127 protein-coding genes, 4 pseudogenes and 1 riboswitch are annotated in these 94675 nt (G+C 37.4%); of the genes and pseudogenes, 23 read left to right on the top strand and 108 right to left on the bottom strand.

Translation table 11 applies throughout. The features are described from left to right. Positions 1–312: 312 nt before the first annotated feature. From E1I69_RS09460 to E1I69_RS09435, 6 genes are all read right to left on the bottom strand, one after another. Positions 313–1143, bottom strand: coding sequence for an HNH endonuclease signature motif containing protein (locus tag E1I69_RS09460; RefSeq protein WP_136379361.1), 831 nt, complete (start codon positions 1141–1143; stop codon positions 313–315). A 73-nt stretch (positions 1144–1216) separates the two neighbouring features. Continuing rightward, complete coding sequence (locus tag E1I69_RS09455) at positions 1217–1747, bottom strand: HNH endonuclease (RefSeq protein ID WP_136379360.1); 531 nt, start codon at positions 1745–1747, stop codon at positions 1217–1219. 136 nt (positions 1748–1883) lie between these two features. Then, positions 1884–2369 carry a sigma-70 family RNA polymerase sigma factor gene (locus E1I69_RS09450; RefSeq protein ID WP_136379359.1) on the bottom strand — a complete coding sequence of 162 codons (486 nt, stop codon included), beginning with the start codon at positions 2367–2369 and terminating at the stop codon, positions 1884–1886. A gap of 11 nt (positions 2370–2380) precedes the next feature. Beyond that, a complete protein-coding gene (locus E1I69_RS09445) occupies positions 2381–2581 on the bottom strand; it encodes a hypothetical protein (protein ID WP_136379358.1) in 201 nt (66 codons plus the stop codon). 190 nt (positions 2582–2771) lie between these two features. Then, positions 2772–3194: a DUF1801 domain-containing protein gene (locus tag E1I69_RS09440; protein WP_136379357.1), complete on the bottom strand. Its 423-nt coding sequence runs from the start codon at positions 3192–3194 to the stop codon at positions 2772–2774. Positions 3195–3405: 211 nt separating this feature from the next. Next, positions 3406–4398: a nuclease-related domain-containing protein gene (locus E1I69_RS09435; RefSeq protein WP_136379356.1), complete on the bottom strand. Its 993-nt coding sequence runs from the start codon at positions 4396–4398 to the stop codon at positions 3406–3408. A 251-nt stretch (positions 4399–4649) separates the two neighbouring features. Here E1I69_RS09435 and E1I69_RS09430 point away from each other — a divergent pair, with 251 nt between their 5' ends. Continuing rightward, positions 4650–6311 carry a ribonuclease J gene (locus E1I69_RS09430; protein ID WP_136379355.1) on the top strand — a complete coding sequence of 554 codons (1662 nt, stop codon included), beginning with the start codon at positions 4650–4652 and terminating at the stop codon, positions 6309–6311. A gap of 22 nt (positions 6312–6333) precedes the next feature. On the opposite strand, the gene E1I69_RS09425 is transcribed toward E1I69_RS09430, so the two are convergent. From E1I69_RS09425 to E1I69_RS09410, 5 genes are all read right to left on the bottom strand, one after another. Beyond that, positions 6334–6807 carry a tetratricopeptide repeat protein gene (locus E1I69_RS09425; RefSeq protein ID WP_136379354.1) on the bottom strand — a complete coding sequence of 158 codons (474 nt, stop codon included), beginning with the start codon at positions 6805–6807 and terminating at the stop codon, positions 6334–6336. Further along, complete coding sequence (locus E1I69_RS09420; protein WP_136379353.1) at positions 6804–7334, bottom strand: cysteine hydrolase family protein; 531 nt, start codon at positions 7332–7334, stop codon at positions 6804–6806. The genes E1I69_RS09425 and E1I69_RS09420 overlap by 4 nt, the downstream gene beginning before the upstream one ends. Further along, on the bottom strand, positions 7312–7746 hold the full coding sequence (locus tag E1I69_RS09415; protein WP_136379352.1) for a VOC family protein: 435 nt from the start codon (positions 7744–7746) through the stop codon (positions 7312–7314). The genes E1I69_RS09420 and E1I69_RS09415 overlap by 23 nt, the downstream gene beginning before the upstream one ends. Before the next feature lie 13 nt (positions 7747–7759). Continuing rightward, a complete protein-coding gene (locus tag E1I69_RS24395; RefSeq protein ID WP_154670405.1) occupies positions 7760–7900 on the bottom strand; it encodes a hypothetical protein in 141 nt (46 codons plus the stop codon). A gap of 177 nt (positions 7901–8077) precedes the next feature. After that, positions 8078–8551 carry a hypothetical protein gene (locus E1I69_RS09410; protein ID WP_136379351.1) on the bottom strand — a complete coding sequence of 158 codons (474 nt, stop codon included), beginning with the start codon at positions 8549–8551 and terminating at the stop codon, positions 8078–8080. A 151-nt stretch (positions 8552–8702) separates the two neighbouring features. Here E1I69_RS09410 and E1I69_RS09405 point away from each other — a divergent pair, with 151 nt between their 5' ends. Next, entirely contained in the window at positions 8703–8927 is a 225-nt protein-coding gene (locus E1I69_RS09405; protein ID WP_116353063.1) for a hypothetical protein, read from the top strand. Positions 8928–8946: 19 nt separating this feature from the next. On the opposite strand, the gene E1I69_RS09400 is transcribed toward E1I69_RS09405, so the two are convergent. Continuing rightward, a complete protein-coding gene (locus E1I69_RS09400; RefSeq protein WP_136379350.1) occupies positions 8947–9390 on the bottom strand; it encodes an ASCH domain-containing protein in 444 nt (147 codons plus the stop codon). After that, positions 9387–9902 carry a topology modulation protein gene (locus E1I69_RS09395; RefSeq protein ID WP_136379349.1) on the bottom strand — a complete coding sequence of 172 codons (516 nt, stop codon included), beginning with the start codon at positions 9900–9902 and terminating at the stop codon, positions 9387–9389. The genes E1I69_RS09400 and E1I69_RS09395 overlap by 4 nt, the downstream gene beginning before the upstream one ends. 79 nt (positions 9903–9981) lie before the next feature. On the opposite strand from E1I69_RS09395, the gene E1I69_RS09390 reads away from it, so the two are divergent. Further along, positions 9982–10584, top strand: a complete 603-nt coding sequence (locus E1I69_RS09390; protein WP_136379348.1) for a lysophospholipid acyltransferase family protein — start codon at positions 9982–9984, stop codon at positions 10582–10584. 31 nt (positions 10585–10615) lie between these two features. Here E1I69_RS09390 and E1I69_RS09385 read toward each other — a convergent pair whose 3' ends face one another. Next, entirely contained in the window at positions 10616–11176 is a 561-nt protein-coding gene (locus E1I69_RS09385) for an AAA family ATPase (protein WP_136379347.1), read from the bottom strand. Positions 11177–11291: 115 nt separating this feature from the next. Between E1I69_RS09385 and E1I69_RS09380 the strand changes: the two genes are divergently transcribed. Continuing rightward, on the top strand, positions 11292–11639 hold the full coding sequence (locus E1I69_RS09380) for a DUF3221 domain-containing protein (protein ID WP_136379346.1): 348 nt from the start codon (positions 11292–11294) through the stop codon (positions 11637–11639). 37 nt (positions 11640–11676) lie between these two features. On the opposite strand, the gene E1I69_RS09375 is transcribed toward E1I69_RS09380, so the two are convergent. Continuing rightward, on the bottom strand, positions 11677–12915 hold the full coding sequence (locus E1I69_RS09375; RefSeq protein ID WP_136379345.1) for an MFS transporter: 1239 nt from the start codon (positions 12913–12915) through the stop codon (positions 11677–11679). Positions 12916–13052: 137 nt separating this feature from the next. Between E1I69_RS09375 and E1I69_RS09370 the strand changes: the two genes are divergently transcribed. Then, positions 13053–13529: a glutathione peroxidase gene (locus E1I69_RS09370; RefSeq protein WP_136379344.1), complete on the top strand. Its 477-nt coding sequence runs from the start codon at positions 13053–13055 to the stop codon at positions 13527–13529. Here E1I69_RS09370 and E1I69_RS09365 read toward each other — a convergent pair. After that, positions 13524–14030 (bottom strand): DNA-deoxyinosine glycosylase, encoded by a 507-nt coding sequence (locus E1I69_RS09365; protein WP_136379343.1) that lies wholly within the window; start codon positions 14028–14030, stop codon positions 13524–13526. The genes E1I69_RS09370 and E1I69_RS09365 overlap by 6 nt on opposite strands. Before the next feature lie 49 nt (positions 14031–14079). Here E1I69_RS09365 and E1I69_RS09360 point away from each other — a divergent pair, with 49 nt between their 5' ends. Then, positions 14080–14520, top strand: coding sequence for an SRPBCC family protein (locus tag E1I69_RS09360; protein WP_136379342.1), 441 nt, complete (start codon positions 14080–14082; stop codon positions 14518–14520). A gap of 66 nt (positions 14521–14586) precedes the next feature. On the opposite strand, the gene E1I69_RS09355 is transcribed toward E1I69_RS09360, so the two are convergent. From E1I69_RS09355 to E1I69_RS09250, 22 genes and pseudogenes are all read right to left on the bottom strand, one after another. Continuing rightward, positions 14587–15363: a TerC family protein gene (locus E1I69_RS09355; protein WP_136379341.1), complete on the bottom strand. Its 777-nt coding sequence runs from the start codon at positions 15361–15363 to the stop codon at positions 14587–14589. Positions 15364–15515: 152 nt separating this feature from the next. Beyond that, complete coding sequence (locus E1I69_RS09350) at positions 15516–16031, bottom strand: hypothetical protein (protein WP_136379340.1); 516 nt, start codon at positions 16029–16031, stop codon at positions 15516–15518. 17 nt (positions 16032–16048) lie between these two features. Further along, positions 16049–16489 carry a hypothetical protein gene (locus tag E1I69_RS09345; protein WP_136379339.1) on the bottom strand — a complete coding sequence of 147 codons (441 nt, stop codon included), beginning with the start codon at positions 16487–16489 and terminating at the stop codon, positions 16049–16051. Positions 16490–16502: 13 nt separating this feature from the next. Continuing rightward, positions 16503–16823 (bottom strand): hypothetical protein, encoded by a 321-nt coding sequence (locus E1I69_RS09340; protein ID WP_136379338.1) that lies wholly within the window; start codon positions 16821–16823, stop codon positions 16503–16505. 84 nt (positions 16824–16907) lie between these two features. Beyond that, the gene (locus E1I69_RS09335) at positions 16908–17129 is read right to left on the bottom strand and encodes a hypothetical protein (protein WP_136379337.1); all 222 of its coding nucleotides are present in this window, start codon (positions 17127–17129) and stop codon (positions 16908–16910) included. Positions 17130–17179: 50 nt separating this feature from the next. Beyond that, positions 17180–17734: a histidine phosphatase family protein gene (locus tag E1I69_RS09330; RefSeq protein ID WP_136379336.1), complete on the bottom strand. Its 555-nt coding sequence runs from the start codon at positions 17732–17734 to the stop codon at positions 17180–17182. Between the two features lie 90 nt (positions 17735–17824). Next, the gene (locus tag E1I69_RS09325) at positions 17825–18322 is read right to left on the bottom strand and encodes a GNAT family N-acetyltransferase (RefSeq protein ID WP_136379335.1); all 498 of its coding nucleotides are present in this window, start codon (positions 18320–18322) and stop codon (positions 17825–17827) included. Positions 18323–18334: 12 nt separating this feature from the next. Beyond that, positions 18335–18751: a GNAT family N-acetyltransferase gene (locus E1I69_RS09320; protein WP_136379334.1), complete on the bottom strand. Its 417-nt coding sequence runs from the start codon at positions 18749–18751 to the stop codon at positions 18335–18337. Between the two features lie 74 nt (positions 18752–18825). After that, the gene (locus tag E1I69_RS09315; RefSeq protein WP_161974870.1) at positions 18826–19647 is read right to left on the bottom strand and encodes a glycerophosphodiester phosphodiesterase; all 822 of its coding nucleotides are present in this window, start codon (positions 19645–19647) and stop codon (positions 18826–18828) included. Between the two features lie 137 nt (positions 19648–19784). After that, complete coding sequence (locus tag E1I69_RS09310; protein WP_161974869.1) at positions 19785–20297, bottom strand: DUF4352 domain-containing protein; 513 nt, start codon at positions 20295–20297, stop codon at positions 19785–19787. Positions 20298–20455: 158 nt separating this feature from the next. Continuing rightward, positions 20456–20707 (bottom strand): hypothetical protein, encoded by a 252-nt coding sequence (locus E1I69_RS09305; protein ID WP_136379331.1) that lies wholly within the window; start codon positions 20705–20707, stop codon positions 20456–20458. 77 nt (positions 20708–20784) lie between these two features. Then, positions 20785–21087 carry a TIGR04104 family putative zinc finger protein gene (locus tag E1I69_RS09300; RefSeq protein ID WP_136379330.1) on the bottom strand — a complete coding sequence of 101 codons (303 nt, stop codon included), beginning with the start codon at positions 21085–21087 and terminating at the stop codon, positions 20785–20787. 33 nt (positions 21088–21120) lie between these two features. After that, positions 21121–21552 carry a cytidine deaminase gene (locus E1I69_RS09295; RefSeq protein WP_136379329.1) on the bottom strand — a complete coding sequence of 144 codons (432 nt, stop codon included), beginning with the start codon at positions 21550–21552 and terminating at the stop codon, positions 21121–21123. Between the two features lie 58 nt (positions 21553–21610). After that, a pseudogene (locus E1I69_RS09290) lies at positions 21611–21826 on the bottom strand (SixA phosphatase family protein); the annotation flags it as partial. Positions 21827–21895: 69 nt separating this feature from the next. Next, entirely contained in the window at positions 21896–22414 is a 519-nt protein-coding gene (locus tag E1I69_RS09285; RefSeq protein WP_136379328.1) for a shikimate kinase, read from the bottom strand. A gap of 300 nt (positions 22415–22714) precedes the next feature. After that, entirely contained in the window at positions 22715–23212 is a 498-nt protein-coding gene (locus tag E1I69_RS09280) for an NUDIX hydrolase (protein WP_136379327.1), read from the bottom strand. 108 nt (positions 23213–23320) lie between these two features. Beyond that, complete coding sequence (locus E1I69_RS09275; protein WP_161974868.1) at positions 23321–23701, bottom strand: hypothetical protein; 381 nt, start codon at positions 23699–23701, stop codon at positions 23321–23323. A gap of 50 nt (positions 23702–23751) precedes the next feature. Beyond that, positions 23752–24111: a hypothetical protein gene (locus E1I69_RS09270; protein WP_136379325.1), complete on the bottom strand. Its 360-nt coding sequence runs from the start codon at positions 24109–24111 to the stop codon at positions 23752–23754. A 317-nt stretch (positions 24112–24428) separates the two neighbouring features. Next, positions 24429–24758 carry a rhodanese-like domain-containing protein gene (locus tag E1I69_RS09265; protein WP_136379324.1) on the bottom strand — a complete coding sequence of 110 codons (330 nt, stop codon included), beginning with the start codon at positions 24756–24758 and terminating at the stop codon, positions 24429–24431. A gap of 15 nt (positions 24759–24773) precedes the next feature. After that, the gene (locus tag E1I69_RS09260; RefSeq protein ID WP_136379323.1) at positions 24774–25040 is read right to left on the bottom strand and encodes an adhesin; all 267 of its coding nucleotides are present in this window, start codon (positions 25038–25040) and stop codon (positions 24774–24776) included. Positions 25041–25128: 88 nt separating this feature from the next. Further along, a complete protein-coding gene (locus tag E1I69_RS09255) occupies positions 25129–25914 on the bottom strand; it encodes a class I SAM-dependent methyltransferase (protein WP_242634567.1) in 786 nt (261 codons plus the stop codon). Positions 25915–25942: 28 nt separating this feature from the next. Next, a complete protein-coding gene (locus E1I69_RS09250; protein ID WP_136379322.1) occupies positions 25943–26710 on the bottom strand; it encodes a serine hydrolase in 768 nt (255 codons plus the stop codon). Positions 26711–26945: 235 nt separating this feature from the next. On the opposite strand from E1I69_RS09250, the gene E1I69_RS09245 reads away from it, so the two are divergent. Beyond that, positions 26946–28607, top strand: coding sequence for a PAS domain S-box protein (locus E1I69_RS09245; protein ID WP_136379321.1), 1662 nt, complete (start codon positions 26946–26948; stop codon positions 28605–28607). Between the two features lie 213 nt (positions 28608–28820). Here the strand turns inward: E1I69_RS09245 and E1I69_RS09240 are convergent, their stop codons facing one another. The 9 genes from E1I69_RS09240 to E1I69_RS09200 form a co-directional block, all read right to left on the bottom strand. Beyond that, complete coding sequence (locus E1I69_RS09240; protein WP_136379320.1) at positions 28821–29273, bottom strand: GNAT family N-acetyltransferase; 453 nt, start codon at positions 29271–29273, stop codon at positions 28821–28823. A 29-nt stretch (positions 29274–29302) separates the two neighbouring features. Further along, positions 29303–30334, bottom strand: a complete 1032-nt coding sequence (locus tag E1I69_RS09235) for a serine hydrolase domain-containing protein (protein ID WP_136379319.1) — start codon at positions 30332–30334, stop codon at positions 29303–29305. A gap of 33 nt (positions 30335–30367) precedes the next feature. Then, complete coding sequence (locus E1I69_RS09230) at positions 30368–30826, bottom strand: helix-hairpin-helix domain-containing protein (RefSeq protein ID WP_136379318.1); 459 nt, start codon at positions 30824–30826, stop codon at positions 30368–30370. Between the two features lie 38 nt (positions 30827–30864). Beyond that, positions 30865–31431 carry a nucleotidyltransferase family protein gene (locus E1I69_RS09225; protein ID WP_136379317.1) on the bottom strand — a complete coding sequence of 189 codons (567 nt, stop codon included), beginning with the start codon at positions 31429–31431 and terminating at the stop codon, positions 30865–30867. A gap of 308 nt (positions 31432–31739) precedes the next feature. After that, the gene (locus E1I69_RS09220) at positions 31740–32171 is read right to left on the bottom strand and encodes an NUDIX hydrolase (RefSeq protein WP_136379365.1); all 432 of its coding nucleotides are present in this window, start codon (positions 32169–32171) and stop codon (positions 31740–31742) included. Between the two features lie 28 nt (positions 32172–32199). Beyond that, on the bottom strand, positions 32200–32601 hold the full coding sequence (locus E1I69_RS09215) for a group-specific protein (protein ID WP_136379316.1): 402 nt from the start codon (positions 32599–32601) through the stop codon (positions 32200–32202). A 47-nt stretch (positions 32602–32648) separates the two neighbouring features. Further along, complete coding sequence (locus E1I69_RS09210) at positions 32649–33140, bottom strand: NUDIX hydrolase (RefSeq protein ID WP_136379315.1); 492 nt, start codon at positions 33138–33140, stop codon at positions 32649–32651. A gap of 29 nt (positions 33141–33169) precedes the next feature. Next, positions 33170–33601 carry an NUDIX hydrolase gene (locus E1I69_RS09205; protein WP_136379314.1) on the bottom strand — a complete coding sequence of 144 codons (432 nt, stop codon included), beginning with the start codon at positions 33599–33601 and terminating at the stop codon, positions 33170–33172. Between the two features lie 113 nt (positions 33602–33714). Next, positions 33715–34884 carry an MFS transporter gene (locus E1I69_RS09200; RefSeq protein ID WP_136379313.1) on the bottom strand — a complete coding sequence of 390 codons (1170 nt, stop codon included), beginning with the start codon at positions 34882–34884 and terminating at the stop codon, positions 33715–33717. Positions 34885–35071: 187 nt separating this feature from the next. Here E1I69_RS09200 and E1I69_RS09195 point away from each other — a divergent pair, with 187 nt between their 5' ends. After that, entirely contained in the window at positions 35072–35674 is a 603-nt protein-coding gene (locus E1I69_RS09195) for a LysE/ArgO family amino acid transporter (protein ID WP_136379364.1), read from the top strand. Between the two features lie 14 nt (positions 35675–35688). Here E1I69_RS09195 and E1I69_RS09190 read toward each other — a convergent pair whose 3' ends face one another. The 4 genes and pseudogenes from E1I69_RS09190 to lepB all read right to left on the bottom strand — a co-directional run bounded on the left by E1I69_RS09190 (position 35689) and on the right by lepB (position 38059). Beyond that, positions 35689–36039, bottom strand: coding sequence for a VOC family protein (locus tag E1I69_RS09190; RefSeq protein WP_136379312.1), 351 nt, complete (start codon positions 36037–36039; stop codon positions 35689–35691). Between the two features lie 58 nt (positions 36040–36097). After that, positions 36098–36420, bottom strand: a pseudogene (locus E1I69_RS25390) (MBL fold metallo-hydrolase); the annotation flags it as partial. Positions 36421–36546: 126 nt separating this feature from the next. Further along, positions 36547–37344, bottom strand: a complete 798-nt coding sequence (locus tag E1I69_RS09180) for an HAD family hydrolase (RefSeq protein WP_136379311.1) — start codon at positions 37342–37344, stop codon at positions 36547–36549. Positions 37345–37513: 169 nt separating this feature from the next. Further along, positions 37514–38059 (bottom strand): signal peptidase I, encoded by a 546-nt coding sequence (gene lepB, locus E1I69_RS09175; protein WP_136379310.1) that lies wholly within the window; start codon positions 38057–38059, stop codon positions 37514–37516. A gap of 201 nt (positions 38060–38260) precedes the next feature. Between lepB and E1I69_RS09170 the strand changes: the two genes are divergently transcribed. From E1I69_RS09170 to E1I69_RS09160, 3 genes are read left to right on the top strand one after another with little or no spacing between them, the layout of a single operon-like run. Further along, positions 38261–38620 (top strand): PadR family transcriptional regulator, encoded by a 360-nt coding sequence (locus E1I69_RS09170; RefSeq protein WP_136379309.1) that lies wholly within the window; start codon positions 38261–38263, stop codon positions 38618–38620. Beyond that, a complete protein-coding gene (locus E1I69_RS09165; protein ID WP_136379308.1) occupies positions 38598–39080 on the top strand; it encodes a hypothetical protein in 483 nt (160 codons plus the stop codon). The genes E1I69_RS09170 and E1I69_RS09165 overlap by 23 nt, the downstream gene beginning before the upstream one ends. Then, positions 39077–40519, top strand: coding sequence for a serine hydrolase domain-containing protein (locus E1I69_RS09160; RefSeq protein WP_242634566.1), 1443 nt, complete (start codon positions 39077–39079; stop codon positions 40517–40519). Before E1I69_RS09165 ends, E1I69_RS09160 begins: the two co-directional genes overlap by 4 nt. A gap of 65 nt (positions 40520–40584) precedes the next feature. On the opposite strand, the gene E1I69_RS09155 is transcribed toward E1I69_RS09160, so the two are convergent. The 8 genes from E1I69_RS09155 to E1I69_RS09120 all read right to left on the bottom strand — a co-directional run bounded on the left by E1I69_RS09155 (position 40585) and on the right by E1I69_RS09120 (position 45867). Further along, positions 40585–41088 (bottom strand): DinB family protein, encoded by a 504-nt coding sequence (locus tag E1I69_RS09155; RefSeq protein WP_136379306.1) that lies wholly within the window; start codon positions 41086–41088, stop codon positions 40585–40587. A 137-nt stretch (positions 41089–41225) separates the two neighbouring features. After that, positions 41226–41672 carry a GNAT family N-acetyltransferase gene (locus tag E1I69_RS09150; RefSeq protein ID WP_136379305.1) on the bottom strand — a complete coding sequence of 149 codons (447 nt, stop codon included), beginning with the start codon at positions 41670–41672 and terminating at the stop codon, positions 41226–41228. A gap of 255 nt (positions 41673–41927) precedes the next feature. Further along, positions 41928–42809, bottom strand: coding sequence for a PhzF family phenazine biosynthesis protein (locus E1I69_RS09145; RefSeq protein ID WP_136379304.1), 882 nt, complete (start codon positions 42807–42809; stop codon positions 41928–41930). A gap of 29 nt (positions 42810–42838) precedes the next feature. Further along, a complete protein-coding gene (locus E1I69_RS09140) occupies positions 42839–43303 on the bottom strand; it encodes a DUF3291 domain-containing protein (protein WP_136379303.1) in 465 nt (154 codons plus the stop codon). 169 nt (positions 43304–43472) lie between these two features. Continuing rightward, positions 43473–44015, bottom strand: a complete 543-nt coding sequence (locus E1I69_RS09135; RefSeq protein WP_136379302.1) for a GNAT family N-acetyltransferase — start codon at positions 44013–44015, stop codon at positions 43473–43475. A 211-nt stretch (positions 44016–44226) separates the two neighbouring features. After that, positions 44227–44541: a DMT family transporter gene (locus E1I69_RS09130; RefSeq protein ID WP_136379301.1), complete on the bottom strand. Its 315-nt coding sequence runs from the start codon at positions 44539–44541 to the stop codon at positions 44227–44229. Next, positions 44541–44882, bottom strand: coding sequence for a DMT family transporter (locus E1I69_RS09125; RefSeq protein ID WP_136379300.1), 342 nt, complete (start codon positions 44880–44882; stop codon positions 44541–44543). Before E1I69_RS09125 ends, E1I69_RS09130 begins: the two co-directional genes overlap by 1 nt. 67 nt (positions 44883–44949) lie before the next feature. Next, positions 44950–45047, bottom strand: a riboswitch (guanidine-I (ykkC/yxkD leader). 112 nt (positions 45048–45159) lie between these two features. Beyond that, a complete protein-coding gene (locus E1I69_RS09120) occupies positions 45160–45867 on the bottom strand; it encodes a DNA alkylation repair protein (protein WP_136379299.1) in 708 nt (235 codons plus the stop codon). A gap of 328 nt (positions 45868–46195) precedes the next feature. Between E1I69_RS09120 and E1I69_RS09115 the strand changes: the two genes are divergently transcribed. The 3 genes from E1I69_RS09115 to E1I69_RS09105 all read left to right on the top strand — a co-directional run bounded on the left by E1I69_RS09115 (position 46196) and on the right by E1I69_RS09105 (position 47043). After that, positions 46196–46507 (top strand): hypothetical protein, encoded by a 312-nt coding sequence (locus E1I69_RS09115; protein WP_136379298.1) that lies wholly within the window; start codon positions 46196–46198, stop codon positions 46505–46507. A 158-nt stretch (positions 46508–46665) separates the two neighbouring features. Further along, positions 46666–46851 carry a spore coat protein D gene (locus E1I69_RS09110; RefSeq protein ID WP_136379297.1) on the top strand — a complete coding sequence of 62 codons (186 nt, stop codon included), beginning with the start codon at positions 46666–46668 and terminating at the stop codon, positions 46849–46851. An 84-nt stretch (positions 46852–46935) separates the two neighbouring features. Next, positions 46936–47043: a YjcZ family sporulation protein gene (locus E1I69_RS09105; RefSeq protein ID WP_136379296.1), complete on the top strand. Its 108-nt coding sequence runs from the start codon at positions 46936–46938 to the stop codon at positions 47041–47043. Between the two features lie 233 nt (positions 47044–47276). Here E1I69_RS09105 and E1I69_RS09095 read toward each other — a convergent pair whose 3' ends face one another. Beyond that, positions 47277–47720 carry a VOC family protein gene (locus E1I69_RS09095; protein WP_136379295.1) on the bottom strand — a complete coding sequence of 148 codons (444 nt, stop codon included), beginning with the start codon at positions 47718–47720 and terminating at the stop codon, positions 47277–47279. A gap of 223 nt (positions 47721–47943) precedes the next feature. On the opposite strand from E1I69_RS09095, the gene E1I69_RS09090 reads away from it, so the two are divergent. Next, positions 47944–48603, top strand: coding sequence for a hypothetical protein (locus E1I69_RS09090; RefSeq protein ID WP_431731871.1), 660 nt, complete (start codon positions 47944–47946; stop codon positions 48601–48603). A 32-nt stretch (positions 48604–48635) separates the two neighbouring features. Here the strand turns inward: E1I69_RS09090 and E1I69_RS09085 are convergent, their stop codons facing one another. From E1I69_RS09085 to E1I69_RS09075, 3 genes are all read right to left on the bottom strand, one after another. Continuing rightward, complete coding sequence (locus E1I69_RS09085) at positions 48636–48908, bottom strand: DUF2277 domain-containing protein (protein WP_136379293.1); 273 nt, start codon at positions 48906–48908, stop codon at positions 48636–48638. A 178-nt stretch (positions 48909–49086) separates the two neighbouring features. Next, positions 49087–49398, bottom strand: a complete 312-nt coding sequence (locus E1I69_RS09080) for an inner-membrane translocator (RefSeq protein ID WP_136379292.1) — start codon at positions 49396–49398, stop codon at positions 49087–49089. 110 nt (positions 49399–49508) lie between these two features. Then, a complete protein-coding gene (locus E1I69_RS09075) occupies positions 49509–49670 on the bottom strand; it encodes a DUF3934 domain-containing protein (protein WP_136379291.1) in 162 nt (53 codons plus the stop codon). Positions 49671–50084: 414 nt separating this feature from the next. Here E1I69_RS09075 and E1I69_RS09070 point away from each other — a divergent pair, with 414 nt between their 5' ends. Continuing rightward, positions 50085–50396: a hypothetical protein gene (locus E1I69_RS09070; protein WP_136379290.1), complete on the top strand. Its 312-nt coding sequence runs from the start codon at positions 50085–50087 to the stop codon at positions 50394–50396. A 69-nt stretch (positions 50397–50465) separates the two neighbouring features. Here the strand turns inward: E1I69_RS09070 and E1I69_RS09065 are convergent, their stop codons facing one another. From E1I69_RS09065 to E1I69_RS09050, 4 genes are all read right to left on the bottom strand, one after another. Beyond that, on the bottom strand, positions 50466–51101 hold the full coding sequence (locus tag E1I69_RS09065; protein WP_136379289.1) for a hypothetical protein: 636 nt from the start codon (positions 51099–51101) through the stop codon (positions 50466–50468). Between the two features lie 81 nt (positions 51102–51182). Further along, entirely contained in the window at positions 51183–51884 is a 702-nt protein-coding gene (locus tag E1I69_RS09060; protein WP_136379288.1) for a class I SAM-dependent methyltransferase, read from the bottom strand. A gap of 81 nt (positions 51885–51965) precedes the next feature. Then, positions 51966–52427 carry a GNAT family N-acetyltransferase gene (locus E1I69_RS09055; protein WP_136379287.1) on the bottom strand — a complete coding sequence of 154 codons (462 nt, stop codon included), beginning with the start codon at positions 52425–52427 and terminating at the stop codon, positions 51966–51968. Between the two features lie 216 nt (positions 52428–52643). Continuing rightward, entirely contained in the window at positions 52644–53216 is a 573-nt protein-coding gene (locus E1I69_RS09050; RefSeq protein WP_136379286.1) for a hypothetical protein, read from the bottom strand. 199 nt (positions 53217–53415) lie between these two features. On the opposite strand from E1I69_RS09050, the gene E1I69_RS09045 reads away from it, so the two are divergent. Next, on the top strand, positions 53416–54840 hold the full coding sequence (locus E1I69_RS09045) for a PQQ-dependent sugar dehydrogenase (protein WP_136379285.1): 1425 nt from the start codon (positions 53416–53418) through the stop codon (positions 54838–54840). Positions 54841–54991: 151 nt separating this feature from the next. On the opposite strand, the gene fosM is transcribed toward E1I69_RS09045, so the two are convergent. From fosM to E1I69_RS08990, 11 genes are all read right to left on the bottom strand, one after another. After that, complete coding sequence (fosM, locus tag E1I69_RS09040) at positions 54992–55420, bottom strand: FosM family fosfomycin resistance protein (RefSeq protein ID WP_431731870.1); 429 nt, start codon at positions 55418–55420, stop codon at positions 54992–54994. A 277-nt stretch (positions 55421–55697) separates the two neighbouring features. After that, positions 55698–56432, bottom strand: a complete 735-nt coding sequence (locus E1I69_RS09035) for a polysaccharide deacetylase family protein (protein ID WP_136379283.1) — start codon at positions 56430–56432, stop codon at positions 55698–55700. Positions 56433–56646: 214 nt separating this feature from the next. Then, positions 56647–57120, bottom strand: a complete 474-nt coding sequence (locus E1I69_RS09030) for a DUF1259 domain-containing protein (protein ID WP_136379282.1) — start codon at positions 57118–57120, stop codon at positions 56647–56649. 103 nt (positions 57121–57223) lie between these two features. After that, positions 57224–57619, bottom strand: coding sequence for a VOC family protein (locus tag E1I69_RS09025; protein WP_136379281.1), 396 nt, complete (start codon positions 57617–57619; stop codon positions 57224–57226). 36 nt (positions 57620–57655) lie between these two features. Continuing rightward, entirely contained in the window at positions 57656–58171 is a 516-nt protein-coding gene (locus E1I69_RS09020; RefSeq protein WP_136379363.1) for an SRPBCC family protein, read from the bottom strand. A gap of 73 nt (positions 58172–58244) precedes the next feature. Continuing rightward, on the bottom strand, positions 58245–58622 hold the full coding sequence (locus E1I69_RS09015) for a VOC family protein (RefSeq protein ID WP_136379280.1): 378 nt from the start codon (positions 58620–58622) through the stop codon (positions 58245–58247). A 30-nt stretch (positions 58623–58652) separates the two neighbouring features. Next, a complete protein-coding gene (locus E1I69_RS09010; protein ID WP_136379279.1) occupies positions 58653–58979 on the bottom strand; it encodes an ArsR/SmtB family transcription factor in 327 nt (108 codons plus the stop codon). Between the two features lie 339 nt (positions 58980–59318). Then, positions 59319–60335: a DUF3231 family protein gene (locus tag E1I69_RS09005; protein ID WP_136379278.1), complete on the bottom strand. Its 1017-nt coding sequence runs from the start codon at positions 60333–60335 to the stop codon at positions 59319–59321. A gap of 120 nt (positions 60336–60455) precedes the next feature. Beyond that, a complete protein-coding gene (locus E1I69_RS09000) occupies positions 60456–61649 on the bottom strand; it encodes a Ger(x)C family spore germination protein (RefSeq protein WP_136379277.1) in 1194 nt (397 codons plus the stop codon). Beyond that, positions 61646–62752, bottom strand: coding sequence for a GerAB/ArcD/ProY family transporter (locus tag E1I69_RS08995; RefSeq protein ID WP_136379276.1), 1107 nt, complete (start codon positions 62750–62752; stop codon positions 61646–61648). Before E1I69_RS08995 ends, E1I69_RS09000 begins: the two co-directional genes overlap by 4 nt. Then, positions 62745–64364 (bottom strand): spore germination protein, encoded by a 1620-nt coding sequence (locus tag E1I69_RS08990; RefSeq protein WP_136379275.1) that lies wholly within the window; start codon positions 64362–64364, stop codon positions 62745–62747. The genes E1I69_RS08995 and E1I69_RS08990 overlap by 8 nt, the downstream gene beginning before the upstream one ends. 386 nt (positions 64365–64750) lie before the next feature. Between E1I69_RS08990 and E1I69_RS08985 the strand changes: the two genes are divergently transcribed. Then, the gene (locus tag E1I69_RS08985) at positions 64751–64927 is read left to right on the top strand and encodes an aspartyl-phosphate phosphatase Spo0E family protein (RefSeq protein ID WP_136379274.1); all 177 of its coding nucleotides are present in this window, start codon (positions 64751–64753) and stop codon (positions 64925–64927) included. 223 nt (positions 64928–65150) lie between these two features. Here the strand turns inward: E1I69_RS08985 and E1I69_RS08980 are convergent, their stop codons facing one another. The 10 genes and pseudogenes from E1I69_RS08980 to E1I69_RS08935 form a co-directional block, all read right to left on the bottom strand. Further along, positions 65151–65576: a VOC family protein gene (locus E1I69_RS08980; protein ID WP_136379273.1), complete on the bottom strand. Its 426-nt coding sequence runs from the start codon at positions 65574–65576 to the stop codon at positions 65151–65153. Between the two features lie 330 nt (positions 65577–65906). After that, entirely contained in the window at positions 65907–66449 is a 543-nt protein-coding gene (locus E1I69_RS08975; protein WP_136379272.1) for a DUF402 domain-containing protein, read from the bottom strand. A 212-nt stretch (positions 66450–66661) separates the two neighbouring features. Continuing rightward, positions 66662–67219 carry a hypothetical protein gene (locus E1I69_RS08970; protein WP_161974867.1) on the bottom strand — a complete coding sequence of 186 codons (558 nt, stop codon included), beginning with the start codon at positions 67217–67219 and terminating at the stop codon, positions 66662–66664. A 41-nt stretch (positions 67220–67260) separates the two neighbouring features. After that, positions 67261–67503 (bottom strand): annotated as a pseudogene (locus E1I69_RS25210) (DinB family protein); the annotation flags it as partial. Positions 67504–67611: 108 nt separating this feature from the next. Beyond that, positions 67612–69141: an AMP-binding protein gene (locus E1I69_RS08960; RefSeq protein ID WP_136379269.1), complete on the bottom strand. Its 1530-nt coding sequence runs from the start codon at positions 69139–69141 to the stop codon at positions 67612–67614. Continuing rightward, positions 69134–69955: an SDR family NAD(P)-dependent oxidoreductase gene (locus E1I69_RS08955; protein WP_207308525.1), complete on the bottom strand. Its 822-nt coding sequence runs from the start codon at positions 69953–69955 to the stop codon at positions 69134–69136. The genes E1I69_RS08960 and E1I69_RS08955 overlap by 8 nt, the downstream gene beginning before the upstream one ends. 292 nt (positions 69956–70247) lie before the next feature. After that, on the bottom strand, positions 70248–70709 hold the full coding sequence (locus tag E1I69_RS08950; protein WP_136379267.1) for a hypothetical protein: 462 nt from the start codon (positions 70707–70709) through the stop codon (positions 70248–70250). A 19-nt stretch (positions 70710–70728) separates the two neighbouring features. Next, positions 70729–71046, bottom strand: coding sequence for a hypothetical protein (locus E1I69_RS08945; protein ID WP_136379266.1), 318 nt, complete (start codon positions 71044–71046; stop codon positions 70729–70731). A 67-nt stretch (positions 71047–71113) separates the two neighbouring features. Then, complete coding sequence (locus tag E1I69_RS08940; protein ID WP_136379265.1) at positions 71114–71770, bottom strand: MOSC domain-containing protein; 657 nt, start codon at positions 71768–71770, stop codon at positions 71114–71116. 201 nt (positions 71771–71971) lie between these two features. Then, the gene (locus E1I69_RS08935; RefSeq protein ID WP_136379264.1) at positions 71972–72550 is read right to left on the bottom strand and encodes a DJ-1/PfpI family protein; all 579 of its coding nucleotides are present in this window, start codon (positions 72548–72550) and stop codon (positions 71972–71974) included. A 279-nt stretch (positions 72551–72829) separates the two neighbouring features. Here E1I69_RS08935 and E1I69_RS08930 point away from each other — a divergent pair, with 279 nt between their 5' ends. Beyond that, positions 72830–73009, top strand: coding sequence for a hypothetical protein (locus E1I69_RS08930; RefSeq protein ID WP_136379263.1), 180 nt, complete (start codon positions 72830–72832; stop codon positions 73007–73009). A gap of 131 nt (positions 73010–73140) precedes the next feature. Here E1I69_RS08930 and E1I69_RS08925 read toward each other — a convergent pair whose 3' ends face one another. Then, positions 73141–73605 carry a hypothetical protein gene (locus E1I69_RS08925; protein WP_136379262.1) on the bottom strand — a complete coding sequence of 155 codons (465 nt, stop codon included), beginning with the start codon at positions 73603–73605 and terminating at the stop codon, positions 73141–73143. A gap of 104 nt (positions 73606–73709) precedes the next feature. After that, entirely contained in the window at positions 73710–74843 is a 1134-nt protein-coding gene (locus E1I69_RS08920) for a zinc-dependent alcohol dehydrogenase (protein ID WP_136379261.1), read from the bottom strand. 216 nt (positions 74844–75059) lie between these two features. Between E1I69_RS08920 and treP the strand changes: the two genes are divergently transcribed. Together treP and treR are read left to right on the top strand one after the other, a co-directional pair. After that, positions 75060–76487 carry a PTS system trehalose-specific EIIBC component gene (treP, locus tag E1I69_RS08915; protein ID WP_136379260.1) on the top strand — a complete coding sequence of 476 codons (1428 nt, stop codon included), beginning with the start codon at positions 75060–75062 and terminating at the stop codon, positions 76485–76487. 90 nt (positions 76488–76577) lie between these two features. Beyond that, a complete protein-coding gene (gene treR / locus E1I69_RS08910) occupies positions 76578–77294 on the top strand; it encodes a trehalose operon repressor (RefSeq protein WP_136379259.1) in 717 nt (238 codons plus the stop codon). Positions 77295–77795: 501 nt separating this feature from the next. On the opposite strand, the gene E1I69_RS08905 is transcribed toward treR, so the two are convergent. The 13 genes from E1I69_RS08905 to E1I69_RS08850 form a co-directional block, all read right to left on the bottom strand. Further along, positions 77796–78389, bottom strand: coding sequence for an NADPH-dependent FMN reductase (locus tag E1I69_RS08905; protein WP_136379258.1), 594 nt, complete (start codon positions 78387–78389; stop codon positions 77796–77798). 181 nt (positions 78390–78570) lie between these two features. Then, positions 78571–78834 carry a putative ABC transporter permease gene (locus E1I69_RS25205; RefSeq protein ID WP_278186154.1) on the bottom strand — a complete coding sequence of 88 codons (264 nt, stop codon included), beginning with the start codon at positions 78832–78834 and terminating at the stop codon, positions 78571–78573. Continuing rightward, entirely contained in the window at positions 78800–79090 is a 291-nt protein-coding gene (locus E1I69_RS25200) for a putative ABC transporter permease (RefSeq protein WP_278186155.1), read from the bottom strand. The genes E1I69_RS25205 and E1I69_RS25200 overlap by 35 nt, the downstream gene beginning before the upstream one ends. A gap of 181 nt (positions 79091–79271) precedes the next feature. Continuing rightward, positions 79272–80459, bottom strand: coding sequence for a DUF2812 domain-containing protein (locus tag E1I69_RS08895; RefSeq protein WP_136379257.1), 1188 nt, complete (start codon positions 80457–80459; stop codon positions 79272–79274). Continuing rightward, positions 80452–80772 (bottom strand): PadR family transcriptional regulator, encoded by a 321-nt coding sequence (locus E1I69_RS08890; RefSeq protein WP_136379256.1) that lies wholly within the window; start codon positions 80770–80772, stop codon positions 80452–80454. Before E1I69_RS08890 ends, E1I69_RS08895 begins: the two co-directional genes overlap by 8 nt. A gap of 149 nt (positions 80773–80921) precedes the next feature. After that, complete coding sequence (locus E1I69_RS08885) at positions 80922–81683, bottom strand: isoprenyl transferase (protein WP_136379255.1); 762 nt, start codon at positions 81681–81683, stop codon at positions 80922–80924. A 45-nt stretch (positions 81684–81728) separates the two neighbouring features. Then, on the bottom strand, positions 81729–81938 hold the full coding sequence (locus tag E1I69_RS08880) for a helix-turn-helix domain-containing protein (protein WP_136379254.1): 210 nt from the start codon (positions 81936–81938) through the stop codon (positions 81729–81731). Between the two features lie 10 nt (positions 81939–81948). Next, positions 81949–82440: a DUF2975 domain-containing protein gene (locus tag E1I69_RS08875; RefSeq protein ID WP_136379253.1), complete on the bottom strand. Its 492-nt coding sequence runs from the start codon at positions 82438–82440 to the stop codon at positions 81949–81951. 158 nt (positions 82441–82598) lie between these two features. Next, the gene (locus tag E1I69_RS08870; protein WP_161974866.1) at positions 82599–83441 is read right to left on the bottom strand and encodes a hypothetical protein; all 843 of its coding nucleotides are present in this window, start codon (positions 83439–83441) and stop codon (positions 82599–82601) included. 86 nt (positions 83442–83527) lie between these two features. Beyond that, positions 83528–83722, bottom strand: coding sequence for a hypothetical protein (locus E1I69_RS08865; RefSeq protein WP_136379251.1), 195 nt, complete (start codon positions 83720–83722; stop codon positions 83528–83530). A gap of 18 nt (positions 83723–83740) precedes the next feature. After that, positions 83741–84658, bottom strand: coding sequence for a DMT family transporter (locus E1I69_RS08860; protein WP_136379250.1), 918 nt, complete (start codon positions 84656–84658; stop codon positions 83741–83743). A 159-nt stretch (positions 84659–84817) separates the two neighbouring features. Then, positions 84818–85699, bottom strand: a complete 882-nt coding sequence (locus tag E1I69_RS08855; protein WP_136379249.1) for a DMT family transporter — start codon at positions 85697–85699, stop codon at positions 84818–84820. A 68-nt stretch (positions 85700–85767) separates the two neighbouring features. After that, positions 85768–86652, bottom strand: coding sequence for a LysR family transcriptional regulator (locus E1I69_RS08850; RefSeq protein ID WP_136379248.1), 885 nt, complete (start codon positions 86650–86652; stop codon positions 85768–85770). Positions 86653–87060: 408 nt separating this feature from the next. On the opposite strand from E1I69_RS08850, the gene E1I69_RS08845 reads away from it, so the two are divergent. Both E1I69_RS08845 and E1I69_RS08840 read left to right on the top strand, forming a co-directional pair. Beyond that, positions 87061–88380, top strand: a complete 1320-nt coding sequence (locus tag E1I69_RS08845) for a GntP family permease (protein ID WP_136379247.1) — start codon at positions 87061–87063, stop codon at positions 88378–88380. 87 nt (positions 88381–88467) lie between these two features. Further along, positions 88468–89301: an NAD(P)-dependent oxidoreductase gene (locus E1I69_RS08840; RefSeq protein ID WP_136379246.1), complete on the top strand. Its 834-nt coding sequence runs from the start codon at positions 88468–88470 to the stop codon at positions 89299–89301. Between the two features lie 360 nt (positions 89302–89661). Here the strand turns inward: E1I69_RS08840 and E1I69_RS08835 are convergent, their stop codons facing one another. From E1I69_RS08835 to E1I69_RS08815, 5 genes and pseudogenes are all read right to left on the bottom strand, one after another. Continuing rightward, the gene (locus E1I69_RS08835; RefSeq protein WP_136379245.1) at positions 89662–91599 is read right to left on the bottom strand and encodes an ABC transporter permease; all 1938 of its coding nucleotides are present in this window, start codon (positions 91597–91599) and stop codon (positions 89662–89664) included. Next, positions 91596–92351 (bottom strand): ABC transporter ATP-binding protein, encoded by a 756-nt coding sequence (locus E1I69_RS08830; RefSeq protein ID WP_136379244.1) that lies wholly within the window; start codon positions 92349–92351, stop codon positions 91596–91598. Before E1I69_RS08830 ends, E1I69_RS08835 begins: the two co-directional genes overlap by 4 nt. 91 nt (positions 92352–92442) lie before the next feature. Then, a complete protein-coding gene (locus E1I69_RS08825; protein WP_136379243.1) occupies positions 92443–93447 on the bottom strand; it encodes a sensor histidine kinase in 1005 nt (334 codons plus the stop codon). Beyond that, on the bottom strand, positions 93444–94139 hold the full coding sequence (locus tag E1I69_RS08820) for a response regulator transcription factor (protein ID WP_136379362.1): 696 nt from the start codon (positions 94137–94139) through the stop codon (positions 93444–93446). The genes E1I69_RS08825 and E1I69_RS08820 overlap by 4 nt, the downstream gene beginning before the upstream one ends. 355 nt (positions 94140–94494) lie before the next feature. Further along, positions 94495–94675: pseudogene (locus tag E1I69_RS08815) on the bottom strand (transposase); the annotation flags it as partial.

Raw genomic sequence — 94675 nt, 5'->3', positions numbered from 1 at the left:
AGATGTGTATAAGAGACAGTCATAGTTTAATATTGTATTATTATCGGTCAGTACCTCTTCGAAGTAAGAGGTGATTTTATGAATGAAACATTAATATTATTGATACTACTTATTATTGTTATTAAATTGTTGTTCCAAAAATAACAATTTTTGCTGAACGTATACCACTCGATATGAACGAAAGTACTGACTCGGTAGGGCCTAATTTTTGTTAGGTATTGCCGAGTTAAATAAATTATATTAATATACAAGCACATATTTACTCATCAAAATCCCTTTTAGGCACAATAAAAAGCACCCCGAAGGATGCTATTAATTAAATCTAAACATGGAACTATCTATTTTTCCACTCCACTTTAATACACTATTTTCTCCTTCACCAATTAAAGAAAGTGGTTTAGAATAACCGGGCTTTATAAAATTTAATGAATCATTTGTTATTATAATGACTACATCATTCCTAGCCCATAGCCCTTCTACTTTTACTAATCCTGGCTTTAAAACTTCGACATCAGTTAAGGTGAGAACACCATCAACAATTTTGTAATTTGGCTGCATTTTATGAATTATTGGCATAGACCATATTGGAATAAAATCAATTATTCTGTTTGTTGTGATTTTGAAACGCCCTGGCCTTCTTTCAAAATTTATTTTGTCATCTACAATATATTTCACATGATTTTCAATAACCTTTAGTACTTCTTTTCCATTTTGATTAGATATACTTAAATTCATTAAAAAAATATCTTCATCTTCAATTCTATATGTTAATTTTGTGTTATTTGTTAATTCGAATACTTTTACTCCATTATCTCCTGTAACTGAAATACTCCCAAGTAACAACTTTGATGTATAGCTTGGTTCAATATATAGATGATCTCTATTTGATTTTTCTCTTTTAATATTTTTCCAAAGATAAACCGTTTCATCATCAATCGTTAATTTGCCATAGTGGATTTCATCGTGACAGCTTGGGCAAACCGCAATCATATGTTCACTATCGTGAGTTTGATATACTGACCACTCTTTTATGTGATGAATATGAGTCCTGTAATTATTACACCCAGGATTTGCACATTTCATCCCTGCCTCTTCAAATAAGTAAGACTTTATTTTTTCTGGTATCTTTGTTCTCTTAGCCATTTTTTATCATCCCCTCTGAATTCATTCGACAAAAGGAGATATTTTCCTGCAAACTCTCTATTATTTATACTGCTTAATCTATACGGTTCTTCAATAAGCCCTGCTTATAAGTGTGGTATTTTTCCTCCGCTTCTTTCCTTGCCCGTACTGCATCTTCTCTTTTTACGAATTTTCCTAAGTATTTCTTTTTCCTATTTACACCTATTTTCGCAATCCACATTTTGCTTTTATTTTCATAGTGAACCCCTAATACACCACTCTTATTATTTGTGCCTATCCTTCTATTTTGTTGGTTTTCCTCTTTTGTAACTAATCTTAATTCTGATTTACGATTGTCTAATGTATTATGATTAATGTGGACAACTTCCTTGTTGAATACATTTAACGAATTGGTTACCAGCCTGTGAAGAAATATATTACGATCATATAAATTCCCCGTAACGTAAAAGCTTCCAGCGGCATTTTTTTGCACTCTCCAATTTCCACCAATCCACTTGACCAGTTCTAAATCTTCTGTATCTATTAAGGCTTCATGAGTTATCCCATTCGAATCTTTCACAAAAATCTTAGTGACGTCTCCAACTATTTCATAATCGTTTTTCAATTAATAACCTCCCTAAGGTTAATCCTGAAAATTAAAGTAAAGGCAGGCAAGTCAGGGTACTTGCTTTTCGGTAGCTAACCTAGCCCCCCAAAAAAACTTGTTTCAACAATAAGGACAACGTACGTCAGAGCGTACGTCATGAAACTCTTTGTTCAACTTTTTTTCTTGCTCGTTCAATATATTGTTGAACTGTTCTCTTTTTTAATCCCAGCTCATCAGCGATTTCTTGCATGCTCATACCTTGAGCTGCATGTAGAATATAGCATTGTCTTTCCCTCAATGAAAACGATGAAAGAATATTAATCAATACTCGTTTTTGGTCAGCTGGAATATACAATGATTTATCATCCTCATCAAGTTGACTCGTAATATCCGGGATAATATCCATGCTTTCCAATGATCGTTTTTGATAAATCGTTCTTTTGTCAATTCCCCGCATAAGATCAGGTTGTCTCCCAGTCTCTAACCACTCGATAGTAAAATCCATATCGTCAACCATGCCGTTAATTAAACTTTTATCAACACGATCGGTAGGCTTATCCCCTAATTTTTTTCGCAACCTGTTTAAATCCTTCTTACCATCAGTGTATTCATGAATTAACTTATCTGCCCAGTTTGACATATGAATTCCCCCTATCGTTGTCTTAATGCGCCTTTATTTCTTCGATATGTTGGTCTACCAGTACCCATCAAATACCGCAAATCTGATTCAGAAAGCTTATCCATTTTCTTTGGCGGTGATTTCTTCGGACTCTCCACAATTGGTGGATCCTTATGCTGCATTCCATTCTCCTTTTTCCACTGTTTCAATTGGTCTCTAAAAGTTGGATTCATGTAATCTCTCCTTTCAAAATAAAAAGAGCACTAAACAAACGCTATTGCGCTCATTCAGTGCCCTGCAGTTCTTGCTCGGGACATTATTCTATTTTTCAAAACAAGAATATACATTGTAGTTACCTTCATCGTACTCCATTTCAGGGGTTACCAAAATTTGATTAACTTTATGTATGTGTATAAGTTTTGCTTATTCCGATGGGTATGTCTCTTGTAAGAATTTTATCGATTGGGTAATAAGATCTTTTAGCACTTCTACATCGATATCCGCAATTTTATTGATGTAGACACAGGCTTTTCCAGATGTATGTTTACCAAATTTTTCGAGCAATTCTTGTCGCTTTGTATCGCCAGTTGCAAAATACAAACTAATTTTTGCCTTGCGTGGTGAAAAACCAACAAGTGGCGCATCGCCCTCATGGCCAGTCGCATATTTGTAATGGTAGGAACCAAACCCAATTATGCTCGGTCCCCACATTTTGGCCGGATACCCAGAGGTTTCTATAAAAATGTCTAATAGCTTGTAAGCATCTTCCTTCTTTTTCGGATTGTCGACTTTTTCAATAAATTCAATGACACTCGCATCGTTTTCTTTTGTTTTTAATTCGTACATATTTGGTGGACCTCCTTTTTAGTAGTAGGATTGACATTGTTTATTCATTCGAGACGTTGGGTGGGGATTCCTGCTTTTTTCATAGTGGAAAGTGCTAGTGACAGTATTTTTAAAATAGTGACAGTAAAATTCAGTTAATGACAGTAAATCTGCAATAGTGACAGTATTTTTCGATTAGTGACAGTAAATTTTGGGAATAATCCTATTCGAATCAATTATTGTGCATGTTTTTTAAAGCCTCCTCTTTCAATAGATAAATTCTATCTTTAAAGCTCCCATTATACTGTAGATTTAATGAAGTTAAGATGTGTTTAGCAGTTGAAATCGACTGTATATCTAGAAAATCACGCAATGGTTTATTCGTAATTGTGTTTCCAAAGAGAAGCTCATACTCCATTAAAGATTGGTAATAGGGTTTGGATGAAGAATGGTTGCAAGATGGGCAAGTCCAGGACCGGGGATTACGTTTCATTGGTAGAAAATCGCATTTTGGGCACCTTACACCTTTTATAAGTTCATGCTCTTTTATTCCGAATTGTGACAGTATATCTTGGTCGTGAGGTGTATGCTGCTTTAATAGGAATCTGCTAAGCTTTAGCAAATGCTTCCGATCCAATACTTCTTCCCTATTCCTCTTTTCAAACAGCTCCACTTTCGAAATAAAACTTGGGCTTTTAATTACTTTATTATAGTGTTTAAAGTCTTTACTAGCATCAATAATCGCATTTGGGTTTGTGAAGATAACAAGGGTTTCAATCGGAATGGAGGGGAATTTCAAGGATTCTAGAAGTCTTTTAAGCTGTAACTGATGTCTGGTAATTTGAGTGACAGGACAGTTATACGATTTCCTCGTATCCTTGTAGGTTTGGATTAATTGGTCAAACTTCCCATCAAAATATAATTCTCCGCGATAATTTTTTGCGTCAATGATTAATATAAAGGTGGGACTCATTAGAAGGATATCAATTTCAAAAAAGTGCTTACCGGAGATGTCTGGAAGACGAAGGTTGTGGAAGTTAAGGTAGGTTTTTTCGTTTAAAAAGGTTAAATAATATTGTAACGATTGTTCTCCGCGGTAACCCGACATTCTTCTGCCGTACTCATCACTAAGTTCTTGATATTTTGGGTGAGATTCTGACGTTCTTCTTAATGCCGCTTTTAATTTTAATATCCTTTGCGGGATTTTTAATTCTTTTCTGTTCATTTAGCATGCTCCTTTACATTTGATAAGTCTTTTTTCTACTATTTTTTTCAAAATCCTGCAAACTTTTTATTTTTTTATCCCTATGGCCATTATTTTGTTTCTATGGGCGTTATTTCAATTCTATGGGCGTTTGCTTAATCACACAAATATTCTCGCCACGTATTCTTACATATTTTGGAACACTCAATAAATAATTCCACCGACCTCTGGTAAAACTAAGGACACGATGTAAGAAGTAGGAGGCGTGTGTAATGGAGAATGGATTGTCCATTTTTGCACTTGGTGGAATTAACGAAATTGGGAAAAATATGTATGTTGTGCAATACGATGATGATATTTTGGTGATTGATTGTGGGGGAAAATTTCCGGATGAGAGCTTACTCGGAATTGATTTGATTATTCCGGACCTGACGTATTTGGAGGAAAATCGAGAAAAAATTCGTGGGATGTTGATTACACATGGGCATGAGGACCATATTGGCGGGATTCCTTATTTTCTTAAAAGGCTCAATGTGCCAATTTATGCGACTCGGTTTACGCTTGGTTTAATTGAATTGAAGTTAACTGAACATCGTCTTCTTGCCGATACTAAGCTAATTCCGATTGATGCAGATTCTGAGCTTGAGTTTGGCAAAATAGGGGTTTCCTTTTTCAAGGTAAATCATAGTATTCCGGATTGCCTAGGGATTGTATTTGATACGCCTGAAGGGAAGGTTGTACATACAGGAGATTTCAAGTTTGATCTAACACCGGTGAATGACCAACATTCAGATATTCATCGGATGGCCGAAATTGGGCGTGAGGGTGTACTTGTTTTATTATCTGAAAGTACAAATGCAGAGAGACCGGGATCAACACCGACTGAGTCGAAGGTTGGGGACGTCATTGAGGAAGCCATTATGAAAGCGAAAAGAAAGGTATTTGTCTCGACATTTGCCTCGAATATCAGCCGGGTTCAGCAGGTTGTTGAGGCTGTGATGAAAACGAACCGTAAGCTCGCCCTGCTAGGAAGAAGTATGGTGAATGTCGTGGATGTCGCGGTTGAACGTGGCTATCTCCACATTCCCGATGGCATGCTGATTGATGCTCAAGAAGTAGAAAATCTCGCACCGGAGAAGGTTTGTATTTTATGTACAGGAAGTCAAGGGGAACCAATGGCTGCGCTTGCTCGTCTATCAAATGCCAGCTATCGTGACGTGCAGATTCTCCCGGAAGATACGGTTGTTTTAGCTGCTGGTCCGATTCCTGGGAATGAAAAAAATGTGTCTCGCATTATCGATAACTTATTCCAGCTTGGGGCAGTTGTTTTATATGGAGGAAGCTCGACTGGTATGCATGTATCCGGCCATGGGTTTCAGGAGGATCTTAAGCTAATGTTGACCTTAATGAAACCAACATACTTTATCCCTATACACGGTGAATATCGGATGCTTCATCAACACAAATCTCTTGCAGTATCTGTAGGAGTGGAACCTGAAAATATTTTTATCATTCAAAATGGCGATGTGGTTGATGTGAAACATTCGGAGGCGCGTCAAACTCGGAAAATTCCTTCGGGTGATACATATGTGGATGGGATTGGTGTTGGCGATGTTGGCGACATTATTCTGCGTGACCGTAAGCAGCTTTCAGAGGATGGCATGGTCGTCATAGTTGTCACGCTAAGTAAAAGAGATCAGAAAATCATTTCTGGACCTGATACGATTACGCGCGGTTTTGTGTTCAATCGAGACTCTGAAGAGCTTCTCCGAGAGACAAATCGCCTCGTAAAAAAAGCGATTCTTAATTTGCAAAGTGAAAACAAGTACCAGTGGAATGCCATGAAAAAGGAGATTAAAAAGGCAGTAGGACAATATTTATTTGCACAAACAAAACGCAAACCGATGATTCTGCCGTTTATCATAGAAGTATAACCCTCCAAGCAGGAGGGTTATTTTAGTTCCAGACTTCATCTAGCTTATCGGCATAAAATTGAATGGCACGCTTGTACTGTTGGATAGATGCATCACTCGAAGTCGCAGCTAAACTTTTTAAAAGAAGTTCCATGGCTTCCTGATGTCTCCCAAGATTATAGAGTACCATTGAGTAAAAAGCCTTCATCGCGTGGTTATTTGGAAATAACGTTATCCCTTTTAACAGTGTCGCCTCTGATTTTTCATATTCTCCGAGGGTTCGATAGGTACTGCCTAAACCTAATAAGGCACCTTCCAAATCTTCGTTCTGTAGACCTAGTCCGATTGCCTTTTCATAAAAAGCGACAGCTTCTAATTCTAATCCTAGGACATCAAAACTCCAGGCAACTTGATAGTTTAGTTGAGGATCTTTGGGATTCTCGTTTACTAACCTTAACAGCCGTTCGTTCGATTCTTTGAGCCGGCCCTCTTTTCTAAGCTCTATGGCTTGCTTCATCCCTGATAGGTCTCCTTATATTCGTCGTAATAAAGGACCTCTGTTGTTTCTGACCAGTTAAGGACGGTTCCCACAAAATCCTTAATATCGAGCCCCTTCATCTCATATGTATCTTCGCTATTTGTTGTCCCTGTAGCATCTTCAATAAAGGTTACTTTGTACCCTCGGTCATATCCCGAAATTGCTGTAAACATACAGCAGAATTCGGTTTCAAAACCGGTTATGAAAATATGTTTAACCCCTAATTCCTCTAGTATGGATGCAAGATTTGTCTGAAAAAAGGCACTTGGTGTCTCTTTTTCAACTATATAATCTGCAAAATCTCGCACCGATTCATGAATCTCGGAACCGCTTGAATTTCTGTGAAGAGGGTTCTCTTCAATTTTATCAAAATGTCTAACCATGATCACAGGCAGATTTTTTGCTTTAAAATCTTGGATGATGTGTTGAATTTTAGTAAGTTCCTCGCTAGAATCTTTAAAATTCACAATTCCGTTTTGGACATCAATCACTAGTAGTGCTTGCATTTTCATTCCTCCTCTTTTTAAAAATGGGACTAAGCTCGCTCCAGACGTCAAATAGGTTTCCATCCGGATCCTCGAATACAAAATTCTTCCCGGCATGGCCACGGTCTTCAATTTCCCCGACCGCGATATGACGTTCTATGAATTCTTTATGTAAGTTCTCTAAAGCTTGTAAACCGTCAACCTCAAAGGTTACTGAAAATTGTTCATGTCCTTTTACATCAACGAAATTTGAGGTTTGACCTTCCTTTGCAGCAACGAGGAAAAAACTTTGATCCGCTAAGTCAAGGATAGCTTTATCCTTATCCATGTAATTTAATGCTGCACCAAGGTTTTCTGTGTACCAGGTCGCTGAACGCTGTACATTTGTAACTGGCAGATAGGTCGTTCCGATACGAAGAAGTGTTTGTTTCATTTTAGGAGTCCTCCTATTCTTTATCTTCCGTTCTCCCCATTGTCATGTCATCGAACGGGGTATATTCATTACTAGGCATTTTTTTCTTTCGAACAGCTTTAAAAATAGACAAACTTACGGCTCCGACTACAATGGCAAGAAAAACATATATCATCGGCACGCTCTCCATTTCGCATAGGAATATGTTATGTATTAAATTCGAGATATATTTTCATATTCCTTCAATTCTTTTCCAGCAAAAAAAGAAGCCACATCCATTATTAGGATAGGCTTCGCTTAGGTTATTTGGTTAAATCGTTGATGGCTTGGACGTATTTTTCGTTCGTTACTATTACTTTACCTCAAGCGCAAAGGCATAAAATGCGTCAGCGTTTGATACATTCTCTTCATTTTCATCCATCCACCAAACTCCATAGGAATAGTAATACACGCCTTTTTCCTTAGGTGCTGTAAAACGATGGTTTTCTACTTTCACTTCCGTTTCCTTGCCACCTTGGTAATAGGCTACATGAACTTCATTGGGCAGTGGTTCATAATCCATTTCGAAAACAACTTCATCACCAGGCTGAACGACAATTGGCGCTTTTCCTTCTAAAAGCTCTTCTGGTCCTGCTGTGTCTGCACATACACTTTTGAACATACTGCTCCAGCAATAGGTACCGAGTATCGTTGGAAAGGTTTCGTTTCCGATTTGTATCTTCGTTTCAGGTGGTTTGCTTCCCGAAAGCTTACTTGATGTATTTCCTCCACAACTTGATAAAATAATCGAAATTCCTATTGAAAAGACTAGCATCCATTTTTTCATCCTATATCCTCCAATTGAGCGCTTTTACTAAATTGACGAAACTTTCATAAAAAGGTTGCACAATTTGAAACCAATCTGCTTATTTTTCCGTATATTTGGTATAATGAAATATAGATGAAGAAACCGGTTATATTGGTCAGGAGGTTATTCAATGACGGGTCTAGTTGCGGTTGTCATGGTATTTTCAATTCCACTAGTTGCGATTATTACGAGCCATTTTCAAACACAATCAAAATACAAACAAAGAATCATTCAGGATGAATTGGAGTTAGAAAAATTAAAGCATGAGAATTACTTGCTTGAAACAGAGAAAATGCGTGTCGAGCTTGAAAAAATGAAGCTAGACGCTCCAAAGGATGAAACAAAGATTATCTAAGCACCCAACTGGGTGTTTTTTATTTTACATCAATTAATTTGAATCGTTCACAAACAAGTAACATATCCTCCGAAAATTCACGGCCGATTTTCCGTAGTTCTTCCGTAAAAAACTTAACATGAACGTCTCTCCAATACTGGTAGGTTCGATCACCCTCCCCTTCAGCAATTGCGAATTCCTCAGGGACTTCATTCATTGATTGGATCGTTACCTCAACTGTTCGAATGATCGCCACCGGTTCATCCTTGCTATTTAATAGAATGCTATAATCGTCTACCTTTGGAAGGGGTGCGTTTTCGAGTTCATAAAAAACATATCCAGAACAGGTGGCTGTCTTGATACCATCAATCACTAATTGTGCAAGGTAGTCAGGGTCATCCCCAAACTGCCATGCATCTACTAATTCTGGTTTATCTTTTCCTTCCCAGAAGTCATTCCAATATTGTTGGGCTGCTTTGTTCATCTTACATCCTCCCAGTTATTTTTTACAAAGTTATTAATCTCTTTTGTCCCTCGCAGACTAATCACTGTTTTATCTTGAGATAATCGGTTTAGGCGTTCCTGCATTTTACGTATTCTTGGCTTGTAGGTCGTCCAGATGAATTTGATAAACTGCCAATCTATTTTTTCGGTACAGCCAAGATCTGGACGTTTTTTTCCGATATGTTTAAAATAGCGTTTGAACACTCGGTAAAGGCACTGATATCTAGGAAGTTCAAGATAGATGATAGTATCAGCATGGTTTGCGCGCATTTCGAAGGTTTTGCTATAATTTCCATCAATAATCCAGCTGTCTTTTGTGAGAATTTCCTCTTGGGCTGTTTTGAATTCCTCATGTGATGCTTCTACCCAGCCTGGTTTCCAAAAATAGCGGTCTAAATGGTATACGTCGATTTCAAGTTTTTCACCTAATTGATGAGCGAAAGTTGATTTTCCAACACCAGCTGAAACTCCGATAACCATGATTTTTTTCATGTATTTCCTCACTTTATTCGTATTTATTTCATGCTATAATTTTACTAGATTAAAAGTCATTCAAAAGGGGTAAGTCAAAGTGTATCATTTCATTGCATCTATTGTTAAAGGCATTCTTACATTAACAGGTGGTATTAAGGTTTATAACAGAGAAAAGCTGCCAAAGGACGGCGCCTACGTGATTGCATGTACACATACAGGGTATATCGATATTTTGTGGCTGGGTGTTTCTTTATTGCCACGCCAAATTCATTACATGGCCAAAAAGGAATTATTCAAAAACAAGCGAATTGGTACTTTTTTATCAAAGCTTAATGCATTCCCAGTTGACCGTGATAACCCAGGTCCAAGCGTTTTAAAAATTCCATCCCGTTTACTCTCAAAGGGAGAGATTGTAGGTATGTTCCCAAGCGGAACACGTACGAATGAGCAAACTGCCTTAAAGCAGGGGGCCATTACGATCGCACAACGAAGCAAGGTTCCTGTTGTTCCCGCTGCGTATGTTGGACCAAATACAGTTAAAGAATTATTGAAGTTTAAAAAGGCAAAGCTTATTTTCGGTGATCCGATGTTTATTGCATCACCAGATATGGATGCTAAACAGGCACGTGAGCATTTCACGCATGAATTGGAGAGAAAATTTGAGTTGCTTCGTGATGAGTTACAGAACGGGCATAACTAACGCTTGGAGTGTGAATTCCAAGCGTTGTTTTTTATAATTGAAACTTTTCCTTGATCAACTTGGCTACTTCTTCAGCGCTTAGGTTGGTGTTGTCTATCCTGAGGTAGTTGCCGAACGAAATTTCACCTTCATATGAATTCAAGCGATGCTTCTTCATCGTTTGTTTTATGTCATTTTCTGACCATTCAATGTCGCGTTTTTTCGGTTTGTGTTCCAATCGATTTGGCGTTTTATTTCTTTCAAGTCTCTCCTCCAGGTCGGCTTCAAGTTCAACATAATATACTGTGGCCCCTCTGGATTCAAACAACTTAGAAAGTCCCTTTACATACTCCCAATCAGACTCAAGGTTAAACATCCAGACGTATGTGAAAATCATGCCGTACAAATCACTTTTTGAAACTTCTTCAAAAATCTCCTGACGGAACAATTTGACTAGTCGTTTCGCTTCTTTTGTACTGTAGTCGAAGAAGTGGCTTACTAAATCGATTGTCATGTGGTTATGAAAAAGCTTTAAATCTGTTATTTTTGCTAATTCCTGCCCAACTGTCATCTTCCCAACCGCTTGAGGTCCAAAGATATGTACAAATTTCATAAGGCTTCCTCTTTTCTTTTTGAATATTCTACCATAAATGCACAAAATTTCACGCACTATTTTTAATGCGTAACCTTTTGACCTTAAATTTCGCCAAATAAGATGAGGTGACGGTATGAAGCGGATAGTTTTTCTTTTCATTTTTTTACTTGTTGGTTGTGGTACGAGTGGTCAAAATGGTGATGTTGCCGAAATGACTGTAACTGGTTACGTTCTTGAGGTTGGCGAGCGAATTTTAGTAAATGAAAAAATTATAGAAGAGGAATTTGAAACAAAAACAGAACAGGAAATTCATGATGAATACTACCTTTCAAGTACTTTTTTCAGTATTCGTTCTGTCAATCAGTCGATTGTTTCAAAGCTTGAGGTTGGTCAAAAGGTTAAGATTGTGGTTGAGGGCGCCATCGCAGAATCTGCACCAGCACAGGCGAAGGCAAGAGAGATTGAAATAGTGAAGGAGTGAGGGCTGCGACTTTTGGTCGCAGCATTTTTTTGAGATTTTATCTCATTCCTACTTCTACCTTTTCCTCCGTAAAATATACTTTTTTTGTTTGCTGTGATACGAGAATAATCACAAAAACAGCAAGTATCAAGCTAATTATAGATAAGGTAACAATCGTGTATCTCAGTGGAAGTAGGTCTCCCATGATTCCAATAAATAATAGGAACACTACAGACACTGCACTTTGCAGCACACTTACCATACTTGTGACACGCCCCATGATTTCCATAGGTACATTGTTTTGATAAAAGGTGTTAAATCCTGTATTTGAAAAGGCAAAAAAGAAGCCCAAAATGATAAAACCAGTCGCCGCCATTGCAAAGGAGGTTGACAGGGAGTAGATTAAATAGCCTGCCGCAAGCATAAAGAGTCCCGTTCCGATTAGAGCGCGAATCGATAGAAATCTTGAAATAAAAATAACCAATAAACCTCCTGCCGCATAGCCAATCCCAGTCACACTCATAAGTAAACTATATTCTACCTCAGTTAAGCCTATTACCCTTTGTGTAAAAACAACCTCCTGGGAATCCATCGCCATTGTAAAAATATCAAATATGATAAAGCTTGAGTATATGGTCATTACAAATGCTGCATTTTTTCCAAAGCGGATGACCACTCGCCAATCTTCTAGTAAATTTTTAAATTGAAGCTTATCGGTTGTTTGTTCTCCGCTACTATCGATATTTGGTAAAAATGCGATGAGAATTGCGGAAATAGCCAAGGAAATTGCATTACTATAGATAGCTATTTCAAGACTACCAATCATAAAAAGCATACCAGCGATAGCTGGGCCTGTAATAAACGCACCGGAAGAAACTAAGCTTCTGATTGAATTAAAGGTTTTCCGCTGTTCTTTTGGAATAAGGGCAGTTATATAGGCAGTGGATGTCGGGTTGAAAAAGGATTTTGCTACACTGATTATAAATAGCAAAGCATAGATCATCCAAATACTCGGAAGTAGTGGGATGATGGCAACTGCAATGGCTCGAATGATATCCGTGATGATCATGATTTTCCGTTTATTCGAGCGGTCAATGATGCTCCCAGACCACCCATTTACAAGAATCGATGTGATGGGTCCGACAACCCACAAAGCAGCAACTGCCGCGGCCGAGCCCGTCATTTTTAAAACTAATAGATTAATAGCTACGAGATAAATAAAATCACCCAATGAGGATAATCCTAACCCGGTTAAAAGCATTGCAGGGAATTTCCATTTTTCAATTACTTGTTTCATTTGATGGCCCTCATTTTCAAAAGATTTCCTCTCCCCTGAATCTTACAAGAAATTCAGTATAAAAAGAAGTCCAAACTTGAATCTCAAACGAACATCCTTTACGATTGTGGTAATTCGTACATAAGGGAGTGGAAAAAATGGCAAGTGTGTATGATTTTGAAGTAAAAACGGTGAATGGGGAATTAAAGTCGTTTAAAGAATACGTGGGGAAACCACTTTTAATCGTCAATACCGCAAGTAAATGTGGATTTACTCCGCAATTTAAGGGATTGCAAGAGCTGTATGAAAAATATCAACAAGATGGCTTGGTTATTCTTGGATTCCCGTGTGCTCAGTTTGGCAATCAAGAATTCGAAAAAATCGAGGAAACGACCTCTTTTTGTGAGATGAATTATGGCGTGACATTCCCGATGTTTGCAAAAATTGACGTAAATGGTGAGAATGCAGATCCACTGTTTCAATTTTTAAAAGACGAACAAAAAGGGGTATTGTCAAAAGCGATTAAATGGAACTTCACTAAGTTTTTAGTCGATCGCAATGGGCAGGTTGTGGAACGCTATGCCCCACAAACCGAGCCAGCTAAAATAGAGGAAGACATCGAAAAGGTGCTATAGATAGTCTTTTATGATTTTCCACTCTTGGAGCTTGCCTTCAAGAGTTTTGTTATATTTGCCGGGGACAGGGCTCGTTGACGGAAGCTTAATCACCTCAACCCCAGGTAAGCGATGTAGCCCAATGTATTTTTGATAACTTTTATACGATTTTGTGCCATTACAAGCGATTAAGCGAAGATTCGGGTGATTTTTTACAAATGCCTCAATCTCATTCGGTTCCTCATTTTTTATACTGGAGTCCAAACTGCCTTCACGATGGCAGCTATATAACACGTCCCAGAGAGCAATCTTTCGTTCTTTTACAAAGGCAATCTTATCCTTGTAGTCTGTTAGCTCATGACTATCAAAAAGCATGAACATGATCTTCCAAAAATGATTGCGTTGGTTGCCATAGTACTCTTGTTTCCTTAATGATTCGACACTGGGCATTGAGCCAAGAATCAATATTCTTGGATCCTCACCAACAATAGGCTCGAGACCAAAAATTCTCTCCACAAGCATCACCTTTTCTGCTATGTTTAATCTATCATACCATTCGAGGTCATTTAAAATGAAACAATCTATCGTTATCGAAGCACCCATTGTAGATGTATTTGACAGTATTGCAAAGTCAAATTTACGTGAAAAATGGTTTCCAAACGTGACTTCTATTCGTTATTCTCACCCAAAGGATGAGTCGAACACAGGAGCTACCTTCCAGCTAACAGCCGAAGAAGGAAAGGAACATGTTTTGTTACAGGGGAGAAATAAGGAAGTCATTCACCCCTCGTTCTTTGCGTTTGAGATTGAATCACAAACCTATATCATGACTTTTTCGTATCACTTACACAAAAAAGGTGAGCACACGCTAGTGGATCAAGAATTTGAAACCAAGTATCATCGTCCTTTTATGAATGTAATTGATAAGATCTTTAAAAGTTCAACAAAGCAGACTGGGGAATTTGTTCTTAACAATTTGGAAAACTTTTGTGTTTTGAATAGGTCTAACTAGCTTATCTCTTAAAAAAACACAGGTACTTTTCCTCCGTGAAGAAAAGTACCTGCTACATCGTTATCCCTATGAGGCTTTTTCTTTTAGATGTTTCTTATTACTTGGTGCAAACCAGCCGAATAAGGCAATGGCGACTAATACTCCATAGAAGATAATCGTCCAAACGGTACTATGGGGAAAGTCGTGATCTAAAATCCCAATATCCTTATGGGCAAGGGTAATGACAGCAAGTTTGACACCGACCCAGGCTACAATGGCATAAGCGGTTGTTTCTAATGCAGGACGTTTTTCAAGAAGCTGTACAAACCATGTCGCTGCAAATTTGATTAGGATTAAGCCAGCAACTCCTCCAAGAACGACAACAATAAATTGCCCTCCATCAATACCACCGAAATCGCCAAGTGGTGAATCTGGGAGACCAAGAGCAAGTGCAACTGCTGCTAAAATCGAGTCAATGGCAAAAGCAAGGTCTGCTAATGCAATCTTCCCAACAGTAGGCCAAAAACCTTTCCCGGCTGCTTCCTTTTCATCATCTTTATGAACATTCTTATTTGCTTTTCCGAACTTCGCTTGGATGACATGCTTTAACCCTAGATAAAGGAGATAAAGTGCACCAATTGCCTGTATTTGCCACACATTTGCGATAAATGAAATGGCAAAAAGGGCTACAAATCGGAATGCAAAGGCCATTATGATTCCGTAATTTATGGCTTTCTTTTTCTGATCCTCTGGTAAATGTCTGGCTATAACTGCAAGTACGAGGGCATTATCAGCTGATAGCAATCCTTCCAAGCCAATTAAAATTAACAATGCCCAAGCGTATTCTAGCCATATTGTCTCCATCTATTTCGCTCCCAACGTAACAAAGAATATCATTCAAACCCCATTAATATTAGAATTTCCCTTAATAAAAGGGCTATCCTTTAATTTTAAAAAGGATGCAATTACCAAGCTGTCTCGTTTAGACCTATACACCTCAAATAATCTTCAAATCTTTAGAAAACAATAAAATCAGCACCATCCTTAAATAAATCCATAATCCAAATAATTCCCATGAAAAAGATCCATAATAAAAAAGGAATGGCAAGACCAATGAAAGCTTGACGCCATTTGTATCGATTCTTCATTTTTCGTAACATACGGTCTATTATAAAATACAGGATTGCAGCGCCGAGACTAACCCATTGGAGGATGGAACCGAACAGCAAGTGTAAGACAAAGGACAGATATGGCTCCGACCGTTTCATCCTATTTTTCGCAATGAGCCCAGATAAGAAGTCACTTATGATAGATGTCACCGTTCCGTAAACGAAGATGACTGGGAAACTGTACATGAGGTATAATGGCACAGTTGTAGTAAAGCTCCACAAATATTCTTTTATGGAATTGATTTCACTTCCAAATGGACTTGGAACGAATAAGCCTAGGAGGATTGCAAATAGCGCCCCTGTGAGGGATGCTGTGAGTAGTTTTCTTTGTAGTACATGTTGTTTTTTATCTACCAAATCCATTCAACTCCATCTAAAAATTACCTTTGCTTCGATCGTAACACCGTTATCCCGACCAATAGCACAATACTAACGCCAAAGATGGTCCAAAAGTTAACGCTCATTAGTACATTTTTGAAACTAGAGGGCGCATCGTGAACATAGACTGCCTTTACATAGTGACCTTCTACCGTTTGCACAGCAATAGCTTCATTGATTGGAATATCTTCAATTTTAAAATATACTGTGTCGATTTCATAGTAGTTGGATGCATTTCCGTAATAGTCACCAGTATATTCATCCGCTTTTGTTTCGACTTTGCCAATCATTTCTCCTACCTCATATTGTTTGAGTAGCATGTCTTCTTTAATCTCATATACTTTCCCATCATGAACAACAAAGAAATAGGCCCAACTAAGAGCGCTGGCACATGTTTGAGTTACCAACAAAAATACGATCGTTAAACAGATTATTTTTTTCATTTTCAATTTTCCATTACGTTAAAAACCCTACATAATATAAAACAAAATACATGCCAAAACAGAAAATCGAACCGACTAAAAAGGGACTAATTCTTAATGTCATTTTCTCGTGCTGTGGTTTGTAGCCCCCTAAAAGCGCATCAAAAACGGCCATTTGACCACTTTTCGATAAAACATCTCCAGTTGAACTCATCAAAAAGGCAAAGATGGCGAATATGCAGGAGCCAAGGAATATCGTGTTAGCAAGGTTTGTATCAAAAAACAACGATATACCGAACAGCAAGCATAGCTCCACAATTACCACTAATAAAACAACGATCATGTATCTTTTCAAGGATCCCACTCCCTTCTTTATACATTTACGTAAAATATTAGCAGAAGTTTCAGTATTTTATCATTTTTTTCAATCAAAAAACACTTACCCTTTTTCTTTTTTTAGTTCCTCTACAATATATCTTGAACCTAAAATTGTACATAGAATCACAGTAAAGATTAGCGTTACTAATAAGGCATGCGTTTGTAAATGATACGATGATTCCACCGAAGAATAGCCTATATTAGACATAATCGGACTCACTATAAAAACGCTCATAAAAAATAAAGCAATTGTGGACAAAAGCGAAATTCCTATTGTTTTCATGGAATGCTCTCCTTTCATTAAGGGTTATTCTATATTTATGTAATTCGGTGTTAGAGATTATCCTTTTCTGCTTCCCAAATCCGTTCTAGGGAAATATGTTGGTCTAGTTTTAAAATGTAAATATCAGGGTTACTCAGTGTTCTCCATTGTTCAAATCCAAAGTTTTTATTGTAATGATTTAATAGCAATGATATTAAGCCGCCATGTGTGACTAAAATGGTATCTTCCGCGTCACTTTTTAAAACATCGTCAACAACGCCAAGAATTCGGTTTGCAGCTTCTCGACTAGTTTCTCCACCTTCATATGCAAGGTCAAAATCATCATATGTTGCTCTTAATTTCACAAACCAATCTGGCATTATTAGTGAACTTAACACGCGTTCGGCCAGTTGCTGATCTGTTTCAATCTCTATATTTATTTCATTTGCGAGTGGCTGTATTGATTGAATGGCACGTTTAAAGGGACTTGAAATTATTCGATCGATTTTTCTATTTTCAAAAAAGGCGGCTACATCAACAGCTTGTGTTTGACCATTATTGGTTAGAGGTGCCTCCGGTTCCTGCCCCTCCGCTTCGCAATGCCTGATAATATAGATGTTTTTCATAAGGATCACTCCCTTTTTGGGCCTCTTCATTTGTATGTTTTATTCAACAAAAAAAGTGTGAATCCTGCTTGGAAGTTCACACTTTTCAATTCACAAAATCTTTGCCATATAGTATTCATCCACAAAGACTCCATCGATTAATAGGGAATGTCGTTTTGTACCCTCGATTTCAAATCCCATCTTTTTATATAAAGATAAACCTGCTGTATTTTGAATCACAACGGTCAATTCTAAGCGATGGATTTGATGGGTTATCGCCCATTTTTCCATTTCTTTAAATAGCTTTGTACCCACGCCTTTTCCCCTAAAATCCTTCAAGATTCCAATCACGATGTACACGGAATGTTTGTTTCTTCTTGCATTGCCGCCAATAGCCATTAAGAAACCAATCAACTGATTGTTTTCCTCCGCAACAAGAATCGTCGAGTTCTCATCTGATTCGATTCTTTCGATCATTTTCCGTTGCTGGTCAGGACTCACTTTCCTTTCCCCCGCTTCCCATAGCATATAATCTGATGTATTTTCCACCTGCTGGGTCAGCAGAACAAAGTTTTCTGCATCTGCGGGTGTAATTTCTCTAACTAGCAATCTACTTCCCTCCTACCTTTCGATAATTTTCTCCATTATGACATAGGATTTACCGCCTTTTGTAAAACGATGATGGGTTTCTTTTAAACCGAACTTTTTATAAAAATCCATCTTATTCTGTCTGGCGTTACACCATATTCTGTTCAAGTCTTGATTCCTTGCCTCATTTATCACAAAGTCTAATAATCTACTTCCGTACCCTTTACCTTGTTCATGTTGAAGTGTTGCAAACTTACGAAACTGAGCCTCATCATGATTTATAAAGAGGGAGATAACCGAAATGAGCTTGTCCTCCTTAAAAAGACCATAATGAATCCCACTATCATCATCTTCTAATTTTATGTAGTCAAAATCCTTATCAGGCCACATGACTTTATGTCGGATCTCCCAGGCTTTTTCCTTATCGATTGTTTTAATTATAGTTTTCATAGTTCCCTCCCTAGTGGGTCAGAGGGACAGGTACATTGTCCCAAATGGGACGATGTACCTGTCCCCGTGTCCCGTTATAATTCCTTTGTATAAAGGATGTAATCGGTGAAGTAACCATCTATTTGCAAGTCTTTCAACCGAGTTTGCTCCCTTTTTTGGGTTTTCTTATTTGTAAAATAAACATGTACTTTCTTACCATTGCCGTGTAATTTCTTAACAATGCGGGATGTTACATCATTTGATTCTATCCCGATAATGGGGTAGTCTGTTGCAATAGCCTTATTCAAATCAAATTTCCCTTTTTTAAACAAAAGGGTAAGTGGAATATCCGGTGCTAACGTACTAATCTTATCTAAACTTTTTGTAGAAAAGGATTGAAGGATGACTCTTTTATCATCAAGTAACTGATATTCGTCTAAAAGCTCAATTACTTTCTCCTCCATAGCTAACTGGTTGTTCACAAGTCTTGTTTCGATATAAAAATTCTCCGTATCAGAAAACTCATCAAAAATTTCCCTCAAACTTGGAATTTCCTCTGATACCTTTTTATTTTCAAAAGTTGATACTGTCTGATATTTTTTAAGCTCTGACAAAGTATAACCAGAAACCTTCCCTTTTCCATTTGTCGTTCGATCGATAGTATAATCATGCATGGCTACCAGTTCGCCATCCTTTGTCATACGCAGATCAATTTCTAAATAATCAACCCCATCTTGAGAAGCAATTTTATAAGCCGTTAAAGTATGTTCATTAAAGCGATCATTTGCTCCTCGATGGGCTATGATCAATGATTCCCCTGCTCTCACGGGCTCTTCTTTACGCTCTGTTATAGCTAATGCAATTGTTGCAAATCCGAGACTTATTAACAATGTAAGAACCAAATACCTTTTTACCAAACGAATCCTTCCCATCGTTTCATCATTTACTACCATTTAAACATATTAACAAGCTGTTTTTCCACTTACTTACAAGGACTTAATATAAAAATAAAAAAGCGTTGATTCACATTTAGATCAACGCTTCAAAATTTTATTTATTGAAAATCATCGGGGGTAAGATCCCATTCAAGTTTGGTAGTTTCTGCTTTGCTACCAAGCATGATTTTGTACGTATCTGATTCTCTCGCATCAAATATAATTTCACCCGTTACGGAGTCTCCTTCCTTTATTTCTCCCGAGATTTGAGTTCCAAAACTGAATTCCGTTCCAGCTGTAACGTTATTCCAGTTGACGACATTGTCGACAAAGATTTTAAATGGTAAAACATCTTCTATATTTACCGCTTTTGATGCTCGGCTTGTTACGGTTGCATTCGCCACAACGTATGTACCTCTTAGAGCCTTTTCACCATCTTCACCTGTTTCAAACTTAACACTATTTAGTGTTACCTCAAAATCACCTGCAGTTGATGAGTAAAGGCCGGTTTCACCTATTGTTAAGGTTCCATCCTCACTAATTCCGTCTCCTCCGGTTTCTGAACTTCCTCCACATGCACTAATTAGGAAAACCGATAAAACAAGTACAAACAAAAACCCCCATTTCTTCATTCCATAAGCCCCCCCTTTTTTTATTTTAAAATTGATAATATTCAGAAATATTATATCAAAAGTCTTGTATGAAAGATAGCTATTACATGCCATTATTGGTAAAAAAACAGTTGTACTGAAATGCAGAAACATAATCTCCTGCATTTCAGTGGAAAGACTTAAACAAGGGTCTTGTTTAGTAACTGCTGCAAATCATGATCCATGGAGAAATGGGAATTTTGCTCTAATACGTTCTCAAAAAGACCGATTACCTTTTCTGCCGATGTTTCTATAGTTATTGGATCCACTTTTTCAGGGTAAGTTGATAGATAGGATGTAATAAAGGATGGATCTAATGAATCATACGCCTTAAATTGGTGTAGTTTCTTATCCTCATTCATCGCTTGTACTAATAAAGTGTAGGTTCTCATTGTCTCAAGCATTTTGAGTGCATAAATAACTTTTTCTTTCCTCTGGACTATACATCTTTTTCATCGTCTCCCTGTTATTAGCCGAATAATGGCTCTTCTTTGTTTGAAGTTTCTAGGTAAAATGGATAAATTACTATAAAAAGTGACAAAAAGCCTAACATTATAAACAATATGACATGAGGAGAATCAGAATAGAAATTCAAAAAAAGACCCAAAATAGGTGCTATAAAACTAATCGATGCAGATATCTTTCTTGTACGAGCGGTAATGTATTGTTTTTCCCCGCAATAGGGGCAAGTTATTGCATTCGTAAATGTAAAGGATTTTTTTAAGGTTTGTTTCCAGCTCCACTTTTTATTACACTTTTGGCATGTAGGCATATAACAACCTCCCTTCCACTCATAACGGACATTCTATTCAAGTTCACTTCCATATTTTTCAGGCAACAATTGCATGATATTGCATTTTACTAATTCACCGTTATATGAAATGATCACATCGGTATCTGTACCATAGTCGCTGATGAGTTCTCGGCACATGCCGCAAGGGGCTACCACCCAGCACTTTTCAATATTTTCATGAGGATGTGGGTGTGCGACTGCTACGATTGTTTCAAATTCGTGATCCCCTTCAGAGATGGACTTCCCCATGGCCATTGCTTCTCCGCAAACCGCTATTCTTCCGACATTCGCTTCCAAATGAACCGCAGCATGCACATTGCCAGACGTTGTTCGAATTGCTGCGCCAATATGATGGCGGCCATTTCTATAATTCTTTTGTACTACCCTTTCCGCTGCTTCAATAAGTTCATAATCTCTATCTTCTAATGGTTTTACATGTAACATTGGTATCCCTCACTCTATTTCTCTAATTTTTTCAGAAGTTCTTCTCTCTCCCATGTATTATCCTTATATTTTGATGTATAGAATCTGCAACTCCTTCTACTGTTTGAATGGCCCTTTTATAGGGGCTTGAAATGACTATATCAATCTTTTCTTTTACAAGAATGCTAGTAACTCTTTACGCATCCGCCTTGCCATTTTCAGATAGGGGTCTTGTTAGTTCTTCTGGGGTGTAAATCGAGTGGGCATGACGTACAAAATACAAATTCGTTCGCAAATTAGGCTGCCCCCTCTATTCACAAATACTTCCTTCGAGCTTGCAGTGGTCCATTCTTCGACAAGCGCATTAGGATCTAACGTATACTTTTAAGGGATTCCTATCTTTAATAATCAATATTTTTTCTTGATATGCTCCATACTTATTTAGGAAATTGGGTTTACCCACCTCTTCAAAATGACGGTTCCATTTGAACATTTTCAAGAAGATTTTCCATGTTGGTTTATAATTTGAATCCTCTAACCAAAGTTTTTGTTTCAGAAACCTTTTAATGATACGATATGTCCGGGTTTGATAACTTGGATCTAGAAAGATAATCAAATCAGCTTGATGAAAACTACTTGATACCCATTCTTCGTTATGGACACCTTCAATGATCCAACTATCGGATTGAATAATCGTATCTAGATACACTTCTCTTTCCTTTTCGCTTCTCCTTATATCTCCAGCCTTATCCCTTATCCAGACAACATTGTCTAACTCATAAAATGGGATATTCAACTTTGAAGAGAGTCGTTTTGCGAATGTTGTTTTGCCACTTCCAACTGACCCAATAATGTGGATTCGCTTTGGTATGTTATTTGCCAAGTTCAACCACCTTCCATAATATGTATATTCGATATCGACAGGATTTTTCCTCTAACTCTCAGAAACATTGGCAAGAAACCTCTCAAAATGGAGCAGTTTCAATTCTAATAAAAGAGACCAAGGGGTAAACCTTGGCCTTACACATTTTTCGAAATTCCTATGATTCTTTCAATAACAGAATCTACTTCCTCACTGTCCCTTATTACAAATAAATGATCTGCTTCACAAACGTTTTTGCGAATTTAGTTTTCCCGCTAGAATTCTTTTCACAAAATGTTCATTGATAAGCCCGACGAATATTCACTTAGTTAGAATAGGTTCTACGAATGGTATTCTAGAGAAATCAACAACATTGTCCCCATCATACACAAATCGATGTTCATAATTCGTTTCATCATTAAGAATCTCATGTAAAAAGTATTTTAAGTTGGCTAATCCTACGTTTTTCGGATGCATGATCCAAGATAGATCTTTCCAATCCAAGATACCTTCATCGGTTTTGAGTGGTGTATGGTATTCGTATGCCTCTGACAACTCAGCAACAAATACATACATACCGTCAAAATACGAATGCCTAGGATTTGTCCACGTAATGTTGCCCTTATGCCAAACACTTTCATGCTTCATCTTGATACCCGTTTCTTCCCAAATTTCTCGAAGAACACATTCGAGCGGAGTCTCACCTTGCTCTAACTTTCCTCCAACACCATTCCAGATTCCCATCCACTCAGGCGACTCCCGATTTAGCAGCAAAATTTTATTTCCTTGTTTGATAAAACAGATAGTATATGAATACATTTGTAATTCCTCCGTGTAAAAAACTTTAGTCATTATTTCCACAAAAATTGTTTTAATCCTTTTTCATTTTTCAAGAAAAATAAAAATCACCATAGTCTTTACTATAGATTATGGTGAACTAGTAATCGTTTCATTTTCCCCAACCAATATTTCAAGTAAAGCCTCTGAGTCTTCCTTGTTTAGTTGAACGTACTCATCATTACCTCTTACTAAAGCCAGAATGTATTTATTTACCCAAAGCATATGTAATACCGCTTTAGCCTCAGTATCAGGATCTTTAAAATGGAATGTAAATTGGTAATCAGGAGGCCTATCCATTTCAACTTTCACTTTTTCCCAATCTGCATCATCTAATATCCTTTTCACCGTTTGAACTTGTTCGTTATCGGTTATTTCTTTAAAGTCTTCATACTTATTTTCATTGCCAATACGCTTATGAAATTTTATGGATTGTTCATCCTGGTCTTGAGCATTTAAGCATCCAGTCATCACAAACAGCATCAATACAAATAAAATAGCCTGTTTAATGTCATTTCCCCCTATTTTGGCAATAATTGAAAGGAAGAACATAGGCTACGTAGTGTATGCAGTCTACCGGTTAAGATAAATAAATCATTGTAGTTCCGCTTCACATATTCCTCAATTACGCCCAATCCTTTTTTTACATCTTCAACTAATAGATAGGTGTACTTTTCATTCCAAGAAAATCGATTAATTCTACGTAGTTCTGCAGCGTTAAGTTGGAACTTATATTCATCGATTAATAGCTTGACCTGATACAATTTATCGGGATTTTCCACATAGCTTTTATGTTTATGATCATAGTTTTCTTGAACAAATTGAATAAAACCATCAACCTGGTCAGCTAGCATTGTCGCAATCCGCATCTCGTAACTCATTTTGCCATCTCCCCTCTGATACATGACTTTGATACAGGAGAACTTGTCGTATGTAAAATATATGTTTCTATTATTCAATCATGAGGGATTTCAACTATTTTAGCATTCAGCACGAACTAAATAATGTTCACCGCATTTTCGCATTTCAATTTTAAAAGATTGTGACGTTCTTTTGTGGTAAAAATCTGTACCCATGGTAAATAATTCGCTGTGCTATTCTTAAAATCCTTTGCTTTTTTGTACTAAATTGAATCTCCTTGTTCATTTTTATACGAAAAGAGCGATTGCCTATGTTTAGCAATCGCCTTCACTTTTCATTATTTCGTTTTTAAATATTCTTTCCACGCAGTGATTCCACCCTCTAATACAGCAACATTATACTCATGCTCTGAAAGGATGTTCGCACACTTAGTGGCAGAGTTACCTGTTGTGCACGTTACGATAATTTCTTTATTCTTTGGCAATGAATCAATCGCCTTGCCATTGTTTAATATTTCAGCTTTATATAAATTTTGACTTTCGATAGTGGGACCTTCTATATGAAAATCATTGTATTTATCCTCAGCCCTTACATCTAGGAGAACAACCTTTTCTTGCTCGTTCATTTTTTGATACAATTCTTCAGGTGTAATCTTTTTAAGGGGCATTTTTGTTCCTCCTTTTTACGAATAGCTTCCAGGACCTGTTAATACTAATCCAACACCATTTTCATTCTCTTCCTTGTCTAACGTTAAAATCTCGGTTCCTGTTACGCTAGGATCGAATGCTACTTTAATCCCTTTAATCGTTTGAACACGGTCAAATTCATGGGGTTCATCAATCGCTAAAGCAATTTGCGGTCCGTCATTGCTGTTCGGAACGGTGTATAGACGAATCCCCACCACTCCCGACTTTTCCAACAATTGCTTAGCCTCGTCAGTTATGTACATCGTATACTCCTCCTAAAACCATCTGTACCTTCATTATAAACGATATTTGAAACTTGCCCAAACCTTGTGGACATTAAATATGAATCTCCTACGGCATTTTTCGAAACCGAAATATAAGCACAGGCGGTATCTCATTCCACTCAAATTTATTGGTTTCGTTTTGGAAGCTTGGCTCCTCCGTCCCGTCCAATACAAAATTCGATTCGAAAAATAGATTCAGATAATACGATAAGGGGCGGTGGAACATAAGATGAGGGATGGACTGTCCTTTTATACCAATCGCTTTATAGGGTTCCGGGGTGAGATATTTTGATATTTGGATGCTGTGGGTGGTGACTACATGTCCATTTCTATCTTCGGTTTCGGTGATTTTTCGTAAACCTGGGGGTTGAAAGCAAGGATGTGTGATAGAAAAAACAAAAATCCCATCAGGCTTTAACATCTTCTGTAGGGATTTGGCTAATGGGCGAATATCCGCAATGTCCATTAAGCCCATATTTGCAACAGCACTATCAAATTTTTCATCACCTAGTTCGAATAATTGCTCGTAACTGGTCGCGTCTATCACTTTGTAATCGATTTGATTGATGTATTCCTTTGTTCTTATTTTTGCTCGTTCTATCATTTTAGATGAGTAATCAAATGCAACAACCTTTGCTCCTAATTCTGCAAGCCTCTTCAAAAAATTCCCATTTCCACATGCAATATCTAAAATGGTTTGGTCTGTTTTTACATTTAATAGTTTTTCAGTATAAGGGCGGATCAGTTCTCGATGAAATCGATTGCTCTCTTCCCCCATATAATTATCCCAATGTTCCGCATTCTGTTCCCATCTCTGTTGCGATTCATTGGTAAGTTTCTTCCATTCACTCAATTGGCATTCTCCTTTCTATTTATCTTTATTACGCATCATCTTGATTACAATACTTATTATAAATTAATTTCACAGCTTCCATCATTTTTTCATCAGCCAATTTTTCTGTGTACCGATTGGGGAGATTCTTAGCCCCTAATACATATAATAATGGATGTTTAGTGAATTCACCCATTATCCCCATATCAACGATTAGGTCTTCTAATCCTCCCGTCATATGGTTTAACAAATGGGACGGTATTCCGTCTATCTCCCCACGTTGCCTTACTAAGCCGTTTATAAGTGGATGCCATAACTCTGGATTATGTTCATAGCCTTTGTATACTTCACATAGGAGGTTCATTAAATGATTCAATTCGCCGTTGTTATCTGAACTCCTGGGATCTGGGGAGATATTCACTCTATGATAATAGGATTTAATCATTTTATTAACCTTTTCCCATCCACCTAAAAATTGAACAATACGATTAGCAATGAATTGGTCGTGACAAGCTATCATTACTTCAACAGCTGCTTGAAGGGCTATGTTATCCCTATTTTGAAAATGAGGATATAATTCGTTACTATCCTCTTTCGGGTCATAGCTAATATTTGTTAGAATGTCATTCCATTTGCAATGTCCTTCCTCTACCAATTTTGCTATACAAAACCCAATGGCAACTTTGGCAGTTGAAGCTAGTGGTACTACTAATTTTTCATTATGCGACAATACAATCTCCTGTTTGAGCTGTGAATAAATAATTATTCCCACTTCGCCTGATTTTATTTCGTTTACCTTTTCAAGGATTTTCAGCATATCAAAATTACTCCTTTTATTTTAATTTAAATCCCCTTAGATACTCACCCATATTTTTACAATACATGTTAAAATAGCCAATGGCAACGATTAATATTAAGTGATCCAAACTAGTAAACAATCGTTATATGTCTAAATATGATAATATTCCTATTTTTTTTGAGCGAATACTGATAAAATCAGTTCATTATAACTTTTATCGATTAGAAAGCGAAGGGTTTTTTTAAGGAGATTAATGATGAAATATACAGGTAGAATAGTGATGATGCTTATTTACGTTATTGTAACAGCTGCTTTTAAAACTTTTGATTACATGGAGTTAGGGTACGTACCTATATTCGAATACATCATTTCCGCAATAATGGTTTATCCTGTATGGTGGACTGGGCTACAGTATGATAAAGCTAAATATTATGCTAAGGAAGCTCAGAAAAAAGATAAGGAATTAAATGATCTTTTCAACAATGTAGATGCTGCCATTTACTCATATGATTTCCGTTCTAATAGATTGATGGTTTCATCAAAAATTAGTGATGTCTTTGGGTATTCACCTACTAAATTTAAAGAAAACATCATGTTCTGGAAAGAACTCGTTATCCAGGAAGATATCAATATTGTAAACGAATTAGAGCAGAAGTTAAGAAATGGAGAAAAATGCATTGCTGAGTACCGAATACTACTACCGAACGGTCAATTAAAGTGGATTCAAAAACGCATTACACCTATTTTTGACCTGGACGGTAATCTTATAAAGTTTAATGGAATTGATATTGATATCGATCAACGTAAAAAAGTAGAGGAACTACTTACTCAAAGCCAGGAACAAAATCGTAAACTATTAGAAAAACGCCTTAAGGAAAGCGAAAAACGTTTTGAGTCATTATTTGCTCATAATTCTGACCCCATCTTTACATTTAATCTAGACAGGAGATTAATAGAAGCAAATCCAGCTGCAGAGAATATACTTGGTTATCCGATTACAGAGCTCCAACAAATGGAGTGGGATTCTGTTATCGCACCAGAAGACCTAGATTTATATAATGAGCACTTTAAGCTTGTTAGCCAAGGTGAATGGAAGGAATCTACCCTATCAATGGTTCATAAAGATGGTAGTAACAGAGTAATGGAGTTAAAAATGATACCCATCATAATAGATCATCAATGTATTGGAATCTATCAAATTACAAAGGATATCACTGATTCTAAATTAGCAGCGGAAAGAATTAGAAGGTCCGATAAGCTGGCAGCTGTAGGTCTCTTAGCTGCTGGAGTGGCTCATGAGATTCGAAATCCACTAACGACTCTTAAAGGTTTTGTTCAATTACTTACATCTGATATTGATAAACATTATGCAAGTATTTTGTTATCGGAAATCGATCGAATAAACCAGATAGTGAGTGAATTCCTAATCCTATCAAAGCCACAAGTAACAAAATATGCAACGCAAAATATAAAACGTATCCTAAACAATATTACATCACTTCTTGAAACCGAGGCCAGATTAAAAGGTATACAACTTATATCAGAATATGATGTAAATTTACCGCTCATTAATTGTGAGCAAAATCAGCTAAAACAAGTTTTTATTAATCTTATAAAAAACGCGATAGAAGCTATGCCAAATGGTGGGAAAATTATAGTAAAGGCTCAGATAATCAATAACAAGATGGTAAGTATTCAAATTGTTGATCAAGGAATGGGGATAGAAGAGGAGAGAATCCCAAAACTAGGAGAACCCTTTTATACAACAAAAGAAAATGGAACTGGATTAGGTTTAATGGTTTGTTATAGAATCATTGAACAACACGGTGGCATTATGAACATTACTAGTCAGTTAAATAGAGGCACAACAGTGGAAGTTTGCTTACCTCTTGATTGCCCTTTAATAAATGAGTAAGAGATACTATAACATGATTAAATTATCTTTTAACTAGACTATTATTAGAGGGACTCCTGCCCTTTTCATATAGACTGCATAGAAGAAAGTTAGGGATTCCAATATACTGTATCCTCCAACTTTCTTCAACTACCTGTAAAAAAAGTTAAAGTACATTCTCTCATAAGTTCAGCTCTACTTTAAATCAAAAACCCGGCACTGGAAAGGTATTTTTTATAAGGTTACCGAATAAATACGAGAACTCGCTCCCCACGGGTGATAGCCTGTTCCAACATGGTTGAATCCGTATTTTTCATATAATCCAATATGATCTGTACAAAGGTATACATTCGAAAAACCTCCTGCTTTTGCATCCTTTTTTGCGCGTTCTAGCAGGATAGAACTATAATTATTTCCTCTATATTTCTCCTCAATGTATACAGCACATACCCAAGGATACAGGTCCATTCGACTTATAAAGTCATTTGTAATGAGCCCTGCGCAGCCAATTATTTTTTCATCCTTCATCAAAAGATACCATTGAGGTAATGGATTCGGACTCGTCATACAATGTTCAATACAATCTTCATATACCATCATGCTTTGTTCATTAGCCCATTTACTTTGAAAATATGTGATTGCTCTTTTCATATATTCGGGATTTTCTTTTATAGAGATTATTTTCATTTTTTGAACCCTCCAGTTAAACCATAACGTTACAATTCAAGGGATTTATAAATTTCACCGATAATCCCTTCCATTTGGTGAACACCTAATTCAGCATTGGTCATAATTACTGAACCTGTCTCTTTATTCGGAAATGCTACTAGCATACTTTGAAACCCTACTCCCCAACCAAGTGAAGAAACTTCAAGTTCTGTTCCTGCACCTTCCAAAAACACTCCTAATCCGCACCACTTCATATCCCTCTGTGGGCCTATCATTTCTTTTGCTTTACTTGCAGAAATGCTAACGATACTTTCACCTTTTAATGCATTCATTAATTCAATGACCAGCCGAGCCAGATCGGTAGTGGTTGTCCATAATCCTGAAGCAGCTGGGTACGGATAGATCGGATAGTTACCAGCTACGACTTCACCATTTTTGTTATGTCCACTTGAAAAGTCTTCATTTCCTACATCTGAGATTTCCGTGATAAACAAGCTATTTTTCATTTTTAATGGTTTAAATAAGAGTTCGTTCGCAACCTGCTTAAATGTTTTTTTTGTAACATCTTCAATTAACTGCTGAATAATACAAAAACCTGCATCCGAGTAATGAAATTTACTTTCAGGTTCATATTTTACTCTAATTGGTTCCTTACAATAAGGTGTTTTCCCCTCTAATACGTCCAACATAGAAGGCGCGCCTAGACTCGATTTTAGTTCAGTAAAACTTTGTTTAGGATCTAGAAATCCAGATTGGTGACTAAGCAAATTTCTTAACGTTACCTTTTTCGAGTATTCATTTTTAGGTAATTTCCAAGATTCTAGTTTTATGTTTACATCTTCATCTAAATCAAGAAGGCCTTGTTCAGTTAATTTTATAACTACCATTCCTGTTAAAAACTTACTAATGGAACAAGCATTAAAAATGGAATTTTCGGTAACACTTTTAGCATCACCTATCTGTAGGACGCCATAGTCCCCTCTTTCACTGATTTGAGCTTTTTCAATTAATGCAATGCTCAAACCCGGTACATGATAATGTTCCATAAGCTCTGGAATGTTCATGTTTTTTAATTTCATAGATTGATTCCCCTTACTTAATCTCAAGGCTGCTTATTCATACCACGCTTTTTGTGGCCTGTCCTTTGGGTATCCATACTTTTGACGATATAACTTTCTATCATCTGTAAAATCAAACCATTGTTTATTGTTATTTGGATTGTTCGCAAAATGTATCACACAGCGTATTTGATCTTCCACACAGCTATCCATCCATACACCTAATTCCTTTTCCAATAGGTCAAATAGGCGAGCTCCATCTTTTTGTTTAATATCTTGCAATGAAAGGATATGTAAGTTGTTCACCAGTTTAGAAGCCAATTCAAAACCAATTGAAGGAACAGATTGGAATTCAGCCAATCCTTTAATGAGACGTGCTCTATCTTCCGGAACATCTATAGTTTGTCTTAGTTGAGAAGTACTAAGCTTGTGTATCTCTCCGATTTTAACCTTCGCTTTTCTAAGCCTTCCTTTTTCCTCAAGCGTTAGTGGCAATTTAGGATTCGTGCCCAAAATACTCCTCCTTTTCCATGCATGTAGTTGATCACAATTTACCCGCGATAGACTCTTATCATTGGCCAGATAGACTTCCAGTTTTTCTTACCTATCCGTTTCTCAAAAATCACAATTCGTTCTTTCGTTTCTGCAAAAAACCTTGTTGGCTTTAACACCATGTTGATAACATCCTCTATTCCACAAGGAGCCGTAAGAATTACATTTTCTTTATCATCTATTTTCACCCCAAGTGCAGTTGCTGTTTCTGGAAATTTGGAAATGGCATCAACTGCGGATGTATATGGGAGGATATTGTTTACAACGTGCATTCTTGCTTCATTTTTGACCGACCAAGGAATGTCAGGAATAAGACTTCTTAATGCTGCTTCAAAAAATTTCTCTGTTGATTCTTCTATCTTTTCTTTATCAAAGTAAATAACATCAACATCAGGTGTATTCGTTCTTTCGGTAAAGCCGTGTAATGTATCCCATATTTTAGAACGTACAAACCCTGCACATATCCACCAGTCAGGTAATTGTAAAGATTTTGCAGCCCTTAATATCTCCATCATCCGGTCATCTTCAGATATTATTTTTATCACATCATCTTCATTTCTTAGCATTATTACATCTCCATCAAAAATTCATAATAATCTCTTTATCTGCATTAATTCTGCTTATCCCCGTTATTTTGTTTATATATTTGTTTAAGCGTGGTGTGGATATTATTTAAAGCTAGTAATATAAATCCTAGCATGATAAAAGTTACAATTTCTCCAGTAAAAAAGGACACTATGCCTATAACCAAAAAATAAAAACTAAACCACCAATTATTCATCTTCATATTCTCTCCTGTATAAAAAGCCTTATTTTTAAAATAGTGTTCTCCTACAAACTCCTTCAGGGAAACGAACCAGTTTTTGAATATGATTTATAAAGTCTTTTTAAGGAGATTCTCAGCTTCCTTTACGCTCTCAATTAACCAAATCGGTGCTTTAGGATGGCTAACGATTTCCTCAGTAGACATCCAATATACTGCATCAACTTCATCTGGGCTTTTAGAAAAAGGTTCTCCTTCTTTGAATTCACATAAAAAAACTATATCAATCACTTCACTACCGTCATCTAATTGAAATGAGGTATTTCTTACAAAATTCATCTTTTCTTTCACCTTCACTCCTACTTCCTCGAACAATTCCTTGCTTAATGTTCTTTCTAATATATTTATAGAATTACCCTCTTTTTCTACAGTTCCCCCTACCAGTGACAATAAACCTCCAGCGTGTTCCTCCTTCATACTACGTTCAATAATCAACCATTTGTCTTCCTTATAAACGGCACCTTCAACATTCACATAGAACATACTCACACCACCTTTTTGGGAAATACCTTTATTCAACAAATGGATTAATTTTACAAACCTTTTCTATTAATTCTTCAATCGTACCAATGCACTTTTCCACCTCAGGCAAATGATAAAATGTACTTGTTGTTTCAAAATGATTTATTTCATCATCCGGTGAATATAGGTAAATCTTCTTACCTTGTCCAAGCGCGATTCCAAGTTCAATATGACTTCCTTTTCCTGCTGGTAATATGACTATAAGAAAATCTGATTCTAATACCGCACTTTTCTCTTGGATACCAATCGCTTTTAAATCATTGAATGTCGAAACTCTTTCGTTTTGGGTCCAATCATATGTATGTAAAAAACCTCTTTTTATTAATTGTTGTGATACAAAACGAACCATTTCTATGTTCTTAAAACTTGATGCAATATAAAACTTTTTCATAGTTCCCCCCAGATATTTTGCTAAAACAAGCTAATCATTGTTACGACTCACAGTTGGCTCAATGCTAAATCAAGTATTTCTTGATATAGTTCGTTCCAGTGGACATAATACTTTTTCACATCGTTCGGATCTATAAGGAGCCTTTCTTTTGACTCATACATCTCCAGAAATTCATGTAATGCGTCAATGTCCATGCGATAAAACACCTGATACCCTACTTTTGGATAAGGACTAGACTCATTCCAATTTAGGTTCTCGCTGTGATCAACTACAATATACCCTAATTGATAGCATCTCCCTGTGACGTAGCCTTCTTCATACGCTTCACGCTTGATACATTCTTCAGGGGATTCGTTCAACTCAATATGACCTCCTGGGAAGTCCCAACCTCTATCTTGTAACTTAACTAACAACAACTTACCATCCTTAAAGCAAAAAGCATGGACACTAGTAATTAACTCCCTTGGTGGTAATTGTGGAACAGGATTCCATGTTAACTTTACTTTTGCGCTTCCCCAGTTCACATATTTTTTGGTCATTTTGCCCTCTCCTAAAATAATTTACACAGTTAAAATTCTATTAAAAAAGGCTGGGAGTCTTCATCTAAGCAGAATTCAATTCTTTCTCTGAAATTCTTAAAAGTTACCATTTCTAGAGCTTTCTCAATCGGATAGAATCCAACCTCTAAGCTTTCTGGTGAAGTGGTTAATGTCCCTCCCACCGGTTTTGCTAAGAACAATGTATTACATATTGACTTGTTCACATTTTGGAAAATCCCACAAAACCGTAAAACCTCAACATCAATACCTGTTTCCTCTTTCGTTTCCCTAATTGCGGCTTCCTTTAATGACTCACCTTCTTCAACCTGTCCACCAGGCATTTCCCAACCTCTTCTAGGACCTTTAATTAATAGAATTTCATTGTTTTCATTGATTACAATAGTCGCAGCTGAAACGATATGTTTAGGTGGCGAGTATGTAGTTTGACTTTTTTGTACCAATTGATTTCCTCATTTCCTAGTATTCTTAATTTTACCTATTCTCCTATTATTTTGGAAAATCCTTCTAAAAAACAAAAAACATTGGGGTCTAAATATACGAAAAGAGCGCAAACTCAACTTGCGCTCCTTGTTCTATAGGTATTCTTTTTTCTACTGTTAACAGAAAGAATTACAGTAATGAATGATAATATGATGAAGATTCCGGCAGCATATGGATTTACATTGACTGAAAGGGTATCTACTATTCCAGCTCCAATCACCGATCCGACAGCAACACCTAAGTGAAGTGATGAATTATTTAAGCTTTGCTGAATTTCCGACGAATCGGGTGCTATTTCAATCAAATACGATTGCATGGCCGGTGAAATCGCCCAGCTGAGAATCCCCCACACGATTAAGATGATAAAAAATACTGGGTAGTAATCTGTTGTATATGGAAATACAAAGAATATGGTACTAAATACGATTAAAGCAATAACCATTGTTTTTCTTGAACCCAATAGATCTGCTAATACACCGCCAATCCCTCCACCGAATACAGCAGAAACGCCAAAAATTAAATAAATGATACTAATCCAGTTTGCACTAAAATCAGTATTTGCTTCTAAATAAGGCTTAAAATAGGTGTACATAATAGAATGGCCCGTCATATAAAGGAATGTTGTTGTCAGCCCTAATGTAATTTTGTGATTTTTAAATGCAGCAAACTGTTGTCGCAATGGAATTTGAGGTTTTGATTGTATTCTTCCCATTAAAACATGAACGCCAATAATGGATAGTGCAGTTAATACCGTGATAAGTACAAAGGGTGCTCTCCAGCCAAAATTATTTCCTAGGATAAGTCCAATCGGTACCCCTAATACTAAGGAAGCACTCACTCCCATCGAGACAATCCCAATCGCCCTACCTTTATACTGTTCGCCTGCTAAGCTAGGTGCCATAACTAAACATAATATGATTAATAAAGCTCCACTTAGCGCTAAGATAATTCTTCCTATAAACAAAATCGAAAAAGTTGGTGCAAAGACTGTGACGATACAGCCAATTAAAAAGGTATATAAGCAAACCAACATCAGCCGTTTTCTTTCAATTTTAGCTGTCATGACTAATAAAACGGGTGATGCCACTGCAAAAATGACAGCAAAAACAGTAATTAGCAAACCCGCTTGTCCAAGCGTTACATGTAAATCCTCTGCAATTAAATCTAAAATACCACTAATGATCAATTCAACCATCCCTATTACAAAGGCGATGACCATTAAAAAATATATACGTTTATCCATGTTGTCTTCCTTCCTAATTAAATCCCACACTCTATACTAGCTTTTGATGAAAGTATACTCAAGAATAACATATTAAAATCACAAAAACTCCATTACATAAATATTCAGGGATTGGAAAATTTACGCAATTAAAGTAGTGCCCATTCCTATGTATCATAGTAAGATAGGAATGGAAAGGATTGATACAATGGAAGCTATTCTACATGGAATCATCTTAGCATTTGGACTTATTTTACCTTTAGGTGTACAGAATGTATTCGTTTTTTCTCAAGGAGCGACACAGCCAAAACTACTTCGAGCATTTCCAGCGACAATTACAGCTGCAATTTGTGATACACTTTTAATTCTTTTAGCTGTCTTTGGCTTATCCGTTATTGTTCTACAATTTGAATGGCTACGGATTGGTCTGATGAGTGCTGGGGTTTTATTTTTACTTTACATGGGGTTTGCCATTTGGCGTTCTGAACCAACTAAAAATGAAACAAACAAAGCATTACCCATTCGTCAACAAATCATTTTTGCTTCATCTGTTTCATTCTTAAACCCTCACGCCATTTTAGATATCGTCGGTGTGATTGGGACAAGCGCCTTAAAATATGTTGGAACCGATCAAATTTTATTTACAGCTGCTTGTATTATCGTATCTTGGTTATGGTTCTTTGGCTTAACGTTAGCAGGTGCGGTTATGAAAAAATTAGATGGTACTGGGGCACTAATGAAAATGTTCAACAAATTCTCCGCCATCTTTATCTGGGGAACAGCGCTTTATCTTTTAATTGGGCTGGTGTGATACACTATAACACCCTACTTCCAATAACAAACTTCCAGCTTATTACCATCAGGGTCATAAAATTCAAAAAATCGATTCACTCCATCAATTTGTATTTTACTGACCTTAACATGTTTTTCTTGTAGCACTTTATACACTTCTTCGATATTTTCCGTGTAAAAAATAGGGTAAACTTGTCTATTTGATGGGTTTACCTTTCCCTCCTCAATCGTTAAAGGTACTCCACTATTTCCTACACTCAATATCCGATAATGACCTCCATTATAGGATTCGCTTAATTCCAAAACTTCTTGATACCAAGTACTTGCTTTTTCAACGTCACTCACTGTTAAACAAATGGTGTCAATCCGCTCCAATAGACTCATTTCACATTACTCTCCTTAATTTAATTTAGTTTTTCAATGCTCCACGAAGCATTTTTCCTTGTTTTTTTAATGATTGAATGTAGTTTGACAGTCCTTCAATATCGCTTTTCTGTTTGTTCATTCGTGAAGGATGGAGTTCTTTCATTTTTGAATAAGTGATTTCACTTGAGATGATTTTACTTTCTTTGAAGGTTTGGTTACCGCGAATATGGTCATCGTGCCAATGACTATTAGTGACCGTTGTTACTGGTTGGCTGGTTATTTTTTCTGCGAACGCTTTTAAATATTCCGAGGATTGCTGTGTGTTAAATGTATCGAAATGATTATCTGATCACCGAGGTCAACAAAGCCTGCATTGGCTACCGAACCTCCTCCTTCCTTTTTTCAAATAAAAAACAGGAACAATCATACTGATGGCTCCTGTTGTTATCAAACTTCGACTTGTATTGTGTATTTAGATTTTAACTGTGAAAAGATAGCTAAATTTATTATACCATTTAACTTTAATTACAAAGCAAACGGTTCATATGGTTTACAAAGATAACGTTCGATAAAGTCAGCTAATCCATCATTTTGGTGGTGCCCTGTCACAAAATCAGCCGCTGTTTTAACATCCTCACTTGCGTTCCCCATTGCTACACCTGTACCAGCATGACGAAGCATTTCGATATCATTGGGTCCATCTCCAATGGCAACAACTTCGTTTGGGTTTATTCGATAGGCATGAATTAAGCTTTTTATCGCAGACCATTTAGAAACTTTAGGAGCAATTAATTCAAACCCGTCATTCCAATCGATGACTTCTGCTTCCTTTTTAAATAAAGCTGAAAACTCAGGATTTGCTGAACCTGTACGAACACTATATTTAAGAACATCTTCATAATCCGCTTGCCTTAAATCCCCAATATATCGTGGCGGAATTTGGCCCACCTTTGTCCAATAATCGACTTCATCATCTTGTTCCTTACAATAAAGCCCCTCTGCTGTATGAACGATAACATTACAAGGTCTTTCAGCAGTCAGATGATGAAATCGTTCTTCGTTTAATCGGACAGTTCTCGTTTGTATCGCTTTTCCCGTCAATGCTTCGTGAATAGCGGCCCCATTCAAACAGATCATGGGAGTTCGCAATCCAATTTCTTTATGGTACGGAGCAGTTACTTCATAGTGTCGACCAGTGGCTAGAAAGACCTTTACTCCCTGATTAATCAACCGATAAATAGCTTCCAAGTTTCGTTGAGAAATGTTATTTGAGGCTGTTAACAATGTCCCATCCATGTCAATAAATATTGCACGTACATTCATTTAAAATGCCTCCTTATTCGTTGGTAAAGCAATCATACCATCCGAATATTAAAGCCAAGTAAACTCTGTGTGCAGATTAAATGAAGTTTGTTGGGAAGCAGGGAACAGTTTCCTCAAGTCGGGCAACTAAATGGCAAAAAGGTGCTATTGGAGCGCACCTTTCTAGAATTTATTTATCAATTATTTTGATCTCCTGAATTGGCCATAACACAATATTCGTGGTTCCGACTATCTTTTCCATTGGAATTGCCCCGATGTGACGACTATCCATACTATTTCGGCGATTGTCTCCCATTACAAATAAATGTCCTTCTGGGACCACATCACCACCAACCGGGGTTTCCCTTAGTGTAAATGAATACGTGAGTGGACCATCCTTTACAGCTTCTTTACTTTTATCTAAATAGGGCTCATTGTAAGGTTCACCGTTTATATACAACGTATCATTTTTATATTCGATGCGATCTCCTGGTAAACCAATTACTCTTTTAATAAAGTCTTTTTCCCCTGTCGCGTGAAAGACAACAATATCAAATCGTTTCGGTTCTCCTATTTTTGTGACAATCATTCGATTTTGATCGTGCAAAGTCGGCGCCATCGAAGCCCCTTCCACGACAACAGGAGTAAAGAAAAAGGCACGAACAATAAAAGCTACAATAATTGCAATAAAGAGGGCTTTCATCCATTCCCAAATCTCATTTCTCTTTTCAACCAATTCTTCACCTTCTCACGTTTTCTATTCTTTGAACAAGGAATCCTGTTTTAATTATTATATTCCACAAATAAGTTCAAATTCCTGCTAGATACAGCGCAACCAAAGGATTATTTTTGTTAATCTTACGATGATTTTATCCATCTTTATATTTTTTACAATTATATACTTGATTGAAGTATATAGTTGAATTAAAGTGTAAATATGGACAGAACAAGTTTAATAAAAGGACATTTAGAAATGTGTGTGTTATCAATTTTATCTCGTCAGAAAAGCTATGGATACGAAATTATGAAGGAACTAGAAAAACATAATTTAAAGTTGAAAGGAGTAGGCAGTATTTATCCAATCCTCACAAAACTTAGCGAGCAGGAATTGGTTTATACATCAAGGGAATTAACTGAATCAGGAAAAGTAAGAGTGTATTATGAAATCAATAAAAATGGTCAACGTGCCCTTACAAATAAAATAGCCGAATGGCTTCATTTACAAAATGATATAAAGTCCTTACTTGCTAATAACATGAAGGAGACAAATGAAGATGACTACATTAACAAAAATTGAAAAAGATTATGTAGAAAAGGTTCTTTTGGAATTAAAAAAATACAAGATTAATAAGGAGCAATTGAATAGCATTAAAGAGCAGTTATTGGATCACATTTCATCCTCACATGAAAACGGTGAAAATAGCATCGAACAACTTGGCGATTCTGAAACACTCGTTAAAGATTATTTAGAAATATACGGGATCGATAAGGAATATCCAGAAAAACAGAAATTAAAACCATTTCCTTTCTTTTTGGGGGCCATCTCATTTCCAGTTGTGTATCTATTCAGTCAGTTAATCTTATCCTTATTTTTAACCCAATCTTTCTCACAGCAAAAGTCGTTTGAATACAATATCATTTATCGAATTTCTGAACAGCCATGGTGGAATACGTTACTAGTTTCAATAAGCTTATTCACAGCCCTCGCCTTTTCGGTTGTTATAACTGTCATTTTGAGGAGGTGGTCGACAAGGTGAAAAGAATATCACATTACCTCATTTTTACGATAATAATCATATTCTTGTTGCCCTCTTCTCAAAGTTCTGCCCAGGATACGATAGAGTCAAAGTTACATTTGTATATTGAGAGATACATCGAAGAGCAACGCATCCCAGGTGCTGCGGTTTCAATTGTTGAAAATGATAAGGTCATATACTCTGAATCATTTGGAAAAACAGGAGGGAATGAATTAGAAGTAACACCTGACACTCCATTTTTATTAGGTTCCATTAGCAAGTCCTTCACAGCACTTGCAGTTCTTAAACTTGCAGAAGAAGGAATGATAGGACTAGAGGATCCAATCAAAAAACACCTCCCCTCTTTTACGCTAAAAGATAAAAAGGCTGCATCAAAGATAACCATTAAACAACTTCTTACACAAACTAGTGGGTTTAGTACATATAAAGGGATGACCATCTCAGATTTAGGGTCTAATGAGCCCGATGCAATTCAAACGAATATACAATTACTCTCAGATACAAAATTGACAGAAACTCCTGGAACTAAACACCAATACAGTAATGCAAACTACTCTATTCTTGCAGCATTAATTGAGGAAGTGTCTGGGCGATCTTATGCAGACTTTATGGATAAACGTGTTTTTAAACCATTAGGAATGAATCATGCTGCCGCCGACATGGAAAGAGCAACTGACCGAGGGTATCAATCAGGCTACCAATCCTGGTTCGGATTCCCTGTTAAAAGTAAAGTCCCATATGACAATGGCGGTGCCCCGTACGGATACATAGCAGCAAGTTCAAATGACATGGTTCATTATTTGAAGGCCCTAATTGACGGGAATACGAAAAAACTTGTGAACGAAGAGCTTTTAAATCTGGCCTTTTCACCACATGTGAAAACAGGAGAATCACGGTATTATGGCTTTGGTTGGAGAATAACAGACCCAGATTCTGACAACGAAATGATCTGGCATTCCGGATCCACCCCTGACTCTCGGACAGACCTTTTTTTCTATCCTGAAAGCAAGTGGGGAGCTGTCATTTTAACAAATAAGGAACATATTTTAGAAGAAGCCGCCCTTATCCATTTCAGGAATGGGATTATATCCATTATGAATGGCGAAGAACCAATGGATGTGGATGCCTATAAACCAACTGTTCAAATTGCTATTACTCTTTTACTATTGATTCTTGCAGGAAACTTTATTCGAATCCTATTAAACTATAAATCTATTAAAGAAATTGAATATCGTCGTATGAATATAGCTTTAGGAATAATAATGGTTTTACTAGCTATTATATTAATTCCATTGCTCATCTTTTTTTCATCATCACCTTGGCATTCAATCACATTATTTGCAGCTGATATTGCTCTCCTCACAGTATTCTTAACCGTGTTATTGTTTGTAAACGGCGCCCTTCTCCTTGTCACTAGAAGAAAAATGAAAAATGCTTAAATAGGTGTAGCGGAAACTCTTTTTGAGCTTCCGGCCTTTTTTTACACCTATATGGTTTGATTCATTCACATCTTAGGTGCTTCCCTTCCAATCACAGCCCATTCCTCTTTTGCTGGTCCATATATGCCTGGGACAGGTAAACCCGCTTGACGCATAAGAATGGTCATTTGACCACGATGGTGAATCTGATGTTGAATCATAAAAAATAGCAGTTCGGAATTGGAAAAGTTCTGTCCGAAAACATCTTGTACTTCCTTAAGTTTTTCGTCAGTCCATTGGTTTTGTAAAGCTTCACACAAAGCGACACTTGCTTTTTTATAGCTTTCTAATATGTACTTTGCTGAGGTTGGGACAGGATAATCTTGTGTAGGCGAGTCAAAGGAGAGATCTGTTTGAGAAGCGATAACACCAATTGCCGTTACAGTATGCCACGCGATTCGGCCTAGAGTCCAATTTTGAGGTGTTACTTCTTGGGATAAGGATTCATCTGTAAGTTGATTAAGAATTTTTTGCGTAGCATCTGATTCAAATTTCCATAATGTAAAAAAACCGTTTAGTGTTTGAAACATTTATCGTCCTCCTAACTTAAATATTTCATATATATTCAACTCATGACAGAATTTTTCCTGTCCTGTTCATTCATTCAAAAATATCTCCACTGCAAAAAAGCGATCATCCTTTTGGATCAACGCTTCTAAGTAAAAAGTTATTCAGCTAACTCTAATTCATAATGATAAAATTGAGAATCCCTCTTATATCCATTCTTTTCATATAATCGTTGCGCAGTATGGTTATCTGGTGCTGTACTGAGACTAAGGCTTTTAGCACCTGTTTCAAGTGCGTATTCTTTTGCTTTCTGTAAAAGCCTTTCTCCAACACCTTGTTTTCTCGCCTTTGAATCAACATACAAATCATTTAAGATCCAAACCTTTTTCATCGATATAGACGAAAATGTAGGATACAGTTGAGTGAAGCCAACATAGTTTTCTTTATCTTTAGCCACAAAGATAACAGATTCATTGGTTTCCATTCGCGCTTTTATGTAAGTCATGGCGCCTTCCACATCGGATTCTTGTTGATAAAACATTCGATACGAATTAAATAAGTTTGCTACACCATCTAAATCTTCTATTGTTGCTTGAAATATTTCCATCGTTTTCCCACCTCTTAATCAATTACTTTATCATTACTTTACACTAAATTTGTAAATTTCAGGGTAAAATCTCTACTAACCGCATTATTAAACATCGCTTGGGATATTCGTCATGTTTAGCATGTGGTTTATCCGTTCTTTAGCTTCCAGACTATGGTTCCTAGCATAATTCGTAATATGATCTATCGCCATTTGTTGAGATTGTATTCCACCTACATTCCATTCCTCCTCTAAATGAATTACTACTTTTATGTATTATAGAAACCATTCACCTTGAGCCATTTTCACTACTTTACCGCCTACATGAACATTCATTTTCCCGTTGTCTTCATCTGCTTTTAAAAATAATAAAGAAGGTCTTTTTATTTCATACCCCTGTTCCACTCGAACGTTAATTTCGCTTTTATTGAAATATCGGTATTTAACTAAGTACGCGGCTAAACACCCATTCGAACTCCCCGTAGCTGGATCTTCGGGAATTCCATAGTAATCTGCGAAGTCTCGAACATTTAAATCATTTTCCGTACGGTATGTTTCCGGAGAAAAAACCAAAATAGCTTTTGCATCCGTTTGTTCAATTAACGTAAAATATTTTTCTCTATTCATATTTACTTTCTTAACCGCCTCCAATGATTTCAAAGGGACAACAATGACTGGAAGTCCAGTTGAAACCTCTTGGATAGGGAACCGATCGTCAATGTATTCACCATCTATGTTTAAAACATCCGAAATTATATTTTTATCTAAAATTTGTCCAAAGGAAGGTTCGTTTTGTTTCATCCATAGGACTTCTTCCCGATTATCAAATGAAACTGGTATCTGTCCCGCTTTAAAATTCAGATGAAGTTTTTCCAACGGTTCCTCTAGCACTTCATTTTGAAGGATAAAAGCTGTTCCTAATGTAGGGTGACCAGCAAACGGAACCTCTTCATTTGGTGTAAATATACGAACATCAAAACCATTATTATTTTTCAAATTAGACAAGATAAAAGTAGTTTCGGAGTAATTAATTTCTTTGGCTATTTGCTGCATTTCCCGTTCAGAAAGAGTTCCTGCGTTTTTAAAAACGGCGAGTGGATTTCCTGTATATTTTCCTTCTGAAAACACATCCACAATAGAATAATTAATTTTCACCATTCATCGCTCCAAGTAATTATTGTTTTATCCTACGTAAGGACACATGTATCCCCTTTTTCATCAAAAGCATGCTTAAAGTCAAACGCAAAGGGCGAAGGACCATGTTGAATATAATAGTCGTATCTCTTAAATGCCTCTTCCCATGAGACATCCTTCACCTTCTCTGTCCACCACACGACATATGAAAGGTGCTTCTCATGATCAGGTTCCATCCATCTGCTCCTATTTCGTAACGCTTGACTATGCTTACCTGAATAAGTAAAACGATACAAAGAATGAAGGCTTTCCCAGACAGTTAATGTCACGACAGGGTACCCAATCCCTTTTTCTTCTTTCGGGTTAGGCACTGCCTCTGATGAAAAATCTTCTATAAGATATCCTGATACATATGCCTGACGCATTACTTTATATCCAAATTCATAAAAATCACGAGAGACAGGGTGGTCATAGGGTTGATTTAACCTGCCAACCGTATAAATTGCAATTAAAGCCATAACCATTTTCCATTCACAGTCTATATAAAGGTATATTCATGAAAGAAGGAATCTTATAACTTGTAGTTATATTTTCTGCGGCATCTTTACAACAAAGTTTCTAGAACATTATTCCAATGTCTTTTTTCCTCACTAAAATCCTGATTCTATTTAAATACAATTCTATTGATCAATAACCTTTGGTTTTTCGTTGCACCCATTCATCCTCTAAAATACTCATTTCCCATACACTCCAGTATTCTTCACCATTTTTTCCTATATCCCTAAGTAAGCCCTCTTTGATAAATCCTGCTTTTTCATAACAAGCAATAGCAGAATGATTAAAGTCAAAGACTGCCAAACTGACTCTATGTAAGTGAAAATCCTCAAATGCAATTTTTAGGACTTCCTTAATCATTTGTTGGCCAATTCCTTTGCCTCTTACACTTTTATCACCAATTAATACTTTTCCTATTCTTGCCGATTTGTTCCTCCTGTCAATTTTCCCCAAAGAAATATGTCCAATAATAGTTCCAGTTTCTTTATGTAATACCTTATAAATCATTGCTTCTGATTTATTGCTATTCGCATTCTCCATATATTTTTCTAATTGGCTTTCCGTTAATGGATACTCGAATGCAGGGCCTCCCCATTGGAGCAGGAACTGAGGTGTTTCAATCCAATCAATCAGTTGTCTAAAATCCGAGCGTTCAAAGTATTGAAGTTCAATCATTCTATTTTCCTCCTTATTCACACTTAAAAACCTTCTCTTTTTATTATTTCAAATAATTTTAAAAAGTAAAATGCTATCATTTACACATTCATGATGTATCAAACAATAAGAAAGGAAGAAGGGACCTTTTTCTTGTATAATCAAAATAAAAAAAGAAGAACAAGTTAACTTCTACGAGTCACTTCTTGTTCTTCTATCTCTTACCCTATTATTATGAGACAAGTTTCAATCCGACAGCTGCCCCTAAAACCATGGCAATGAAGACCAGCCTTTTCCAATCCTTTGATTCTCCATAAAAGAGCATCCCGATGATGGCACTTCCAACAACACCAATTCCTGTCCAAATCGCGTAACCAGTCCCCATTGGAATATATCGCAGAGAATAACTAAGCAAGGCAAGGCTAAAACCAAATCCCACTATGAGTAAAACGACTGTTTGCCAATTTCGCTTTACTGATAACTGATTGATCATGGCAACACCAAATGTCTCCAATAAGCCTGCCAAAATTAACGTAAACCAAGCCATCAAGATTCAGCCCCTTTCTCGACCTTTTCATCGGTGACTAGTTTTAAACCAATTACACCAACTAATAAAAGTAAGATTAATAGAATTTTTGTCCATTTAAATGATTCTCCAAAGAACAAAATGTCTGCAATGACGGTGCCTCCTGTTCCTAAACCCACAAAAATGGCATAAACCGTCCCAGCCGGAAGTACTTGTGCGGCTGTAATCATTAAATAGTTACTAATGATAATGGCGATAACAGTCCCAGTCCATGTCCAGAAATCATAGGAATGAGTCAATCCAATCACCCAAAACACTTCCAATACGGCTGCAATAAAGACTTTAATCCAATTTGTATTCATCTATAGGACACCTCCAATTTTTTTACTCTCAAAACAAAAAAGCCCAAGAGAAACTGTTTTACTAGTATTCTCCCAGGCTTTTATCCCTCCGTGACACAGCAAAGCTGTGAGTTTTCTCTCGGACCAGACCAACAATACGGTTGCGGAACCCTAGAAAACATTTCATTTATGCAATTGCTTTTCATTATACACACATCTAAATCAAATTCCAAGATTAAAGTTTTGGAAACAATTAGATAAGGGTGTCAATCCTACTTAGATCAACACCCCGATCTTTTTAACACCTTACATATTTTCGTTTGAAACCAAGTCTTCCTTTATCCAGTTCTTTTTGAATATTTTCATACGCATTTAGGAAGCTGCTTTTTTTCTTCTCCCTTTTGACTTCTACAATACCTACTTCCTGTGCCGTTTCTGCCGCTTTTTCATGTAGTGGGACATAGGAAATTCCTACGGTATATAAAAAATTATTCATAGCAGACTTCGTCCGTTCCGGTGCATCATGGATCGTATTCTTAACCATATCAAGCATATCGGAAAGCTTGCTTTCGGAGAATTCATGGTCTTTGCGATTTCCTAATAGCCAGCAATAACAGCTCCATCCCGCTGACATTCTCAGTTCCTCACCACTTGCAATCCATTTATCGGCAACTTCTTGTGCAATATCGGACTCTGACAAAGTAACGGCGACTACATAATCAGAAAGCATATAAAAATACGCCCCATTCATCCAACGGTCATAATCCGCCTCCGTCATAGCCTTCGGGTCCGCAATGATTCCCGCAAAATACATCGCATCATAGTTCCCTGTAGCATAAAGCTCCTCAGCTAAAGGCTGATTTATTTTTATTTTTTTGGCAATTGGTTTCATAGCTCCCGTTGCTACACCAAAAACAGGCTCTTTTGCACCATTCGATATGTAGATTTTTTTAGTTCGTTCTTTGCCGAGAGCTTCAAGCTCCTTCATTACTGTTTCAAAATCCATTGTATGCACTCCTTTTTTAAACTATTTATTACTAAATATAACAGCCTTTGTCCCATTTATCACATTTTTACTAACCATATACGTTATACTAACATGTTGTTTCAAATTTCTATTGATGTTTTTCCACGAGAATAGACGACCATTTTACTGGTCTGCCCAACATATCGAGTCAGTTTTTTACTTTTGCTATTAAAATCATTTGTGCCAATAGGCCTTTACTTCTTTCTCAAGCACCTTTAGTCTTTTGAAGTAGCATCCATATAAGTATTTCATCACCCTCATGAAAACCCTAAATATAATACAATAGACTGCTCAAGGAGGAATTAGAATGATGAACGATTTCAGACAAATAAGGAACGTACGACAACCATTTTTGCCATGGTATTATGGTTTCACGTATTTTTTAAATGGAGGATTTCCTCCTTATGGTTCAGGTTATTTATATCCCCCTTCATTCCAACAAATATCACCACTTTCAAACATATCCGTAGTAATTCCATCTGTTGGAGGCCACCCCGTCGGTGCTTATCATGGAGCACACGGATTTGTTGGATCACATGGATTTCATGGAGGTGGAGGTATACATGGTTTTCACGGCGGAGGATTTGCCGGCGGAGGAATTCACGGCAGATCATTTTAGCCTTTAAAGCACATTAGTCTACCAACACTTGATAGTTATTATTCTTAAATTCTATGACTAGTAAATAAAACTATTTTTAAAAGAATCTAATGGATTTGTCCGTTTCAAAATATACCATTTCCTCATCTTATATAAGGTAAGAGGGAGGTGAAATAATAATGAATCGCACAAGACCGGTCTATTTTCCTCCAAAGTATCGAGTTCGAAATGAATATGTTAGACGAGTCCACCCTATCATCCAACCCATTGTCGAAGTTAATCGTATTAATGTAATAGATGTACCAAAGCGTATTATTCAACCAATAAGAAGAACTGAAGTTGTGCATCATAGACGAAGATACTAATCGTGTTATAATTCCACACTTGTCTATGACGGGTCCTATTGCTGAAGCATACACTATGCTATCTTCGAAAAAGGGGGTATATCTATGAGCTATGGCGGCGGATACGGTATGGGTGCAGGATTTGCATTAATTGTTGTGCTCTTCATCCTATTAATCATTGTTGGTACTGGATACATGGGTGGTGGATACTAATCCCTACTAGGAGCGCATTACAGCTTCTATTTTAATCTTATTCCTAAGTATTTAACATCAAATAGTCCCTACCTTTCGTGAGGTCGGGACTATTACGAAATTAGTTTTTCTCCAAAACCGCAAAATAGTTTTATTCGTTATCAGCAAAATTAAATACTCTTCCTGGAGGCATCGTTACAATTTCTCCGACTGTTACATTTTTGTTGGTTAAAGTGTTTCCAGAAACTTTCCTCCTACTGATCTTCAATCACTAGCATATTTGATTCATCGAACTCCCAGAATTCACCATAGGCCACTTCCCAATAGTAACCATCTAGGTCCGTAAAATACCCCCCATAGCCACCCCAATCGGTCTTTTTCGGTGCTTTTTGAATTGTTGCACCAGCCAGTTCAGCCTGATTTAAAACCTCATCCACTTCTTCGATGGATTTTGCATTATAGGCGAGAGTTATCCCCGGAAAACCTGTTCCAATCTTTGGCGGATTTTCTTCATTAATATCCAGTGCCAGCTCTTCAATAGGATATAGTGCGATTCTCGTGCCTTCATTTCTAAAAAAAATAATGTCCGGATTCGATTCGCTCCCTCTTATAGAAGTATCAAATCCTACCTTTTTGAAAAACTCGTGCGACCTCACAATGTCCTTGGTACCAAGTGTAATCAGGTTTAGTCTATTCATCCTTTTTCCTCCTCAAAAGTCCATGTTAAATTAATTCTCCAGGTTTATCCAATCACCTTCTATCTAACTCCAATTCCCTTAAATGTATCGGACATTCACCTACATGGTGCTTTACGAATATGCTAGTAAACATCAAACTTGTTTATTTTTAAAGGAGGGTCAAAAGTTGAATCGTTTTTACACACATTCCGTTCAACCAGGGGACAGTATTGAGCGGTTGGCTCTGGCATACAAAACAACGGTAGAGGATATTTTTACAGCAAATCCCGGAATAAATCCATATTATTTACGGGTTGGAGAGTTTATTAAAATTCCAAATATCCAATTAAATAAGGATCGTTGCATTAGCCAAGCCGAAGTAGATTATCGGAACGATTTGCGTAGCCTTTGGGAGGAGCATGTGGCATGGACAAGGATGGCGATTATTAGTCTAATATTCAAGCTCCCTGACATCGAGTTTGTACTTCAGCGATTATTAAGAAACGCCACGGATATGGGAAATATGATACGACGATTATATGGGGATGTTGCCGCCACAACCTATGGAAATTTAATTAAGGAGCATTTATTAATTGCAGCAGACCTTGTCAAAGCCGCCTTAGCTGGGGACCAACAAGCCGCTATGACAGCTGAAAAGAAATGGTATCAAAATGCGGATGCAATCGCGAAGTTTTTAAGTACGGGGAATCCATATATATCTGAAGAAACGTTTAGAAAAATGTTCTATGAACATCTAGATTTAACGAAACAGGAAGCTGTCTTTATGATCAATAAGGATTACCAAAAAGACATTGATGTATATGACAAGATTGAAAAGCAGGCAAGAATGATGGCAGATACTATTTCTGACGCTATGGTGCTACTATATCCGGATATGTTTTGAAGTGATGACCCTCCTGCATATTTAGGAGGGATTTATTTTGGACCAAATCTTTGTGCTGATCGAATACGAGCACGCTCTGCTTCTACCTCACGATTACGAGGTTCGGCACTTGTCTCCAAATCATTTAATAACTTTCTGGTTACCAAAGCAATTTCATGGATTGCTTGATTAAATGCCTCTTCGTTCATTTTTGAGGGCTTATTAAAACCTGTTATCTTTCTAACGTACTGTAATGATGCTGCATGAATCTCTTCATCGGTAGCTGGTGGGTCGAAATTAAATAAGGTTCGAATGTTTCTGCACATAAGTTACTCCTTTTTGTTTTTATATTGAAAACAACTCTAAATATTTTTTACAAATATGTAAAGAATAAATTTGTCATGATTGAAAAAGCAATCTTCATGTATAAATCATCACGACATTTAGAAATAGCCTTGAATGCCCAAATCCGTAATTCTTACAGGCTAAAGCCGTAACGAAACATCAATTTACTTTTTTCACGAAATGCAGAAACCATCTAATAATTCCAATCATAAGAATGAGAATCCCATTAACCAATGTTATAAGTCCTAAAAATGCTCCACCATAGCCTGCACCCTCTCCTGTTCCTCCTGAACTCCAATCATAGAAATGAAGAAATAATGCTCCGCTTGAAAAACCAATAACTGGAGCAAGAATCGTCATAATAATGCCCGATACCATAAGATTTAGTTTTCCTTTTTTAAACAATGTTAAGAAAGCAACATTAAGCGATATTAAAATTAAAATAAATAATGCCAATATTAAACCTTCCAAAAATGCCCCCCCCTGATCAGTAAATTTTACCACTGACAGCAAAAATTATTGAATAAACTTGCACCGTTACTTAAAGAAGAAAAAGCAATCTTCCCTTTAGAAAAGTGACTTTAACTGTTGCTAGTGGAGTCATTTTCACCATGCGCTTTTTTTATACCTTTACTTATATAGGGTTTTGCACTCTTTTTTTTGTTTGCGCTAGCTTGCCAACGATTCCATCCCTTCTTGTCTGTCCCTCTCCCAGTTCCACCTTTTCCTTTAGCTTTACTCATAAAATCACTCCCATTATAATTAAGTGACGTATCTGGTTAATTTTCGTATTTTACTCGGTTATTAACCAGCAAAATTCAATAATTTATCTCCTCCAAGTCACCCATACTATTGTGTACCGATTTTAAACTAACCTGCAAATTTGTACAATAACTTAACAAAAATATACGCTATTCCTTTAAAGTATGTATCCATCTAGAGTTCGTAAATAAATTGAACAAAAATAATGTATGTATAAAATATAATACCACTAAATTTTAAATTATTAGATACTTTTTCAATTACCACAGTACAGTCAGGAATACAAAAACAAGGGGTGAGCGAGATTTTGAATATCCGATTGGTAGTTTCATAAAATGTAATGACTGGGTATTAGCAGTTGATAAATTGAATCAACTACAAGAGGAGAATTATAGATGATTATACATTGGATTTCCTTATTAATTGTTATTTGCTTCTTAGCATTCTCATATTATAAACGATATTCTCTTAAAACAAGACTTTCCTATTTAGGCGCACTATTTATATTATCATTACTTATGACTCTCCCGATATTAGGATTTTCTGTTTTTACATTAATTGGGTTATTTTTTATTGAAAAGATTTGGGTTTTATTGGCGGCAGTATTTTTTATTGAAGCAGCGATAAACAATGATGGTCGAATAGTTAGATTTATTTTGGCGGTTGTTTCCATTGTTATTTACCTTTTTATCCGAAAGTTTATTTAAAAGCCAGCAAAAACACTAGTTTGTTAGCTTAATAACTTAAACCGAAAAAGCGTTAATCTTTCTGCTTGATTAACGCTCACTTTTATTGATTGAGTAAATTTGTTTTGCATACAACTCCCACTCTTTCCTATCAGTATTTATTTCGATTGTGGGAATGATTGAATGATCAGCCTGAACTCGATATTCCTGTTGCTGTTTTAATAACAGCTCATACGCTAATCTGATGTCTTCCTCACTTTTCTTATTCCATACTTCCGGATTTCTACTTATTATCCTTTTCACCGCATTCTCTGGAGATATTGTAAGCAGAGCGCACTTTGCCCCCATCCGATACAGCTCATCTTCAATTTCTTCTATTTCGTCCATTAAACAATTAGGGTATGCAACCCTATGATTTAGATGAAACCTCTCCAAGATAAAAAATATACCTTTAGAACGTTGAGTTTGTCCAAGTTCTTTTTCCCAATCACGTAATTTTCTCAGCATCTTAACTCTATCAGTTAAAAGTTGCAAATGTTCATTTCTGTATAGTTTCCTCAGTTCCCCATTAACCCTATGGAGAATTTGCGAATAATGTTCACTTAGAACAATCACACTACGTTCTGCAGAATCATCACGAGCCTGAATTTGTTTTAACGATTTTAATACAGATGTCTTGCCTGCGTTCGAGTAGCCCTCTAAGATAACTCCTCTAAATTGGCTCATTTTGTCCCCCGTTGATCCGTTAATTAATGATTCTTACTTTACTAGCAATAACGTTAATAAAATAGGTTGAATACTAGAACTCTACTTTTTTATCTGCAATAAGCTTGTCCAGAGAAAGTCTTCTCCTAATACGTCATTTGGTTGTAAAATCTTTTTCATTTTCCTGAATTCCTTAATGGTAAAATCCGCCTCAAATATTTTTCTTAGTCTCTCTTCCGTATAGCCTATTCCTCTTTTTAAGCTTTTTTCTTTATAGATATCCCAATCTGATGTGGCTAATGCTCCATCTGTATTAAAACAAACAAGAGCAAAATGTCCGTCTGGCTTTAAAGCTCTTTTTATTATTTCCATGTAAGTTAAACGTCTATGGGGTGCTAAATGATGAAATAGTCCACACTCATAAATAAAATCATAAGAATGTGGCTCGAATTCATAGTCAAAAAGAGACGTGCAGTGAAAATTAATATTTACCCCTTCCTCAATAGCTCTTTCCTTTGCCCACGCTATTGCATTTTCAGCAATATCCAAAGCATCTACTTTACAACCCTTTTTAGCCATATAAATTGCATTTCTTCCAGGTCCACATCCTAATTCCAAAACTTTTCTAGGTGCAAGTCCATCATTAAAATAATCTACTAAATTTTCATCAGGACCTGTTACCTTAAAAAATGGAATCTCCTTTGCTCGATCCTCATAAAAATGTTCCCAAAACTCTTTTGGCTCTCGTAAAAAATCATCCAACATTTCTAGTAAATCATCATAATTTAGAATCGCTTTTTCCACCAAACTTCCCCCTTTAAACATTCATTCGATCAACCATGATTAGTAGAGCATTTACTAACAAATATGTTGCAAAGCCGTATTTCAAGAAGGGAAATACTCCATGGGCTCCGTACAATGAACATATCCATTTTTCTTATAATAATGAATCGATTCATCGCTTGGCCATACAATAACAAATTCAAAATTGTTTTCTTTAATCCATTCATTGATTGTGCTCAGCACTTTACTTCCAATCCCCTTATTTCTATATTCCGGAAGAGTATATACATTTGTCATATACGCAAATGGATAAGTTGTTCTACCAGGGCGTGGAATTTTTTGAATCAACTCTATGTAAATATGAGAAGTAATTTTCCCATGATCCTCCGCAACCCAAATAAACCATTGTCCAGATTTAATGGCTTCCTCTAAGAATTGTCGACATTCCATTTCAAAATCATCGTATGCAAAATTCTTTTTACTTTCATCATACTCAATTGTAAAATCCCATCTCATTCTTACTAATTGACTAATATCTTTTGCTTCAGCAAGTCTTATTTTCATTGATAAATTCCTTTCCACCATCTTCTGAAAATTTTGATCGTTCCAATGTTAAAACACCTACATTTTAGCTACTGGAGCTTAGGAGCTTTTAAATTAATTTTAACATAATTTTCCAATAATTTCTCCAAAAAAATAAAGACCATCTTATGAATGATCTCTAGACTTCTAACTCTTTAGTTGTAGAATTTTACTTTTGCTTATATAGTTATCCCTCCACTATCTTCTTAAAAAAAATGGATGGAGGACTTTAAAAACATAGATACTCACTACTTTCCATATCCAGCAATATAATAAAGAAAAGGCAAATGTCCCTAGAACAACCATACTATTAAAATGCGATGTTACTGATGGTCCCAGTATTGGAAATTTTAATACATATAATAAAATACTTATTCCAAGTGTCAAACATGCTCCCGCAAATAGAATAATCAATTTGCTTTTCTTTAAATACTTCAGACCAATGCCTAAGCTGAGTCCTAATAAACCTGTCGTAAACATGAACACCAATAGCTCACTCGGCTGGAGAAGTGTTAATAGAAAGATCGTTACGAAGTAAGTCATCACACCTATTCTTAGTGACATAAGGCTAGCAAGCACTAAAGGCCCAGTGCTCATCATACTCATGATGTAACCAATCCCCGTAAAAATCCCTGCCGATTGAAAAATTACAGCTATTGATCCTAATAAGGCACCCATAACAATCCGCGTTGTCTTAGAATACCTATCCATTGATGGATTTAGTTCCTCTCCCCAGACACTAGATGTTACTTTCTTGAAAAATAACCTCATCGTACACCCCCATACATAATAGGTAAATGCAGGTTAAAAGAGGATTATGCCAGAAATTAAATAAAGAGAAGTTGTCCTTTTTTCAGGACATTCCCCGTCTTACCGAGCCTTTAAGATTCTTCACCGCTAATTGGTACTATTAGAACCTTCCTAATCATATTCTGATACAAGAAAACAACGAGAAGGGGTGTAAAGTTCGATGAGAAAAGTTAAGGTGCGTTTACGTCCCATAGTGAATAAGATCAATTTACCCACTGTTATAAAAACGACTGTACTCCCAGGTGACTTCACTGAAAGATTATTTATTGCAACACAGGTTGGAGAGATCTTTTACATAGGAAACGGTGAAATTAGACTTTTTTTAGATATTCGCTCCCGCATTCTAAAACTGGGTTCTTCTGAACCCGGTGTTTCTGGCCGTGGATATGATGAGCGAGGTTTACTAGGACTAGCATTTCATCCCGGTTTTCATATTAACGGTTTGTTTTATCTTCATTATTCAGTGGTTGGCACACAAGGTCCAGGTGCTCTTTCTGAATCTTTTAAACCTAACCCGTGCGACCCTAAAACGTTAAACCTAAGGTGGACAAATAGAGATACCCAATATGATCATATTGATACAGTTGAAGAATGGATGTTTCAATCAAATGGTCAACCTCAAAAACGACGGACATTACTCAACTTAAGAAGGCCATTTTTTAATCATAATGGAGTAAACAGCTTAAACTTTTCACCTGAAACGGGAAAGCTTGTTTTAACAACAGGAGATGGTGGGGCAGGCTATGATCCATTTAATTTAAGTCAGGATGAAATGGAAATCGCGGGTAAAATCATTGAAATAGATGTTGAGAAACAAACCTCTATCGCTAATCCACCAGTCGTTACACGTTTTAATGAACTACCGATACCTATTCAAGAAACACTTACGGTCATTGCCAAAGGCGTTCGCAACATACCAGGGATTTCGTTTCAAAGGTATCACAATCAATATATTAAATATGTGGGAAATGTCGGACAGGATTTAGTTGAATCCATTTTTTCATTTGTTCAATACAAACCAATCCCAGTTACACAGATTGTGGGACACGGGGGCGGTCCGACTAACCAAAATGGATTTATAAATTTTGGGTGGCGAGGGTGGGAAGGTTCTTTTCCAACTTCGACGATTAGCGGTTGCACTGCAAATCCACAATTGGATGAAAAGGTGATTGCGTATTACAATGAAGCCATTCAGACTTCAGTGAGGCGGATTCAGCCATTAACTAGTTATTTTCATAAAGATCCTCGCTCCGATAAGTTTGAAGGAACGGCGCTTACTGGTGTCCAACCATATATGGGAACAGGAATCCCCGCTTTAACGGGAAGTGTGGTGTTTACTGACATTGCCCGGAAAGAGGAATCACTGTCCCCGGTAAGAGGTGCTTTAGCTTTTACGACGGTAAGACCAGATTGTAAACTAAGTGATTTTCAAGTGATCGAGACCGATTATGATTTTGGACCACAATCCGCCTATTACGTAAGCCTGGGAACGAATCTAGACCAAACTAGACTATTTTTAGGCGTTTATGGCTCAATGAATGTGACTAATTTAAACCAAGGTACTGTATTTGAGGTAATTCCATGATTTGTTTACTTTTAGCAGGTGTTATTTTAACACCTGCTTTTGTACTTTTTAAAAGAAAATGAGCAGCAGCAATGCCCCAACAATGAAACAATAATTGGTGAAATACACTAGTTTTCCGTTCTTCATAATTCCCATAAACCATCTCCGGAAATCACTCATTATAAAACTCCATATGTAACTTTTCTGCTTTGTAATAATCTAGCCTGTCTTTTAAAGTACCTGTATGAAATTCAAACTTATGTCCGTCAGGGTCGGTAAAGTAAATTGACTTTTTATCTCTTTCGTCCCTTGTACGACCTGGTAGAATGTTTACATTCAATTTCTTTAGTTTATGGTACATCTTATCAAAATCTTTTTCTTCTATTGTAAAAGCAATATGTGTATATGATTGGCTAATTTCATTCCTCGGAATATCTTTTTCCACATTAAGGGCGAGCCATATCCCATTTAAATCAAAATAGGCGGTGCTCTTTCCCTTAACTAACAACTTTGCATCGAAAACATTTTTGTAAAATTCAATTGAATCGTCTAAATTTGATACAGAAAATAAAAGATGATTAAGACCTGTTACTAACAACATATCACCCCATTTTAGAGATTTTTATCATATCTTGCACTCGTATTGGTGATTCAGTTAACAAAAATACAAGTAAACCATTAGAGGCAATTTGATCGGAACAATAACAAGAGTTGTAGGCACCTTATACCTTTATTCTATAATTATTATTAAATAGATTCGTAGAAGAGTCACTTATTTATTCTCAATGTGACAAAAATGTAACCCGAATTGATGGTGACCTTACTCCATCTTATTGAATCAAAAAGAAAAAAACGATTACTTGGTATCGTAATCGCCTTCACTTTCCTTCAACTTTCTTTGCAAACTCATCGAGAGTGGTTGAATACGTAATATAGATCCGTGGTAAAAGATAGACTTCGTCTTTTATGCCTTTCTCTGAAAATAGTTCAGGAGTTGTCGTAATTCCAAACAAATAGTATTTTTTCGTTTCTGCTACGACCTTATTATTGAAATTTCCGTATGGATACGCGAGTGCAATAACCGGTTTGCCCGTTACTTTTTGAATTTTATCTCTAGACGCTTTCAGTTCATATTCATAATCTTTTATTTTCGTCAAATCAGGGTGGGTAGCAGTATGAGACTGGATAGAGATGATCCCTGAATCAGCCATCATTTTTAAATCCGATTTTGATAATCGGTTGGAGCGACCGATAAAGTCAGAAATAACAAAAATCGTACCAGTTGGTTTAAAATGTTCGTTTTTCAGCTTTTGAAAGATACCAAAGGCATTCAGATTGTTTTTGTACCCATCATCAAAAGTAATGAAAATGGGCTTGTTTACTTTATCAATGTCTTGCCATCGATCAAAGGTTAATAATGTGAAGCCATGGTCTCTTAAATAAATCATTTGTTTTTCGAAATTCTTGGGTGTTACATATAACTCCCCAGAGCCTAGTCCTTTATATTCTTCAATTGAATGATAGATTAAAATAGGTACTTTAGGTTGTGCAAAGACTTGTGACGGAAGAATGACTATAAAAATACAGAAGAAAGACATCGCGACTTTTTTCATAAAGCTCCTCACTTTATCCTTTTTATTCCTTTTTCAACATTTATTATTCCCCAAAAACATTGGACTATGTTGATTTCTACTAAATTAATTCCATCTACCATTGATTAATTATGATCTTTAGATTTGAAAAACTTTGTATTCAAAAGAAAAAAGACGATGCCTTTTTTAAGGCCTCGCCACCCAACCAACAACGATTCAAATCAAAATAATCAACTTATCTTTTAAATAGCCTTGCTGCTTTTGCTGCCTCAAAGCTTTTTGTCGCAAAATCAAACGGGTCATCTCCAGCATTTTCCCAGTGCATATACATTAATCTTGGTTCATCAAATAGCCAGTGGTTATGAACGGCAGTTACTATTAATCCTCTTTTTTGTAATTCTCTCATGAATGGGTTAATTTCTCTTTGAAGAACTACCGATTCTCCTAAATTCAAACCGTTACTTTCAAACGAAAGGGCAAAAGGAAGGGCTAAAGGTGATTGAGTTTGAAGTCTCAAAATCGTTGCATTAATATCACGAAGGCGTTGAACTACACAAACTGGAGCTGCTGTAATAACCACACCCCCTATAATATCAGCGAGTTGTTGGCATGTTGATGTACTTTTCCCCCTGACTTCACCACGAGATACAGAAGTGTCATTATTATTTGAATATGAAAAAGTATTACGTGAAACTCCTCTTCTTTCCATTAAAATCACCTCCTGTTCCTAATATATTAATAGTTTATTCAGGGATGATTGAAAAGAATGGACAAATAGTCAAGAGGAAAAGCCTTTTTTAATATGTTTGAGATTATACGTTATCCATGAAAAATACTTCCCATAAATGACCGTCAAGGTCGGCGAAGCTCCGTGAGTACATGAAGCCGTGGTCCTGGGGTTCACTTGTAGGCTTTGCGCCCGCTGTCAATGCCTTTTCCGTAAGTTCATCCACTTCTTCCCTGCTTTCAACAGACAAAGCGATAATAGCTTCTGCGCTTTTGGTCGTATCTGGAATGTCCTTTTTTGTAAAAGATTTAAAATAATCCTCTACTAAAAGCATGGCATACAAACTTTTTCCAATAACCATACAAGTGGCCGATTCATTAGTGAACTGGGGATTAAACTCAAAACCTAATTTTGAAAAAAACTCCATTGTCTTTTCCAGATTTTTAACTGGCAAATTTACAAAAATGTTTTGAACTCCCATACTATCCATCTTCCTTTCTTTTAAAAACTATCATTCTTACCTTATTTGACTTAGATATTCTTCTAGACGGTTCCAGGTTTCGGCGATACCTTGTTCCATACCCATATCCATAACGGTCTTGAGCGCATCAGCAGAAATATATTCTCCCCGATTAACTAGTTTCGTCTTACCGTCCATTTCGATGAATTCCAACGTGACCTCAGTTGAAGGCAATTTCTCATCAATATTGCCTTCAACATCCGAGAAATAATCTGTATACATAATTAACTCCGGTACAACAATAGCCTTGTAAATTCCTTTCCCCCAGGATTCCATTCCATAAAATTGTCCTTGATTCCGGTCAACACATTTCATGCAATAGTGCCAAATACCCCCTGGTCGGAAGTCAACAGTACAAACCGGAAGTTCCCAGCCTTTTGGTCCCCACCAATTTTTGAGATGCTCAGGCTCTTTAAACATAGTGAACACGAGGTCTCGCGGTGCATTGAATATGCGTTCTAGAATTAGTACCCGATCGTTCTCTACTCTTGTAATCATTTCATTTTTTGACATTATCAACTTTCCCCCAATTAAGTAGTATTTGAATTACTTAGAGCTAGATCATCAGTCTGTTGTTATCCAGTGTTTAATTCCTTTCCATAACGGCAAAGTAATGATCCTCATCGTCGGCAAAATTAAATACTTTTCCAGAAGGCATATCAACAATATCTCCGACTTTGACATTTTTACTTTTTAAGTTCGAATATAATTGTTCGACATCGTCAGTAAAGAACATCAAAGAGGGGGTACCTAAGTTTAATTCCGGTTCCATTTGAGCAATGAAGTCTTTATTGTGAATGACGATACTTGTTTCCGCATTTTCAGGGGCTACTTCAATCCATCTCATACCTTGACCGTTATCCTCTTCTGCCACTACCTTAAACCCTGCTTTTTCCGTCCAAAAATCACGTGCTTGATCTTGATTCTCGACGTACAACATCACTTGACCTAAATTACGAATCATTCATTTTCACTCCTTATTAAATTTTTTTCGTTAATTCAATGTCTTTTTGCCCTGCAATACATTTAGATAATCGTCCAACCTATCCATCCTGTCTTCCCACAATCGCCTGTAGGAGTTCAACCATTTATCTAGCTCTTGAAACGGTTCTGGTTTTATCCTATAAATTCGGCGATTAGCTATTGGCTGAACTTCAACTAACCCAGCGTCACAGAGCACGCGAAGATGTTTGGAGGTTTGCGGTTGCTTTAATTCTAACTTTTCGGCTATTTCGCCCACCGGAAGTGGTCCTTCTAGTAGTAGGTCAACGATATCAAGGCGGTTGGGCTCAGCCAGGGCACTGAAGGTTTGTGGGTTCATGTTGAATCATCTCCCAACTTTTGCTTTTATAAACCCATTATCTTGTTTCATTCCCAGGCTTCAGATATAAAGCCTATCATGTAATATCTATCTTAATTAGAATATACCCCAAACGGAATATTCCTGTCAAGGAATATTAAAAACAAAATAAAAAAACCTTTTAAGAGCAATTTTTACAGATACTTATTCCCTTGTAACATAAACCTGTCATTTACTTAATTGATGACTGAGTACCCCGCATCCAATTTGACCAGTATGATATGTGTTATAAAGCATGATGTAATAATATTAAACAAGCCCATTCCGCTTATGGCGGAAGGACTTGAGTCTGAACGATTATCATTTCTGTTTTTTTATTAATTCGTCACGATTGGGTACCATTGGAGGCTGTTCCATCCAGCCATTTTTTATTAAAATATTTGCTCCATCCTCAGAATACAATTGAACCTCTAGGGATAGTCTGTTATACATTGAAGCCAGATCCGCTCTAGGACTCTGACTGACAGCTGTACCGTAATATCCAACACTCATCGAAATCAATCCAGATGTCATGAACATCATCAGTTTATCAGAAAAAGTTTTCGAGGTACTGTTTGTTATTTCTGAATCCCAGCCCATCGGTACAGGAAGTTTACTTTCCTCTAACTTCCCTCTAAATAATTGAATGTGTTTGTTTCCTATTTCTAAGCCTTTTAAAAAAAATTGTTTTACATTCTTATCCTGTGCAACCTGACTAAATCCAGTGAGTACGGCTACTCCGAGAGCATTTCTTTGCAGATTCGCGAATAAATTATCTACTTCCGCAGCAATTAACGGTCTTTTTTCTCCAAAAACATCAAACATAAACCATTGCTTTTTTACGAATTCAATTTTCTCTAAATTAGGAAGGCTGGGAGATCGTATAAACAATCCTTTTGATAATAATAAATCCGTGGAACGTTTATATAATTCCATTGTTTCATTAAGGCAATCCATGTAATAAGCTTTAATATCACTTCTTACAGAGGCTGCTACAGCTGCTCCATATAGGGTAAGACCGACCCTCGACATCTGGTGTACATAGCTCAGCACAAAACCGTCAGAATATAATCTTGGAGCAGTTAAATCAACATCTTCTTCCATTTTAAAACCATAAGGAACTACATGTTTTTCCTCCGTCAATATTGCAGCAATTATTTCTATGTGTGATGTAGATAATCCTAGAGCAAATTCAATGATCGGTTTTATCTCCTCATCCTCCACTTTTTCTAAGAAGTATGCGAGGACACATTTGCTGCTACTATCATTTAAATATTGCACCCAAAGCTGCGCTATCTCACCAGCAGTTAACCTTATCTGGGTTTTCTTATCCTCCATATGTTACCTCCAAAAAGAAATACTATAAAAATACCATCCCCATAAATTTCCTCTAATATGTATTGGAAGTTTATGCTTTTTAAAGTTCTCGTTCTCATCCTACGTAGTTGTAATTTCTCTCTACTCCCAATCAATCCCTGTCCGCCGGATTGTATAGTCGAAAGCCACTTTTATCTCCATGTCCTTGTATATGTCAGACCATTTTTCATCGGTTTTTACTTCCTCGTCCCAATACGTACCGAATTTAGCTCGGATTCGAGCGCCTAGGCCAAGAACATCGGCCCCCTGCTCCTGGAGCCGATTGATAAACTCACTACTGACTTCCTCCATTTTATTACTGGCTGCTTTTTCGATTTCCTTGATTTTGCCACCGTTCACAGTTACGCCAATGGCTTCCTCAATGCTTGCCTCTATTTCAACATGAATCGTTGCACTAGGTGTTCCGTTTTTCACATCCACTTTTATTTTAGAGTTTCGTTCTTGAGTTTGAATTACTATAACACTTTCATCACCTAGCGACACACTAATAGGGTATCCGCCAGAGGCTTTTTCTTTCAAATCCATAAATGCACCTATTTCTATCGGGGACGCTAGACCTACCATTTTCCCCCCTCGAAAATAGGCGATTCCATCTACCATGATTCGATCATTGTTAATGACCTTTATCCCTGGCAGAACTGGGTCAATTCCTTTATCTGATAAATCGATCCAAAAGTTCCCGAGATACTCCCTTGGTAGCTTACCAAACCGAACCGCATTATCGAGTGTATCTCCTAAATAAAGTGCAGGTACTGTTTCAAGTGGAGGAGCTGTTCTCAATACTTTTGCTGCATCCTTTTTATTAATAGCCATCCAGGCTGTTCGTCGAACCTCATAATTACGTTTTAAATATTCGCTTATATCGGTTATATCTTTCTTTGCAATTTCATCAGAAACTACAATAATCTGTAGATGACCCAGATATAACTTTTCAGCAAGCTGTTGCTGGAGATTGGACATGGCATCCTTTATCGTATGACCGTATGTTTCTAGTAACCAAGCTGTTTTCTCAGATCCCTGTCCTCCTCCACCTTCAGGACCAAGCTTTATTTTTCCAGGTAATGCTACTTGAGCAGTCACCTTATATAAAATATCCTTCTCATCTCTTGGAAAGTCCCCATCACGATGTGTAACTTCTCCTTGATAATCTCCATCAGCTAGATCAATCGCAAGTGCCAGTATATTTGCACGTTCCTCGAGTTCGTACCTATCCCAGCATCCTGTTAAAAAAAGAGTAAATACAAGAAGGAGCATAAAAGTTCGGAGCATTTTCATCCTGAAACCCCTCCTTTTTTCCGGACCTTCGCAATTCCTAGAAGAATTACTGGATAGACAATCGTTAACAGAAGGCCATACAATGTTACGAGCAATATTTGATCATACATTTGAAAAATATTTCGTGGGAAAATAGCGATACAAAAAACAACTGGAAATCCAATTATGGCGATCACCCGGTAATTAAAATATCGAAAAAGTTCCCCTATCCCGCGAACAATTAAAAAATAATTGGACAGAAGTGTTGTAAAAACACCATATATCCAGGAAATAACCAAAATGGCATCCACTCTTGCTAAAATATCGCCAGGTACAGTAATCATTCTACCTAAAATTAAGGTTGGCCAAATCATTTGACTAATTTCCTCATCTCCAAATACCCCCACTGTCATGAACACAATAAAAATGACAATAAAGCCTGCTATCAAAAGGCCCCAGACTCCACCCTTTAGACATTTTTTTGGTTGTTTCATATATGGGATGACCATTGAAATAATAAAAAAACTTAACGTCGACTGTGTGACTATAATACTTCCTCTTAAAAATTCTCTCCAAGTTGGGTCATTTCCTAAAAAGGGAGTAATGTGATACACCTCGATATCACCAAATGCTGGGAGTAAGACGAGTGCTATTGGAAAAATGATCAACGGCATGTAGAAAAAATGGATATAGGCAAAGGTTGAAACATTTTGAAACCCTGTTGATACACATAAGAAAATCATCATAAAAATGGCAACTTGAATGGGTGTATTCGGTAGGAGTGCACCTGTTTTGACTACTTCGGCAAATTGTCGCGTTTCAAGGCCCATATTTACAGTGAAAAATAGAATAATGATCACACTAAAAAAACGACCCATGAATTTTCCCAAAATGATTTCATTGTATGTAATGAGTGTATGCTTCGGAAATCTTTTTCCCAAATAGACAACAGCTAAAAGACCGATGAATGTAATTCCAACTCCAATTATACTTGCAAATGGAGCACCTATCCCGGCCCCCTTGACAACAAACCTTGGGATGGCGAGCATGGCAACACCGAGGACAGAGCTGATTACAATGAACACCAATTGTACCGTTGTGATTTTTTCTCGTTGTTTATCCATTGGTATCACCATCCTTTTGACCATTCAATGAAGACTTCGGTTTCCATTCTTCTTTAGAATCCCATCTTTTCACATCCTGTGGTTGGAGCTCAGCTGGCCGCTTCTTTAACCATCGAAGCGGAGCACGAATGAGTGAATCTTTAATACCCGATGTATTCCCTGGGGCAACAGGTACCATATATGGAACACCAAAGGAACGCAATGATAACATATGATTAAGGATAAAGATAATCCCAAATGCCAATCCAAGTAATCCAAAGGTTCCAGCGAGAATGATTAAGGGGAAACGCAGCATCCGAAAAGCTGTGGCTGCATTATACGAAGGTGTAGCGAATGACCCAATAGTTGATAGTGCAATGATGACAACTGTTATTGGACTAACGAATCCCGCTAATACAGCCGCTTGTCCAATGACAAGCACCCCCACAATTGAGAGCGCCCCACCGACCTGCTGAGGCATACGGACGGTTGCCTCACGTAATATTTCCATCGCCACCTCCATCAAGAACACTTCAATAAACGCAGGAAAGGGAACACCAGCACGACCACTTGATGCTGCGACAACAAATTTTGCTGGAATCATTTCTGGATGATAGGAAAGAACCGTTACATAAAAGGACGAAAATGTTAAAGAGAAAATAAGAGCCATAAAACGAATCAGTCGAATGGCACTCGTTATCAAGAATCTCTCATTATAATCCTCACTCGTTTGATAAAATTGATTGAAAGTGGCGGGTACAATCAAAACAAAAGGGGAACCATCTACGATAAGTGCAATTCTACCTTCTAGTAAATTGCCTACCGCTTTATCAGGACGTTCCGTACTTTGAACTTGCGGAAACGGGGACCGGGGGTTATCCTCAATAAACTGCTCAATATATCCCGCATCCAGGACACGGTCGATATCAATCTGATCTAAACGCTTTTTCACCTCATTCAATAACTCTTTGTTTACAATTCCCTCAATATAACAAATTCCCACTCTCGTTTTTGTACGTCTCCCCACTTCCGTTTGCTCGATCCTGAATTCAGGAACAGGCAATCGATAGCGGAGCAGGGATACATTCGTCATGATTTGTTCGATAAACCCATCACGAGGACCCCGAACCACGCGTTCAGTCTCAGGTTGTTCAAGACTCCGCTTTTCAGGCTTGAATGCATCAAGAAAAAGAGCTTGATCGGAACCCTCGATTAAAACGACACATTTCCCTCTCAATAGACCAGACAGTAAAGTTGATAGTCTTGACTCGGATGTTCCTGAACAATGATAGAGCACATCTTCAAGCAGGCAGGACATGAGACTATTCGTACTAAGTTTAGATGGAATGTATTCCTGACTAATTCTTGTCTCTTGAAGGGGTTTAATAATATCCCTATCCAATTTTTCTTGATCCACTAAGCTACTCATATAAAGCACGACAGATAGGGTTTCACCAAATAAATGAAACCTTCTCGTTGAAAAATCGATATCCTTTTTAAAAATTTGCGTAATCTTTTCTACTGTTTGTTCCGCATCACTGCTTATATGAGCTTGCATTGGTTCTATAGCTCGATTCGCAGGTAAGGAGACTTTCTGTTCGTGTCTTTCTTTCTTTTTAAAAAATAATGGCATCCTTCTCCCTCCTTCAGTTTGGTATTTTGTTCCACACGCGTATTTTCATGTAAAATTTAGGTGAAATAGTACTTTTATAGGCCTTTTGGATTACAAAGCGGCAGAAGGGAGATTTTTAGAGAAGCGAATTAAGGAGTCTTACCGATGTGATAGCGTAGCAAAATTTTAAAACTAATAGCAATAAATACATGGATTTCTATCCCTGAAAATGGTCAATAATGAACCTTTCGTAAAGAGGTAGTTATCTTTGTTATTTTTTTGTCACATTCTTTTTAGCTTCTTTTGACTTATTTTGTCGAAAGTCTTTTATTTTTGTTAAGAATTTTGCATAATAATGTTTGTGTTTGTTTTTAGTAAAGCGTTAAATAAATAAAGAGGTGTATAAATTGTTACAAGAAAGTACACAACCTAATAGAGAATTTCTTATTCTATCAATCGTTCAAAAGAGAGATGAAATGATTCGACTTGCTACTTTAAATGGGATGTTAAACAGTGAGACCATTAAGTGTAGTCAAGAACTTGATCGTTTATTAAATGCTTTTAAGAAATATCAAATTCATTAATCTATTTCAAGGTGTCCTACGTTCGCCTGCACATTTAGTTCATTTGTGACACCCATTTTCCACACCTTTTCTTTAACTTTTGCCTCACGAAAAAACTTCAATATCATAACCTAACTTTCATATAGAGGTCATCTGCTTTTTTAAACAAAATAAGCGATAATCCTTTTTGGATTATCGCTAAAGTGCATGCTTCTTTTTTGTCTATACCCCTGTTCTTAAAGAACTATTTTGGGGCCACAAGTTCTACTTTTATTCTATCTGGGTCTTCAAAATAGACGGCAAAATGATCATCCCCTCCGGCAAACGGATGCTTTGATGGATAGAGAATCTTGAAACCCTTTTCTATCAATTTGTTTGTCATTTCATCGACATGTTGACGTGAGCTTGCGTGAAACGCCAGATGATTTAGACCTACTCGGCATCTATGATATGGAATATCTAAAAACCTGTCCTCGGTTTGGACAAAAACTATGTATGTGTCTCCCATTTTCCAGCTTCGTCCGCTTTCCCAATCTTGAAATGGAGTATATCCTAATTCTTCAAGAAACCAACCCCAAAAATCTACTGTTCTTTTTATATCTGAAACATATATTTCAATATGATGGAGCAACCCCGTCGACCTCCTTATGACGATGATACCAATAGTCATAGACTCCAAAGAATATTTGGCATCTTTTTAGTAATCCTGATTTCAATAACTGGTGAAGCTTCTATATGAATAAATGAATCTTCTAATTCTAAAACAACCAAGGTTAATCTTTCCACATTCGATTCACTAAAACCATAGCCCCATACTTTCTTGATTAAGTTGTGATTTGTAGAGTAGCTTGAAGCAGAAATTAATACTTCTCATGAAGACCATCAATAACTTCATATTCAAGTGGATCTGGCACTCCTTGTTCATTCAATAAAAGGATATTTTCCCCAGTTGCTAACTCTTCCCATTCAAACAGCCAAAATCTTTCATCAATGATAATGGCTACTTTAAGATTTTAAATAAAATCTTCTTATGTCTGTTAGACATTTTTATCAAATTGAAGTTATTTGTGCTAATTAAATGTTTAATTTTGTTCATTTCACTCCACGCTAATTCGTAAAGAGATTTATCAATAATTCCTTTAGATAAAGTATTTTCAAGTTCATCTGCATCCTTTTCAATGATTTCTCCAGATGGGAGCAAAATGACATCTAGAAATAAATCTTCCATCCAAGGAATACCATTTTCAACTCCGTTACAAAGGCATATATCAATGTACCACTGAACGATCTCCCCATTCGCATCAAACATCGTTGTGACCGAATGATGTTCGTTAAGAGGAAATTGTTGCAGCCACATATAGCCATTATCAACAATACGTACATTTTTTTCTCCATAGCTAACTGATAATGGTTCTGTTACTTTTATTGTTTGTAATAATGTGATATAGCCCTTATAATCATTTTCTTCAAGATATGTTTGAGAATACTTTCTCTTTAGAACCCGCTTCCATTCCGAACGATCACCGTATTTACGTTTCAACATCCCATTCTCCTCTTTTTCCTAATTACACCATTATTTTAGTTAATACAGATCATCAACAACCGGACTATATACCAGATTAAAAGTTTCAGGAGAGGGTTTGGTTAATAATAATGTTGAAAAAAATAGGAAAATAAGAGCGGAAACGAAGACTGTTATTCGTTTTTCACACATACATTCCCTCCCTAAGATTTAGACTAATAGAATGATATCCATTACAAGGTTATATCCTGTAGATACCATTCTTCCTTTATCTTTACGAAGATTAAATGGAAGTATCTAGCTTCTAGAACCGCATCACTTTCCCCAATATAATGTGGACGAATTGTTACTTCAGCTCTATTATCCATGGGTTCAAATGAAATCCCTTCGATATACCAATTTTCCAAGGTCTGATTATCCGTATTATAAGTGACTTTTCTTTCATAACTTTGCGTTATCGCATATATTTCACCATTCTTTTTTTCAAAACGAAGTTCATCAGTGGTATGTTCATTCAACCATTCCACGTTTTCTTTTTGTAAATTATAAAACAAGAAAGAGGTATTCATGTTAATATATGGGGTGTTTGTGAATTGGTACTTGTATTGTCTTTCAATATCACGTAATGCCTCTAGTTCTTTTTCTGTTTTCAAGGCTTCATCCTTCAAGACTTGGATCTCTTCTACTAATCTTTCAACTTTCTTAAAATCTGTGGAAACTTCTTTATTTTGGCATCCAGTCATTACAGTTAAAAACACAAATGACATAAATATTTTTTTTATCTCACTCACCTCATTTTTAACTCTTCTTCATCCTTTAGAGAAGCTTGGTATTATTCGAATAGCCCTCTAGAGATTACATTTGCTGTCACCGGTTCCCGTCCAAGCTCGCTCGCCCACACAGACAACTGACCAATGTGATGTATCTCGTGAGCGATGACATGCCGCATGATTTCTCCTTGCTTAAAGGTATCACTTTGACCATTAGGGTAAGAAATTGTAACGGATTGTACGTCCATTTCATTTGACCAAGACCTAATATACGATTCGATTTCTTTATGAAACTGGTTCGATAGAGCCTCGAAATAGCGTTTTATTTTAAATATCCTCCCATATGTCATAATCCTTAGTTAAAAATATCTGTAAAAATTCGACACTGATGTGCCAATCTCCTTTTCTGTTAACTAACGCATGGCTATTTCTATTTGTTTTTTATCAAGTTTGCCTAGAGGTGTGTAGGGCAGATAGTCAACTATTGAAATTTCTTTTGGGAGTTGAAATCTAGCTACCCTAGTACTGAGCCACTCTCGTAATTCTTCTTCTGTAAGGCTCGCGTTTTTCACAGGAACAACAATTGCTTTTAAGCGTTGGCCAAATTGCTCATCGTCAATTCCAATAATCGCAACGTCGTGAATGTATGGGTGCTGGATGAGGACTTGTTCAACTTCAACTGGGTAAACATTTTCTCCGCCTGAAATGACCATATCGTCTATTCTTCCACACAAAAAATAATAGCCATTTTCATCACAATAGCCAGCATCTCCAGTTCCAATCCAAATGTCTTTGTGAATGGACCAATCATTTTGAATATGGAGTTGACCGATTTTACCCGTCGGAACTTCATGGTGGGTGTGATCTAAAGTCCTAATTTTGAGCCCATCTATCTTTTTACCAATGGTTGTCGCCGAATACAGTAAGTCCTGCGGGGTGGCGATGAAGTTCAAGCCTGATTCTGAGGTGCCGTACAAGTTGTATAGGATTGGACCTAGTTTTTGAAACGTCTCATCAATAAGCTTTGTTGGGAGCTTTGCTCCACCAGATGCGATACATTTAAGCGATTTTAAATGTTCATGGTTCGTTTGCAGCATTTTTTGGAGCATTAACGGGACAACAGTGACGACCTCGATTTGTTTATTATTTATGATTTCGCAGGCTCTTTTTGCATTGAAACCACTGGTGATGACGACCTTTTTCCCTAACGGTATGAATAAAAGTAGAACTGCAATCCCATATCCATGATAAATTGGGGTTGCTATGAAGGCATTGTGATGATCCAAAATCCGCAATCGTTTAATAAATGCCACAAATGGATGTAAATAATGAATAATGGAAGGCTGATGAGCAGCATCTTTAGACATTCCCGTTGTACCGCTGGTTTGCAGGACGATTTTTCCTTTTGTGGTACGTGGCAAGACTACTACTGGTTTTGTATTTTCTTTTAGACCATTACTGATAGAAGGGTGGTCAGAGTGATAACTCAAAATTTTTTGGTTGGTGTAGTTTTCAAGGATGGGACTTAATTCGGCATCATAGATGACGAGGTCGAAATTGTGTCGCTCTGCAAAAGCGTTGAATTGTTGCTTGCTGATTTCCGTGTTTAAAAGATAAAGGTCTGCACCTACTCGGGAAGTGGCGAAAATTGATTTGACGAGTGAAGCATGATTTCTGCATAAAATACCGACTTTCTGTCCACTTTGAAGGTCGGCCTTTTCTACTAGTGAATGAGCTAATTTCGTTGATTGGTCTAGAAGTTGTTTGTAGGTGAGTGCTTCATGGTCATCCACGAGTGCAATTCTGTTGGAGTATTTCTTTTCTGCAAAATGTAAGAGTGTCATCAAATTAATACCGCATGTAATGACCGATGTGAATAAGCGATACAAGCCTATTGGAGAAAGCAGTTTTATTTTATATAGCACATAAAAAAGTCTAATCATTTTGCTTTCCCTTCTTTGAAAAATCTCTTAAATTCGTTAGGAAAATGGAGACCAGTTGTCCGAAAATAAGCCACCATGGTTGATACTTTTTCTGGCGAGTGTACATTGCTTTACAGATGATTTTGGCAGCATCGTGTGTTGGCATTGCAGGCACATGGCGATACCCCTCCGTTGGTTCAATCATTGGTGTCCGGACTAGTGGTAAGTATATGGACGTTGCTGCGACTTTCATTAATTCAGGTGAAACCGATCTTAGCCATACATCAAATGCTGACTTTGATGCCTGATAGGCCGCGAAATAGGGCACTGGTGCTAACCTTGTGTTGACAGTCGATACATTGATAATCTGTCCTTGGCTTTTTTGTAGCACTGGCATGATAGATAACATTATTTTTACTGGCACAAAGTAGTTAATTGCCATTGTCCTTGTAAAATCGTGATATCGATCAAGAGATTCATAGATGGACCTTCTAATGGAGAGACCGGCGTTGTTAATGAAGATATCGATAGTTGGCTGATTGTGTAAAAAGGATAGGAAGTTGTTGAGCTCGTCCTCTTTTCTAAGGTCTGCTTGGATGATACTCACTTTGGTGGTTTGCCTTTCGATGTTCTTTTTAATAGTTTCAAGCAGTTCGCCTCTTCTCGCGACTAGAATTAGATGACAATGGATGCCTGCTAATTGATAGGCCACTTCCTTGCCAATTCCGGAACTCGCACCCGTGATGACGATGGTTTTTCCGGTTAATTGGGCGTGGAGCTTCTTTTTATTTAAATAGGTAGGTAAAAACAGAAGGGATTCTATCAATCTTCGCATATGGGCACCTTTTTTAAGAATGTTTTTTAGGATGAAGGACTTTTCCATGGGCTTGGTGGGGTGTTTAGGTGTTCATCGAGCTTATAAAAACCTTTTCCTAGTCTCGGATGCCCGTTTGGGTCTTCATCGACGTTATGAAGACCTTTTGCTAGAATCCAGCAGCCCGTTCGGGTCTTCATCGACCTTATGAAGACCTTTTCCATGGACCAAGCAGCTCGTTTAGGTCTTCATCTACCTTATGATGACCTTTTCCCGTACCTAAGCTCCTAGTTCAGGTCCTCACTACAAATTATTACTCTTTTATTAAATAAACAACATCATCTTCCCGCTTCACCTTAAACTTCAGGTCTTCATGACTATTTAAAACCGCTGCTTCCCCCGAGGTAACGCCCCCTGAGTAATAAATTCCATACCCGTTGTTAGTCGGGTACCCATATATATAACAAACTACTTTTCCATCCTGAAGAAACACGATTTGGTTCATTCCCTCATTCACGGTTTCTTGAATCCGGTCCCATTTGTACCCGACAGTTTCATAAATTGCTTCTCTTGGGGTATACGGACTAAACGAATAAACCTTATCCCATTCAAACGGAGTGACTTCGGTTAAATCAATTGTTTCGACGGATTGTCCAATCTTTAGGACGTTCTCCTGAAGCAATTCTTCATTTTTATCCCACAAATCTTTTTTAAATTGCAAGAAACCAGCAATAACTATGATTCCTATAAGGATGATTGTCTTTTTGTACTTCATCAAACTTCTCCCTCAAAAACTACTCTAAATACCGTTCAATACTGTACCAGGCATACAACCGCATAAGCGGAAGGTATAGGGCAACAATGCCTATAAGCGAATATAAACTACTAGTTAAAAATAGAATCATAGCTAAAACAAATCCAAGAATCGCTTTAACGTTTCCTGAAGTGCCATTTATTGGTTCATTCCCGCCAAACACCGTTTCCCAGCCTTTTAATGATTTGGAATAACAACGGTCATGATAGGCCCTGACAAAGAGGAAATACGTTGTGATCACAAGATTGCTTTTATCCGTGATTTCTGCGGAACATTTTTCACAGTAAATGTTTTTCACTCTTCCAACTCCCCAAATGAACTTGTTATCCCCTTTTACGAATGTTCTCACAAAAGGTTTCAAAAAATTAAAAGCTAGCTTCTAATCTTGTTAACCGCTCATGCAACATCTCTTTCCACTCATCCGCTAATTCCTCAACTGATAAAATCTTTTGAATCCCCTCTATATCCCTTGGCTTTTTAAAATAGATCTCATTCGCTTCAAGAATCGAGACCTGGTTGGAATTTCGCTCTACTAATGAAATAACGGAGTCCTTTTGCACCATACCTTCTTTTAAAACACGTGCCAAGTAGCCAGTAAATCCTGTTTGGACCATCATTTTTAAAAGGTATGGGTTGTTTGTTTTTTTGGTGATGGTGCTACATGGAATGCGACCTTGGGTGATTTGGATAACTGCATCTCCAACCTGATAAATGTCGCCGATATACACAGCCTTTTCTTCCATATTTGTGAGGGTTAAGTTTTCCCCGAATGTTGGAAGTGGAAGCTGAACTAAAAATTCACTTTCCCACAGTGAATAATGTTCAAATGGATATATACAAACAGCACGGTCAGGCCCACCATGGTGCTTTAGATCGGCAACTCCATCTCCACGGAATCCGTCTTTTGTTAAAAATGCTTCCTCCACAGCCTGCTTACGAATCGCTGTCATCATTTCCTCATTTTTTCCGTACGTCATTTTTTCAGGTAGCCCAATTGAAAAATTCTTGATTTCGATTGTCATAGCTGTTCCCCCTTTCTACCTATCATTTTACTATAACGGAAGAGAAGATATGTGCCAATAAGGCAAGCAACAAAAGTCCGAATGCTTTATTAGACATGGCTCTCCCGTAAAAATTTCTTCGATCACATGAATGAGATATAGCGGTGGGAACAATAGGATCTATAGATTTAATTTTGATTTTTAATTACGTCAACCGGCCGCTCACTTCACCGCTTCTTCCATTAATTGATTCCGTTCTCCTTTATAAAATTCTTTCGTGAAATCGGGATGAGTTAGTGCTCCAAGCTGCTCCGCAACGGCAAGCCCAAAGTCAACATAGGCATGCCCCTGTGCAGTGATCACATTTCCCGCTTTCACAACCGGCTCATACCGAAAATTTTCTTCTACAAAACAGCCTAGGAAGTTTCGTTGCTTCTGATTAAGAGTGACTGTATATGGTTTGTCTCCAAGTACTCCCGCTCTGGCTAGCGCATATGTACCACTGCAAATGGCTGCAGTTAGTTTATTTTGTTTGTAAAAGATGTTTGTGAGTTCAAACAGTTCTTCCGTGTCCTTCACATTAATCAGGTCTCCCCCAGGGATAATAATGCCCTCATACTCTGTTGCATTCACCTGTTGATACATCAAATGCGGAACAAATTGCAGCCCTGATTCACCCGTGATCGTTTTGAGCGAATCGGCAACAGTTACAATCTCATAAGTCCCTCTCAGCATCGCGGTCGCCACGGTTATCTCAAACTCAGAAAAAGAATCATAAATGGCGAGTAACATTTTCTTCATTAAAAAGCACCCCTTTTCTATAGAGATTCTACAAAGTTGAAACATTTCCCTTCTCTTTTAAAAAGAAGCATTGCAATAACTCAAAGTATAAAAATAAGTGATGTAACTAGTTCCTTTCAACAACTTACCCTCTATTCTCTGCCACTTACCGCAATTTTCCAGACATGAAAGATATTTCACCGTACAATGGAAATAGAAAAACAATACGAGGGGGTAATGAAGAAGAGGGATATTGCAAGACGGAAAACTACTTTATATCTAAAATGAGGTGTCTAATAGTTGAAGCTATTCGTAAATATTGATAAAGCGTTTAAGGAAGCAAGAGTCACCATCGAATCCCCGAACTTAGATGAAAACATTAAGGAGCTAATTGATTTTATCCACGAAAGAGAGCACCCGTTCATCATTGGAAGAAAGGGTGAAATGCAGCGAAATGCAGCATATTCTAAAACCAGCTGATATTCACTATTTTCATCTTCTAATGTAATCTCTATATTTTTCTTTCCGCTTTTTGGGGCACAGGCTACTAATAAAATGATACACAATAAAATCAGAGCCAAGCTCCCCCTCTTCAAACGAAAACATCAACTTCACTCTCCTAATTTATAAGAAACTATCAATTTAGTATTCGGTAAATACTCAAACGTCATATAACGTCCTTCATGTTTTTCTTTTATTTTAGTTGAGTAAAACAATTCTCCATTAATCTCAACTTCGTTATCCCAACTTTTTCCTTGATTATATACATCATCAATATATCCTTCTTCGGAAGAATATTCTCGTTGAATGACATGTGGAAAATCGTGCAGATACGGAACGCTCATATATCCCAAAAAGGTGGCAACAAGGGCAAAAACAAGGAGTGCTCCAATTAATTTCGCTACCCACTTCACATTTTCAAACGGCTTACCCTTTTCGCTTTTCGGTTTCCTAGGTTTTTTAATCCGTTCACGAAAGGTCTCCAACCCTAAAGCTATGATAATCCAAGGTATAATAACAATGGCCATAAGAACAATCGCCAAACAAAAAATAAGCGTAAACCAGTAGTACCACATCCGTTTTTCCCCCAGTCTATCCCTTGCTACATCCATTTTACTAAATTTATAAGAAGGTGTATCCATAAAAAATCGACAAGTGTAATACTTGTCGAGAATGTGGTTTATGGTTTTAATACAACTTTTATACAATCATCGTCCCGGCCGTTGAAGATTTTGTAGCCGTGGCTTGCCTCATCAAGAGATAGCTTGTGGGTGATGATATCAGTTGGGTCAAATTCCTTGTCGACGATTTTTTTGTAGAGCTCAGGCATGAAATGGACCACAGGGGCTTGTCCCATTTTTAAGGTAATGTTACGTGAGAAAAAAGCACCGAGTGGGAACATGTTATAATTTGCACCATACACACCTGTGAGGTGGACTGTTCCTCCCTTTCGAACAGCTTTCGTTGAGATTTGAATCGGTCCCAGTGTTCCCCCTTGAAGCTTTAGCTTTTGCTCGATAAATTCGAGTGGGGATTTTTTTCCGTCCATTCCGACACAGTCAATGACAACATCGGCACCACCGCTCGTAATTTCTTTTAAATGCTCGCCCATATCATCATTCTTTGTAAAATCAAAAACTTCCACTTTGTTTGTCGATTTCGCATGGTCCAATCGATAGCCGATGTAGTCGACGGCGATGACACGCTTTGCGCCTTTCATCCAGGCGAATTTCTGCGCCATCAAACCGATTGGCCCACATCCAAGGACAATCACTGTGTCTCCTTCCTTAACACCCGCATTCACCACGCTCCAATAAGCCGTTGGAAGCACATCACTTAGAAAAAGTAAGGCCTCATCCTCTAACTCGCATGATTCTGGTATTTTAAAAGGGGTAAAGTTTCCGAATGGCACTCTTATGTATTCTGCTTGTCCTCCTGGGTGGTCACCAAATTTTTCAGAATAGCCAAAGTAGCCACCAGAATCATAATGTGGATTTGCATTGTCACACTGACTTTCTAGTTCGTGTTCACAATAGTAGCATTTGCCACAAGCGACCGTAAATGGGATAACGACGCGATCGCCTTTTTTGACATGAGTGACTTCTGGACCTACTTCCTCGACAATCCCCATTGGCTCGTGTCCAATCACATAGCCATCTGGCAGTGGGAAATTCCCTTGATATAAATGGAGATCTGACCCGCAAATCGCAGTTGAGGTAATACGCACAATGACATCGTCCTCTTTGACAAGTTTCGGATCCTCGACTTCTTTAACTTCAACTTTATATGGATTTTGATACGTAACAGCCTTCATGTTTACGCCCCTCCCATTTTATTTTCTAGGTTATTTTTTGCCATGTGTGGGAAGTTATACTTATGCTGTTTTGGCATAAAAATCCTTTATTCGAAGAAGCTAAAAATTAGTGAGATAAAACAATTGACATACTTGTATATACAGGTTAAAATGAAAACGTAATCACGACATGTATATACAAGATTCGACATCTTGTGGAGTAAGGGGGAAATAACAATGAGTAAGTATACTGATCCTGCGAAGGATTTGCTTGACCACATTGGTGGTAAAGAAAATATCGCTGCAGTTACACATTGCGCAACGAGAATGCGCTTCGTTTTAAACGATCCGAAAAACGCCGATATAGAAAAAATTGAAGAGATTGGGCTAGTAAAAGGCACTTTCACACAAGCCGGTCAATTCCAAGTCATTGTTGGTAATGAAGTTGCTTCTTTTTATAATGAATTCGTAAAACACGCTGGTGTTGATGGCACAAGCAAAGAAGGAGCAAAGGTTGCTGCAAAGCAAAATATGAACTGGCTTCAACGAATGATGGGCCATTTAGCGGACATTTTCACGCCGATTATTCCAGCACTTGTTGTTGGGGGTTTGATTTTAGGATTCCGAAATGTCATCGGGGATATTAAGTTACTTGATGATGGTACAAAAACAATCGTTGAGGTCTCACAGTTTTGGGCAGGAGTGCATGCGTTCCTTTGGCTAATTGGTGAAGCGGTCTTCCACTTCCTACCGGTAGCCATCACATGGTCCATTACTCGTAAGATGGGAACTTCACAGATTCTTGGGATTATTTTGGGGATTACACTTGTATCTCCACAACTATTAAACGCATATGGCGTTGCCGAAGCAGATAAAATACCAGTTTGGGATTTTGGGTTTGCACAGATTGAAATGATCGGATATCAAGCACAGGTAATACCTGCTATTCTAGCTGGTTTCGTTCTTGTTTATTTAGAGCGCTTCTTCCGTAAGATTTCACCAAATGCGATTTCCATGATCATTGTTCCATTTTTTGCATTAGTTCCTACAGTGTTAATTGCACATACCGTTCTTGGACCAATCGGTTGGACAATTGGTTCTTGGATTTCTGACGTGGTTTACACAAGCTTAACTTCAGCATTTGGTTGGTTATTTGCGGCTATCTTCGGATTTGCCTATGCACCTCTTGTTATTACTGGTCTACACCATATGACAAATGCGATTGACCTTCAATTGATGAGTGAGTTTAACGGAACAAACCTATGGCCAATGATTGCATTATCAAATATTGCCCAAGGTTCTGCCGTTCTTGCGATGATTTATATTAATCGTAAAAATGAAGAAGAAAAACAAGTTTCCATCCCAGCATGTATTTCATGTTACCTCGGTGTAACAGAACCTGCGATGTTTGGTATTAACTTAAAATATGGTTTCCCATTCTTAGCAGCGATGCTTGGTTCCATGGTTGCGGCGATTATCTCAGTGGGTAGCGGCGTAATGGCTAACTCCATCGGGGTTGGTGGTATTCCTGGTTTCTTATCAATTCAAGCAGGAGACTGGGGTATGTTCTTCATCTCAATGGCAGTCGCAATTATCATTCCATTTATCTTAACTGTGATCTTCGCGAAAGCTAATGTTGGTAAAATTTCATTTGGTAAAAAATAATGCTGGTGGGAGGGGAAAATTCCCCTCCCCTTTTTTGCGTTAATGCGGTAAAATAGGTATAAATATTTATACAATGATTGGGGATTCTTTATGAATAACAAGTATCTAACAATCTATAGCGATATAGTTGAAGAAATTAAAAACGGAAACATTAAAACGAATAGTCTTTTACCTTCTGAAAATGAGCTAAAGGACACATATAATACCTCTCGTGAAACAATCAGAAAAGCACTCAACCTGCTTTCGCAAAATGGGTATATTCAAAAGATAAAAGGCAAAGGTTCTATTGTCATTGATGTGAATAAGTTTGATTTTCCTGTTTCCGGGCTTGTGAGCTTTAAGGAACTTGCAGAGAAGATGGGGGATAAGCCGAAGACAACTGTGCATGAATTGACGGTTGGTAAGCCAGATACATTCATTAAGCAACAGCTTCAGCTTGCAAGCAAGGAACAAGTTTGGAAAGTCGTTCGGACAAGGGAAATGGGTGGCGAGAAAATTATTTTGGACAAGGACTTTATTTCTCGAAAATATGTCCCAGAACTCAGCAAGGAGATTTGCGAGGATTCCATTTATGCCTATTTGGAAAATGAATTGGAGTTAACGATTAGTTTTGCCAAGAAAGAAATTACAGTTGTCGAGCCGACCGATGAAGACCTGGAACTTCTAGATTTGGATGGCTTCCATAATGTTGTGGTCATCAAAAACTTTGTGTATTTGGATAATGCTAGTTTATTTCAATACACTGAGTCCCGTCACCGCCCAGACAAATTCCGGTTTGTCGATTTTGCGCGGAGGGCACATGTGTAGATGGCATTGGGGCTATTTATCTAGTTTGCAAATGGATACTATTAGGAGATTGCGAACTAGGTACGGCTCTTTGCGGGTTTGTGGTTGGATATTTTTAGGGGATCTGAGCTAGATAACGCTGTTTGCGAGTTCGTAGTTGGATATTTCTAGGAGGATGTGGGCTAGTTAACGCTCTTTGCGGGTTCGCAGTTGGATATTTTTAGGAGATCGTGAGCTAGATAACGCTGTTTGCGAGTTCGTATCTGGATATTTCTAGGAGAATGCGTGCTAGATAACGCTGTTTGCGAGTTCGTAGTTGGATATTTCTAGGAGGATGTGGGCTAGTTAACGCTCTTTGCGGGTTCGTATTTGGATATTTTTAGGAGAATGCGTGCTAGATAACGCTGTTTGCGGGTAAGCAGTTGGGGATTTCTAGGAGATACACAACTAAATAAAACTAATTACTAAGTTCACATAAAAACAGGATGGCCCACTTAAAGGCTCATCCTGTTTTTTTCGTTATTAGCGTACTGTTTTTAATGCTCCGCTCCAAGCTACTACTTGGTCTAACATTAAGTTTACGTTGTCTAAGTGTAGATCTTGAGGTTTGAACTCAGAACCGTTTTCGAAGTCAGTGAATAATGAAAGAGTTGGATGTGTACGAACGTCCGCGATCATTAATTCACCCATGATTCCACGTAGGTGTTCTGCAGCACGTGCACCACCAGTTGAACCGTAACTTACGATACCAGCAGCTTTGTTGTTCCAAGCTTCACGAGCTAGGTCTAACGCATTTTTCAATGCTCCAGTGATAGAATGGTTATATTCTTGAACGATGAATACGAATCCATCAAGATTAGCTAATTTTTCGTTCCAAGCCCCGATTCCAGGTGCATCTGCTTCACCTAAGAATGGTAATTTGAAGTCTGCGATATCAACGATTTCGTAGTTAGCATCTCCACGCTTATCCGCGATTTCTTTTACCCATGCTCCTACTTGAGGACTTACGCGTCCTTCACGAGTACTACCTAAAATAATACCAATGTTTAATTTTTCGTTTGACATTACTTTTTCCTCCTTTTGTTGGTTACCAAAAAGTTTATCTAATAAACCCATGATGTCTCTCCTTTTTTATATTAAAGGATATTTTTGTAAAATACCTTTAATTATTTTATCTCAGAAGTATTTATCTTAACTTCAAGATAAATGTTATATTAAAAAAAGGATCTTGTCAACCAAAAGACCTAAAAAAGATTAAAATTAAAAACGCCTAGTTAAACTAAGCGTCTATTTCGTATTATTGAATTGGATTTCCGGCACGTATGTTTTCGGGTATATGCCTTCTAATTGCAAATAGGAGTTCACCGAGAAAATAGAGTGCTACTGTTGGCCAGATCCACGCCCAATAACTTCCGACAACCTCATACAAATCCTTAAGTACTGGTTGGACGTAGGCAAGGCACACTAACGATAGCGCAATCCAGCAAACCGAATACGAAAAACAAATATGTCCTTGCAGTTGCCACTTATGCCCTGAATAGTCCCAACCATTTCCGGCCAAAGAACCACTCTAGAAGGAAGCCACTGCAATACTCCACTATTGTTGGAATTAGAAAACAAAGAAACAATACCATGAACCAATGCATATCTCTTCCTATTATAAAGATGAGCAAAAGGGGGGCGAACCCGTACATTGGCTTAAATGGTCCGAAAAAAAAGTTCTCCTTAAAAAACACTCGTTTTCTGGCATAGTTATAGCTATTTTCCAGGAGCCATCCCAAAAACGAATAGATGGTAAAGAAAAATACGACAGCCATTGCGCCATCCCAGGATAGAAGCACTGGCATCTCAAAATTAAAACCAGTCACTAAATTCTGAAACACCGACAAATCACCTCAAGCATAAATATTCTTGATTAGGATTTGCCCTTTTTTGGTTAAATATACTTTTTTTTAAAAAAGACCTAGAGTCGGTAGATTCATAAAATCCATTCAAAAGTCAGTTAATTTTCTCTTCAATGGCTTTTACTACCGAATCCATACCTGCATAGCCATTGTACCGAACAAAAATGACATTTTTTCCTTTGGAAGCGAAAACTTCTTTATACTCCTTATCCTCATGAATAATTAACTGATCAAAGCTTGGATGCTTTGTTTTGACGTAATTATCAAGAGAATCATTATACCGATACCATTCTATTAAATCAGCAACAAAATGATCCGCCATCGAAGGGATACTTAGTTGATAAAAAATTGAAGTAATACTAGGTGAGTATTCACCGCTTCCGTCTGCCCACCTTTTTCCGGGGACTACTCCATTTTCATCTGCTTCATATTGCACAGGTGCAAACGGACTCCAACTACTTGTATATCGATTGGACCAATCCACATTGTCGCTCATATATTCAGACTCTCCACGAACTAAAGCTGGATTCTGCTCTACATCCGCTAATCTGATAATCGGTAAATCTGAATTTCCCTCGGGCAATGTTTTCGTTTCATGTTTATACAGTTGCATGAATGGAATAATAGCACTCAGTCCCACCACGATGGTAAGTAGAAAAGCTAAAGTCGAATTTAATCGATGCCGCTTTTTCCAAGGGGCATGATGATTAATTGCTTTACCTGCAATCAGGTCTTTTTTCAAAGTACGAATCGATAGTGTTGCTTGCAAGGAAGTATAAGCCAAATAGGCAATGAAGATGGATAAAATCGTTTGTTGAATGGCTCCCCCATCAATCATTACATAGATTGGTGTTCCATCAAGAAACCAAACCGAAGACATCATGCCAACTATTAATAGAAATGCGACAACAACGAAACCTGCATTTAAGGCTAATTTTTTATCTAGTTCCGTTAATGTATATGATTGCTCGGCCGGGTCAGTATGGATCTCTGGTGCATCAAGCTCTTCTGGTGATGAATACACTTGAAAATATTGATAGCTTGTCACATAATCCCAGCCACTTTCTGCATACATCTCGATTTGTTCTGACGAAATCTTCTTTTTCATCGATACATCTATTCTGTATCTCATTTTTTTCGGTTCACCTTTAACAAAATGAGCAAAAAATTTCCCCATCTTTTTTAGATGTAACCCTTGAGCTGCCATATCTTGAAACCAGCTTTCATGCTCTCCGATTCGCCAATAATCACTGGGACGAATTTTTCGTACGATTCTATTCATTCCCCTCACCACCCTCTAATATATTCCCATCTTGGATCATGGATTTGAGTCGATCATACTCCACCCTTAGTGCATGTTCTCCCTCATGTGTAATTTCATAAGTCTTTCTCCTACCGTCATCTTCCGCTAATGAAATGAGGCCGTCCTTTTGCATCCGTGATAGGACTCCGTAGAGTGTTCCAGGCCCCATTTTCACTCGACCATTTGAAACTTCCGTAATTGCATGCATAAGCTGATACCCATGATTAGGATGCATTAATGCCAGTAGTACATAATACATTGCTTCTGTCATCGGTCCCCCATTGTATGCCATACTGATATCCCTTCTTTCGTTGGGACAAGGAACCTGTCCCCGTGTCCCTAAGTATTATGTGCCTCGATATATCGCATAACATAATAGTACTTTATAAGGTATTGAAAGTAAATAAAAAAGATCACCATTTTGATGATCTCTTCACTAGTTTAGATTCCGCCATATCTTCTTTTTCGGTTCCTGAATTCATCCAGGGCTTGCAGAAATTCCTTTTCGGAGAAATCTGGCCACAGCACATCGGTGAACCAGAATTCTGTATAGGCTAATTGCCAAAGGAGAAAATTGCTCAGGCGCTTTTCCCCACCCGTACGAATCAGTAGATCAGGGTCTGGTAGATCAGCTGTATACAAATACCTTGAAAACCGCTGTTCATCCAGTTCATCCAGCGACATTTTCGAATCGTTCATATCCGAGAACATTTTTTTCATGGCATTCAAAATCTCAGTTCTGCCCCCATAGTTGAGTGCAAAATTCAGCTGAAGACCGTCATTGTCTCGGGTTCGTTGGATTGCATACTGAATCGCTTCACGTGTATGGGCTGGAAGATTGTCCATATCCCCGATTGCCTCAATGCGCACATTATTCGATATAAGCTCAGGCAAATATATATGAAGAAACTCCTTAGGAAGTCTCAAAATCGTTTCAACCTCGGATTTTGGTCGTTTCCAGTTTTCCGTAGAAAACGTATAAAGTGTCAGTACCTTCACATTACATTTGGCTGCAGCCTTAACAATTTTAAAAACAGTAGATACCCCTTCTTTATGTCCTGCAACTCTGGGCAAGCCACGCTTCTTAGCCCAGCGTCCGTTTCCGTCCATCACAATTGCGATGTGTTCCGGTGTATCTTGGTCAGAAACCTGTAGTGAATTGTTTAATTGTCTTTGATTAAAAAATGGAATTTTCATTGACATTGTTTTCTCCTCCATTGGTACGAGTAGTGAGTCCTGAGTGTCCCATCAATTATCGCTTCGATATTCTAGTAGATCCCCTGGTTGACAGTCCAAAGCTTTGCAGATTGCATCTAATGTGGATAGTCGAATCGCTTTTGCTTTTCCATTTTTTAATATAGAAATGTTTGCGATTGTGATCCCAACTCTTTCAGATAGTTCTGTTACACTCATTTTCCTTTTTGCCAACATCACATCTATATTGATTATAATTGCCATTGTTTTCACCTCAGACCGTTAAATCATTTTCTGTTTTGATACGAATTGCTTCTTGTAAAAGTTTTTTTAGAACTGCAGCAAAGACAGCAATCACCATTGATGCACCAACAACGACCAATCCAATTAAGACAAGACCTGGTGCATCATCCCACTGTGCTATGAAAAAGACGAATGGTAAGGCAGCTAGGTACAAGCAACTGATGGTGATAGCACAGTTTCGAATTTTCTTTAGAGCACTTACTGATAAATCCGAAAACGCAATGTTCTTGTCTATATAATTCAACAGCTTAAACGCTTGAAACAATGCAACATAATACGGGACCGCCGAAATGTACATAAGTGTTAAAATGCCAAGAACCATATAACCCAGCGTTGCACCATCTGCCGCTTCCCCAAATGCAACTTTTACTATATTAGGTAATAAAAATAGGCACAGAGCCAAAACGGGAATTCCCATTATAATAACAGCTAGCTTTAAAAAAAGGGTTGAACTTTGTTTCATAAAAAGCACCTCATTCATTTATTGTCAATTTAATTTATCATAGTTTTTATCGTTTTACAATAAAATATTATTGAATTTAGTCTTATTTTTGTTGAAACTTTGCTTTTTAAAACATAAAAAAGCGTTAATCCTTCATAGATTAACGCATAGTTCTAATTTTATTTATGGTCATCTTCCTTTTTTGGTAAACAATCTTCTTCAGGCTTGATATGAACCTGATCCCAAGATCCATCCCCTACTTTGCGAAATTGTGCAATTTCTACGTCTGTTCCATTTGTTAAGGTAAAAAAAACGATACAATAATCCGCTCCGTCATTGCCATGAAAGCAGATATTTTTTGTGTATCCATTTTTCATTGTGGGGTATTTATGGTGAATCATTTTGCACCATTGCCCAAATTTAATGTCTACGACCGATTCCCCATCATGGCTCCAGCCGTGATACGGTGCACATAGAAAATCTTCTCTCGTTTTACTCACATTGGAAATTCGAAAGCCATCTTTTTCGTGTTCAAGCTGGATGAATCCATACGAATAGCCAAAGTACTCAACCATCAGCTCTTCCCGCAATTCTATTGTTTCAATTTCATAAAAAAATCTGATTTCCCGCTCATCAGCTGGTACTCGGCAAAGCTTTAGCAAACTCGTATGTCCAATTCCAGCAAACGAATCTACATATTTTTCATAGCTTAGTTTTTCTTGGTATTCTCTTGACAAAAAATGATAGGCAATCGGGAATGGAAGATCACCATGGCCTATCGAACCGCAAGACCTCACCCCTAAAGTTGCCGCTTCCCGTAGAATACTAAAATAGTTGATTAGTGTATCCTCAGGTGTCTTCGTTAACTCTCGCGGTAGCTGGATCTGATCATACGTCTTATCATAATAAGGATCGTAGAATTTCCAATCATTAAATCTTACATTTAAAGCTTTCAAACATGATGGACGAAAATACTTTTGATGATAAGCGGTAAATTCTTTTTGATTTTGAGTTCGCATCATTAATCACCCTAGATTCAATTTATGGGTATGTGAGGAAAAAGTGTGCGTTTTAATCAAAAAAAGTGCCCGTTAAGGACACTTCATTTTCATGTGTACATCTTAATATAAATTCCAACTGCAATCAAAGAGAGCAGAATCACAACGGCATAAATGACGGTTAGATTGATGCTGTTTCTCTTCGTTTTTTCACGGTAGTTTGCATCGCCTTTACCTGCTATCATAATTGTACCGATAAATGCAGCGATTCCAAGAATGATGACGATAATAAATGCTAGTTTCATTGTCTATATTCACCTCTTTTATAAAGATGCCTCATTATCTGCTATAGTTTTTTCCGGAAGACTCCGACTATTTTCTTGAACGATGATGACGGCGGCAATCACCATGATAATCCCTACATATTGCCACATTTGCAACGTTTCTTGGAAGATAAAAAAACCAATAATGGCGGCGACAACAGGTTCAATGGTTGCTATGATGGAAGCTCGGCTTGATTCAATATACTGTAATCCCTTTGTATATAGAATAAACGCCAGCATCGATGAAAGAAAGCCAAGTCCTGCAATATACAACCATGATTTGATATCTGCAAACAAATTTACAGCAGACCAGATTCCACTAAACGGTGTCACGGCAACTGCTGCAAATATAAACGTATATACCGTGACAGTAAGAGAATCATATTTTTCAAGAGCAAACTTGCCAAAAATGCTATATAGCGCATAAAAGAAACCGGAACCGATTCCAACCACAAGTCCAAAGAGCGAGATCGTCCCCGAAAAATTAGGAAAGACCCCAACTACAAATGCACAGCCTACAATGGTTACGGCAAGTGCCAGCATTTTTCGAAGGGTGAGTTTCTCTTTAAATAGGAGTCTTGCAAAAATCGTGACAAATGCTGGTGCAGTATAAAGCAGAATGGCAGCAACGGATATCGAGGTTTCCTCAATCGCCACAAACATGCACCAGTTAAATAGGACAATACTAATGATTCCAGTTCCAATAAAATATTTGCTGTCAGGTATCTTGATTTTAAAGGCTTGAGGGTTTGTTAGTAAGGCATATGTAATCAGAAAAATGGAAGCTGCGATTGCTCTTACCCCCACAACTTGAAGTGGCGTAAAGCCAATTGCGTACAGATTGCTTACAAACAAGCCGATAATCCCCCATAATGTTGCACCTGCTGCAATGGAAAGCCCCGCCATTTTTTTGTTCATCAGCGCTTCCTCCGATTTATGTATTGCCCATATGTTACCAAAATTTGAAAGACTTGAAAAGGCTATTCCTTAAATAAGAAAAAAGCCGAGCACCAATTGGCTCAGCTTTTCCTATTTGTTTCTTATCTTTTAGACTTTTGACTAATTCTTTTACGATTGCTATATTGCTTCATTGTAGCTTTTTTTCTTTAAAAAGGTCAGTTTTGTTTCTGAAATGATGATTGCTACAAGGATCAGGATTGCTCCGATTACCATTTTTATCGTTAAAAGATCGCTTAAGATGATAATGGAGAACACGGTTCCCCATAACGCCTCCGTTGACAAGATAATTGCTGCCTTCGTTTCTGTTGTATATTTTTGTGCGACTGTTTGTAATAAAAAAGCAATTGTTGTGGAGAACACTCCTAGATATAGGACATTGAACACTCCTTCTACATTCATCGAAAAATCTGTTTCTCCCCGAAAAATGACCACAGTAAATCCTAAAATTGCAGCAACGCCCATTTGAATAACCGTTAATAGTACTGGATCTTCGTCTTTTACAAATTGAGCTGTGTAAAAAATATGAAATGCAAACCCGACAGCACATAATAATGTAAGCAGATCCCCAATATTGACTTCCCCAGTGAACTTCAGTGACAACACACCAATTCCTGTAATGGCTAAAAATGCACCCAGCCATTCGAACCTATCCATTTTTCGCTTATATAGGAAAAACGCGATAAACGGAACAATGACCACATTCACCGCTGTCAAAAATGCGTTTTTCGATGGTGTCGTATAAACCAATCCAACTGTTTGAAGGGCAAATGCCAAGTATAAAAAGATTCCTATGATGGACCCTTTTATAAGCGTGCTCTTTTTGATTTTTTTTAGTTTCTTAAAAAACACCAGGCTTAACAAAATGAAACCTACTAGGAAACGAATAGCAAGAATTTGATAAGGTGTGTAATGTTCGAGCGACACCGCACTTGCCACAAACCCACTCCCCCAGATGATGGCTACAATTGTAAGACCTAGTTCCCCCATATATTTACGCATATTTTCCTCCGCGACTCTATCCTTTTGTTCTCATTTTAGCACGAAAAAGAGGAGTGAGGATAATTTCGTTACCCATCTTTTAAAGAACAAATATAGGAAACCATTTCTCTTGCAGCAAAGGAAACATATTTATCTTTCTTTAAAATAATGCCTATCTTCCAGATGATGGTTGGATTAACGATAGGAATCGCTTTAATGATATCTTGGTCTACTCTAATTGCAAGGGATTGAGGAAAAATGGAGACGCCAAGGTTCTGCTTCACCATCTCCGTGATAAAATCCCAGTAAATACTTTGGTACGTAACATGGGGACGAAACCCTGCATTTATGCACTCCTGCATGACTTGCTGATAGAGGGTAGAATCATCTTGAAAATGGACAAATGATTCGTCTTTTAGTTCCAATAAGGAAATCTGATCTCTATTTGCAAGAGGATGAGAAGAATGAACAAACAAAACCATCTCCTCCTCTACAATAGGTATCACATCAAATTCATCTTCCTCAACAGGGATTGCAGCTACACCCAAATCAAGTATTCCCTCTTGAACCGCTTCCTTTATTTTTAATGCACTATTTTCTACTAATTGTATCGAAATATTGGGATATAAATCTTGAAATCCTTTTATGATTTTCGGAAAAAATAAAAAACCAATAAGAGGAGGAACCCCTATTTTCAGCTTTCCTTTTTTCAAATTCATCATGTCATCTAAAAGCGAAGATAAGTCATCAATCTTCTCCAAAATCTTTTTTCCTTCCTCATATACAATTTCTCCTGCAACTGTTAATTCTATTTTCTTCGCTGAACGATCAATAAGTTCTACTTCCAACTCGTCTTCAAGATTTCTAACCATTTTGCTTATGGTTGGTTGAGATAAACACAGAGCCTGTGCTGCTCCTGTAAAGCTTTTTTGCTTTGCCACTTCAATAAAATAATATAATTGCTTCGTATCCATTGTTCGACTCCTTATAGATTCGTTTCATGATTAGTATCGATAATATTCATTTTAGCTATATGTAGAATTTTGTACAAATTTTCGCAGCTATCAACAAACCAAAGTTTTATGGGTGTCAACGTTGTTGTATAGATAAAATGCATAGGTTTTATAGTTTTAATTCATTTTACTTATACAAAAATATCAGTTACATTATTATTTGTTAGAGTAAATTTATCTTTAATTCAAGATTCTTGAATTAAACAGTTTTTAAGTTCAGGTTACAAAACCAAAATACTTTTAAGGGGGTTATTACTAGTTCGCAAAACCAAAATATGATGAAAACAAGGGGTTTAAGGTAGTAGATTTTCAATATAATAGATACTTACTTATTGTCCTAAACAGCTAGAGAATAAAGGGGAAATTAAAATGGATATATTAGGTATATTGGGGATCTTGTTAGGTATATTAACAATCATTCTCTTTATTATTAAAAAGTTCAATATCATCGTGGCCGCACCAATAGCGACGATTGTTGTGTTGCTATTTAACGATGTACCGATACTTGAAACCGTATTCGGCAAGGAAAATTCGTATATGACGTCTCTTGCTGGGTTTATTGCATCAAACTTCGCTATTTTCTTACTAGGTTCTATATTAGCGAAATACATGGATAAAAGTGGTGCGACGGTTTCAATTGCAAATAAAGTATTGTCTGTGGTCGGAACCAAGAATCCGTATAACGCATTAGTGGCATTATTTATTATTTCTGCCATTCTTACGTACGGTGGTATTAATGTATTTGTCATCATTTTTGCATTAATTCCCATGGCTAAACCGATTTTTAAAGAACTTAATCTTTCGTGGAAATTAGTGACCATCCCTGTATTTGGTGGGACTTCAACGTTCACGATGACGATGTTGCCTGGAGCACCTTCCTTACACAATGTCGTCCCTTCAACGGCATTGGGAACCACATTAACGGCTGCTCCGTTGCTCGGAATCGTCACTTCCATCGTAGCAGTTATCTTTATACTGGTGTTTATGAAATTCTCGTTATCCAGAAGCTTGCGTAAAAACGAGACGTTTCATGTAAATGATAAGGTTGAAAGTGATGATGAGGCATCTAAACGTGAACTTCCATCATTCATTGTCAGTTTACTGCCGATCATTGTGTTATTAGGCATCATATTACTCTTTAGTACTGTGAGTAACATCATTATTGTCGCACTCATTGCTGCGATTGTATTGAGTGCACTATTATTCCGTAATCAGATTGCGCAGCAAAAAGAAGTATTGAATCAAGGTGCTAACGAATCGTTATCATCAACAATCACTACTGGTAGTACAATTGCTTTTGGTAGCATTGCGACAAGTGTTCCTGCGTTTAAGGGTGTATTCCAATTGATTCAATCCATTCCTGGACCTCCCGTCCTTTCGTTAATGATTGGGACAGGCCTTATCGGTGGTATCACTGCTTCAGCTGTTGGTGCAATCGGTATTTCAGTTGCGAATTTTGCGCCAATCTATTTAGAAATGGGATTAGACCCTGAAACGGTTCACCGTGCAATCGCAATCGGCTCTGGTGCTTTATCAATTGTTCCTTACTCAGGATTTTTGATTATCTTTAACAATATAACAGGTTTAACTATGAAAGACACTTTCAAAAATGGATTTATTAGTATAAGTGTTACCCACTGGATTGCAATGGCTGTTATTGTCATCATGACAATCTTAGGTTTAGCTTAATATCTAATTCTAGGAAATCGGGACAATAAGAACTTTATTTAAAAGTACTTTTTGTAATAAATATTAATCATCTAGGAGGAATTTATCATGAGTAAAAAAATTGGATTTGTAGGATTAGGAACAATGGGCTTTCCAATGGCAGTTAATTTAAAGAAAGCTGGTTTTGAAGTAATCGGGTATGACGCTTATAAAGGTGTCTATGAGAAAGCAGAAGCTGCTGGATTTTCAATGGTAGATACGTTAAAAGAAGTGGCAGAACAAGCTGACGAAGCAATTATCTCAATGGTTCGTGACTATGCCCAAAATGTTGATGTCATTTTTGGTGAAAATGGTCTTTTATCTGCACAGCCAAAAAATAAAACAGTCATTGTCATGAGTACACTTGATCCTCAAACAATGAATGAATTAGGACAAAAAGTTGAAAGCGAAAGCGATTTGACATTAATTAGCGCTGCGGTAAGCGGTGGTGCTTCAGGTGCTCAAGCTGGTACATTATCCATTATGACAGCAGGTTCAGAAGAAATCGTGAAGTCTTTCCAACCTTACTTTGACGCCATCGGTTCTAACACATTCTACTACGGTAGCGAACCTGGTAACAGCCAAGTCGCAAAATTAGTGAATAACATGATTCTTGGTGTTAACATGAACGCAGTGGCTGAAGGACTTAAATTAGGTAAACATTATAACTTACCTGAAGAAGAGATTTTAAACCTATTAAAAGTAAGTACTGGTGATAGCTGGGTTGTTAGAAATTGGAGCGATGTCTCTGAGTGGACAGCAGAAACGGCATTATCTGTTCTTCTAAAAGACCTAATCGCGACTTACAACCAAGGAATTAAACATAATGTATCTATGCCATTCAATGCATTATCTTCTACACAATTATTTGACTCTATGGGAAAAGAGAAACCAAAAGCGTAATCAGTTACTATTTAACGGGAAAGTGTTCTGTGCTAATCTGAACACTTTTTTGTTTATTTAGCATGACCGTAATAAAACCAGTCGGCTTTTACTGGATGTAGTTCCTATTACGCTTATGAGAACCTGTTTGATAGTGTGATTCGGATGAATGTGGTCTTCATCGACCTTATGAAGGACTTTTCGAGTGCGGCTTTCGCTCGGAATGGTCTTCATGCTTACAAAAACATCAACAACTTTATTTAACCTCAACACAAAAAGCCGATTTCCCGGATACAAGGAATCGGCCCTTTAATATATCAGTAGCCAATCAATTAAAGACTGTAGCACCTGGGACGATGAACCTGTCCCTCTGTCCCCGTCTTACAACGCTTCTTTAATCAACTTTTTATAGTACATTACGGATAGAATTCCGAAGATGGAGTAGAGCAGTGTATAGAACACCATGACGATGATCATCGGTGTCCATAGCTCGGTTCCGAAGAAGAACCATCCTGATTTTACGGCAAAATAGCTGTGGCATAACCCAACGATTAACGGAATGCCAAAGTTAAACAATTGTTTCGCCTTGATTCCGTTTAATAAATCCGTTCTTGTAAACCCTAGTTTACGTAATATCGTGTAACTGCCTTTTTCCTCCTCGCCTTCATCCATTTGTTTGAAGTAGAGGATGCAACCCGATGTAATTAAGAAAGTTAATCCGAGAAATCCGACGATAAACATCATGAAGCCCATATTCATTTTTTGCTTCGTAAACGTATCTAGCTGTGACTCATGCCCAGCCCACTGACCAATTTCAAGGTCATTGAAAAGTTGATTGGCTTCTTGTAGCTCAGACCTTTTGTCGATATCAATTCCGACATAGACAGGAAATTCATTAAACACTTCTGGATCAACATCTGCTGCTAATTGCTGGTACACCTTGTCATCGACAACCGCAACTGGGAATCCTCCGCCTGTTAATCGCAATGGAAGCAAACGTATATCCTCATACTTAACATATTTCAACTCGAAAGTTTTGGTTTTTCCGGACATGGTAAAAGTTCCCGTTTTAAAGGTCATGAATGCTTGGATGGCTGAGTTGCTATTTACGAACACCGATTCATTTTCAGCCACATCAATATCCTTAACAAAACGGTCCGATACAACCGTCATTGGAGCTGTGAGATCCAGCATCTCTGATTCTTCCATATCTATGACATTTGATAGATCCGTTTTTACATTCATCAAATCAATCTTAGTCTTCTTATAGCTTATGTTCGCATCATCCAGCAAATCAGTAAATTGGTTTGCCCGCTCCTCATTCGGAATCGAAAAATCATTCACGACAGCCTCACCCGCTGCTTTTTCAGCAGAATAATACGAAATGTAAGTGAGCGATAACAGCCCGAGTGCCAATGCAGACACGGTGGTGATTACAGTTAGCAACACCGAATTCGATCTCATTCGGAACATAATGGAGGATAATGATAACACTTTATTCACCGACAAATAACCGTTATCCTTTTTACGAATTAGATTAAAAATAAACCGGATGGAGCCCTTGTAAAAGAAATACGTTCCGATGATCACTGACGCTAGAATCACTATCATCACCATAAACATTTGCTCCATCATCGTAAACTGCCCATCAAATAATTTAGTTGATAGATAATAGCCAAAGATGATAAGTGCAAGTCCGAGAATCCCCATAATGACTTCGAGGATAGAGACTTTCCGTTTTCGCTCTTCAGATGTAGAAGTGCTGTGGAACAATGATAATATTTGCTGCCTTTTAATAAACAACGCGTTCAACAACATGATCACTATATAAATCGCAGCAAACACAATCAAGGTTTGAACGAGTGCTTCTGTTGAAAATCGCAATCTTGCAACCTCATCAATCCCAATGATTTTCAAAAGAATCATCATCACGAGTTTCGAGGAAACAAATCCGAGAAAGATTCCAATGCCCATCGAACCAAAGTACAGAATCATATTTTCAACACTTAAAATCCAAAACGTCTTTCTTTTTGAAATTCCAACAAGCTGGAACAAGCCAATTTCCTTACCACGACGCTTAATAAACAAGGTATTGGCATAGACGAGAAAGACCGTGACAATGCCAATTAGCATGACGGACGCAGCTTTCATCGCTGCAGCCCCTTTAACTGAACCCTCTGTTACATCCATCGCTGGATCATACTGTAGCGTCACAAAAGCAAAATACAACGAGACACTAAAAATAAGCGCAAACACATATAAGTAATAGTTTTTGATGTTCTTTACTAAATTTCGAAAGATGAGGCTTCTAAAGCTCATGCTCCCACCCCACCTAACACGGCCTGGGTCTTAATGATATCGTTAAAGAAGTCTTGCCTGCTCTCCTCGCCACGATTTAATTTCGTAAAGATTTGCCCATCTCTGATAAAAATTACACGACTGCAATAGCTTGCTGCTTGCGGGTCATGGGTAACCATGACAATCGTCGCTTCTCGTTTTTCATTTAAGTCACTTAATTTATTCAGTAAGTCTGAGGCAGATTTCGAATCAAGCGCACCCGTTGGTTCATCCGCAAAAATAATGCTAGGTTCGTGAACGAAAGCTCGCGCTGCTGAAGTCCGCTGCTTCTGCCCGCCTGAAATTTCATTTGGGTACTTATCCTTCACTTCAAAAATGCCTAATTCCTTTGCTACATCTTCAAACATGATTTGCGCAGCCTTCGGCGAAATCTTATTAACCGTCAATGGTAGCATAATATTTTCTTTGACTGTTAAGGTATCTAATAGATGGTATTCCTGAAAAATAAACCCGAGATGACGTTTTCGAAACTCAGCTAGTTCCTTATCCTTCATACTCGTGAATTCCTTACCCTCAACGCGAATCGAACCAGAACTTACACGGTCAATCGATGAAAGCACGTTTAACAACGTCGTTTTACCAGATCCAGACGGACCCATGATCCCAACGAACTCGCCTTTTTTTACCTCTATATCAATTCCTTTTAAAACCTCTTGACGGTTCCACTTGTTTCCGTACGTTTTAATTATTTTATTTGCCTCTAATATATTCAATCTTATCAACTCCTTATCTCTATCATAGACAGGATGTGGCGCTTTTTCCTTCGAATCAGCGAACAAAACATGAAAGCATGTGACATTTTCGTCACATGCTTGTTAGCTTAAGAAAATCATTTTTCCTTGGAAAGGTCAACGTAAAAATCGTACCCCCTCCATATGTAGATTGGACATCTATATGAATTTTTAACGGCTTAGTCGCATTTTTTGTAAGGTAAAGCCCCATGCCCGTTGCGGCATGATCACGATGATCCGTTGTAGACGTGAAGCCTTTTTCAAAAATGCGTGATAGGTCTTTCTCTTTTATTCCACGTCCATAATCCTGGATTTCAAGAATCACAGTTTCATTTTTTTGATAGCTACGAATCTCAATATCGGCGTTTTCACTGTATTTAACGGCATTCGTTAGGATCTGTCGTAAAATAAATTGGAGCCATTTTCCGTCAGAGTACACCTCTGAAACCTCAAACGACATGTCAAAACCGATTCTTTTTTGAAAGCACCATGATTTTAATGATTGGATTTCTGGTATAAGGAGCTTTTCCAAATCAACCTTTTCGATAAAAAGGTCATTTTCCATGAATGGGATTCGGCGCTGATGCAATTGTTGATCGAGCAGCAAGTGGACCCGAAGCCATTCCGACATCAATTGCTCTTTTAACTTGTTATCTTCAACTCTTTCAATCATTAATTTCATAGTTGTAAGTGGCGTCTTCACTTCATGAATCCATGATAATAACTCATCTTTTTCCTGCTCAACGCTTGTTGCGTGACGGCTTATCTCACTTAAATAAAAATGATGTTGCTGTTTGAGAGTGGATTCTACCATTTTTTCAAATGGAGTCTTTCCTTCTTGAAGACTATCAATGCCGACAATCGGGTCCCAATCATCTAAGTTTTGATAAAAAGAAAATTCACGATTATAACGAATGACAAGAAATAAAGTAAAAATGACGAAAAAGACAAAGACAATATAGAGTATAGAACGAAATGATAGGGTTGAATCAAGGTACCCAATTAATAGAATGAGACCTTGGACAATACAGAAAAATAGAATCCAACTCCGCCTTTCAACGAGAAACTTCTTGATCATTCCGTACCTACCTCTTCCCTTGCCAAATACCCTTGTCCCACTTTTGTTTCAATATATTGGCCCAGTCCAATTTCTTCGAGCCTCTTTCTCAGACGGTTGACGTTCACAGTTAGCGTGTTGTCACTTACAAAACGTTCGTCATCCCATAGGCTTTTAATGAGCTCCTCGCGCCTGACAATTTGGTTCACATGCTCAATTAGGATTTTCAAAATAAACATTTCATTTTTCGTTAACTCTATTGTTCCGGCTTCATTTTGCACGGTGTTTTTTACGTAATCGATAGAAGACCCGTTCCAAATCTTTAAATGGATTTGCTGTTCAAGGCTGTAGTTGTAAACTCGTCTTAAGACGGCTTGAATCTTCGCAATCAGGACATCGAAATGAAACGGCTTTTGAACAAAATCATCAGCACCCAGTTGCATCGACATCACCATATCGGTTGGATGATCCCTTGATGACAGAAAAATAATCGGGACCTTGGAGTGCGTTCGAATCATCCGGCACCAGTGAAAACCATCAAACTTCGGTAATTGAATATCAATAATAACCAGGTCAGGCTGTATACTAGTAAACTCCTTCATTACATTGCCAAAATCCTTGATTCCGTACACATCATACGACCACTGAGACAGACGCTCCCGAATCTCGTTATACAACGTCACATCATCTTCGATCAACAAAATCTTAAACACACTACCACCATTTCCTTCTGGGTCAGAGGGACAGGTTCCTCGACCCACCATTTTATGGAAAATAACTCTCGTATAGAGGGTTAGACTCTTTGATAACTCAATAATACCATAAACTACCACAAGAGGCCTGAATCTGAATGTGGACTCAGGCTTTGATGTTTAGGGGGATTTCTTGTGGCGGAGCCGTGGGTGTAATGGAATTTGCCACGGCGGAGCCACAAGAACCGTCCGAAGCCACTGAAAAAGTCCCTATATTTATAATAAAAAAGCTTCACAACTATGCTGCAATTAGAAAAACGAAAGTTTTTTCTTCCTTTTTGAAATAAATGTCATTTATTTGCTTGAAAGATGGTTTTTTAGAGGATAGTATCTTAGCTATCCTCTTTAAATTAACTGCTAATGCAGTTAATTTTGCTTGTAAAGACATGCTTCTTAGACCGTACCCTCTGGCACGATCTAACCCGTGGAAATTTTTCATTTCGCCATTTTTCCATTCTTGGCAAGCTCTTTCCTTATATTTTTCTTTGAATTCTTCG

The organism is Bacillus timonensis, assembly GCF_004799755.1.
In the GTDB taxonomy this organism is placed as follows: domain Bacteria; phylum Bacillota; class Bacilli; order Bacillales; family Bacillaceae_L; genus Ferdinandcohnia; species Ferdinandcohnia timonensis_A.
Note: the sequence above shows the minus strand (reverse complement) of the source record. Positions and strands in the feature narration are given on the sequence as shown.

Coding starts and splice junctions, on each gene's coding strand:
- E1I69_RS09460 (WP_136379361.1), bottom strand. CDS start 1,143: ATGGCTAAGAGAACAAAGATACCAGAAAAAATAAAGTCTTACTTATTT.
- E1I69_RS09450 (WP_136379359.1), bottom strand. CDS start 2,369: ATGTCAAACTGGGCAGATAAGTTAATTCATGAATACACTGATGGTAAG.
- E1I69_RS09445 (WP_136379358.1), bottom strand. CDS start 2,581: ATGAATCCAACTTTTAGAGACCAATTGAAACAGTGGAAAAAGGAGAAT.
- E1I69_RS09440 (WP_136379357.1), bottom strand. CDS start 3,194: ATGTACGAATTAAAAACAAAAGAAAACGATGCGAGTGTCATTGAATTT.
- E1I69_RS09435 (WP_136379356.1), bottom strand. CDS start 4,398: ATGAACAGAAAAGAATTAAAAATCCCGCAAAGGATATTAAAATTAAAA.
- E1I69_RS09430 (WP_136379355.1), top strand. CDS start 4,650: ATGGAGAATGGATTGTCCATTTTTGCACTTGGTGGAATTAACGAAATT.
- E1I69_RS09425 (WP_136379354.1), bottom strand. CDS start 6,807: ATGAAGCAAGCCATAGAGCTTAGAAAAGAGGGCCGGCTCAAAGAATCG.
- E1I69_RS09420 (WP_136379353.1), bottom strand. CDS start 7,334: ATGCAAGCACTACTAGTGATTGATGTCCAAAACGGAATTGTGAATTTT.
- E1I69_RS09415 (WP_136379352.1), bottom strand. CDS start 7,746: ATGAAACAAACACTTCTTCGTATCGGAACGACCTATCTGCCAGTTACA.
- E1I69_RS24395 (WP_154670405.1), bottom strand. CDS start 7,900: ATGATATATGTTTTTCTTGCCATTGTAGTCGGAGCCGTAAGTTTGTCT.
- E1I69_RS09410 (WP_136379351.1), bottom strand. CDS start 8,551: ATGAAAAAATGGATGCTAGTCTTTTCAATAGGAATTTCGATTATTTTA.
- E1I69_RS09405 (WP_116353063.1), top strand. CDS start 8,703: ATGACGGGTCTAGTTGCGGTTGTCATGGTATTTTCAATTCCACTAGTT.
- E1I69_RS09400 (WP_136379350.1), bottom strand. CDS start 9,390: ATGAACAAAGCAGCCCAACAATATTGGAATGACTTCTGGGAAGGAAAA.
- E1I69_RS09395 (WP_136379349.1), bottom strand. CDS start 9,902: ATGAAAAAAATCATGGTTATCGGAGTTTCAGCTGGTGTTGGAAAATCA.
- E1I69_RS09385 (WP_136379347.1), bottom strand. CDS start 11,176: ATGAAATTTGTACATATCTTTGGACCTCAAGCGGTTGGGAAGATGACA.
- E1I69_RS09380 (WP_136379346.1), top strand. CDS start 11,292: ATGAAGCGGATAGTTTTTCTTTTCATTTTTTTACTTGTTGGTTGTGGT.
- E1I69_RS09375 (WP_136379345.1), bottom strand. CDS start 12,915: ATGAAACAAGTAATTGAAAAATGGAAATTCCCTGCAATGCTTTTAACC.
- E1I69_RS09370 (WP_136379344.1), top strand. CDS start 13,053: ATGGCAAGTGTGTATGATTTTGAAGTAAAAACGGTGAATGGGGAATTA.
- E1I69_RS09365 (WP_136379343.1), bottom strand. CDS start 14,030: ATGCTTGTGGAGAGAATTTTTGGTCTCGAGCCTATTGTTGGTGAGGAT.
- E1I69_RS09360 (WP_136379342.1), top strand. CDS start 14,080: ATGAAACAATCTATCGTTATCGAAGCACCCATTGTAGATGTATTTGAC.
- E1I69_RS09355 (WP_136379341.1), bottom strand. CDS start 15,363: ATGGAGACAATATGGCTAGAATACGCTTGGGCATTGTTAATTTTAATT.
- E1I69_RS09350 (WP_136379340.1), bottom strand. CDS start 16,031: ATGGATTTGGTAGATAAAAAACAACATGTACTACAAAGAAAACTACTC.
- E1I69_RS09345 (WP_136379339.1), bottom strand. CDS start 16,489: ATGAAAAAAATAATCTGTTTAACGATCGTATTTTTGTTGGTAACTCAA.
- E1I69_RS09335 (WP_136379337.1), bottom strand. CDS start 17,129: ATGAAAACAATAGGAATTTCGCTTTTGTCCACAATTGCTTTATTTTTT.
- E1I69_RS09330 (WP_136379336.1), bottom strand. CDS start 17,734: ATGAAAAACATCTATATTATCAGGCATTGCGAAGCGGAGGGGCAGGAA.
- E1I69_RS09320 (WP_136379334.1), bottom strand. CDS start 18,751: ATGAAAACTATAATTAAAACAATCGATAAGGAAAAAGCCTGGGAGATC.
- E1I69_RS09310 (WP_161974869.1), bottom strand. CDS start 20,297: ATGAAGAAATGGGGGTTTTTGTTTGTACTTGTTTTATCGGTTTTCCTA.
- E1I69_RS09305 (WP_136379331.1), bottom strand. CDS start 20,707: ATGAGAACCTACACTTTATTAGTACAAGCGATGAATGAGGATAAGAAA.
- E1I69_RS09300 (WP_136379330.1), bottom strand. CDS start 21,087: ATGCCTACATGCCAAAAGTGTAATAAAAAGTGGAGCTGGAAACAAACC.
- E1I69_RS09295 (WP_136379329.1), bottom strand. CDS start 21,552: ATGTTACATGTAAAACCATTAGAAGATAGAGATTATGAACTTATTGAA.
- E1I69_RS09280 (WP_136379327.1), bottom strand. CDS start 23,212: ATGTATTCATATACTATCTGTTTTATCAAACAAGGAAATAAAATTTTG.
- E1I69_RS09275 (WP_161974868.1), bottom strand. CDS start 23,701: ATGACTGGATGCTTAAATGCTCAAGACCAGGATGAACAATCCATAAAA.
- E1I69_RS09270 (WP_136379325.1), bottom strand. CDS start 24,111: ATGAGTTACGAGATGCGGATTGCGACAATGCTAGCTGACCAGGTTGAT.
- E1I69_RS09265 (WP_136379324.1), bottom strand. CDS start 24,758: ATGCCCCTTAAAAAGATTACACCTGAAGAATTGTATCAAAAAATGAAC.
- E1I69_RS09260 (WP_136379323.1), bottom strand. CDS start 25,040: ATGTACATAACTGACGAGGCTAAGCAATTGTTGGAAAAGTCGGGAGTG.
- E1I69_RS09250 (WP_136379322.1), bottom strand. CDS start 26,710: ATGCTGAAAATCCTTGAAAAGGTAAACGAAATAAAATCAGGCGAAGTG.
- E1I69_RS09245 (WP_136379321.1), top strand. CDS start 26,946: ATGATGAAATATACAGGTAGAATAGTGATGATGCTTATTTACGTTATT.
- E1I69_RS09240 (WP_136379320.1), bottom strand. CDS start 29,273: ATGAAAATAATCTCTATAAAAGAAAATCCCGAATATATGAAAAGAGCA.
- E1I69_RS09235 (WP_136379319.1), bottom strand. CDS start 30,334: ATGAAATTAAAAAACATGAACATTCCAGAGCTTATGGAACATTATCAT.
- E1I69_RS09225 (WP_136379317.1), bottom strand. CDS start 31,431: ATGCTAAGAAATGAAGATGATGTGATAAAAATAATATCTGAAGATGAC.
- E1I69_RS09220 (WP_136379365.1), bottom strand. CDS start 32,171: ATGTTCTATGTGAATGTTGAAGGTGCCGTTTATAAGGAAGACAAATGG.
- E1I69_RS09215 (WP_136379316.1), bottom strand. CDS start 32,601: ATGAAAAAGTTTTATATTGCATCAAGTTTTAAGAACATAGAAATGGTT.
- E1I69_RS09210 (WP_136379315.1), bottom strand. CDS start 33,140: ATGACCAAAAAATATGTGAACTGGGGAAGCGCAAAAGTAAAGTTAACA.
- E1I69_RS09200 (WP_136379313.1), bottom strand. CDS start 34,884: ATGGATAAACGTATATATTTTTTAATGGTCATCGCCTTTGTAATAGGG.
- E1I69_RS09195 (WP_136379364.1), top strand. CDS start 35,072: ATGGAAGCTATTCTACATGGAATCATCTTAGCATTTGGACTTATTTTA.
- E1I69_RS09190 (WP_136379312.1), bottom strand. CDS start 36,039: ATGAGTCTATTGGAGCGGATTGACACCATTTGTTTAACAGTGAGTGAC.
- E1I69_RS09180 (WP_136379311.1), bottom strand. CDS start 37,344: ATGAATGTACGTGCAATATTTATTGACATGGATGGGACATTGTTAACA.
- E1I69_RS09170 (WP_136379309.1), top strand. CDS start 38,261: ATGGACAGAACAAGTTTAATAAAAGGACATTTAGAAATGTGTGTGTTA.
- E1I69_RS09165 (WP_136379308.1), top strand. CDS start 38,598: ATGACTACATTAACAAAAATTGAAAAAGATTATGTAGAAAAGGTTCTT.
- E1I69_RS09155 (WP_136379306.1), bottom strand. CDS start 41,088: ATGTTTCAAACACTAAACGGTTTTTTTACATTATGGAAATTTGAATCA.
- E1I69_RS09150 (WP_136379305.1), bottom strand. CDS start 41,672: ATGGAAATATTTCAAGCAACAATAGAAGATTTAGATGGTGTAGCAAAC.
- E1I69_RS09145 (WP_136379304.1), bottom strand. CDS start 42,809: ATGGTGAAAATTAATTATTCTATTGTGGATGTGTTTTCAGAAGGAAAA.
- E1I69_RS09140 (WP_136379303.1), bottom strand. CDS start 43,303: ATGGCTTTAATTGCAATTTATACGGTTGGCAGGTTAAATCAACCCTAT.
- E1I69_RS09135 (WP_136379302.1), bottom strand. CDS start 44,015: ATGATTGAACTTCAATACTTTGAACGCTCGGATTTTAGACAACTGATT.
- E1I69_RS09130 (WP_136379301.1), bottom strand. CDS start 44,541: ATGGCTTGGTTTACGTTAATTTTGGCAGGCTTATTGGAGACATTTGGT.
- E1I69_RS09125 (WP_136379300.1), bottom strand. CDS start 44,882: ATGAATACAAATTGGATTAAAGTCTTTATTGCAGCCGTATTGGAAGTG.
- E1I69_RS09120 (WP_136379299.1), bottom strand. CDS start 45,867: ATGGATTTTGAAACAGTAATGAAGGAGCTTGAAGCTCTCGGCAAAGAA.
- E1I69_RS09115 (WP_136379298.1), top strand. CDS start 46,196: ATGATGAACGATTTCAGACAAATAAGGAACGTACGACAACCATTTTTG.
- E1I69_RS09110 (WP_136379297.1), top strand. CDS start 46,666: ATGAATCGCACAAGACCGGTCTATTTTCCTCCAAAGTATCGAGTTCGA.
- E1I69_RS09105 (WP_136379296.1), top strand. CDS start 46,936: ATGAGCTATGGCGGCGGATACGGTATGGGTGCAGGATTTGCATTAATT.
- E1I69_RS09095 (WP_136379295.1), bottom strand. CDS start 47,720: ATGAATAGACTAAACCTGATTACACTTGGTACCAAGGACATTGTGAGG.
- E1I69_RS09085 (WP_136379293.1), bottom strand. CDS start 48,908: ATGTGCAGAAACATTCGAACCTTATTTAATTTCGACCCACCAGCTACC.
- E1I69_RS09075 (WP_136379291.1), bottom strand. CDS start 49,670: ATGAGTAAAGCTAAAGGAAAAGGTGGAACTGGGAGAGGGACAGACAAG.
- E1I69_RS09070 (WP_136379290.1), top strand. CDS start 50,085: ATGATTATACATTGGATTTCCTTATTAATTGTTATTTGCTTCTTAGCA.
- E1I69_RS09065 (WP_136379289.1), bottom strand. CDS start 51,101: ATGAGCCAATTTAGAGGAGTTATCTTAGAGGGCTACTCGAACGCAGGC.
- E1I69_RS09055 (WP_136379287.1), bottom strand. CDS start 52,427: ATGAAAATAAGACTTGCTGAAGCAAAAGATATTAGTCAATTAGTAAGA.
- E1I69_RS09050 (WP_136379286.1), bottom strand. CDS start 53,216: ATGAGGTTATTTTTCAAGAAAGTAACATCTAGTGTCTGGGGAGAGGAA.
- E1I69_RS09045 (WP_136379285.1), top strand. CDS start 53,416: ATGAGAAAAGTTAAGGTGCGTTTACGTCCCATAGTGAATAAGATCAAT.
- fosM (WP_431731870.1), bottom strand. CDS start 55,420: ATGTTGTTAGTAACAGGTCTTAATCATCTTTTATTTTCTGTATCAAAT.
- E1I69_RS09035 (WP_136379283.1), bottom strand. CDS start 56,432: ATGAAAAAAGTCGCGATGTCTTTCTTCTGTATTTTTATAGTCATTCTT.
- E1I69_RS09030 (WP_136379282.1), bottom strand. CDS start 57,120: ATGGAAAGAAGAGGAGTTTCACGTAATACTTTTTCATATTCAAATAAT.
- E1I69_RS09025 (WP_136379281.1), bottom strand. CDS start 57,619: ATGGGAGTTCAAAACATTTTTGTAAATTTGCCAGTTAAAAATCTGGAA.
- E1I69_RS09020 (WP_136379363.1), bottom strand. CDS start 58,171: ATGTCAAAAAATGAAATGATTACAAGAGTAGAGAACGATCGGGTACTA.
- E1I69_RS09015 (WP_136379280.1), bottom strand. CDS start 58,622: ATGATTCGTAATTTAGGTCAAGTGATGTTGTACGTCGAGAATCAAGAT.
- E1I69_RS09010 (WP_136379279.1), bottom strand. CDS start 58,979: ATGAACCCACAAACCTTCAGTGCCCTGGCTGAGCCCAACCGCCTTGAT.
- E1I69_RS09005 (WP_136379278.1), bottom strand. CDS start 60,335: ATGGAGGATAAGAAAACCCAGATAAGGTTAACTGCTGGTGAGATAGCG.
- E1I69_RS09000 (WP_136379277.1), bottom strand. CDS start 61,649: ATGAAAATGCTCCGAACTTTTATGCTCCTTCTTGTATTTACTCTTTTT.
- E1I69_RS08995 (WP_136379276.1), bottom strand. CDS start 62,752: ATGGATAAACAACGAGAAAAAATCACAACGGTACAATTGGTGTTCATT.
- E1I69_RS08990 (WP_136379275.1), bottom strand. CDS start 64,364: ATGCCATTATTTTTTAAAAAGAAAGAAAGACACGAACAGAAAGTCTCC.
- E1I69_RS08980 (WP_136379273.1), bottom strand. CDS start 65,576: ATGACTATTGGTATCATCGTCATAAGGAGGTCGACGGGGTTGCTCCAT.
- E1I69_RS08975 (WP_136379272.1), bottom strand. CDS start 66,449: ATGTTGAAACGTAAATACGGTGATCGTTCGGAATGGAAGCGGGTTCTA.
- E1I69_RS08960 (WP_136379269.1), bottom strand. CDS start 69,141: ATGATTAGACTTTTTTATGTGCTATATAAAATAAAACTGCTTTCTCCA.
- E1I69_RS08955 (WP_207308525.1), bottom strand. CDS start 69,955: ATGCGAAGATTGATAGAATCCCTTCTGTTTTTACCTACCTATTTAAAT.
- E1I69_RS08950 (WP_136379267.1), bottom strand. CDS start 70,709: ATGAAGTACAAAAAGACAATCATCCTTATAGGAATCATAGTTATTGCT.
- E1I69_RS08940 (WP_136379265.1), bottom strand. CDS start 71,770: ATGACAATCGAAATCAAGAATTTTTCAATTGGGCTACCTGAAAAAATG.
- E1I69_RS08935 (WP_136379264.1), bottom strand. CDS start 72,550: ATGAAGAAAATGTTACTCGCCATTTATGATTCTTTTTCTGAGTTTGAG.
- E1I69_RS08925 (WP_136379262.1), bottom strand. CDS start 73,605: ATGTGGTACTACTGGTTTACGCTTATTTTTTGTTTGGCGATTGTTCTT.
- E1I69_RS08920 (WP_136379261.1), bottom strand. CDS start 74,843: ATGAAGGCTGTTACGTATCAAAATCCATATAAAGTTGAAGTTAAAGAA.
- treP (WP_136379260.1), top strand. CDS start 75,060: ATGAGTAAGTATACTGATCCTGCGAAGGATTTGCTTGACCACATTGGT.
- treR (WP_136379259.1), top strand. CDS start 76,578: ATGAATAACAAGTATCTAACAATCTATAGCGATATAGTTGAAGAAATT.
- E1I69_RS08905 (WP_136379258.1), bottom strand. CDS start 78,389: ATGGGTTTATTAGATAAACTTTTTGGTAACCAACAAAAGGAGGAAAAA.
- E1I69_RS25200 (WP_278186155.1), bottom strand. CDS start 79,090: ATGGCTGTCGTATTTTTCTTTACCATCTATTCGTTTTTGGGATGGCTC.
- E1I69_RS08895 (WP_136379257.1), bottom strand. CDS start 80,459: ATGAATAGAATCGTACGAAAAATTCGTCCCAGTGATTATTGGCGAATC.
- E1I69_RS08890 (WP_136379256.1), bottom strand. CDS start 80,772: ATGGCATACAATGGGGGACCGATGACAGAAGCAATGTATTATGTACTA.
- E1I69_RS08885 (WP_136379255.1), bottom strand. CDS start 81,683: ATGTCAATGAAAATTCCATTTTTTAATCAAAGACAATTAAACAATTCA.
- E1I69_RS08880 (WP_136379254.1), bottom strand. CDS start 81,938: ATGGCAATTATAATCAATATAGATGTGATGTTGGCAAAAAGGAAAATG.
- E1I69_RS08875 (WP_136379253.1), bottom strand. CDS start 82,440: ATGAAACAAAGTTCAACCCTTTTTTTAAAGCTAGCTGTTATTATAATG.
- E1I69_RS08870 (WP_161974866.1), bottom strand. CDS start 83,441: ATGATGCGAACTCAAAATCAAAAAGAATTTACCGCTTATCATCAAAAG.
- E1I69_RS08865 (WP_136379251.1), bottom strand. CDS start 83,722: ATGAAACTAGCATTTATTATCGTCATCATTCTTGGAATCGCTGCATTT.
- E1I69_RS08860 (WP_136379250.1), bottom strand. CDS start 84,658: ATGAACAAAAAAATGGCGGGGCTTTCCATTGCAGCAGGTGCAACATTA.
- E1I69_RS08855 (WP_136379249.1), bottom strand. CDS start 85,699: ATGCGTAAATATATGGGGGAACTAGGTCTTACAATTGTAGCCATCATC.
- E1I69_RS08850 (WP_136379248.1), bottom strand. CDS start 86,652: ATGGATACGAAGCAATTATATTATTTTATTGAAGTGGCAAAGCAAAAA.
- E1I69_RS08845 (WP_136379247.1), top strand. CDS start 87,061: ATGGATATATTAGGTATATTGGGGATCTTGTTAGGTATATTAACAATC.
- E1I69_RS08840 (WP_136379246.1), top strand. CDS start 88,468: ATGAGTAAAAAAATTGGATTTGTAGGATTAGGAACAATGGGCTTTCCA.
- E1I69_RS08835 (WP_136379245.1), bottom strand. CDS start 91,599: ATGAGCTTTAGAAGCCTCATCTTTCGAAATTTAGTAAAGAACATCAAA.
- E1I69_RS08825 (WP_136379243.1), bottom strand. CDS start 93,447: ATGATCAAGAAGTTTCTCGTTGAAAGGCGGAGTTGGATTCTATTTTTC.